Origin of the sequence: Kaistia terrae, assembly GCF_026344005.1 — a bacterium.
Classification (GTDB): domain Bacteria; phylum Pseudomonadota; class Alphaproteobacteria; order Rhizobiales; family Kaistiaceae; genus Kaistia; species Kaistia terrae.
The window spans coordinates 230687-343486 of the sequence record NZ_JAPKNH010000005.1 but is presented as its reverse complement, the minus strand read 5'-3'; the positions used below and the strand labels follow the sequence as shown (position 1 = coordinate 343486).

The 112800-nt window shown below is 64.8% G+C and carries 112 protein-coding genes, 1 tRNA gene and 1 pseudogene (2 of these 114 only partly in view); 64 read left to right on the top strand and 50 right to left on the bottom strand.

The features are described from left to right. The 5 genes from OSH12_RS16700 to OSH12_RS16680 all read right to left on the bottom strand — a co-directional run. Positions 1 to 663: the 5' portion of a L,D-transpeptidase gene (locus OSH12_RS16700; RefSeq protein ID WP_266344762.1), read on the bottom strand. Its footprint begins 36 nt before the window's first position; the window shows 663 of its 699 coding nt (coding positions 1-663); it begins with the start codon at positions 661 to 663; its stop codon lies off the left edge, out of view. 291 nt (positions 664 to 954) lie between these two features. After that, the gene (gene bioD / locus OSH12_RS16695; protein ID WP_266344721.1) at positions 955 to 1596 is read right to left on the bottom strand and encodes a dethiobiotin synthase; all 642 of its coding nucleotides are present in this window, start codon (positions 1594 to 1596) and stop codon (positions 955 to 957) included. Further along, positions 1593 to 2609, bottom strand: coding sequence for a biotin synthase BioB (gene bioB, locus OSH12_RS16690; protein ID WP_380225288.1), 1017 nt, complete (start codon positions 2607 to 2609; stop codon positions 1593 to 1595). The genes bioD and bioB overlap by 4 nt, the downstream gene beginning before the upstream one ends. Continuing rightward, positions 2606 to 3172 (bottom strand): biotin transporter BioY, encoded by a 567-nt coding sequence (locus OSH12_RS16685; RefSeq protein ID WP_266344720.1) that lies wholly within the window; start codon positions 3170 to 3172, stop codon positions 2606 to 2608. Before OSH12_RS16685 ends, bioB begins: the two co-directional genes overlap by 4 nt. A 92-nt stretch (positions 3173 to 3264) precedes the next feature. Further along, a complete protein-coding gene (locus OSH12_RS16680; RefSeq protein WP_266344719.1) occupies positions 3265 to 3933 on the bottom strand; it encodes a GntR family transcriptional regulator in 669 nt (222 codons plus the stop codon). Between the two features lie 252 nt (positions 3934 to 4185). Between OSH12_RS16680 and OSH12_RS16675 the strand changes: the two genes are divergently transcribed. The 3 genes from OSH12_RS16675 to OSH12_RS16665 all read left to right on the top strand — a co-directional run bounded on the left by OSH12_RS16675 (position 4186) and on the right by OSH12_RS16665 (position 7221). Continuing rightward, positions 4186 to 5151: a helix-turn-helix domain-containing protein gene (locus OSH12_RS16675; RefSeq protein WP_266344718.1), complete on the top strand. Its 966-nt coding sequence runs from the start codon at positions 4186 to 4188 to the stop codon at positions 5149 to 5151. A 134-nt stretch (positions 5152 to 5285) separates the two neighbouring features. Beyond that, a complete protein-coding gene (gene adh / locus OSH12_RS16670) occupies positions 5286 to 6803 on the top strand; it encodes an aldehyde dehydrogenase (RefSeq protein WP_266344717.1) in 1518 nt (505 codons plus the stop codon). Between the two features lie 70 nt (positions 6804 to 6873). Beyond that, positions 6874 to 7221 (top strand): DUF779 domain-containing protein, encoded by a 348-nt coding sequence (locus OSH12_RS16665; RefSeq protein WP_266344716.1) that lies wholly within the window; start codon positions 6874 to 6876, stop codon positions 7219 to 7221. A gap of 49 nt (positions 7222 to 7270) precedes the next feature. Here the strand turns inward: OSH12_RS16665 and OSH12_RS16660 are convergent, their stop codons facing one another. From OSH12_RS16660 to OSH12_RS16645, 4 genes are all read right to left on the bottom strand, one after another. After that, on the bottom strand, positions 7271 to 7543 hold the full coding sequence (locus OSH12_RS16660) for a hypothetical protein (RefSeq protein WP_266344715.1): 273 nt from the start codon (positions 7541 to 7543) through the stop codon (positions 7271 to 7273). Positions 7544 to 7694: 151 nt separating this feature from the next. Continuing rightward, complete coding sequence (locus OSH12_RS16655; RefSeq protein ID WP_266344714.1) at positions 7695 to 7901, bottom strand: hypothetical protein; 207 nt, start codon at positions 7899 to 7901, stop codon at positions 7695 to 7697. Between the two features lie 134 nt (positions 7902 to 8035). Then, entirely contained in the window at positions 8036 to 9001 is a 966-nt protein-coding gene (gene dapA, locus OSH12_RS16650) for a 4-hydroxy-tetrahydrodipicolinate synthase (protein ID WP_266344713.1), read from the bottom strand. Between the two features lie 578 nt (positions 9002 to 9579). Continuing rightward, on the bottom strand, positions 9580 to 10977 hold the full coding sequence (locus OSH12_RS16645) for an MFS transporter (RefSeq protein WP_266344712.1): 1398 nt from the start codon (positions 10975 to 10977) through the stop codon (positions 9580 to 9582). A gap of 67 nt (positions 10978 to 11044) precedes the next feature. On the opposite strand from OSH12_RS16645, the gene OSH12_RS16640 reads away from it, so the two are divergent. Continuing rightward, positions 11045 to 11476: a helix-turn-helix domain-containing protein gene (locus tag OSH12_RS16640; RefSeq protein WP_266344711.1), complete on the top strand. Its 432-nt coding sequence runs from the start codon at positions 11045 to 11047 to the stop codon at positions 11474 to 11476. Positions 11477 to 12055: 579 nt separating this feature from the next. On the opposite strand, the gene OSH12_RS16635 is transcribed toward OSH12_RS16640, so the two are convergent. Further along, positions 12056 to 12955 carry an alpha/beta fold hydrolase gene (locus OSH12_RS16635; protein ID WP_266344710.1) on the bottom strand — a complete coding sequence of 300 codons (900 nt, stop codon included), beginning with the start codon at positions 12953 to 12955 and terminating at the stop codon, positions 12056 to 12058. Between the two features lie 260 nt (positions 12956 to 13215). On the opposite strand from OSH12_RS16635, the gene OSH12_RS16630 reads away from it, so the two are divergent. From OSH12_RS16630 to OSH12_RS16615, 4 genes are all read left to right on the top strand, one after another. Further along, complete coding sequence (locus tag OSH12_RS16630; protein ID WP_266344709.1) at positions 13216 to 13659, top strand: hypothetical protein; 444 nt, start codon at positions 13216 to 13218, stop codon at positions 13657 to 13659. Between the two features lie 376 nt (positions 13660 to 14035). After that, positions 14036 to 16078, top strand: a complete 2043-nt coding sequence (locus OSH12_RS16625) for a GAF domain-containing protein (RefSeq protein ID WP_266344708.1) — start codon at positions 14036 to 14038, stop codon at positions 16076 to 16078. Positions 16079 to 16089: 11 nt separating this feature from the next. After that, entirely contained in the window at positions 16090 to 16494 is a 405-nt protein-coding gene (locus tag OSH12_RS16620) for a response regulator (RefSeq protein WP_266344707.1), read from the top strand. Between the two features lie 571 nt (positions 16495 to 17065). Beyond that, entirely contained in the window at positions 17066 to 18853 is a 1788-nt protein-coding gene (locus OSH12_RS16615) for an amidohydrolase (protein ID WP_266344706.1), read from the top strand. Between the two features lie 4 nt (positions 18854 to 18857). On the opposite strand, the gene OSH12_RS16610 is transcribed toward OSH12_RS16615, so the two are convergent. Continuing rightward, positions 18858 to 18942 (bottom strand) — tRNA-Leu (locus tag OSH12_RS16610). Between the two features lie 201 nt (positions 18943 to 19143). Here OSH12_RS16610 and OSH12_RS16605 point away from each other — a divergent pair. Further along, a complete protein-coding gene (locus OSH12_RS16605) occupies positions 19144 to 19656 on the top strand; it encodes a disulfide bond formation protein B (RefSeq protein WP_266344705.1) in 513 nt (170 codons plus the stop codon). A 13-nt stretch (positions 19657 to 19669) separates the two neighbouring features. On the opposite strand, the gene OSH12_RS16600 is transcribed toward OSH12_RS16605, so the two are convergent. From OSH12_RS16600 to OSH12_RS16590, 3 genes are all read right to left on the bottom strand, one after another. Then, positions 19670 to 20485 carry a TrmH family RNA methyltransferase gene (locus OSH12_RS16600; protein WP_266344704.1) on the bottom strand — a complete coding sequence of 272 codons (816 nt, stop codon included), beginning with the start codon at positions 20483 to 20485 and terminating at the stop codon, positions 19670 to 19672. Between the two features lie 78 nt (positions 20486 to 20563). Continuing rightward, on the bottom strand, positions 20564 to 21121 hold the full coding sequence (locus OSH12_RS16595) for an HNH endonuclease (RefSeq protein ID WP_266344703.1): 558 nt from the start codon (positions 21119 to 21121) through the stop codon (positions 20564 to 20566). Positions 21122 to 21233: 112 nt separating this feature from the next. Continuing rightward, on the bottom strand, positions 21234 to 21887 hold the full coding sequence (locus OSH12_RS16590; protein WP_266344702.1) for an alpha/beta hydrolase: 654 nt from the start codon (positions 21885 to 21887) through the stop codon (positions 21234 to 21236). Between the two features lie 94 nt (positions 21888 to 21981). Between OSH12_RS16590 and gluQRS the strand changes: the two genes are divergently transcribed. Next, positions 21982 to 22860: a tRNA glutamyl-Q(34) synthetase GluQRS gene (gene gluQRS, locus OSH12_RS16585; RefSeq protein ID WP_266344701.1), complete on the top strand. Its 879-nt coding sequence runs from the start codon at positions 21982 to 21984 to the stop codon at positions 22858 to 22860. On the opposite strand, the gene OSH12_RS16580 is transcribed toward gluQRS, so the two are convergent. Then, positions 22839 to 23783, bottom strand: a complete 945-nt coding sequence (locus tag OSH12_RS16580; RefSeq protein WP_266344760.1) for an AEC family transporter — start codon at positions 23781 to 23783, stop codon at positions 22839 to 22841. The two genes, gluQRS and OSH12_RS16580, sit on opposite strands and share 22 nt — an antisense overlap. Positions 23784 to 24019: 236 nt before the next feature. Here OSH12_RS16580 and OSH12_RS16575 point away from each other — a divergent pair, with 236 nt between their 5' ends. From OSH12_RS16575 to OSH12_RS16540, 8 genes are all read left to right on the top strand, one after another. Then, on the top strand, positions 24020 to 24853 hold the full coding sequence (locus tag OSH12_RS16575; RefSeq protein ID WP_266344700.1) for an SDR family oxidoreductase: 834 nt from the start codon (positions 24020 to 24022) through the stop codon (positions 24851 to 24853). Between the two features lie 339 nt (positions 24854 to 25192). Next, positions 25193 to 25708, top strand: a complete 516-nt coding sequence (locus OSH12_RS16570; protein ID WP_266344699.1) for a TspO/MBR family protein — start codon at positions 25193 to 25195, stop codon at positions 25706 to 25708. Between the two features lie 80 nt (positions 25709 to 25788). Beyond that, entirely contained in the window at positions 25789 to 25980 is a 192-nt protein-coding gene (locus OSH12_RS16565; protein WP_266344698.1) for a twin transmembrane helix small protein, read from the top strand. A 109-nt stretch (positions 25981 to 26089) separates the two neighbouring features. Then, the gene (locus OSH12_RS16560) at positions 26090 to 26662 is read left to right on the top strand and encodes a cob(I)yrinic acid a,c-diamide adenosyltransferase (RefSeq protein WP_266344697.1); all 573 of its coding nucleotides are present in this window, start codon (positions 26090 to 26092) and stop codon (positions 26660 to 26662) included. 10 nt (positions 26663 to 26672) lie between these two features. Further along, the gene (locus OSH12_RS16555; RefSeq protein WP_266344696.1) at positions 26673 to 27392 is read left to right on the top strand and encodes a rhomboid family intramembrane serine protease; all 720 of its coding nucleotides are present in this window, start codon (positions 26673 to 26675) and stop codon (positions 27390 to 27392) included. Positions 27393 to 27484: 92 nt separating this feature from the next. Beyond that, entirely contained in the window at positions 27485 to 28234 is a 750-nt protein-coding gene (locus OSH12_RS16550) for an electron transfer flavoprotein subunit beta/FixA family protein (protein ID WP_266344695.1), read from the top strand. After that, a complete protein-coding gene (locus OSH12_RS16545) occupies positions 28234 to 29169 on the top strand; it encodes an electron transfer flavoprotein subunit alpha/FixB family protein (RefSeq protein WP_266344694.1) in 936 nt (311 codons plus the stop codon). The genes OSH12_RS16550 and OSH12_RS16545 overlap by 1 nt, the downstream gene beginning before the upstream one ends. Before the next feature lie 123 nt (positions 29170 to 29292). Then, positions 29293 to 30174, top strand: coding sequence for a 3-hydroxybutyryl-CoA dehydrogenase (locus tag OSH12_RS16540; protein WP_266344693.1), 882 nt, complete (start codon positions 29293 to 29295; stop codon positions 30172 to 30174). Positions 30175 to 30532: 358 nt separating this feature from the next. Here the strand turns inward: OSH12_RS16540 and tlpA are convergent, their stop codons facing one another. Continuing rightward, positions 30533 to 31195, bottom strand: a complete 663-nt coding sequence (gene tlpA / locus OSH12_RS16535; RefSeq protein WP_266344692.1) for a thiol:disulfide interchange protein TlpA — start codon at positions 31193 to 31195, stop codon at positions 30533 to 30535. A gap of 33 nt (positions 31196 to 31228) precedes the next feature. Here tlpA and argH point away from each other — a divergent pair, with 33 nt between their 5' ends. From argH to OSH12_RS16505, 6 genes are all read left to right on the top strand, one after another. Continuing rightward, the gene (gene argH / locus OSH12_RS16530) at positions 31229 to 32626 is read left to right on the top strand and encodes an argininosuccinate lyase (protein WP_266344690.1); all 1398 of its coding nucleotides are present in this window, start codon (positions 31229 to 31231) and stop codon (positions 32624 to 32626) included. A 113-nt stretch (positions 32627 to 32739) separates the two neighbouring features. Beyond that, entirely contained in the window at positions 32740 to 32937 is a 198-nt protein-coding gene (gene lptM / locus OSH12_RS16525) for an LPS translocon maturation chaperone LptM (RefSeq protein ID WP_266344689.1), read from the top strand. 164 nt (positions 32938 to 33101) lie between these two features. After that, the gene (gene lysA, locus OSH12_RS16520; protein ID WP_266344688.1) at positions 33102 to 34373 is read left to right on the top strand and encodes a diaminopimelate decarboxylase; all 1272 of its coding nucleotides are present in this window, start codon (positions 33102 to 33104) and stop codon (positions 34371 to 34373) included. 66 nt (positions 34374 to 34439) lie between these two features. Then, positions 34440 to 34772, top strand: a complete 333-nt coding sequence (locus tag OSH12_RS16515; protein WP_266344687.1) for an ArsR/SmtB family transcription factor — start codon at positions 34440 to 34442, stop codon at positions 34770 to 34772. Between the two features lie 92 nt (positions 34773 to 34864). Then, positions 34865 to 35614: an SDR family NAD(P)-dependent oxidoreductase gene (locus OSH12_RS16510; RefSeq protein ID WP_266344686.1), complete on the top strand. Its 750-nt coding sequence runs from the start codon at positions 34865 to 34867 to the stop codon at positions 35612 to 35614. Between the two features lie 232 nt (positions 35615 to 35846). Next, positions 35847 to 38402 (top strand): TIGR02302 family protein, encoded by a 2556-nt coding sequence (locus OSH12_RS16505; RefSeq protein ID WP_266344685.1) that lies wholly within the window; start codon positions 35847 to 35849, stop codon positions 38400 to 38402. A 318-nt stretch (positions 38403 to 38720) separates the two neighbouring features. On the opposite strand, the gene OSH12_RS16500 is transcribed toward OSH12_RS16505, so the two are convergent. Both OSH12_RS16500 and hpt read right to left on the bottom strand, forming a co-directional pair. Further along, entirely contained in the window at positions 38721 to 39110 is a 390-nt protein-coding gene (locus OSH12_RS16500) for a response regulator (RefSeq protein WP_266344684.1), read from the bottom strand. 248 nt (positions 39111 to 39358) lie between these two features. Next, positions 39359 to 39904, bottom strand: coding sequence for a hypoxanthine phosphoribosyltransferase (gene hpt, locus OSH12_RS16495; RefSeq protein WP_266344683.1), 546 nt, complete (start codon positions 39902 to 39904; stop codon positions 39359 to 39361). Positions 39905 to 40378: 474 nt separating this feature from the next. Between hpt and ftsE the strand changes: the two genes are divergently transcribed. The 4 genes from ftsE (at position 40379) to OSH12_RS16475 (ending at position 43689) form a co-directional block, all read left to right on the top strand. Then, positions 40379 to 41038, top strand: a complete 660-nt coding sequence (ftsE, locus tag OSH12_RS16490) for a cell division ATP-binding protein FtsE (RefSeq protein WP_266344682.1) — start codon at positions 40379 to 40381, stop codon at positions 41036 to 41038. Beyond that, positions 41031 to 42014 carry a cell division protein FtsX gene (locus tag OSH12_RS16485; protein WP_266344681.1) on the top strand — a complete coding sequence of 328 codons (984 nt, stop codon included), beginning with the start codon at positions 41031 to 41033 and terminating at the stop codon, positions 42012 to 42014. The genes ftsE and OSH12_RS16485 overlap by 8 nt, the downstream gene beginning before the upstream one ends. Before the next feature lie 92 nt (positions 42015 to 42106). Continuing rightward, positions 42107 to 42862 (top strand): YdcF family protein, encoded by a 756-nt coding sequence (locus OSH12_RS16480; RefSeq protein ID WP_266344680.1) that lies wholly within the window; start codon positions 42107 to 42109, stop codon positions 42860 to 42862. Positions 42863 to 42897: 35 nt separating this feature from the next. Continuing rightward, entirely contained in the window at positions 42898 to 43689 is a 792-nt protein-coding gene (locus OSH12_RS16475; RefSeq protein ID WP_266344679.1) for a lysophospholipid acyltransferase family protein, read from the top strand. 9 nt (positions 43690 to 43698) lie between these two features. Here OSH12_RS16475 and OSH12_RS16470 read toward each other — a convergent pair whose 3' ends face one another. Next, positions 43699 to 44235 (bottom strand): gamma-glutamylcyclotransferase, encoded by a 537-nt coding sequence (locus OSH12_RS16470; RefSeq protein ID WP_266344678.1) that lies wholly within the window; start codon positions 44233 to 44235, stop codon positions 43699 to 43701. A gap of 71 nt (positions 44236 to 44306) precedes the next feature. On the opposite strand from OSH12_RS16470, the gene OSH12_RS16465 reads away from it, so the two are divergent. Further along, positions 44307 to 45428 carry a DUF2125 domain-containing protein gene (locus tag OSH12_RS16465; protein WP_266344677.1) on the top strand — a complete coding sequence of 374 codons (1122 nt, stop codon included), beginning with the start codon at positions 44307 to 44309 and terminating at the stop codon, positions 45426 to 45428. 63 nt (positions 45429 to 45491) lie between these two features. Next, positions 45492 to 46163, top strand: coding sequence for an aspartate/glutamate racemase family protein (locus OSH12_RS16460; RefSeq protein ID WP_266344676.1), 672 nt, complete (start codon positions 45492 to 45494; stop codon positions 46161 to 46163). Positions 46164 to 46401: 238 nt separating this feature from the next. Here OSH12_RS16460 and OSH12_RS16455 read toward each other — a convergent pair whose 3' ends face one another. The 4 genes from OSH12_RS16455 to OSH12_RS16440 all read right to left on the bottom strand — a co-directional run bounded on the left by OSH12_RS16455 (position 46402) and on the right by OSH12_RS16440 (position 50267). Continuing rightward, on the bottom strand, positions 46402 to 47328 hold the full coding sequence (locus OSH12_RS16455) for a prephenate/arogenate dehydrogenase family protein (RefSeq protein WP_266344675.1): 927 nt from the start codon (positions 47326 to 47328) through the stop codon (positions 46402 to 46404). Then, positions 47328 to 48464, bottom strand: coding sequence for a histidinol-phosphate transaminase (gene hisC / locus OSH12_RS16450; protein WP_266344674.1), 1137 nt, complete (start codon positions 48462 to 48464; stop codon positions 47328 to 47330). The genes OSH12_RS16455 and hisC overlap by 1 nt, the downstream gene beginning before the upstream one ends. After that, on the bottom strand, positions 48464 to 49333 hold the full coding sequence (locus tag OSH12_RS16445) for a chorismate mutase (protein ID WP_266344673.1): 870 nt from the start codon (positions 49331 to 49333) through the stop codon (positions 48464 to 48466). The genes hisC and OSH12_RS16445 overlap by 1 nt, the downstream gene beginning before the upstream one ends. A gap of 193 nt (positions 49334 to 49526) precedes the next feature. Continuing rightward, positions 49527 to 50267, bottom strand: coding sequence for a class I SAM-dependent methyltransferase (locus OSH12_RS16440; protein WP_266344672.1), 741 nt, complete (start codon positions 50265 to 50267; stop codon positions 49527 to 49529). Positions 50268 to 50359: 92 nt separating this feature from the next. Here OSH12_RS16440 and gloB point away from each other — a divergent pair, with 92 nt between their 5' ends. The 3 genes from gloB to OSH12_RS16425 all read left to right on the top strand — a co-directional run bounded on the left by gloB (position 50360) and on the right by OSH12_RS16425 (position 53715). Continuing rightward, positions 50360 to 51130: a hydroxyacylglutathione hydrolase gene (gene gloB / locus OSH12_RS16435; RefSeq protein ID WP_266344671.1), complete on the top strand. Its 771-nt coding sequence runs from the start codon at positions 50360 to 50362 to the stop codon at positions 51128 to 51130. After that, entirely contained in the window at positions 51127 to 51567 is a 441-nt protein-coding gene (locus tag OSH12_RS16430) for a cupin domain-containing protein (protein WP_266344670.1), read from the top strand. The genes gloB and OSH12_RS16430 overlap by 4 nt, the downstream gene beginning before the upstream one ends. 150 nt (positions 51568 to 51717) lie before the next feature. Next, positions 51718 to 53715, top strand: a complete 1998-nt coding sequence (locus OSH12_RS16425) for an NYN domain-containing protein (protein ID WP_266344669.1) — start codon at positions 51718 to 51720, stop codon at positions 53713 to 53715. A 236-nt stretch (positions 53716 to 53951) separates the two neighbouring features. Here OSH12_RS16425 and phbB read toward each other — a convergent pair whose 3' ends face one another. Together phbB and OSH12_RS16415 are read right to left on the bottom strand one after the other, a co-directional pair. After that, positions 53952 to 54680, bottom strand: a complete 729-nt coding sequence (gene phbB / locus OSH12_RS16420) for an acetoacetyl-CoA reductase (RefSeq protein ID WP_266344668.1) — start codon at positions 54678 to 54680, stop codon at positions 53952 to 53954. A 57-nt stretch (positions 54681 to 54737) separates the two neighbouring features. After that, positions 54738 to 55919 carry an acetyl-CoA C-acetyltransferase gene (locus tag OSH12_RS16415; RefSeq protein ID WP_266344667.1) on the bottom strand — a complete coding sequence of 394 codons (1182 nt, stop codon included), beginning with the start codon at positions 55917 to 55919 and terminating at the stop codon, positions 54738 to 54740. A gap of 261 nt (positions 55920 to 56180) precedes the next feature. On the opposite strand from OSH12_RS16415, the gene phaR reads away from it, so the two are divergent. The 7 genes from phaR (at position 56181) to trmD (ending at position 61889) form a co-directional block, all read left to right on the top strand. Next, positions 56181 to 56780: a polyhydroxyalkanoate synthesis repressor PhaR gene (gene phaR, locus OSH12_RS16410; protein WP_266344666.1), complete on the top strand. Its 600-nt coding sequence runs from the start codon at positions 56181 to 56183 to the stop codon at positions 56778 to 56780. Between the two features lie 203 nt (positions 56781 to 56983). Further along, the gene (locus tag OSH12_RS16405; RefSeq protein ID WP_266344665.1) at positions 56984 to 57367 is read left to right on the top strand and encodes a YkvA family protein; all 384 of its coding nucleotides are present in this window, start codon (positions 56984 to 56986) and stop codon (positions 57365 to 57367) included. A gap of 211 nt (positions 57368 to 57578) precedes the next feature. Beyond that, the gene (locus OSH12_RS16400) at positions 57579 to 58094 is read left to right on the top strand and encodes an invasion associated locus B family protein (RefSeq protein ID WP_266344664.1); all 516 of its coding nucleotides are present in this window, start codon (positions 57579 to 57581) and stop codon (positions 58092 to 58094) included. 314 nt (positions 58095 to 58408) lie between these two features. Beyond that, positions 58409 to 59953 carry a signal recognition particle protein gene (gene ffh / locus OSH12_RS16395; protein ID WP_266344663.1) on the top strand — a complete coding sequence of 515 codons (1545 nt, stop codon included), beginning with the start codon at positions 58409 to 58411 and terminating at the stop codon, positions 59951 to 59953. Between the two features lie 78 nt (positions 59954 to 60031). Then, on the top strand, positions 60032 to 60397 hold the full coding sequence (gene rpsP, locus OSH12_RS16390) for a 30S ribosomal protein S16 (protein WP_266344662.1): 366 nt from the start codon (positions 60032 to 60034) through the stop codon (positions 60395 to 60397). Between the two features lie 173 nt (positions 60398 to 60570). Then, positions 60571 to 61149, top strand: a complete 579-nt coding sequence (rimM, locus tag OSH12_RS16385) for a ribosome maturation factor RimM (protein WP_266344661.1) — start codon at positions 60571 to 60573, stop codon at positions 61147 to 61149. After that, positions 61146 to 61889, top strand: coding sequence for a tRNA (guanosine(37)-N1)-methyltransferase TrmD (gene trmD, locus OSH12_RS16380; protein WP_266344660.1), 744 nt, complete (start codon positions 61146 to 61148; stop codon positions 61887 to 61889). Before rimM ends, trmD begins: the two co-directional genes overlap by 4 nt. Here the strand turns inward: trmD and OSH12_RS16375 are convergent, their stop codons facing one another. Continuing rightward, on the bottom strand, positions 61890 to 62591 hold the full coding sequence (locus tag OSH12_RS16375; RefSeq protein ID WP_266344659.1) for a TetR/AcrR family transcriptional regulator: 702 nt from the start codon (positions 62589 to 62591) through the stop codon (positions 61890 to 61892). It lies immediately after the preceding gene. A 134-nt stretch (positions 62592 to 62725) separates the two neighbouring features. Between OSH12_RS16375 and OSH12_RS16370 the strand changes: the two genes are divergently transcribed. From OSH12_RS16370 to leuC, 6 genes and pseudogenes are all read left to right on the top strand, one after another. Next, complete coding sequence (locus OSH12_RS16370; protein ID WP_266344658.1) at positions 62726 to 63190, top strand: MAPEG family protein; 465 nt, start codon at positions 62726 to 62728, stop codon at positions 63188 to 63190. Positions 63191 to 63253: 63 nt separating this feature from the next. Next, the gene (locus tag OSH12_RS16365) at positions 63254 to 63733 is read left to right on the top strand and encodes a cupin domain-containing protein (RefSeq protein WP_266344657.1); all 480 of its coding nucleotides are present in this window, start codon (positions 63254 to 63256) and stop codon (positions 63731 to 63733) included. Positions 63734 to 63930: 197 nt separating this feature from the next. Beyond that, positions 63931 to 64308, top strand: a pseudogene (gene rplS, locus OSH12_RS16360) (50S ribosomal protein L19); the annotation flags it as partial. 113 nt (positions 64309 to 64421) lie between these two features. Then, on the top strand, positions 64422 to 65234 hold the full coding sequence (locus OSH12_RS16355) for a class I SAM-dependent methyltransferase (protein WP_266344655.1): 813 nt from the start codon (positions 64422 to 64424) through the stop codon (positions 65232 to 65234). Between the two features lie 57 nt (positions 65235 to 65291). Next, a complete protein-coding gene (locus tag OSH12_RS16350) occupies positions 65292 to 65426 on the top strand; it encodes a hypothetical protein (protein ID WP_266344654.1) in 135 nt (44 codons plus the stop codon). A 64-nt stretch (positions 65427 to 65490) separates the two neighbouring features. Then, complete coding sequence (leuC, locus tag OSH12_RS16345) at positions 65491 to 66909, top strand: 3-isopropylmalate dehydratase large subunit (RefSeq protein ID WP_266344653.1); 1419 nt, start codon at positions 65491 to 65493, stop codon at positions 66907 to 66909. A gap of 87 nt (positions 66910 to 66996) precedes the next feature. On the opposite strand, the gene OSH12_RS16340 is transcribed toward leuC, so the two are convergent. Both OSH12_RS16340 and OSH12_RS16335 read right to left on the bottom strand, forming a co-directional pair. Further along, positions 66997 to 67320 carry a hypothetical protein gene (locus OSH12_RS16340; protein ID WP_266344652.1) on the bottom strand — a complete coding sequence of 108 codons (324 nt, stop codon included), beginning with the start codon at positions 67318 to 67320 and terminating at the stop codon, positions 66997 to 66999. Positions 67321 to 67456: 136 nt separating this feature from the next. After that, positions 67457 to 67903, bottom strand: a complete 447-nt coding sequence (locus OSH12_RS16335; RefSeq protein WP_266344651.1) for a hypothetical protein — start codon at positions 67901 to 67903, stop codon at positions 67457 to 67459. Positions 67904 to 68146: 243 nt separating this feature from the next. Between OSH12_RS16335 and OSH12_RS16330 the strand changes: the two genes are divergently transcribed. The 3 genes from OSH12_RS16330 to leuD all read left to right on the top strand — a co-directional run bounded on the left by OSH12_RS16330 (position 68147) and on the right by leuD (position 69931). Then, a complete protein-coding gene (locus tag OSH12_RS16330; protein WP_266344650.1) occupies positions 68147 to 68626 on the top strand; it encodes a GNAT family N-acetyltransferase in 480 nt (159 codons plus the stop codon). A 191-nt stretch (positions 68627 to 68817) separates the two neighbouring features. After that, a complete protein-coding gene (locus OSH12_RS16325; protein WP_266344649.1) occupies positions 68818 to 69231 on the top strand; it encodes a metallopeptidase family protein in 414 nt (137 codons plus the stop codon). A 94-nt stretch (positions 69232 to 69325) separates the two neighbouring features. After that, positions 69326 to 69931: a 3-isopropylmalate dehydratase small subunit gene (leuD, locus tag OSH12_RS16320; RefSeq protein ID WP_266344648.1), complete on the top strand. Its 606-nt coding sequence runs from the start codon at positions 69326 to 69328 to the stop codon at positions 69929 to 69931. A gap of 307 nt (positions 69932 to 70238) precedes the next feature. Here leuD and OSH12_RS16315 read toward each other — a convergent pair whose 3' ends face one another. Next, positions 70239 to 71114, bottom strand: a complete 876-nt coding sequence (locus tag OSH12_RS16315; RefSeq protein WP_266344647.1) for an HpcH/HpaI aldolase/citrate lyase family protein — start codon at positions 71112 to 71114, stop codon at positions 70239 to 70241. 140 nt (positions 71115 to 71254) lie between these two features. Here OSH12_RS16315 and pdxY point away from each other — a divergent pair, with 140 nt between their 5' ends. The 3 genes from pdxY to OSH12_RS16300 all read left to right on the top strand — a co-directional run bounded on the left by pdxY (position 71255) and on the right by OSH12_RS16300 (position 73646). Next, positions 71255 to 72124: a pyridoxal kinase gene (pdxY, locus tag OSH12_RS16310; RefSeq protein ID WP_266344646.1), complete on the top strand. Its 870-nt coding sequence runs from the start codon at positions 71255 to 71257 to the stop codon at positions 72122 to 72124. Next, positions 72121 to 72840 carry a DUF429 domain-containing protein gene (locus tag OSH12_RS16305; RefSeq protein ID WP_266344645.1) on the top strand — a complete coding sequence of 240 codons (720 nt, stop codon included), beginning with the start codon at positions 72121 to 72123 and terminating at the stop codon, positions 72838 to 72840. Before pdxY ends, OSH12_RS16305 begins: the two co-directional genes overlap by 4 nt. 143 nt (positions 72841 to 72983) lie before the next feature. Further along, complete coding sequence (locus tag OSH12_RS16300; RefSeq protein WP_266344644.1) at positions 72984 to 73646, top strand: carbonic anhydrase; 663 nt, start codon at positions 72984 to 72986, stop codon at positions 73644 to 73646. Positions 73647 to 74098: 452 nt separating this feature from the next. Here the strand turns inward: OSH12_RS16300 and OSH12_RS16295 are convergent, their stop codons facing one another. Both OSH12_RS16295 and OSH12_RS16290 read right to left on the bottom strand, forming a co-directional pair. Further along, positions 74099 to 75133, bottom strand: a complete 1035-nt coding sequence (locus OSH12_RS16295) for an aspartate-semialdehyde dehydrogenase (RefSeq protein WP_266344643.1) — start codon at positions 75131 to 75133, stop codon at positions 74099 to 74101. A gap of 115 nt (positions 75134 to 75248) precedes the next feature. Next, positions 75249 to 75455 (bottom strand): hypothetical protein, encoded by a 207-nt coding sequence (locus OSH12_RS16290; RefSeq protein ID WP_266344641.1) that lies wholly within the window; start codon positions 75453 to 75455, stop codon positions 75249 to 75251. Here OSH12_RS16290 and OSH12_RS16285 point away from each other — a divergent pair. Next, positions 75445 to 75897, top strand: a complete 453-nt coding sequence (locus OSH12_RS16285) for a hypothetical protein (RefSeq protein ID WP_266344640.1) — start codon at positions 75445 to 75447, stop codon at positions 75895 to 75897. The genes OSH12_RS16290 and OSH12_RS16285 overlap by 11 nt on opposite strands. A gap of 3 nt (positions 75898 to 75900) precedes the next feature. Here the strand turns inward: OSH12_RS16285 and OSH12_RS16280 are convergent, their stop codons facing one another. Continuing rightward, positions 75901 to 76464: a hypothetical protein gene (locus OSH12_RS16280; RefSeq protein ID WP_266344639.1), complete on the bottom strand. Its 564-nt coding sequence runs from the start codon at positions 76462 to 76464 to the stop codon at positions 75901 to 75903. A 103-nt stretch (positions 76465 to 76567) separates the two neighbouring features. Next, positions 76568 to 77500 (bottom strand): aldo/keto reductase, encoded by a 933-nt coding sequence (locus OSH12_RS16275; RefSeq protein ID WP_266344638.1) that lies wholly within the window; start codon positions 77498 to 77500, stop codon positions 76568 to 76570. 256 nt (positions 77501 to 77756) lie between these two features. Between OSH12_RS16275 and OSH12_RS16270 the strand changes: the two genes are divergently transcribed. Next, complete coding sequence (locus tag OSH12_RS16270) at positions 77757 to 79106, top strand: Nramp family divalent metal transporter (protein ID WP_266344637.1); 1350 nt, start codon at positions 77757 to 77759, stop codon at positions 79104 to 79106. Positions 79107 to 79546: 440 nt separating this feature from the next. Here OSH12_RS16270 and OSH12_RS16265 read toward each other — a convergent pair whose 3' ends face one another. Next, positions 79547 to 81079 carry a UxaA family hydrolase gene (locus OSH12_RS16265; protein WP_266344636.1) on the bottom strand — a complete coding sequence of 511 codons (1533 nt, stop codon included), beginning with the start codon at positions 81077 to 81079 and terminating at the stop codon, positions 79547 to 79549. A 138-nt stretch (positions 81080 to 81217) separates the two neighbouring features. Further along, entirely contained in the window at positions 81218 to 82135 is a 918-nt protein-coding gene (locus OSH12_RS16260; RefSeq protein WP_266344635.1) for a ribokinase, read from the bottom strand. A gap of 487 nt (positions 82136 to 82622) precedes the next feature. On the opposite strand from OSH12_RS16260, the gene OSH12_RS16255 reads away from it, so the two are divergent. From OSH12_RS16255 to pyc, 3 genes are all read left to right on the top strand, one after another. Beyond that, positions 82623 to 84209 (top strand): glucan biosynthesis protein, encoded by a 1587-nt coding sequence (locus OSH12_RS16255; RefSeq protein WP_266344634.1) that lies wholly within the window; start codon positions 82623 to 82625, stop codon positions 84207 to 84209. Positions 84210 to 84247: 38 nt separating this feature from the next. Beyond that, complete coding sequence (gene mdoH, locus OSH12_RS16250) at positions 84248 to 86398, top strand: glucans biosynthesis glucosyltransferase MdoH (protein ID WP_380225335.1); 2151 nt, start codon at positions 84248 to 84250, stop codon at positions 86396 to 86398. A 438-nt stretch (positions 86399 to 86836) separates the two neighbouring features. Then, a complete protein-coding gene (pyc, locus tag OSH12_RS16245) occupies positions 86837 to 90277 on the top strand; it encodes a pyruvate carboxylase (protein ID WP_266344632.1) in 3441 nt (1146 codons plus the stop codon). A 266-nt stretch (positions 90278 to 90543) separates the two neighbouring features. On the opposite strand, the gene OSH12_RS16240 is transcribed toward pyc, so the two are convergent. The 6 genes from OSH12_RS16240 to OSH12_RS16215 all read right to left on the bottom strand — a co-directional run bounded on the left by OSH12_RS16240 (position 90544) and on the right by OSH12_RS16215 (position 95956). Next, positions 90544 to 90843: a GIY-YIG nuclease family protein gene (locus tag OSH12_RS16240; protein ID WP_266344631.1), complete on the bottom strand. Its 300-nt coding sequence runs from the start codon at positions 90841 to 90843 to the stop codon at positions 90544 to 90546. A 225-nt stretch (positions 90844 to 91068) separates the two neighbouring features. Beyond that, on the bottom strand, positions 91069 to 92442 hold the full coding sequence (locus OSH12_RS16235) for an extensin-like domain-containing protein (RefSeq protein ID WP_266344630.1): 1374 nt from the start codon (positions 92440 to 92442) through the stop codon (positions 91069 to 91071). A gap of 111 nt (positions 92443 to 92553) precedes the next feature. Further along, positions 92554 to 93492, bottom strand: coding sequence for a Gfo/Idh/MocA family protein (locus tag OSH12_RS16230; protein ID WP_266344629.1), 939 nt, complete (start codon positions 93490 to 93492; stop codon positions 92554 to 92556). A 156-nt stretch (positions 93493 to 93648) separates the two neighbouring features. Next, complete coding sequence (locus tag OSH12_RS16225; protein WP_266344628.1) at positions 93649 to 94137, bottom strand: GNAT family N-acetyltransferase; 489 nt, start codon at positions 94135 to 94137, stop codon at positions 93649 to 93651. Continuing rightward, complete coding sequence (locus OSH12_RS16220) at positions 94134 to 95162, bottom strand: patatin-like phospholipase family protein (protein ID WP_266344627.1); 1029 nt, start codon at positions 95160 to 95162, stop codon at positions 94134 to 94136. The genes OSH12_RS16225 and OSH12_RS16220 overlap by 4 nt, the downstream gene beginning before the upstream one ends. Next, entirely contained in the window at positions 95159 to 95956 is a 798-nt protein-coding gene (locus tag OSH12_RS16215; protein WP_266344626.1) for a 3-hydroxybutyrate dehydrogenase, read from the bottom strand. The genes OSH12_RS16220 and OSH12_RS16215 overlap by 4 nt, the downstream gene beginning before the upstream one ends. Before the next feature lie 173 nt (positions 95957 to 96129). Between OSH12_RS16215 and OSH12_RS16210 the strand changes: the two genes are divergently transcribed. The 3 genes from OSH12_RS16210 to OSH12_RS16200 all read left to right on the top strand — a co-directional run bounded on the left by OSH12_RS16210 (position 96130) and on the right by OSH12_RS16200 (position 99031). Further along, positions 96130 to 96666 carry a Fur family transcriptional regulator gene (locus OSH12_RS16210; protein WP_266344625.1) on the top strand — a complete coding sequence of 179 codons (537 nt, stop codon included), beginning with the start codon at positions 96130 to 96132 and terminating at the stop codon, positions 96664 to 96666. Positions 96667 to 96836: 170 nt separating this feature from the next. After that, on the top strand, positions 96837 to 98138 hold the full coding sequence (ispG, locus tag OSH12_RS16205; protein WP_380225340.1) for a flavodoxin-dependent (E)-4-hydroxy-3-methylbut-2-enyl-diphosphate synthase: 1302 nt from the start codon (positions 96837 to 96839) through the stop codon (positions 98136 to 98138). A 110-nt stretch (positions 98139 to 98248) separates the two neighbouring features. Then, positions 98249 to 99031, top strand: coding sequence for an META domain-containing protein (locus OSH12_RS16200; RefSeq protein ID WP_266344624.1), 783 nt, complete (start codon positions 98249 to 98251; stop codon positions 99029 to 99031). A gap of 48 nt (positions 99032 to 99079) precedes the next feature. Here the strand turns inward: OSH12_RS16200 and OSH12_RS16195 are convergent, their stop codons facing one another. The 3 genes from OSH12_RS16195 to OSH12_RS16185 form a co-directional block, all read right to left on the bottom strand. Continuing rightward, a complete protein-coding gene (locus OSH12_RS16195) occupies positions 99080 to 99931 on the bottom strand; it encodes a polyprenyl synthetase family protein (protein WP_266344758.1) in 852 nt (283 codons plus the stop codon). 213 nt (positions 99932 to 100144) lie between these two features. Beyond that, positions 100145 to 100672: a carboxymuconolactone decarboxylase family protein gene (locus tag OSH12_RS16190; protein ID WP_266344623.1), complete on the bottom strand. Its 528-nt coding sequence runs from the start codon at positions 100670 to 100672 to the stop codon at positions 100145 to 100147. A 131-nt stretch (positions 100673 to 100803) separates the two neighbouring features. Continuing rightward, on the bottom strand, positions 100804 to 101355 hold the full coding sequence (locus OSH12_RS16185; protein WP_266331455.1) for a peroxiredoxin: 552 nt from the start codon (positions 101353 to 101355) through the stop codon (positions 100804 to 100806). 184 nt (positions 101356 to 101539) lie between these two features. Between OSH12_RS16185 and OSH12_RS16180 the strand changes: the two genes are divergently transcribed. Together OSH12_RS16180 and mtgA are read left to right on the top strand one after the other, a co-directional pair. Beyond that, on the top strand, positions 101540 to 102472 hold the full coding sequence (locus OSH12_RS16180) for a hydrogen peroxide-inducible genes activator (RefSeq protein ID WP_266344622.1): 933 nt from the start codon (positions 101540 to 101542) through the stop codon (positions 102470 to 102472). After that, positions 102469 to 103170, top strand: a complete 702-nt coding sequence (mtgA, locus tag OSH12_RS16175) for a monofunctional biosynthetic peptidoglycan transglycosylase (protein ID WP_266344621.1) — start codon at positions 102469 to 102471, stop codon at positions 103168 to 103170. The genes OSH12_RS16180 and mtgA overlap by 4 nt, the downstream gene beginning before the upstream one ends. A 204-nt stretch (positions 103171 to 103374) precedes the next feature. Here the strand turns inward: mtgA and hpxZ are convergent, their stop codons facing one another. After that, positions 103375 to 103770, bottom strand: a complete 396-nt coding sequence (gene hpxZ, locus OSH12_RS16170; RefSeq protein ID WP_266344620.1) for an oxalurate catabolism protein HpxZ — start codon at positions 103768 to 103770, stop codon at positions 103375 to 103377. Positions 103771 to 103967: 197 nt separating this feature from the next. Here hpxZ and OSH12_RS16165 point away from each other — a divergent pair, with 197 nt between their 5' ends. Next, entirely contained in the window at positions 103968 to 105146 is a 1179-nt protein-coding gene (locus OSH12_RS16165) for a fumarylacetoacetate hydrolase family protein (RefSeq protein ID WP_266344619.1), read from the top strand. A 161-nt stretch (positions 105147 to 105307) separates the two neighbouring features. Here the strand turns inward: OSH12_RS16165 and OSH12_RS16160 are convergent, their stop codons facing one another. Beyond that, positions 105308 to 107176, bottom strand: a complete 1869-nt coding sequence (locus tag OSH12_RS16160; RefSeq protein WP_266344618.1) for an ABC transporter ATP-binding protein — start codon at positions 107174 to 107176, stop codon at positions 105308 to 105310. A 266-nt stretch (positions 107177 to 107442) separates the two neighbouring features. On the opposite strand from OSH12_RS16160, the gene guaD reads away from it, so the two are divergent. Further along, entirely contained in the window at positions 107443 to 108777 is a 1335-nt protein-coding gene (gene guaD / locus OSH12_RS16155; protein WP_266344617.1) for a guanine deaminase, read from the top strand. Positions 108778 to 108794: 17 nt separating this feature from the next. On the opposite strand, the gene OSH12_RS16150 is transcribed toward guaD, so the two are convergent. The 4 genes from OSH12_RS16150 to OSH12_RS16135 all read right to left on the bottom strand — a co-directional run. Then, entirely contained in the window at positions 108795 to 110192 is a 1398-nt protein-coding gene (locus tag OSH12_RS16150) for a glycoside hydrolase family 1 protein (RefSeq protein ID WP_266344616.1), read from the bottom strand. A gap of 99 nt (positions 110193 to 110291) precedes the next feature. Further along, entirely contained in the window at positions 110292 to 111239 is a 948-nt protein-coding gene (locus OSH12_RS16145) for an ABC transporter permease (protein ID WP_266344757.1), read from the bottom strand. Positions 111240 to 111280: 41 nt separating this feature from the next. Continuing rightward, positions 111281 to 112261 carry an ABC transporter permease gene (locus OSH12_RS16140; RefSeq protein ID WP_266344756.1) on the bottom strand — a complete coding sequence of 327 codons (981 nt, stop codon included), beginning with the start codon at positions 112259 to 112261 and terminating at the stop codon, positions 111281 to 111283. Between the two features lie 20 nt (positions 112262 to 112281). Next, a protein-coding gene (locus OSH12_RS16135; RefSeq protein ID WP_266344615.1) for a sugar ABC transporter ATP-binding protein crosses the window boundary here: on the bottom strand, positions 112282 to 112800 show its final stretch. 1017 nt of this gene lie beyond the right edge of the window; only the last 519 of its 1536 coding nucleotides appear in the window; the start codon falls outside the window, past its right edge; the stop codon is at positions 112282 to 112284.

Here is a 112800-nt window from a genome sequence, read left to right as displayed (position 1 = left end):
ATCGTAGAGATCCATGACGTCCTGGTTGAACATCCGGACGCAGCCGGCCGAGGCCGACTTGCCGATCGAGCGCCATTCCGGCGAGCCGTGGATGCGATAGAGCGTGTCGACGCCGTCCTTGTAGATGTAGAGCGCACGGGAGCCGAGCGGGTTCTTCAGGCCGGGCGGCATGCCGGTGCGCCACTTCTCCAGCGCCGGCTTGCGGCCGATCATGGCGGCGGGCGGCGTCCAGGTCGGCCATTTCCGCTTCCAATGCACGATAGCGCGGCCCTTCCAGGCATGCCCCTGGCTGCCGAGGCCGACGCCATAGCGCATCGCCTTGCCGTCCTTCAGCACGAGATAGAGAAAATTCTCGCTGGTATTGACCACCAGCGTACCGGGCGCCTCGCCGGTCGGATCATCGACCAGCTGGCGCAAGAATTTCGGATCGACCGCGTCATATCGGATGGCCGGCAGCTTGTAGTCGCCATCCTGCACGGCCGCGTACATCCGGGCATATTCGCTTCCCACCGCCTTGGGCTCGACGGCTGCGATCACCGGGGCGGGAGTGACAACCGGCGGGGGTTGCAGGCCGGGCGCCAGGGGCGAGAGGCTGATATCCGCGCCGATCTCCTTGGGAACCTGCGCGCAGGCGGCGAGCGCCGATACGCCGACAAGGGACATGCCGGTCAGGAACGACCGGCGCGAAAAAGCTGAAGACACGGGACGAAAGCCTTGGATTGAGATCGCTGGGGAATGGCCAGCTGGCAGGAGCGGACCTTGAACGGTCTCCTGCGGGGTCGAATGCGGCAGGGATGTGATTCAGGCAAGCGCCGCGGTCGCGGGGCAGCCATGCATAGGGGAAACGGGTCACACCTGTTGCTGAATGGGCACGATTTTTGGCCTAGCGATCGGGCCGCTGGACCTTCTGCAGAGATGCTCCACCCAAGCGCGGCCCGAACCATCGCGATGCGACTATGTCGCCCCGGATAGAAAATCCTCGACGCGAAACGCCTCGGAGAACGCCTGTCGAAGCGTGTCCGCCGACAGGGGTTCGAGACGGGGAAGACGACCGAGATGGCGCACGCCGCCCATCCCGGTAATGATGCGCTCCGTCTCCACTTCGGCATCACCCAGGAAGGCAACGCCGAGCACCGGTACCGCCCGACGGCGCAGCGCCTCCAGCGACAGCAGCGTATGGTTGATCGTGCCGAGCGACGTCCGGGCGCAGAGTATGACGGGAAGGCGCCAGCGCGCGAAGATGTCGGCGAAAGTTTCCGTCGAGGTCAGGGGAACCAGAACGCCGCCGGCCCCCTCGATGACGAGCGGCCGGCGCGTCGCCGGCGGCTCCAATGCGTCGGGGTCGATCGAGATGCCCTCGCTCGCCGCCGCGAAATGCGGCGAGGCAGGCAGGCTCAGCCGGAACGCCTCGGCATGGACGCGATCACCGCCGACCCCGGCAAGACGCGCGACCGTCTCGCTGTCCGTCTCGCCCTCCAGCCCCGCCTGCACCGGCTTCCAATAGTCGGCCCCCAGCCGATCGACGAGACCGGCGGCGAAGACCGTCTTGCCGATGCCCGTGTCGGTGCCGGTGACGACGATGCGAGGCGGCGTCACCGCGACGATGCCTGCAGCGTCGCGGCGCGCATGCCGAGCTTCGACAACAATGCAGCGTCCTGCTGGCGTTGCGGATTGCCGGTGGTGAGCAGCACATCGCCGGTGAAGATCGAATTGGCCCCGGCCAGGAAGCAGAGCGACTGGGTTTCATCGCTCATGGCATGGCGGCCGGCCGACAGGCGCACGACGCTTTCCGGCATCAGGATCCGGGCGAGAGCCACCAGCCGGACGAAGGCGATCGGGTCGACCGGTTCGCCCTTGTCCATCACCGGCGTTCCCCGGATCTCGTTCCACATGTTGAGCGGGACGCTTTCCGGCGGCGGATCCAGATTGGCGAGGATGACCAGCATGCCGATGCGGTCGGCGATCGTTTCGCCCATGCCGACAATGCCGCCCGAACAGACCTTTATGCCGCCGTCGCGGACATGAGCCAGCGTTTCCAGACGGTCGTCCATCGTCCGCGTCGTGATGATCTCGGGGTAGAATTCGCGCGAGGTATCGATGTTGTGGTTGTAGAAATCGAGCCCGGCGTCGCTGAGCCGCTCGACTTGGTCCGGCGTCAGCATGCCGAGCGTCACGCAGGTCTCCAACCCAAGCGCCCGGACGCCGCCAATCATCGCGCACACCTTGTCCATGTCGCGATCCTTCGGGCTCCGCCACGCCGCGCCCATGCAGAAGCGGGTCGCGCCGCCCTCCTTGGCCCGCCGCGCCTCGGCAACAACGCGCTCGACTTCCATCAGCTTCGTCGCCTTGACGCCGGTATCGTAGCGGGCGCTTTGCGAGCAATAGCCGCAATCCTCGGGGCAGCCGCCGGTCTTGATGCTGAGGAGGCTCGCCTGCTCGATCTCCGTCGGGTCGAAATGCTGGCGATGCAGGCTTTGCGCCCGGAACATCAACTCCGGAAAAGGCGAAGCGTAGAGCGCTTCCGCCGCTTCGGCGGTCCAATTCTGAGGGGGTCTCCCCGCCTGCATCGCAGGCGAGGAGATCGTGACGGCGTTTGGCTCGACGATCATCGGCCGATCGTCCCGATGAAGCGGGCAGGCACGATGGCCGCGCCAACCGCGACCATGGCGATGTTGATCAGATCGCCAAGGATGAACGGCGTGAAGCCGAGCGTCAGGATGCTTCCGGCCGGCACGAACATGCCGAGCCAGGGCAGGCCGACCGCATAGGTGACGGCGAGCCCGGCCAGCATGGCGGCGGTGCGGCCGAACGTCTTGCGGCCCTCAGCCAGCGCGCCGGTGACCCAGCTTGCCGCGAGATAGCCGAGCAGATAGCCGCCCGTCGGTCCCATCATGTAGACAAGGCCGATGCCCCGCTCCGGGGAATCCGAGAAGACCGGCAAGCCGGCGGCGCCGACCGCCAGATAGCCGAAGAAGGTTGCGGTCGCGAGGCGAGGACCGGCGGCGATCGCGATCGCCATCACGGCGAGCGTGTGCAGCGTCATCGGCACCGGCCAGGACGGGATGTGGATCTTGGCGCAAAGCGTGATCAGCGCGATGCCGGCCACGACGACCGCTACAGGGCGGATCAACGTCCGCGCATTGCGGGTTGTGAGGGCGAGAACCGAGTTCATGTCATCTCCGTGTAGAATTATAGATAATAATCGAATCTATCTATAATAGAATCCACATGGAGCCGAGTCGCGCAAGTCTCTATCTATAAATATCAGCCAACGATAGCGAAGGCTTCACGCACCTTGCCGCCGGAGGCCGAAACCGGGCGGCGTCCGATCCACTGCACATGACCGGCCAGCGTCGAGCACGCCGCATCGACCTGGCGAGCGCGCAGCGCGGCCAAAATGGCGCGATGGTCGTGGTCGGTCCGCGCCTCCCAATCGGCGCGCCACGCCGCGAACAGGAAGCGCGCGCTGGCGGCGTGCAGATCATCGATCGAGGCCAGCAAACGGGGCATCCCGCACGGCGCGAGGATCAGGTGATGGAAGCGCCGGTTAGCCTCTTCCCAGGAGCGAACGTCGCGCGATTCGTCGCCGGCCTTGGTCGCCGCCTCGGCCTCGTCGAGAATGGCCGATGTCAGATTGGGCGCGGCATGGCGCAGCGCCAGAACCTCCAGCGCGGCGCGCATCTCCGCCACTTCCTTGACCTCGGCCAGATTGAACGAGGCGACCCGCACGCCCCGGCGCGGCTCGCTGACGGCGAGGCCCTGCGCCTCCAGCCGACGGAACGCCTCGCGGACCGGCACATGGCTGGCGCCGAATTCCTCGGCGACATGATCCTGCCGCAGGCGCGATCCCGGCTCGATTTCACCGGCGATGATGCGGTCCGCCAGCGCACGGCTGATCCGCACCGCCAGCGTTTCTTCTTTTGGCTTGCTCATGAGTTATAGATAATTTTTCGCGCGATGATTGTCGATGGCGGGCAACGCTGGCGTGGCGCGACACGCCGCACATTCCCGAATGACGGTCGCAACGCCCAAAACAACCAAGGCTGTCCCAAACGGCGCGCTATCGCTATATCTTGAAGACATTCACGCGGAAGGCCCGGCGATCCCAGCGGATCGCGGAGGACGGGCTTGGCCGATGCGACGATACGGGGCGACGACAGAACCGAGGCAATCTGGGGGGAGGCGATGTCCAGTCAGGAAGTCGCACGGCATGCCGACAAGGTCCAAACAGCCATCAGCTCGGGCGAGGCAGCGACATCCGCGCTGGTCGCGTCCTGGCAACGCTCGGCAAAGCTGCATCGTCTGGATCCGGCCGAAAGACGCCTGCCCAACCGGCTCAGCGACCGCGAGCTCGAGATTTCGCGCCAGCGCATGGAGCCGTTGCTGCGAGCCGCGCAATCCAGCCTAGACCGGCTCTGCCTCGCCATCGGCCGCATTGGCGGCTGCGTTCTTCTGGCCGACCGGGACGGCATCCCGGTCGAGCGGCGGGGTGCTGCCGGCGATGACGACACTTTCGAGGACTGGGGGCTCTGGACCGGCTGCGTCTGGAGCGAGGAGAGCGAAGGCACCAACGGCATAGGCACCTGCCTGGTCGAGCAACGCGTGCTAACCATCCATCGCCACCAGCACTTCTTCACCCGCAACACCGCTCTCTCCTGCACGACCGCGCCGATCTTCGATCACGAGGGCCAGGTCGCCGCCGCGCTCGACGTCTCGACCGGCCGGACCGACATGACCGAAGGCCTGGTCCAACTGGTTGCCATGGCGGTGAGCGAGGCAACACGCCGGATCGAGGCGGAGAATTTTCGCCTCGCCTTTCCGCAGGCACGCATCGTCGTGGCGCCGACGGCGGAATGGACGCCCAATGCACTGCTCGCGATCGACGCGGACGATATTGTCATCGGCGCCACCCGCGCCGCGCGTCAGGCCTACCGGCATTGCGACGGCCTAATCGGACAACCGCTGCCGCTCGGTGGACTGACGGGCGAAGCGCGCTTCGACGACGAGTTGCGCCAGGCCGAACGCGCCATCCTGGAACGGGCGCTGCAGCGTTCCGGAGGCAACGTCACAGCCGCCGCCCGGCAACTCGGCGTTTCGCGCGCCACCCTGCATCGCAAGCTCGGCAAACTCGGGCTCGAGCGTCCCAACTGAGTATTGCAGTGCACAGTGTCGCAAAGGTGAGACAGTTCCACCTCCCCGCCCGATGCGACCGGGCTGACAGACGCCGTTAGCCGGTCAACCTTCCTCCCATGACGCAGTTCAAGCGTCGACCAAGGGAGGTCTTCATGAACAAGCCGGAATTCACCCGCGCCACCAAGGCGCCGTTCGCACCCCGCTATGACAACTATATCGGCGGCAAGCGCGTACCGCCCGTATCGGGCCGCTATTTCGACAATACCTCGCCGGTGAACGGTCGCGTGCTATGCGAGGTCGCGCGTTCCGACGCCGCCGACATCGAGCTGGCGCTGGACGCCGCCCATGCCGCCAAGGATGCCTGGGGCCGCACCAGCGTCGCCGAACGCGCGCTGCTGCTGAACCGCATCGCCGACGTCATGGAAGAGAATTTGGCGACGCTGGCGCTGGCCGAGACCTGGGACAATGGCAAGCCGATCCGCGAGACGACGGCCGCCGACATGCCGCTCGCCATCGACCATTTCCGTTACTTTGCCGGCGCAGTACGGGCGCAGGAAGGCGGCATTTCCGAGATCGACCACGACACCGTCGCCTATCATTTTCATGAGCCGCTCGGCGTCGTCGGCCAGATCATTCCCTGGAACTTCCCAATCCTGATGGCGGTGTGGAAACTTGCCCCGGCGCTCGCCGCCGGCAATTGCGTCGTGCTGAAGCCGGCCGAGCAGACCCCCGCCTCGATCCAGGTCCTGCTCGACCTGATCGACGGCATCCTGCCGCCGGGCGTCCTCAACGTCGTCAGCGGCTTCGGCCTCGAAGCGGGCAAGCCGCTCGCCTCCAGCCCGCGCATCGCCAAGATCGCCTTCACCGGCGAGACGACGACCGGCCGGCTGATCATGCAATACGCCTCGCAGAACCTGATCCCTGTGACGCTGGAGCTTGGCGGCAAGTCGCCGAACATCTTTTTCGAGGACGTGGCGTCCGCCGACGATGACTTCCTCGACAAGGCGATCGAGGGCTTCGTCATGTTCGCGCTGAACCAGGGCGAGGTCTGCACCTGCCCGAGCCGCGCGTTGATCCATGAAAAGATCTATGACCGCTTCATGGAAAAGGCGCTGAAGCGCGTCGCGGCGATCCAGCAGGGCGACCCGCTCGATCCCGGCACGATGATCGGCGCGCAAGCCTCCAGCGAGCAGCTGGAAAAGATCCTGTCCTATCTCGACATCGGCAAGAAGGAAGGCGCCGAGGTGCTGATCGGCGGCGAACGCAACGACCTGCCGGGCGACCTCGCCGGTGGCTACTACGTCAAGCCGACCGTCTTCCGCGGTCACAACAAGATGCGCATCTTCCAGGAAGAAATTTTCGGACCGGTCGTCTCCGTCACCACCTTCAAGGATGACGAGGAAGCCCTGTCGATCGCCAATGACACGCTGTACGGGCTTGGCGCCGGCATCTGGACCCGCGACGGCAACCGCGCCTATCGCTTCGGCCGGGCGATCCAGGCCGGCCGTGTCTGGACCAATTGCTATCACGCCTATCCGGCGCATGCGGCGTTCGGCGGCTACAAGCAGTCCGGCATCGGCCGCGAGAACCACAAGATGATGCTCGACCACTACCAGCAGACCAAGAACATGCTGGTCAGCTATTCGCCGAAAAAGCTCGGCTTCTTCTAAGGGCTCCTCCCCGACCGACTGGCACCGCGCGGGCTCCTCCGCGCGGTGCATTTTTCCGGAAGAGGCTCGAATGGACAGGATTTCCGAAGACCGCGTCTCAGCGACGCCAGCGGCGCGGCAACTGCTCGACGAGATCATCGCCGAGCACGGTCCGGTGCTGTTTCACCAGTCCGGCGGCTGTTGCGATGGCTCCTCGCCGATGTGCTATCCGCGCGGCGACTTCATCATCGGCGACCACGACGTGCTGCTTGGCCAAATCGGCGAGACGCCCTTTTATATCGGCGCGGCGCAATACGAGGTCTGGAAGCACACGGATCTGACCATCGATGCGGTGAACGGACGAGGCGGCATGTTCTCGCTCGACAACGGTCGCGAGCGCCGCTTCCTCGTCCGATCGGATATCTGCGCGATTCCGTAGCTCTTTGTCGGATCGTGTTTTCTTCCCGCGAACCGGCACCCACTTCGCTCTAGGCGCGGAGCGACGGAGCCGGCTTGGCCGCCGACGGCGCCTCAAAGACCACGCTGAAACGAAGAACCTCATCCTCTGCTGCGCAACACACGGCGCCGGGGCAATGATCGCTTTCGACCAGGGCGAAATGCACCGCCGACGCCCGGTCCGCGAACAACCCGCCGACGAGGCCTAGACGGTCGCACACCACCCATTGTCCTTCGGCGTCGCGTCCGACCGTGAACCGGCTCGACAAGGTGGAGGGATACGATTCCTGCAGGGCTTTGCCCATGATGTGATGCCTTTGGTTTGATGAGGGACGCGGGGAAACGGCAGCGCCCTGGCGCCGCTTCCCTTTTCGCGGAGGCGGTTGTTGCGATGGTCGCGCAATTGAGCGAAACGGGCACCGGTTCGCGTGAAGAAAAGCGCGACGACGCGAGGCTCTAGAGAGCGATCCAGCGCATGAGGGCGATGACAAGAACCGCCACGAGCATGACAATGCCGAGCCGCAACAGCATCGCGCTGTCATCCGACTTGGCCTGCTCTCGTGACTTGGCCTGCTCTCGCCGGGTATCCGGACGCGGTACGTCCCGGTTCCGCAGGTCGCGGTTTTCAGGAAGATAGTGATACATGCCGAGACGCCCAAACATGTCGCTCAATCCCTTGTGGTGACGGCGCACCGGATCTTCACGGCCCCGTCCTGCCCGCTCAATCTATGGACCGCCCCATAGGGTTTCGATGGCGGCCAATGGGGAATGAAATTAAATTCTCATAGTAATTTCAGCTACTTGGAATGGTGTAGCGCACGATAGACGGCCAGAAGCGTTGGCTCCCCACCGGCCTGGCCGGTACTGTTCCCGCGACGAGCGAGGTCCGATAGCGCGCCCTCGATCGCCGCCGTGGCTCCCCTTGCCAAAGGCACCAGCGGCAGCCGCACTTCACCAGACAGTCCGCGCAAAAGCCGCAGCGCCGCCTTCACCGAGGCCGGATCGCTGTCGCCCAGAGCATCCCGCAGCGGCCGGATCCGTGCATCCAGCGCGCGGGCGGCGTCGAAATCGCCCCGCGCGGTGGCGGCATGCAGCGCGACGAGCTCCTTGGGGATCGCATTGGCGGCGGCCGTGACGGTGCCCTGCCCGCCCACCGCATTGAAGGCGAACGAGGTGGCATCATGGCCGGACAGCTGCAGGAAGCGGTCGCCAAGCCGACTGACCAAGAGAGGCGGCCGCGACAGATCGGCCGAGCCATCCACAATGCCGACCAACCCGGGAAAGGCAGCCAGCCGTTCCAGCGTCGCCAAGGTCATGTCGACGCCGGTGCAGGCGGGGAAATTGCCGATAAGGACGGGCATGTCGGCCCGGTCCGCCACCGCCTCGAAATGCCGGAACAGCCCTTCCTGGCTCGGCCGATTGTAATAGGGCGTCACGACGAGGGCTGCATCCGCGCCGACCGATTGCGCCATCGATGTGAAGGCGATGGTCGACTGCGTGCTGTTGGTGCCGGTGCCGGCGATAACGGGAACCCTGCCCGCCGCGGCACGCACGGTCGCGCGGATGACGGCGATGCGTTCTTCCCAGGCCAAGGTAGAGACCTCGCCCGTCGTCCCGCAAGCGACCAGACCGGCGACACCGGCGCCGATCTGCCACTCGATCAGCGCGGTGTAAGCCTGGATATCGACAGCGCCGCCACGGAACGGGGTCACGAGCGAGGTCGTGATGCCGTTCAGGCGGCTACGCAAGTCAGCGTCGTCCATGATGTCCAAATCCCTGTTGGCGGCCGGCGTTTGCCGACCGCTCCGCGCAGAAGCATGGATCGGAACCGGATAGGGATGCCATTCGGACGAGGGCGCTAAAGTATCAAATTGCCATAGGAATGGGCTCGCCATGGCCAAGCGCTGGCAAGCGACGGCGAGACGCTCCAAACAATTCATGCCGCGCAATAGGAGGTCCGGATCTGACGATCGACGAACGGAGACACGACGACGGGCTCACCGCGTCGTCGGCTGCAACGCCATGGGCGTGGTCTCGCCCCGAACGTCGTCACCGCCCACCTTGGCCAGCAGACTATTCATTTGGCGCAGGATCGACTCGGACCGCTGCAGCGCGACGGCGCCTTCCAGCAACTTGGCTTGAAGGGCGCTTTCCACGGTGGAAGCAGCGGCAGAGTGTGGGGGACAGGCCTTTTTCATAATGGCTCAACATATCGAGCCTCTTCTCCGGCCCGTCAGTGATGGAAGTCACAAAAACTGAGGAAGCCCCCAGCTGTCGTTTCTGCTGGTCCGTCTGGTGTAACGCCCGGCTTGTCTTGGGCGACCCATCCCTGCCCACGCCTTCACGGTTTTGCCACGGTCGAGCGACCGAGAAGCGCCAGGATGAGAGCGAGAACCGTCAAGCCCGCCGCCGCCACGAATGTGGCCGTAAAGGCATCCCCGATGGCCTGCGGAGAGGCGCTGGTGATTGCCCCGGCTCCGACCGCGGAAGCGAAAAGCGTTGCCATCACGGAGGCGCCGGTCATGAAACCCAGATTGCGGGAAAGGCCGAGCAATCCCGACAACATGCCGCGCTGTTCGTCCCGGGCCGCGAGCATGACCAGGGTGTTGTTCGCCGCCAGGAACAGTTGAAAGCCCGGCGTCAGGATGATCAGTGCGGCGACATATCCAGCAATGCCGAACCATCCGGGCAGCAAGGCCAGGCAGAGCAGGCCAACGGCCATCTCGGCAAGGCCCGCCACGAGAATGCGCGGCGCACCAAACCGATCGGTAAGGCGACCGGCTGGAATGCCCGCCAACGCGGCTGTCACGGGTCCCGCGGCCATGACAAGGCCGACCAGCGCCTCGTTCAAACCCAGGCCGAATGCCAAGAAAAACGGCCCGACGACCAGCGTCGACATCATCCCCGTGGTGACCAGCAGGTTCATCGTCAGAGATGCGCGAATGGCGCGGTTGCGCAGGATCGAGACAGGCACCAGCGGCGATGCGGATCGAGCCTCGACGAGGACGAAGAGCGCGAAAGCGAAAATCGCGATGGGGAGAGACAGGCCCAATCCCCAGCTTGCATTCGCTTTTCCACCACCTGTCGCCAGCGCATAAGCCGTCAAGGCAATGGCGAGCAGGACGGCGCCGAGCCAATCCATCGAGCCCCTGATGGGTGTACGGGACGGCCGAGCCGGAATGGAAAACAGGGCGAGGCCGAGCACCAGCGCCGCGATTCCAGCCAGCAGGACGAACGCCGCTCGCCAGCCGAAACCAGCAATCAAGATCCCGCCAAGGGATGGGCCGAGCGCGGTTCCGATCGCCGACATCGTGCCGAGGAGCCCCATTGCCGATCCGGTCCGTTCCTTCGCGACGGTGTCGCGCACAATCGAAAGCGGCAGCGCCATGAGGATCGCGCCGCCGATGCCCTGGACCGCCCGCGCTGCGATCAGAACCTCCAGCGTCGGGGCAGCCGCGCAGAAGACGGAAGCAATGGCGAACAGCGCCAGGCCGGCGATCAGGACTCGGCGATGGCCAAACAGATCCCCGAGCCGTCCCGCCAACACAATCGCCACGGTTGCGGCGATCAGGTAAGCGAGCACCACCCATTGGACGCTGGATACTGGAGCGGAATAGACCCGGCTCAGGGTCGGAAGCGCAACCGAGGCGATGCTGACGGCAAGCGATGCCAGCAGCATGGCCCCTGCCAGCGCGGCGATCGTTGATAGGGAAGTCTTCATCCGGGATGCGGCTGTCACGGCGGCTCTCTTGTAGCGGTTTCAAGTCGCCGCTACGCTGCCACTTCAAGTCAACTTGAGGTCAAGCATGAATCTTCTCGATATCGGCGTTCTTGCGGAGAGAAGCGGCGTTCCGGCCTCGACGCTGCGTTATTATGAGGAAATCGGGCTGATTGAATCGGTCGCGCGGCGTGGGCTGCGACGCCAGTTCGACAGGCAGGCACTCACCCAGCTTGCCTTGATTGCGCTTGGCAAGACGGCGGGTTTTTCGCTGGAGGAGATCAAGGGGATGTTTGGCAAGGACGGTTCGCCCGATCTGCCGCGCACGGCCCTGCACCAGCGTGCCGACAAGCTCGATCTCCAGATCCGCGAACTCACGACCCTCCGGAACGCCCTCCGCCATGTCGCGGACTGCCAGGCCACGTCTCATATGGAATGCCCGAAATTCCTTCGGCTGCTGCGCCTGGCGTCACCACCGCAGCGGGAGCGTGCGCCTCGCCCGGGACGGGTGAAACGCTAGGGATGAATGACCTTGTGACGGCCAACTAGGTTTGACCAGGAAGGCCGCCTCTGCCTGCACGCCTGCAAGGCCGTGCTGCGCAATTTTGGTCTGATCCACCCAGTCCTTCCCTCAGGGGCGCGCGCGGTCTCTCGATCCCGATGAACCCCATTCCGGAAATCGGACCGCGGATCTCAACTCTTCCGGCTGAAACAGTCGTGATCGATACGTCCAACTACTACCCAATGCGCGACAACAGGATTGATGCCATTGAATCGGGCGAGGTCGAAAGTAGCTGGGTGGTCAAGCAATCGGGCCCTCCAATCGCAAAGGCTTGGAACGCCATTGGGTCCGACTCCTCTGCCAAGAAGGGAAAGGCAGTCGGACAACCGGATCGGATTGCTACCCGTCGCAGCCGACCGGGTGTAAGACCGCAAGGTTGCCATGGCACCCGTCGAAGATACGGGGTTCGATCCCGTAGATGCCGGAACGTTGCCGCAATCCTGGCGTCTTCAGGCGGATAAACCTATTCCCGCACCGTCGCGCCGAGGCGCGAAATATCTTCGTGGCAATGGGGCTCTGGCACCCGGATTTGCCACTTCAATTGTACGGTACCCTTCGGGCAATTCGGTCGATCGCCTCGATAACCCTTCGATACAGCGCGGGCGGCAAGTCATGCCCCATGCCGTCCACCAGCAAAAATTCCGCGTTCGGGATCGAGCCGGCTGTGTCCCTACCGCAGGCGGGCAAGATGAGTGGATCATCGGACCCATGAATGACGAGCGTCGGCGCGGTGACGGTCACCAGACGTTCGCGCCGGTCACCGGCCACGGCCATCGCGGCGATCTGTCGTCCACGGCCGCCGGGATCGTAGGCACGACGGACCTCTTCCAGGACGAGAAGACGATGAGCCTCTTCGTCGAACGGATGGTGCTTGCCGGCAATGCGGCGCGCGAAGGCAATGCTATTCGCGAGGAACCCGGCCTCGTTCGAGGCGGGATCGGGCGCGGGGCGCATCATCATCGCCATGACGTCAGGCTCGGCTTGTGGAAGTGCCGGATTGCCCGTGCTCGACATGATCGACGTCAGGGACAGCACCCGCCCAGGATGCTCGCTCGCCATGATCTGCGCGATCATGCCGCCCATGGAACGCCCCACGACATGAGCCCGGTCAATGGCGAGCCCATCGAGCAAGCCGATGGCGTCTGAGGCCATGTCATGGAGCGTGTAGGGAACGTCGGGTCGCTGTCCCGCCATGAGCGTAGTCGCCAGCGCGCCGAAATCTACGTTCCCGTATTGGGGAAAATGCGTCGAGCATCCTGCGTCGCGATTGTCGAAGCGGATCACGCGATAGCCGCGATTGGCCAGCGCTTCGCAGAACGGCGCCGTCCATCGGATCATCTGGGTGCCCAACCCGGCAATCAGCAGGATCGGTACGTCTGCGTCATTGCCGAAACTGTCATAGGTCAGGTCGATCCCGTTGGCCTTCACGATATTCATGGTCGCATTCCGTCCGGCTCAGGCTGCAAATTCAGCTGTGCCGGATTAATATCCGGGTAAAATTAGGACGTCAATATTACCCGGGTAATTTATCTCGTCTGACCACGCGCGGGTTGAGCCCCTCGGACATGTTTGAAGTCGGCGTTGGGCATCTGCCACAATGGAGATATGCCAAGGGTGGCCGATTCCGGCGCCCCAGAATTCTTCTCCGCTGCCGCCGCAATATCCGCGTCGCTGGCAATCGCCATCGAAAGCCGTCCATGAACTTGACCACTACGACTTGGGAATCTGACTGGATCTGGAGCGTTCCGCTCATCGTGTTCACCGTCACGTTCCATGTCATCGCCCTCAGCCTGATCTACCACGGCGTCGTGCGGGCGATTGGAAACGGGCCTTATGGCGGCCGCTTGTGGCTGCGCTTCCTGATCATCATGGGCACGGTCGCTTGGGTCGTCACGGCGCATGCGCTTCAAGCCACGGCATGGGCGGTCGCCTATCGCGCGCTTGGAGCCGTGCCAGGCGACAAGTCGGCCATGCTCTATTCGTTGAGCGCGCTGACCAGCTACGGCCACGCCGAGGTTTATCTGGCACCGCAATGGCAGTTGATGGGCGCCCTGGAAGCGCTGAATGGCATCATATTGTTCGGACTGACAATCGCCTTCCTCTCGGCGATTATCCAGAAGGTCTGGTCCGGCCAGATCTGAATCCTTTGATTGTTTTCCATCGTTTCAGAGCCTGGCGGCCACCCGATTCAACTCGGCGTAAGGCCATGGCGCGGCGAGCGGATGGGGAGCAAACGGGTCCGCATCTCGGCCGCCATTTTACAGCGTAGGAAAACCCACCAGACACTGGCATTTGCAAACAGGCCACCGGGGCCATTTCGCATGGCATGACCGGCAAAGATCCTGGCGCCTGTTAACCCCTGATGCGTCCAGGGGGCGGGCGGAGCGGCATCCTGGATGGCATTCGAGCATGGGGCGGCCAACTCTCGCCAAGCCGGTCGCGCATCGCGTATACTCGGCACATTGGACGCCTGCCCACCGGCCAATCTGCGTGACCGTGTGGCCAGGTTTTGAACCAATGAACGCCCCCTTGCAGCATGATCCGGATCGGGAGGAACGTCGGCTTTCGGCACTCAGAAGCTATGACGTTCTGGATACCCCGAAGGAGCATGAGTTCGACGAAATTGCCCGTCTGGCATCGGACATTTGCGGCACGCCTATTGCGGTGGTGAACTTCATCGCGGATCAGCGGCAATTCTTCAAAGCGGAGGTCGGGCTCGGGGTGCGGGAAACGCCCATCGGGAGTTCGTTTTGCGCACAAGCCATCCTTGAGGAAGAGTTTCTCCTGGTTCCCGATGCGACGCAGGACAGCCGTTTCGACTGCAACCCCCTTGTGACGGGCGAGCCTCATCTGAGATTTTATGCTGGCGCGGTCCTGAAGACGACCGAAGGCCTGCCGATCGGAACGGTCTGCGTCCTCGACTATCAGCCTAAATCGCTCACCGAGCTTCAGCAGCGGACGTTGCGGGTGCTTGCGCATCAGGTCATGGCGCAACTTGAACTTCGCAGAATTCTGAAGACTCAGGCCCGCGAGCTTGCAGTCGAGCGACGCCTGAGCGCCCGTCGCCATGCCCAGGCTTCGAAGCTGGGACAAATCAGCGATGAAGCGCGGCTTGAAGAGGAGCGCTACAGAGCTGCCCACGGAGCCGGCCGCGTCGGCGTGTTCGAGATTGATGTGCCCACGGGCCAGATGACCGTCTCGGACGAGTTTTGCCGCATATTCGGCGTGCCCGTTCGCAAGAACTATTTCGCGTCTACCTTTGAGAATCTCGTCATAGACGAAGATCGCAAAGCCATTTCAAATGACGAGACCCGCCACAGCGGCACGGCGGAACTGGACGTCGAATACAGGATACGTCGCGCAAACGATCAAAGCCTTCTTTGGATCTCGCGGCGGGCCCGCTTCACGGTCGATAATGGCAGCGTCAACCGTATGATCGGCATCGTCCTTGACGTGACGGAGGCCAAGCAGAAAGACGCCCGCACCCAGGCGCTTCTCTCGCTCGGCGACAAGCTGCGAGAGGTCGAAACGACCGCTGAGGCGTCGCGGATCGCTGCCGAAACCTTGGCCCATGGCCTCGGCGCCAATCGAGCCGGCTACTTCACCATCGATCAAGCCGCCGACACATTCGTGGTCGATTTCAACTGGACCGAGGCCGGCGCGGCATCGTTGGTGGGATACCACTCGCTGGCTGGGTTCAGGGCAACGATTGATCGCCTGGCGAACGGCGAGACATTGGCGGTGCCCAACGTCGCTGAGGCGAAATGGTTGGCTGCGGATGCCGCGAGCTATGAAGCAATGGGCGTTCGATCCTTTGTGCAGGTGCCCATTGTGAAGGCGGGCACTCTCGTCGGGGTCCTGTTCGCCCACGACGATACGCCGCGCTCCTGGACCAATGATGAAATGGCATTTGCCTGGGGGGTGGCGGATCGCAGCTACGCCTCGCTTGAAAAGCTGAACGCGGAGGCTGAACAACGCCTGCTCAATGAGGAGCTAAACCACCGGCTCAAGAATACCCTGGCAATGGTTCAGGCCATAGCCGGACAGACTTTGAAGAGCGTCACGGAGCAGGATGCCGTGAGTGCGTTTACGGACAGGCTCCGGTCGCTCAGCGCCGCTCATGACGTGCTCCTTCAGCAGTCCTGGTCGGCAGCGCATATGAAGGAAATCGTCGAGGCGGTTGTTCGACCTCATGCCGACCCATGGCGCTTCGTCATCTCCGGTCCCGACGTCAAAATTGGCTCGAAAGCGGGGCTGTCGCTTTCGCTCATCCTCCATGAACTGGCGACCAATGCCATAAAGTACGGTTCGCTTTCCAACAGTGAGGGCATCGTTGAGATTTCGTGGGACACCTCGGGGGAAGCTGCCGATAGACAGCTCGTTTTCTCTTGGGCAGAGAAGAACGGCCCCCTTGTCAGCGAGCCTGCTCGCAAGGGATTTGGTTCCCGGCTCATTCGTATGGGGCTTGTCGGAACCGGCGACGTAGACAAGCGTTACTTACCAACGGGTCTGGTAGCCGTTTTCCGTGCCCCCTTGGGGCTGGTTCAGGAAGTCGGCTAGAAAGAGTTCATGTGACATCATCCCAACAGCATGTTGCGGCCGTGCTCGTCGTAGAGGACGAGCCCTTGCTCCGAATGTCGGCTGTGGACCTCGTCGAAGAGGCGGGTTTCAAGGCTCTGGAAGCCGGCAACGCAGACCAGGCGCTGGCAATTTTGCGCAGCGGCGAACCGATTTGCAGCCTCTTCACGGACGTTGATATGCCCGGCTCGATGGATGGGCTCATGCTCGCAAATCTGGTGCAAAGCCAGTGGCCGGAGATCCAGATCATCGTGGCCTCGGGTCATCGGCGAGTGACAGATGAAGAACTCCCCGCAGGCGCTCACTACTTCTCGAAGCCCTATGACGCGGAGAGAATAGTTCGAGCCATAGAAGCGGGTTCGCTCAAGCATTCCACGTCGGCTGGTCGCTCCAACTAGGGTCCTAGCGCAAACTGAAGTTTCTGATGTGGCTGGCCCCTTGGCATGTCCGGTTTTGTCAGGTTCTCGGCGCGCGGCCACCTGAACATTTCTCAACAGACCGCGCCGCCCCAAACCTGATGCGTGCCTGTTGTAGGCGCCCCTTTTAGGTGTCCGGATTGTCGGCTTCGCAGCCCCGCCAGCCTTAATCCTTTGTTTGCTGTTCAAAAGAGCTACAGGCTGTTCACCGAATGGATGATGGACAAAATGCGGTCGATAGCTCACTGCATCGCGCATCATGAAAACGCCCGCGCCTCTGTGCCTTGATCGATCCCAGACCGTTAAGGTCCAAACCCTGATATCGGAAGGGGCGGTTGCGCTTCGCCGGTCAACGCTTGTCCTGCAGCAGATGAACGCCGTTCTCGCCAAGCTTGCGGCCTGACCCGGTGCCGCCGCCAGGCCTGTTCCTCGTCTTCAAAGACACCAGGCGCTCTCGATATCTCTAATTTAGAGCCACCAGTGAAATCACATGCGATTGTGATTTTGTTCCCCTAGTCTTCTGCAATCGCCGTGGCAGCTTGGGGAACTAAGAATGTGCATCGCCTGTAGTCCGCTGATGAATGCACTTCAGGTGCGCACTTCTGGGCTCTCTCGCCGCTTTTTCATGAAGGGCAGCGCCGCTGCCGTTCTTGCCACAGGTTTTACAGGCGGTTTGACGGCCTTTTCCTGTGATGACGCGTCTGCCCAGACGGCTACGGGCGACACACTTTATGTCGGTGGCCCCATCCTCACCATGAATGATTCGGCTCCCTCCGCCGAGGCGGTGCTGGTGCGGGACGGCCGGATCGTGGCTGTGGGTACTCGTTCCGAGCTTGAGAGCCATGCAACTGCGGACGCAAAAACGATAGACCTCGGTGGCAAGACATTGCTGCCGGGCTTCTTCGACCCGCATGGTCATGTTGTCATGATTGGCCTTCAGGCCCTCTCGGCCAACCTGTTGCCGGCTCCCGATGGCGAAGGCAATGACATCGCGGCAATCCAACGATTGCTGCGCGGCTGGATTGAGAAGAACAGCGCGGCCATCAAACGCTACAAGATCATTGTTGGTTTTGGCTACGACGACTCGCAACTCCAGGAGCAGCGCCATCCAACGCGGGATGAACTCGATGCGGTATCGAGTGACGTGCCGGTCGTGATCATCCACCAGTCGAGCCATCTCGGCGTCGTCAACAGCAAGGCCCTCGAACTGGCCGGTATCGACGCCAGCACCGCGAACCCTCCCGGCGGCGCCTTTCGCCGGCGTGAGGGTAGCCAGGAGCCGAATGGTGTCTGCGAAGAGGGCGCGTTCTTCCAGTTGGTCGGCAAGTTGTTCGCCGGCTTCGACGAGGAAGCCTATCTGGCGATGATCAAGGCGGGGGCCAGCTTCTGCGCCAGCTTCGGCTATACGACCGTGCAGGAAGCGCGCGCCATGGGCGTGACGACCAAGATGCTGGCCACAGCAAGTGCTGCCGGTCTGCTCGATGTCGATGTTCTCGTCTATCCTGACATTCTCGACTCCGCTGAGGACATCAAGCCTGCGCGCGACTATGTGAACCGGATGCGCATTGGCGGCGCCAAGCTGACGATCGACGGATCGCCGCAGGGAAAGACCGCCTTCCTCTCCGAGCCCTACTTCGTGCCCCCTGCGGGCCAGGGACCTGACTATGTCGGCTATACCGCCATTACCAAGGACCAGTTGAACGGGGCGTTTGACCTTGCCTATGGCAATAACTGGCAGATCCTGACCCATGCCAATGGCGATGCGGCAATCGATTGGCTGATCGAGGCTGTCGAGGTGGCGACCAAAAAGCACGGCGCGGGCGACAGGCGCTCCGTTCTGATCCACGGCCAGACCACCCGGCAGGATCAGTTGCCCCGCCTGAAGGCTGCCAACATCCTGCCGTCCTTCTTCCCAATGCATACGTTCTATTGGGGGGACTGGCACCGTGACTCGGTGCTGGGACCCGTTCGGGCAGATGGAATTTCCCCCTGCGCGTCGGCCAGGCGGCTAGGCATGACCTTCACATCGCATCACGACGCGCCGGTCGCCAATCCCGATTCGATGCGCGTGCTATCCTCGACCGTCACACGCCGGACCCGCAGTGGCGACATCCTGGGACCAGACGAGCGTGTGGATGTCATGACAGCGCTCAAGGCGATGACAATCTGGGCAGCACATCAGCACTACGAAGAAGCGAGCAAGGGATCCATCGAGGCAGGCAAGCTTGCTGATTTTGTCGTCCTCGACCGCAACCCTCTTGAGGTCGATCCGGAGACGCTGTCAGCGCTCAAAGTCGTGGAAACCATCAAACAAGGAAAGACCGTCTACAGGTCGTCCTGAGTAATGGTGCGGGCGGTCGGAATCGAACCGACACTCCTTTCGGAACCGGATTTTGAGTCCGGCGCGTCTACCAGTTCCACCACGCCCGCAACGCGCTGGCCAGTGGCCGGCGACGGCGCGACTATAGTCAGGCTTGCGCGAGAAGCAACGGCGATTTCGACCTTTTCCCAATTGTCGGAGCCTCGACGCGGCGGTGCCGCCCTACCCTACGCCAAAGTGAAGGAGCGGGCGGTCGACAGGGTCAGGCGCGGCAGCTAAAAGCAGATCGCATCGTTCAAAGCGAGACATGAATGGCCGATCGTTTTACCCGTCGCCTGCCGCTTGCCATCCTCAGCTTCGGATTGGGCCTCGCGGCGATCCTCGGCGCCTGGGGATCCCAGATCTTTGGCGGCTATTCGCCCTGCAAGCTCTGCCTCGAACAGCGCATACCCTATTATCTCGGCCTGCCGGTGCTGCTGGTCGCGATCCTGCTGCTCGGCGCCAAGAAGTCCGAGCGTTTCGCACGCGGATTGCTCGTCCTGGCCGGCCTGATCTTCGTGGTCAGCCTCGGCCTCGCCCTCTACCACGCCGGCGTCGAATGGAAATTCTGGCTCGGCCCGGCCGATTGCGGCGGCGGACTGGCGACGACCGGCAATGCCGGCGACCTGCTGTCCCAGATCGGCCAGACCAAGGTGGTGAACTGCGGCGAAGCGGCGCTTCGCGTGCTCGGCCTCTCCTTCGCCGGCTGGAACGCCGTCGTCTCGGCGATCATCGCCGCCGCCCTGCTCTGGGCAGGTTTTTCGCAGGGCGTGAAGCCTCGGTAGCGCCGCGACTTTTCTATTCAGCTTCCGGTGCGGCCTGCGTCAGCTGGTGCAGGACGATGCCGCTGGTGGTCGCGACATTGAGCGAATCGACGCCGGACGCCATCGGAATCCGCACCGTCAGCGTCCGGGCCAGCACCGCCGCGTCGAGGCCCGGCCCCTCGGTGCCGAGCAACGCCGCCACCCGTGACGGACGCTTCACCTCCGCCAGGCGGTATGCGCCATTCGGGCTCAACGACACCGCCGTAAACCCATGCTTTTCCAGCAGCGCCACGACATCGTCAGACAGCGCCAATTTGGCGTGCGGCAGCGTCAGCGTGTTGCCGACAGAAACGCGGATCGCCTTGCGATAGAACGGATCGCAGCATTGCGCATCGAGCAGGATCGCATCGGCGCCAAAGGCGGCGGCATTGCGAAAAATACCGCCGAGATTGTCGTGGTTGGAAATCCCCATCAGCACGACGACCAGCGCCCTGCCCTCGATCCCGGCGAGCAGCGCATCGGCGGAAGGCGCGGGAGCCCGATGGCCGAGCGCCAGAATGCCGCGATGGATATGAAAGCCGACAATACCGTCGAGCACCGCCTGGTTGGCGACATAGACCGGCACGTCATCGGCCAGTCGATCCGTAATGGCGGCAAGGCCATCGACGCGCTTCTCATCGAGCAGCAGCGAGACGGGCTGGTGGCGTTCCGATTGCACCAGCGTCTGCAACACCACCTCGCCCTCAGCGATGAAGTGATCGTCGCGGCCGACAAGGTCGCGTTCGCGCACCTGGCTATAGGCCGCGATGCGCGGATCGGCGGGATCGGTGATGCGGATCAGGTTGGGCAAGGCAGACAGACGAGAGAGGGAACGGACCAGAGGTCTTTCGAGCGACGTGGATACCGCATCGCGTGAAGAGAACGCGACCTACGGCTCCAGTTCCGTATCCCAGTAGAGATAATCGAGCCAGCTGTCGTGCAGATAGTTGGGTGGAAAGGCGCGGCCATTATTGTGCAGGTCGGAGACGCTGGGCTGGAACGGCTTTTGCCGCGGCCACATCCGCGCGTCGGCCGTGGTCTGGCTGCCCTTGCGCAGATTGCAGGGCGAACAGGCGGCCACGACATTCTGCCAGGTCGTCTGGCCGCCGCGAGCCCGTGGCACGACGTGGTCGAAGGTCAAATCCTCGCGGGCGCTGCAATACTGGCACTGGAAACGGTCACGCAGGAACACATTGAAGCGCGTAAACGCTGGATTTCGCGACGGCGTCACATAGCTTTTCAGCGAGACGACACTGGGCAGCCGCATCCGGAAGGACGGGCTGCGGATGTCGATGTCATATTCGGAGACGATATTGACGCGATCCAGGAAGACCGCCTTGATCGTGTCCTGCCAGGACCAGAGCGAGAGCGGGTAATAGCTCAGAGGCCGATAGTCGGCATTGAGCACAAGAGCCGGGTGTGCGCCGGGTGACACGGCTATCGTCAAGACATCGCTTCCTTTGCTGGATGCGCCGAACCTCGAGATTGCCGAAATAGTCTATAGGCTCTGTGTCATCCTTGTGAAGCCAATGAAACGTTGACGTTTCCGTGCGCGTCGATCAGACGTCGGCTGTGGCAAAAATGCGTTTGAGGAAGGCCGCCCCTGCGGCAAGTCCCGCCTCGTCTATGCCGTGGCCAAGGCCGGGGCGCTCGATCGACGCGACAGCGAAGCCAGCGTCGCGAAGCGCCTTCTCCGTCTCCTGCAGGGCGGCGACCGGAATCACCTCATCCAGCGCGCCATGCACGAGCAAAACCGGCGGCCTACTCCGGGTCTCCGCCTTGAGCCGCTCGACGCCGGCGATGCGGCCGGAATAGGCGACGATGCCGGCCATCTCGCGCGGACGACGCGGTCCGACCTGCAGCGCCATCATCGTGCCCTGGCTGAAGCCGACCAGCGCCAGATCGGCATCGGTCAGTCCAAGCCTCTCCAACTCGGCGTCGAGAAACTCGTCGAGCTTTGGCGCGGCGGCAGAGGCGCCCAGCCAATATTCATGCGCATCCCGCACGGCGAGACGAAACCATTGATGCCCCACGCCCCAATCGCAGGGATCCGGCGCATTCGGCGCGACGAAATACGCATCCGGGAACAGTGGCGCCCAATGCGCGCCGATATCGATCAGGTCCTGTCCGTCGGCGCCGACGCCATGCAGCAGAACGACGAGCTTGTTGGGCTTGCCGCCAGAAAGCGGAGCGAGGCGCGGACCATCGAGCATGAAATTTCCCAGTTGCAGGCGGGCGAACGAATCTGCGTCATGCTAGCAAGCCAAGGCCCTGCTTCGCCACCCGCACGACGTGTCCCATGACCGCATGACCCGCATCTTCCGCTTCGCCCCAAGCCCCAATGGCGAACTGCATCTCGGCCACGCCTTTTCGGCGTTGCTGAACGGCGACCTTGCCCGCGAAGCCGGCGGACAATTGTTGATCCGGATGGAAGATATCGACCTTGCGCGCTGCCGGCCGGAATTCGAGGCCTCGATCCTCGACGATCTCGCCTGGCTCGGGCTGGAATGGGAACAGCCGGTGCGCCGGCAATCGGAACATTTCGACGCCTATGAAGCGGCGCTCGATCGGCTCAGGGCGATGGATCTGGTCTATCCGAGTTTTTTGAGCCGGGCCGAGATCCGCGCGGCGACCGAAAGCCCGGAATGGCCGCGCGATCCCGACGGAGCACCGCTCTATCCAGGCCTTGATCGCGACCTTTCGAATAGCGAGGCAGCCAAGCAGATCGCGGCTAGTGCGCCCTATGCCTGGCGGCTGAAGATGGACGCGGCGATCGAAGCGGCCGGGCCGCTGGCATTCCTTGAGCTGGGCAGCGGCCCCGATGGGGAGACGGGCCAAATCGTCGCCGCGCCCGCCCGTTGGGGCGATGTCGTCATCGCCCGCAAGGAGATCCCGACCAGCTATCACCTCTCGGTCGTCGTCGACGACGCGCTGCAGGGGATCACCGATGTCGTGCGCGGCGAGGATCTTTTCCACGCCACCAGCGTGCACCGTCTGTTGCAGACATTGCTCAGCCTGCCGCAGCCGACCTATCGCCACCACGGCCTGATCCGCGATGCGGCGGGGCGAAAGCTGTCGAAATCGGAAGGGGCAACCGGGCTCCGCTCGCTTCGCAATATCGGCGCGACACCTGCCGATATCCGCGCCCACATTGGATTACCGCCTCAGCCGACGCCCAGGACATAGAGCCAGATCGTCACCGTGAAGAGGCTGAGCAGGGTCGAGACCGACACGGCGCTGGCGGTGCTGGCGACACCCGCCTTGTAGTGGTTGGCGAGCAGGTAGGCGTTGACGCCGCAGGGCATGGCGGCGAACACGACAGCGACCCCGGCCCAGACCGGCGGCATCGGCAGGACCTGCACCAGGCAGAGCACGATCAACGGATGCACGATCAGCTTCAGCGAGCTGATGACCAGCGACGCCTTGATGTCGCCGGCAAAGCCATAGCGCCGGAGCGCCAGGCCCATCGAGATCAGCGCGCAGGGAACCGACGAGGCGGCCAGCATCCGTACGACTTCGCCGGCCGGCCCGGTTGCGTGAATGCCGGCGATCTGGCCGATCGCCCCGGCATAGATGCCGATCAGGATCGGGTTGCGCGCCAGCGCCTTCACGAGCCGCATCAGCGTCGCGCGCGAAATGCCGGATTCCGAGCCTTCGGCGAACAAGGTCGCCGCCGTCGTCATCACCGGCAGGTGGATGGCGATCAGCAGGAACAGCGGCACCGCGCCTTCGTTGCCGAAGGCATTCAGGATTACCGGCACACCGACGAAGACGGTGTTGGATTGGCCGGAAGCAAAGCCCTGCATCACCGACTCGACATGCGCCCGGCCAAACACCCGGCGCGCGATCAGGAAGCCTATGCCGAAGACGATGAACGCACCGGCGAAATAGGCGATCCAATACCCCCAGGGCTGGCCGCCCTCCGGCATCTTCGCTTCCGACAGCGTCTTGAAGATCAGCACCGGCACGGCGATGCCGAACACATATTCCGACAAGCCATCGGCGGCGCGGTCGCCCAGATGTTTTGTCCAGCCGGCGATATAGCCGACCGTGATCAGGCCGGCGATCGGCAGAACGATGAAGGCGATCTCGGCCAGCCGGCCGAGCATCAGCATGTGCCTGCCCGCAGCAGGACGGACACGGGAAAGGCTTCGATGGACATAGGAATCATGACGCCGGTGCGGGGAAAAAGGCAGTCCGACACTAGAAATCTCCACCGGCCCGGTCAACCGAGGGCAGCCATCCAGCCTGCGCGACCATGCTTCCGCTTGGCTCCGCCGCCTCGCTCTCTATAGTCCGCCCGTCGCCTTGGCGCGGCGAAGCTTCACGCAATGCAAGGACCAGCATGACCGACGCCAGAACGATCCTCGTCACCGGCGCCTCGTCAGGCATCGGCCGCGACGCCGCCCTGACGCTCCGCGCCAAGGGCTGGCGCGTTTTCGCCACGGCGCGCAAGGCCGAGGATATCGCGGCGCTGGCGGAGGCGGGATGCGAGGCGCTCTACCTCGATTATACCGTCGAAGCCTCGATCCATGCCTGCGCCGACGCGGTGCTGGCTAAGACCGGCGGCACGCTCGATGCGCTGTTCAACAATGGCGCCTACGGCCAGGTCGGCGCCATCGAGGATTTGACAACGGATGTGTTGCGCCGCCAGTTCGCGACCAATGTCTTCGGCTGGCACACGCTGACGCGCCGGATCGTTCCGGTCATGCGGGCACAGGGCCATGGCCGCATCATCCAGTGCTCATCCATCCTCGGCCTCGTCGCCGGCAAATATCGCGGCGCCTATGTCGGTTCGAAATTCGCGCTGGAAGGGCTGACCGACACGCTCAGGATCGAACTCACCGGCACGAACATCCATGTCGCGCTGATTGAGCCGGGGCCGATCGCCACCCGCTTCACCCAGGCGGCGCTCGCCAATTTCCACGAGACGGTTGATATCAGCGCCTCCGTTCACCGCGAAGAATACCAGTCGCAACTGGCCCGGATGAAAGGCACCCGTCGACCCTCGCGTTTCAAGCTCGGCCCGGAGGCAGTCACGGCCGCCCTGCTGCACGCGCTTGAAAGCCCGCGTCCGAAGGTCCGATATTCCGTCACGGTTCTGACGAAGGCGGCGGCGCTGATGAAGCGCTTCATGCCGACGCGGCTGATGGACCGACTGATCGCGCGAAATTCCTGAATGCGAGATATTGGATCGCAACGGACGGGTTTGGACGCAAGGCTGCCAAGCTTCTGATCGTCGCCCCGGATTGCCCCGCTCCGCCGTCATCCCGAGGTGCTTCGCATCAGCGAAAGCCTCGAAGGAGGCTCCAACTGGGCATTCCGACCTCGCAGCCAGATCCGATCCTCTCCATCAGGGCGTTCCCTGGATGCTCCTTCGAGGCCCGGCTGCGCCGGACACCTCAGGATGATCGTCGAGCTTTTCGACTTACCGGCCAAACACCGCGGAAGATTGCACGGCGACGGAACCGAGAGGGCTTTGTGCGCGTAGAAACAGAAACAACGCAGGATTGCCGCGATGAGTTCTGTTTCCGCCGATTTCCGGACACCGCAGTTCTGGCTGAGGCCCGCCTCGCTGGCGAAGCTGGTTGTCTCGCTCGCCGTCTGCTTTGCCGCCGCGGCGCTGGGCTCGTGGCTGACCCTGCCCAGTATCCCGACCTGGTACGCCGGGCTGGCAAAACCCTTCTTCAGCCCGCCCAACTGGATTTTCGCGCCGGTCTGGACCGTGCTCTATGCGCTGATGGCGGTCGCCTTCTGGCGGGTGTGGGCGCTCGGTCGCGGCACGGCGCTGCAGGTCGCCGCCCTGACCTTCGCGATCCAGCTTGCCCTCAATGTCGCCTGGTCCGGCGCGTTCTTCGGCCTGCATTCGCCGGCGCTGGCGCTGGTCGTCATCGTGGCGCTGATGCTGGCCATCATCGCCACCATGAGCGCGTTTGCGAAAATCGATGGCCGCGCCGCGTGGATGCTCGCTCCCTATCTGGCCTGGGTGCTGTTCGCGACCGCTCTCAACGGGGCTGTCTGGTGGCTCAATTGAGCGCAGGCGGCGGATATGGCGAGCCGGCGAGGAACGGGCGTATAAGAACTCTTCCGTCCGATTCCTGAAGCCAGAGCCCGATGAACAGCTTTTTCTTTTATCTGATCCCGATCGCACTCGCCGCCGTTGCCATCGTGCTGTTGCTCGGCCTGTTCAACATGCTGCGCGGCGGGTCGCCGGAGCGGTCGCAGAAGCTGATGCGCATGCGCGTGTTGCTGCAATTCGCCGCCATCGTCATCATGATGGCCGCGCTCTACTTCTCAGCCCGCTAGGGCCCTTCGCCGTTTATCAAAACGGCGCATTGCTCTAGTTCTTTGCTTGGTCTCGTTTTCTTCACGCGAACCGCGCCGCACTTCGCTCGAAAACGCTCAAGGGATTTCCATGGTCGCGCTCAACCGCATCTATACGAGAACCGGGGATGATGGGACCACGTCCCTCGTCACGGGTGAGCGTCGCGCCAAATCGGATCTTCGCGTCGAAAGCTACGGCACGGTCGACGAAACCAACGCCCATGTCGGCACGGCCCGCCTCCATGTCGGTGACCTGCCTGTTGTCGACGCCATGCTTGCCCGCATCCAGAATGATCTCTTCGACCTCGGCGCCGACCTTTCGACGCCGGAAGCCGGCCTGAAGCCCGGCCGCGAGGCGCTGCGGATCATCGATGCGCAGACCGACCGGCTCGAAGCGGAAATCGACCTTCTGAACGCCGAGTTGAGCCCGCTGCGCTCCTTCGTCCTGCCGGGCGGCTCGCCGGCGGCGGCGCATTTGCACATCGCCCGCACCGTGGCGCGGCGCGCCGAACGGGTGATGGTCGACCTCGCCTCGCATGAAGCCGTCAATCCGGCAGCGATCCGCTACATCAACCGGCTGTCGGACTTCCTGTTCGTCGCTTCCCGTTACGTCAATGATCGCGGCGCCACGGATGTTCTGTGGGTGCCGGGCCAGAACCGCTGAGGGACGACACATGTTCGTGCCGTTCCACGATCAGAATCCGCTCCGCTACATCCGCTTCCCGTGGGTGACGCGCGGGCTCGTCATATTGAACTGCCTGGTCTTCCTGATCTACCAGCGCGCCGGCAACGCCGACGCCGAAGCCGCCTCGGTGATGGCCTTCGGCCTGATCCCGTCGACGCTCGCCGGCATCCATATCCGCACGCCCGGCCTCTACCACGCGCCCGAATATCTGACCTTCCTAACCTCGACCTTCCTGCATGGCGACATCTGGCACCTGGCCGGAAACATGCTGTTCCTCTGGGTCTTCGGCGACAATGTCGAGGACGCGATGGGGCATGTCCGCTTCATCCTGTTCTATTTCCTCTGCGCGATTGGCGGAGGGCTGGCGCATGTGATGGTCGAGCCGGGCTCCGATATCGCGCTGATCGGCGCCTCGGGCTCGGTCGCCGGCGTCATCGCCGCCTACCTGCTGCTGCACCCCAGGGTGAAGATCTGGATCCTGCTGCTTTTCCGCGTTCCGATCCGGCTCAGAACCGTCTGGGTACTCGGTTTCTGGATCCTGCTGCAGGTGTATTATTTCGCCTTCGGCACACCGGGCGAGATCTCCTGGGCTGCCCATCTCGGCGGCCTGCTGACGGGGGCGGTGCTGGTTCTGTTCTTCCGCCGTCCGGGTGTTCCGCTGCTGTCGCGCCAGGTGGACGAGGAAATGCCGGTAGAGCCCGTGGTTTGAGCCCTTCCAGGCTACGTTCCCTGCGTTGACTCGGGGAGAACCCGCCGGTACGGTCCCGCCCAAATCGCTGCAGCGAAAGGATAATTGTCGAGATGAAGATCCTCGTGCCCGTCAAGCGGGTGGTCGACACCAACGTCAAGATCCGCGTCAAGGCGGATGGCACCGGCGTCGACCTCGCCAACGTCAAGATGTCGATGAACCCCTTCGACGAAATCGCCGTCGAAGAGGCGCTGCGGCTCAAGGAAGCCGGCAAGGCGACGGAAGTCGTCGTCGTGTCGATCGGCACCGACAAATCGGCCGAAACGCTGCGCACCGGCCTCGCCATGGGCGCCGACCGTGCCATCCTCGTGAAGACCGACATCGCCAACATCGAGCCGCTGGCCGTCGCCAAGCTTCTGAAGGCTGTCATCGCGGCTGAAGAGCCCGGCCTGGTCATTCTGGGCAAGCAGGCGATCGACGACGATTCCAACCAGACCGGCCAGATGCTGGCGGCCCTGCTCGGCTGGCCGCAGGCGACCTTCGCCTCGAAGGTCGTGCTCGGCGATGGCGACGTCGACGTGACGCGCGAAGTCGATGGCGGCCTCGAGACGCTGCGGCTCAAGCTGCCGGCGATCGTCACCACGGATCTGCGCCTCAACGAGCCGCGCTACGCTTCGCTGCCGAACATCATGAAGGCGAAGAAGAAGCCGCTCGACGAGACCAGCCCGGAGACGCTGGGCGTCGATGCCTCGCCGCGCCTCACCGTTTTGAAGACGGTAGAGCCCACCGGCCGCACGGCCGGCGTGAAGCTCGGTTCGGTCGACGAACTCGTCGCGAAGCTCAAGCAGGCGGGAGTCCTCTGATGGCAACGCTCATCCTCGCGGAACACGACAACACAAATCTGAACGAAGCGACGGCAAAGACGCTGACCGCCGCGCTGGCGCTCGGCCAGCCGGTCGACATCCTCGTCGCCGGCCATCAGGCCCAGGCCGTAGCGGACGCGGCGGCAAAGCTCTCCGGCATTCGCGCCGTGAAGCTCGCCGATGGCGCGAGCCTGGCGCATCAGCGCGCAGAGCCCCTGGCCGATCTCATCGTGTCGCTGGCCGGTGGCTATGACGCGATCGTCGTTCCGGCCACCTCGACCGGCAAGAACGTCGCGCCGCGCGTCGCCGCCCTGCTCGACGTGATGCAGATCTCCGAGATCACCAAGGTGGTTTCCGCCGACACGTTCGAGCGCCCGATCTATGCCGGCAACGCCATCGAGACCGTGCAATCGGGTGACAGCAAGCGGGTCGTGACGGTCCGCATCGCCGCCTTCCCGGCCGCCGACGCCGGCGGCAACGCCCCGGTCGAGACGGTCGCAGCACCGGCCGATTCGGGCCTTTCCAGCTTCGTCGGCGCGGATCTTTCCGTCTCCGACCGGCCGGAACTCGCCGCCGCCAAGGTCATCGTCTCGGGCGGACGCGCGCTCGGTTCGGCGGAAAAGTTCCAGGAAGTCATCGCCCCGCTCGCCGACCAGCTCAAGGCCGCCATCGGCGCCTCGCGCGCGGCGGTGGATGCCGGCTACGCTCCGAACGATTGGCAGGTCGGCCAGACCGGCAAGGTTGTTGCGCCGGATCTCTATATCGCCATCGGCATCTCGGGCGCGATCCAGCACCTGGCCGGCATGAAGGACTCGAAGGTCATCGTCGCGATCAACAAGGACGGCGACGCGCCGATCTTCCAGATCGCCGATTACGGCCTCGTCGACGATCTCTTCACGGTCGTTCCGGCCCTGACCAAGGCGCTCGCAAACTAAGCGTTTACCGACGCCGGTTGACAATCTCGACGGCCGTGCTCGACTGACCGCAGGTCAAAGAGCGCGGCCGTATTTTTTCGAACGCAATTTTCGGATTCTGGAAGACAAAGGAGCCCTTGGGGCATGAGCACCGCGATTAAAAAGATCGGCGTCATCGGAGCCGGTCAGATGGGCAATGGTATCGCCCATGTGAGCGCGCTTGCCGGCTACGAGGTTTTCATCCACGACCTCGCAGAGGAGCGGGTCCGCAAGGGCCTTGCCACCATCGATGGCAACCTTTCGCGCCAGGTCCATTCCGGCCGCATCACCGAGGACGACCGCAAGGCGGCGCTGGCCCGCGTCAAGCCGGCCTTTGGCGTCGACGATCTCGGCGATTGCGACCTGGTCATCGAGGCCGCAACCGAGGACGAGGCGACCAAGCGCAAGATCTTCGCCGGCGTTTGCCCGGCGCTGAAGCCTGGCGCGATGCTGGCGACCAACACGTCATCTATCTCGATTACCCGCCTCGCCTCTTCGACGGACCGGCCCGAGCGCTTCATCGGCATTCATTTCATGAACCCGGTCCCGGTGATGCAGCTGGTCGAGCTGATTCGCGGCATCGCCACCGGCGACGAGACGTTCGAAGCGTCGAAGGCCTATGTCGCGGCTCTCGGCCGCACCGCGACCGTTTCGGAAGATTTCCCGGGCTTCATCGTCAACCGCATCCTGCTGCCGATGATCAACGAGGCGATCTATGTCCTGTATGAGGGCGTCGGCTCGGTCGACGCGATCGATACGGCGATGAAGCTTGGCGCCAACCACCCGATGGGTCCGTTGCAGCTCGCCGATTTCATCGGCCTCGATACCTGCCTGTCCATCATGCAGGTGCTTTATGAGGGCCTGGCGGATTCGAAGTACCGTCCCTGCCCGCTGCTGGTGAAATATGTCGAGGCCGGCTGGCTCGGTCGCAAGACCAATCGCGGCTTCTACGATTATCGCGGCGAGACCCCGGTTCCCACGCGCTGAGGCGCGTCGCTGTACGTAAGAAGGGCCCTCACCCCACCCTCTCCCGCAAGCGGGCGAGGTTTTTTTGCGGCCGGTGTGGTGTCGACGTGGGCGGCTGGAGCAAGATCCATCTGATTTGAAGCATCGTTTTTCACCTCTCCCTGAGGGAGAGGTCGACGGCCGCAGGCCGGCGGGTGAGGGTTTACGGCCTCACCGGATGGTTCCCTAAACCCTCACCCGGCTCTTCGAGCCGACCTCTCCCTCAGGGAGAGGTGAAAGATAGGGCTCGACCCAGATGGATCTTGCTCTGGGCGCGATGCGCTCCCTCGCCCGCTTGCGGGAGAGGGCCAGGGAGAGGGTCTTGACCACCCTCACCTAGTCAAACAGCGCCGCTGGCCGCCCCGATCAGCGCCTTGGCGTCCTCAGAGTCCCATTCGGCCGGGCCGGACATGACGCCGAGCGCGCAGCCCTTCTTGTCGATCAGAACCGTCGTCGGCAGGCCGACGGCCATGCCCTTGTTCTTCAGACCGGTGAAGATGCCGGTCGTCGGATCGCCGTAAAAGGCGAGCGACTTGACGCCGATCTCTTCCAGAAACTGCTTCGGCTTGGCCGGATCCTGGGTGTCGATCGAGACGGCGACGACCGAAAAATCCTTGCCCTCATGCGCGGCGTCGAGGCGGTCGAGTGCCGGCATCTCCTGGCGGCACGGTGCGCACCACGTCGCCCAGAGGTTGAGCAGAACGGTCTGGCCTTCGAAATCGGCGAGGCTTTTCTTGTCGCCATTGGCGGTCTGGAAGCTCAGTTCCGACAGCCGCGCCGGCTCCGTCGCGACGCGGAACGCAGCGACTTCTCCCTTGGCGAAGGGAGCCAGCAGCCCGGCAGCCTCGATGGAAGGCGCACAGTCATCGCCCTTCCATTCAACGAGAGCGTTGCCTTTCCGGGTCTCGGTCACGTATACCGCCGCAACTCCGACTGCGATGCCTGCGATCGCGGCCAGGCCAATAATCGGCCAGCGTCGCGATTTCCCGCGCGTCTCATTCATTCCGTCCTGCCTCCAAGGCCTCCGCGAGGGTATATGAGCAATTCAATGTGGGGTGGCCGCTTCTCCGAAGGCCCGGCCGCCATCATGGAAGAGATCAACGCGTCGATTGGTTTCGACCAGAAGCTCTACCGTCAGGACATTGCCGGCTCGAAGGCGCATGCCGCCATGCTCGCCCGCCAGGGAATTATCGCGGCGGACGATGCCGAAAAGATCGCGGCAGGTCTAGACGCCATCCTGCGCGAAATCGAAGCGGGCGAGTTCAAATTCTCGCGCGCCCTCGAGGATATCCATCTCAACATCGAATCGCGCCTGAAGGAACTGATCGGCGACGCGGCCGGAAGGCTGCATACCGCCCGCTCGCGCAACGACCAGGTGGCGACCGATTTCAAGCTCTGGGTCCGCGACACCATCGACGCCGTCGATTCAGCGCTGCGCAATTTACAGAGCGCGCTGGCCGACAAGGCTTTCGAGCATGCCGGCCAGGTGATGCCCGGCTTTACCCATCTCCAGAGTGCCCAGCCGGTGACCTTCGGCCACCACATGCTGGCCTATGTCGAGATGATCGGCCGGGACCGCGGCCGCTTCCAGGACGCGCGCAAACGCTTGAACGAAAACCCGCTCGGCGCCGCGGCGCTGGCCGGCACGTCGTTCCCGATCGACCGCTTCCAGACGTCGGCGGCGCTCGGCTTCGACCGGCCGACGGCGAACTCGCTCGACAGCGTTTCCGACCGCGATTTCGTCATCGAGGCGCTGGCCGCCGCCAGCCTTTGCGCCATCCATCTGTCGCGCTTCGCCGAAGAGATCGTCATCTGGTCGTCGGCGCAGTTCCGCTTCATCAAGCTTTCCGACAAGTTCACCACCGGCTCGTCGATCATGCCGCAGAAGCGCAATCCGGACGCCGCCGAACTGGTGCGCGCGAAGACGGGCCGCATCATCGGCGCCCAGACGGCGCTGCAGATCGTCATGAAGGGTCTTCCGCTCGCCTATCAGAAGGATATGCAGGAAGACAAGGAACAGGCTTTTGACGCGTTCGAGAGCCTGGAACTGGCGATTGCCGCGACTACCGGCATGGTGCTCGACATGCAGCCGGAAGCCGTCACGCTGAAGAAGGCGGCGGGCTCGGGTTTTGCCACCGCGACGGACTTGGCCGACTGGCTGGTGCGCGAACTGAACATGCCGTTCCGCGACGCCCACCACGTCACCGGCCGCATCGTGGCGATTGCCTCCGAGCGCAACGTCGACCTGACCAAGGTGACGCTGGACGAGATGCAGGCCGTGCATCCCGCCATCACCGATGCGGTCTATTCGGTGCTTTCGGTCGATAAGTCGGTCAGGAGCCGCACCAGCTATGGCGGCACCTCGCCGAAGAATGTCCGCTCGCAGGCCAAGCGCTGGCAGCGGGCATTGGCGCGCGAGGCTGCCAAGGCCTAGCGCCGCGAAGGCGTAGCAACGTCTTCGCAAACCTGCCAAGTTTGGCAATGACGGGGTGGCGCGATCGGTTAAGATGCGCCGCCCGACCGACGAGCCCTTCTGGAGAAGCCGCCTTGGCCCTTGCTGCCCGAATCCTTCTTTTGACCGCCGCGATGGCGCTCGCCGGTTGCGGCGTCAAGGGCGCTCCCGAGCCGCCGCCGGGCGGTCCGCAGGCGCTTTCTCAAGAGCAGCCCGGCCCGGACGGCAAGAAACCTGACGTCTCGAAGCCAGCGAAACCGGACCGCTCGCTGTTCATCGACAAGCTGCTCTGAGCCTGTCCGGCGGGTAGCCGCTGCAAGTCATCCAGTTGATTGCCGTCATTCCCGCGAAAGCGGGAACCCATGCAGCCGATGCCAGGGGAGTTTTCTCCGATCACGGGCACGGCTGAATGGATCCCGGGTCAAGCCCGGGATGACGACCGAGAGTTTATTCCGCCATGAACCATTTCGAATATCGCGACGGCGCGCTCTACGCCGAAGACGTGGCCATCGCCGATATCGCTGCAGCCGTCGGCACGCCGTTCTATTGCTATTCGACCGCCACCCTCGTCCGCCATTTTCGCGTGTTTCGCGAGGCGCTGGCGGGAATGGACACGCTCATCTGCTATGCGATGAAGGCGAATTCCAACCAGGCCGTGCTGAAGACGCTGGTCGCCGAGGGCGCCGGCATGGACGTCGTCTCGGAAGGCGAATTGCGCCGGGCGCTTGCCGCCGGCTGCCCGCCGGAAAAGATCGTCTTCTCCGGCGTCGCCAAGACGGCGCGCGAGATCGCGCAGGCGCTCGATACCGGTATTCTCTGCTTCAACGTCGAATCCGAGCCCGAACTGGAGCGGATCTCCGAGATCGCGACCGCCAAGGGCGCGACCGCCACCATTTCGTTGCGCATAAATCCCGACGTCGACGCCAAGACCCACGCCAAGATCACCACCGGCAAGGCCGAGAACAAGTTCGGCATCCCCTATGTCCGCGCCCGCGAGGTCTATGCCCGCGCCGCGAAGTTGCCCGGCATCAAGGTCGCCGGCGTCGACATGCATATCGGCAGCCAGATCACCGACATGGGACCGTTTGACGAGGCTTATGGGCTGCTGGCCGACCTCGTGCGCGACCTGCGCGCCGACGGCCACACGATCGAGCACGTCGATGGCGGTGGCGGCCTCGGCATTCCCTATCATCTCGACGAGGAAGCGCCGCCGGAACCGACAGTCTATGCCGCGATCGTGCGCAAGCGCCTCGGCAATCTCGGCGGCAGGATCCTGTTCGAGCCCGGCCGGATGATCGTCGGCAACGCCGGCATCCTCGTCTCCGAGGTCGTCTATGTGAAGGAAGGCGCCGCCAAGACCTTCGTCATCGTCGACGCCGGCATGAACGATCTGATCCGCCCGACCCTCTACGAGGCGCATCACGACATCCAGCCGGTCGCCGTGCCGAAGCCGGGTACGCGCGAAATCTTCGCCGATGTCGTCGGCGGCGTCTGCGAGACGGGCGATTATCTCGCCCTCGACCGCACCATGGCGGCCGTCGAAGCCGGCGATCTGCTGGCTGTGATGACGACCGGTGCTTATGGCGCGGTGCAGGGATCGAGCTACAACACGCGGCCGCTCGCGGCCGAAGTGCTGGTCAATGGCAGCGAGTTCGCCGTCATCCGCCCGCGCCAGACCTATGAGGATCTGATCGGCATGGACCAGCTTCCGGCCTGGCTCGACAAGTAGTCTCGCCGCCACGATCTGGCGGCAAAGATTGCGAAACTGCCGCGCAACGCCGATATAGGAGGGGAAATGACCAACACCGATGCATTTCCCCTCGATCCGCGCCAGATCCATGGCGCCGAGCCGCTGCGCCTCAGCGATCGCCAGATCGTGCTGATCTCGAAGGCGCTGGCCGAGCCGCGCCGCTATCAGATCCTCAAAGATCTCGGCGCCGCCGGTGCGCCTTTGGCGTGCAGCTGCGTCGTCCAGAACCAGCAGGTCAGCGCCGCCACCATTTCCCATCATCTGAAGGAACTGGAAACGGCGGGCCTGATCGAGATCGTGCGCGAGGGCAAGTTCGCCAGCCTCGTGCTGCAGCGCCCCGTGCTCGACGCCTATCTGGCCCAGCTCTCCCAAATCTGACAACCGACGCAAATATCGATCGCTCTCGCTCTTGTAACGATTAGACGATTATCTAAATGTCTAATCAACTCATACCAACAGGAGTGAATGAGTTGAGCAAATTGACAGGCAAGGTCGCGGTCGTAACGGGCGCATCGAAGGGTATCGGGGCAGGCATCGCCAAGGAGCTGGCCGCCGCCGGCGCTTCGGTCGTGGTCAACTACGCCTCCAGCAAGGAAGGCGCTGACCGCGTCGTGGCGGAGATCGAGAGCAAGGGCGGCAAAGCCGTGGCAGTCCAGGGCGACGTGTCGAAATCCGCCGACGTGACGCGTCTGTTCGCCGAGGCGAAGACGGCCTATGGCTCGCTCGACATCCTGGTGAACAATGCCGGCGTCTACCAGTTCGGCGCGCTCGAAGACGTCACCGAGGACGAGTTCCACCGGCAGTTCAACACCAACGTGCTCGGCCTCCTGCTGACCACCCAGGAAGGCGTGAAGCATTTCGGCGCCGAGGGCGGCAGCGTCATCAACATCGGCTCCACCATCAGCCAGCTGCCGATGCCGAATTCGTCGATCTACACCGCCACCAAGAGCGCGGTCGACGCCATCACCCACGTGCTCTCCAAGGAGCTGGCGGACAAGAACATCCGGGTCAATTCGATCAATCCGGGTGGCGTCGAGACGGAAGGCACGCGAACGGCCGGCGTGATCGGCAGCGATCTGGAGAAGCAGCTGATTGCCCAGACCCCGCTCGGCCGCATCGGACAGCCGGGCGATATCGGCACGATTGCCGTATTCCTCGCCTCGCCCGATTCCGGCTGGCTGACCGGCGAATTGCTGCTCGCCTCCGGCGGCATGCGCTAGAGCGAGGCGGATAACCGGTTCGCTGAAGACAACGCGACCGAGCAAAGCGCCAGAGCCGTTCAGCGTTGCCATGAAGCGCTGAACGGCTCTGGCATGTCCTGCCCGGCAAGCCCGCCGCGTCGGCCGGTCGTGCCGGAATGCCGATGCAACCCTTGCCTTAGGGGTCGCTCGTCCCAACTTCAGTTGCTACAGTAGCTGGGGCGGCGGGCATGACGGACAAAACGGAGCGGTGATGACCGAGCCCGCGGGCAAGACTGCGGACACGAAAACGGGGCCGGATCTTCCGGCTTCGTTGGAATCGGCTGCGTTTCAGCGGATCGCCAAGGCGGTCGGCCGCGCGCGGCTGGTGCTGATCTGGGAATCCGCCTGGCCGCGCATAGTCCCCATCCTTTGCCTCGGCGGCCTGTTCCTCGCCTTTTCCTGGCTCGGCCTCTGGTCGCGACTGCCCGATCCGCTCCGCTATGGCGCGTTGGCGCTGTTCGGCATCGTCTATGTCGGGCTGATCCTGCGCCTCGGGCGGATGACTGTGCCGACCCAGGACGAAGCGCTGGCGCGGGTGGCGCGCGAAAGCGCCATGGAGCATCGCCCGGCCACCGCCTTTGGCGACCGCCTGTCACAGCCGAGCCGCGATCCGCTGACGCAATCGCTCTGGCGCGCCCATCGCTGGCGCCTGATGGAAAAGCTCGACCATCTTTCCGCCGGCCTGCCCTCTCCCGGCATGAATGCGCGCGATCCCTATGCGCTGCGCTTCCTGCTGCCGCTGGTGCTGCTCGTCGCCTTCCTGATGGCTGGCCCCGATCGTCTCGACCGCATCGCCGACGCCATCCGGCCGGGAGCCTCGGCCGTGGAAGCGCCGCCGCGCATCGATGCGTGGGTGACGCCGCCGGCCTATACGAGCCGGCCGCCGATCTTCCTGACCGGCGATGCCGCGCGGCCCGGAAGCCTCGACCCCAACGCTGCCGTCCGCGTGCCGCAAGGCTCCGTCGTGACGCTCCGGATGCCCGTGGAGCCGGATCTCACCGCCACGGCGGTGGCGACGGCAGGCCAGGTCCTTGCCTTCGATGCCCCCATTGCCAAGAACGCGGGCACAGCTTCGAGCCCGGCCCCGGCTACCGCCGATGTGGCGCCGCCGGAAGAGCGCAAGCTGACGCTTTCGACCGATAGCTCCCTGAATGTGGCGCGCGGCGGCCGCGCGCTGCTGTCCTGGACTTTCGCGGTGACGCCGGACGAACCTCCAAAGATCGAGCTGACGCGCGATCCCTCCGCCACCCGGAGCGGCGCTCTGTCGCTCGCCTATTCGCTCCAGGATGACTACGGCGTGGTTTCGGCCGCCGGCACGATCTCGCCCCTCGATGAAGGCTCGACCAGCGCCCGCCCGCTTGTGGCCGCGCCGGATCTGCCGCTCAACCTGCCGCGCCAGCGCATGCGCGAGGGCAATGGCGAGACGATCCGCGACCTCTCCGCTCATCCCTGGGCCGGTGCCAAGGTGAAGATGCGGCTGACCGCCACCGACGAAGCCGGACAATCGGGCGAAAGCCCGCCGATCGAGTTCACGCTGCCGATGCGTAGCTTCAACAATCCGATCGCCCGCGCCGTGGTCGAGCAGCGCCGCCTGCTGGCGCTCGACGCCAACAAGGCGCCGGCCGTCGCCATGGCCATCGATTTCATCACGCTCTATCCGGACAAGTTAAAGACCAACGGCCCCTATGTCGCGCTGCGGGCCGCCTATCACAGGCTGACCGGCGCTCGCACCGACGCCGAACTGGTCGAGACGGTCGATTTCCTGTGGCAGATCGCGCTGGGCATCGAGGATGGCGACCTGTCGCTGGCGGCTCAGGATCTGCGCGCCGCGCAGGAAGCCTTGCGCAAGGCGATCGAGAGCAACGCCTCCGACGCAGAGCTTGAAAAGGCGATGCAGGACCTGCGCGAGGCGATGAACCAGTATCTGGAAGCGCTGGCGAAGGATGCCGCGCGCAATCCGCAGGCAAACCAGCAGCCGATGGACCCGAACACGCGGGTACTCCGGTCCGAAGACCTGCAGAAGATGATGGATCAGATCGAGAATCTGGCCAAGACCGGCTCCCGCGACGCGGCCCAGCAGATGCTGAGCGAGTTGCAGCAGATGATGGAAAATCTCGAGGCGAGCCGTTCGCAGCAGAGCCAGGAAGGCCAGAATGGCGAGATGAACCAGGCTCTCGACAAGCTTGGTGACATGATCCGCCGTCAGCAGCAGCTGATGGACAAGACCTTCAAGATGGATCCGGACACCGATGGCAGCGGCGCCGAGGCGCAGCCGATGACGCCGGAGGAACGCCAGCAGGCGCTGAAGGAACTGCGCGAGGGCCAGCAGGGCCTGCAGAAGATGCTGCGGGAACTGCAGGAGACGATGAAGCAGCAGGGCATGCAGCCGGACGGCAAGCTCGGCCAGGCCGACCGTTCGATGGGCGACGCGGCCGAACAGCTTGGCGAAGGTGCACCTGGGCAGGCCGTAGGCCCGCAGGGCGAGGCGCTGCAGGCGCTGCGCGAGGGCGCCCGTAGCCTCGCCGACCAGATGGCCCGCCAAAACGGCACCGGCAGCCGCCAGGGCGGTCCTATGCCGGGCCAGGACCCGCTCGGCCGCCAGCAGCAGGGCCGCGGCACCGATCTCGGCTCATCGGTGAAGGTGCCGGACGCGATCGACACCCAGCGCGCCCGCGAGATCCTCGACATGATCCGCAAGCGCCTCGGCGACCCGTCACGACCGCTGATCGAGCGGGATTATCTGGAGCGGCTGCTGGAACGGTATTGAGGGCCGTTTCGGCCAACTAAGCGCCGCCGAGCATCCTACCTCGCCGTCATCCCGGGCTTGACCCGGGATCCATTCAGCCGTGGCGATAGACGCGGGGAATCCCCAGAACCCGGCTGCATGGATTCCGGATCTCCGCTTCGCTGCGTCCGGGATGACGGCAGAGTCTTTGCCAAGCGCCGTTCGTAGTTCGAGACGCGGCCTGCGGCCGCTCCTCACGGAAGAACTGGATGGAAACAATGAGGCCTGCAACATGCTGAGGCGCCCTGAAAGGGCGTCTCGAAGCACGCACGCGGCAAGGAGCCGGGTGAGGGCCTCCCCCTAGGCGACGGCAGCCCGGAGATTATTCGCGTTTAGGGCGCACTTGACCATGTGGCGGATCTCGGCCAGCGAAAACGGCTTCGTCACCACGTCGTAGACCAGCTCCGCCAGCCCGTCGGCGCGCTCGCGCTGATCGGCAAAGCCGGTCATCATCAGGATGGTGAGGTCGCGATATTGAGCGGCGACGGCGTGCGTCAGCGCGATGCCGTCCATAATCGGCATCTTGATGTCGGTGAGCAGCAGGTCGAACTCGCCCTTTTCGCGGATCAGCACGTCGAGGGCGTCTTCGCCATCTTCCGCCGTCAGCACGTCATGACCGTCCATCATCAGCGCTCGCGATACGAACATCCGCACTGCGTCGTCGTCTTCGGTCACCAGAATGCGCGCCATCAGGTCCATTCCCAGAGCATGATCTCCCGGAAAAACGCTGCCCGGATCGGATCATCAATCAAACAATCAGACCGGGATCATCGCCCATTCCCCTAAACAGATTGTGACCTCGCGCGGGAAACCGGCAAATCAAAACGGGACAGGCGCGCCGATGACCGACGCGCCTGTCCAAAAAACCGTGAAGAACCCGCTGGCTGGTGGTCGCGCCTTCTTCGCGCGAACCATTAGCCGCTTCGCTTGAAAACGCTTCAGTCGGCGTCTTCGACGACACCGACGAAGGGCAATTCGCGGAACGCATGCGCGACGTCCATGCCGTAGCCGACGACGAACAGGTCGGGGCAAACAAAGCCGACATGCTCGGCGGTGATGTCGGTGACGCGCTTGCCGGGCTTGTCGAGCAGCACGGCGATGCCGACCCGGGCAGCGCCCCGCTCCTGCATCAGCTTGCGGGCGAAATCGAGCGTGCGGCCGGATTCGAGGATGTCGTCGACCAGAAGAACGTCGCGGCCGGCGACTTCGCTCTCGATGTCCTTGACCACGCGCACCGTGCCGGCGGAGGTCGTGCCGGTGCCGTAGCTCGACAGCGAGATGAATTCGACCTCGGGCGCCATGCCGGCGTCGTGCAGGGCGCGAATCAGGTCGGCGGCAAAGACGAAGCTGCCCTTCAGGATCGAGATGACGAGCAGGTCGCGATAGCCGGAAGCGGCGATCTCGGTGGCAAGCTCGGCGTTGCGCGCAGCGATGGCGGGAATGTCGTAGAGGACCCGGATCGACCGGCCACGGACAACTGGCATCAATTCTTCCTTCGTTGGCGGGCATCGGTGGCGCCGGGGAACGGATCTTCTCCGCTCCGCCCCACGCCGTCTCAAGCACCCGGCCGGGCAAGCAAGCCCGGGAAAGCAGTTCTCTTAGTCGCGCAACGCCCGAATGTCACCGAAAACGCGCGAAAACGAGCGGAATCCTGCTGATTTCTCGCGATTTGTCGCAGACGGCGCAGCGTCCGTCTGGATTGGCCGGGGTGAGAGGCGCCGAAATCGCCGCCCAGCCGGATAGATTTGCCGCCTCTCCGCGGCCTTGCGTGCCGCTGCTTTGCCTTGATCGGATGTCATATGCGGGCAGAACCGCCCAGGCATCCGGGCATCGCTAACAACTCGTTAACGCTGATCCCGGCAAGCTGTGCGAATCGCTCGACGCGTCAACGCGGCGGCGTCCAACGCGCCGTTTGGCGGCCACGCCACGACAGAGAGAGCGGAAACAGGAATAACACGGTGATCCGCTTCGAAAATGTCGGCCTGCGTTATGGAATGGGTGCCGAGGTTCTTCGCGACCTCTCCTTCCAGATCGCGCCAAAATCCTTCCAGTTCCTGACCGGACCATCGGGTGCGGGCAAATCGACGTTGCTGCGCCTGCTGTGCCTGTCGCTGAAGCCGACGCGCGGTTTAATCACCGTGTTCGACCGCGATGTGGTGACGCTGCCGAAGGAAGATCTGCCGTCGCTGCGCCGGCGCGTCGGCGTCGTGTTCCAGGATTTTCGCCTGCTCGACCACCTGACCACCTTCGAGAATGTCGCGCTGCCGCTGCGCGTGCTCGGCCGCGAGGAATCGAGCTATCGCGCCGACGTCATCGAACTTCTGAAGTGGGTCGGCCTCGGCGACCGCGTCCAGGCCCTGCCGCCGATCCTTTCGGGCGGCGAGAAGCAGCGCGCGGCCATCGCGCGGGCGCTGATCGGCCAGCCGGAAATCCTGCTCGCCGACGAGCCGACCGGCAATGTCGATCCGCCGCTCGCCAAGCGCCTACTGCGCCTTTTCGTCGAGCTGAACCGGCTCGGCACCTCGGTCGTCATCGCCACCCACGATATCGGCCTGATGAACCAGTTCGATGCCCGCCGCCTCGTGCTGCATGAAGGACGGCTTTCCATCTATGAGTGACCGCGCCATCAAAGGCCCAGGCCTGTTCAGCCGGATGATCGGCGCGATCCTCCCGTCGCGGCGCTCACGCAGCGGCACGCCGGTTTCGGCGCCGATCGTGCCGGCGCAGTCGATCGCCGGCAAATCGCTGATGATCGTCATCGCCATCATGAGCTTCCTCGCCTGCCTGACGCTGGGCGCCGTAACGCTGGTGCGCGACGCCTCGCTCGGCTGGCAAGCAGACATCGTGCGCGAGATCACCATCCAGGTGCGTCCGGTCGACGACATCGATACCAATGCCGAGGCCCAAAAGGCCGCGACCATCGCCGCCTCGATGCCGGGCGTCGCCCAGGCCCGCGTGCTGGAAGACTGGGAAAACGCCAAGCTGCTGGAACCCTGGCTCGGCAGCGGCCTCGATGTCAGCGACCTGCCGATCCCGCATCTGATCGTCGTCGAATTGGCCGATCCGGACGCCGTGGACCTGATCGCGCTCGCCTCCCGCCTCGACAAGGAGGTGAAGGGCGCCAGCCTCGACGATCACCGCAACTGGACGGACCGGCTGAAAACCATGGCCAACGCCACGGTGATCATCGGCGTCTCGATCCTCGGCCTTGTCTTCGTCGCCACGGTGCTCTCGGTCGTTTTCGCCACGCGCGGCGCCATGGCCTCGAACCGTGACATCGTTTCGGTGCTGCACTATGTCGGCGCCGAGGCCAACTTCATCGCGCGCGAATTCCAGCGCCACTTCCTGTTTCTCGGCCTGAAGGGCGGGCTGCTCGGCGCTTCGGGCGCCGCGGTGCTTTTCGCGGTGCTTTCCTTCTTCATCGGCCGCTCGATCGCGACGCCCGAGGGCGATCAGGTTTCCGCCCTGTTCGGCCGCTTCGCCATCGGCCCGACCGGCTATCTCGGTGCGCTGGTAATCGCGCTGCTGATCGGCGTCATGACCGCGATCACCTCGCGACTCACCGTTTACCGACACCTGGCCTCGATCGAATGACCGGCGGCGCGCCCTCATCCCGTTCAATCGGCCGTCACGATGGCGTGAATTCCGCCCACTCTTGGCCGCAATCGGCTCGCATTCTGACGGGCATGAGTGACGCGGCCCAAACCGATCTGGATATTGGCCGACGGAATTTTGCCGGCGCATCGTCGCGCGGCCGCTCGCGCACGCCCCTGCCGGCTCCCGGCCGTCGCCCCCTGATCACCGTTCTTTTGCTGCTGGCGATCGCCGGTTCGCTAGCGGGAATCGATTTCGCCCGATTCGCCCGTCAGGTGGCCAGCACCAGCCCGCCCACCGACGTCACCGCCGAAGGCATCGTGGCGCTCACCGGCGGCACCGCGCGCATTGACGGCGCGCTGGCGCTGCTGAAGGACAATCGCGCCGAAAAACTGCTGATATCAGGCGTGAATCCGGCCGTTGGCCGCCAGGATATCGCCCGCGCGGTCGAGCGCGCCGAGAGCGCCGTGCTCGACCAGCGCGTCGATCTGGGACACGCGGCGCGTGACACGATCGGCAATGCGGACGAGACGCGGGCATGGGTCGAGAAGATGGGCATCCACTCGCTGATCATCGTTACCAGCGACTACCACATGCCCCGCAGCATGGTGGAACTGGGCCGCGCGATGCCCGACGTGCGACTGATTCCCTACCCGGTTTCGAACAAACAGCTCGAAATGGATCGCTGGTGGCGACACCCCACATCAGTAAAGCTTCTCCTGCGCGAATACCTGAAGTATACGCTCGCTCGTGCGCGGCTCGCCTTCGAGACGCCGCGAGGGGAAAGCGTGACCGCGATTGCCGCGGATACGCATACCCACGCGACAGGAGGCGGGGTCCTGCGCTGACGCCGTATTTTTCGACGCCGACGTAGAACCGCACCATGCTGATCCTTCGTTCACTGCTCTTTCAGGCCGCGTTCTATCTGATCATGGCGATCATCCTCGCCGTGACGCTTCCGTTTTTCTTTTTTCTGCCGCATCGCGCCGCCATCGCCGTGGTCAAGTTCTGGACCGCCTCGTCAATGTGGGCGCTGCGCGTTTTCGCCGGCACGAAGATCGAAGTTCGCGGAAGAGAGAAGTTGCCGAAGGGCGGCGGTCTGATCGCGCCAAAACACCAATCGGCCTTCGAGACGATGGCGTTGTTCCATATGCTCGACGACCCGACCTATGTGATGAAGCGGCAGCTGATGTGGATCCCGCTTTTCGGCTGGTACACATGGAAGGCCGGCATGATCCCGGTCGACCGCGCCGGCGGCTCCAAGGCGCTGCGCAAGCTGGCCGCCGATTCGAAGGAAGCCGTCCAGGAGGGCCGCCAGGTCATCCTGTTTCCGGAAGGCACCCGCCGCACGGCCGGTTCGCCGCCGGATTACAAGTTCGGCATCATCCACCTCTATCGCGAGCTGAAGGTGCCGGTGGTGCCGATCGCGATGAATTCCGGCCTGTATTGGCCGCGTTCGAGCTTCTTCCGCTTCCCCGGCACCATCGTCATCGACGTCCTCGACCCGATCCCGCCCGGCCTCGATTCGAAGACCTTCCTGGCGACGCTGATCAACGTCCTGGAACCGGCGACGGACAAGCTGCTGCTCGAAGCAGCCGAGGGCCCCAACCCGCCGCCGCTGCCGCCGGAAGCGGCTTCCCGCATCGATACGATCCGGGCAAGCGAATCAGCCTAGGCCCTTGGCTCAGGCGGCCGGCGCTGCCAGGAGCTGTTCGGCCAGCCATTCGAGATCGGCATCCTCGATATTGAGGCTGGCGAGATGCTCCGCCGTGGCGAGCACATAGTCCCGATTGCTGCCCGCTTGCCCTACGCTGTCGCTCACCTGCGCCAGCACAGCGGCGCGCGAGAGATCGCCGGCATATTGCGGGTGGTCGCGGTCGACGACATAGGTGGTGGCCCGCACATAGTCGCGCGCCGGCCGCTCAAGCCGGATGTCGCGCTCGACTTCGAGATACGAGTTCGTCACCAGCTCGCGCTCGCGCAGATAGGCGAGGACAGCGTCCCGTTCGGCCTCCGCCACGCGAAACGCCATGCCCCGGCACGAGCCGCCCCGATCGAGGCCCAGCACCAGCCCCGGATGTTCCCGCGTTCCCCGATAGATGTAGGACTGGACACAAAAGGCGCGCCGCTCGCCTTCCAGATGCGCCGGAAAAGCCTCCTCAAACGGGAAGCCCGGCCGCCACATCAGCGAGCCATAGCCAAAGACCCAGAAATCGGACATGAGTGCGTCCTCGAAAAGACTGATAGTCACCGCGTAACAGCCGCCGCCCGCCACATCAACGGAGGAAACGGATGATCGAACCGGCCAAGACGAACGCAACCGCCCAAACGGACGCGAAGCACCGGTCCCGTTCCGTCGGACGCAAGTTCAAGTTCGTCATCGTCGCCGCCGTGCTGCTCTGCGCGCTGTGGGCCGGCGGCTGGTTCTGGGCCAACCGGATCGCGACGGAACGAATCGCCGCCATGAAGGCCGATTTCATCGCCGAGGGCGGCGTCATCGGTTGCACGGCGGATCAACTCGGCGGCTTCCCGTTCAAATTCTCCATCGATTGCACGCCGGCTTCGCTGGAGCTGCCGGCGCGCGGGTTCTCGGCCAGCGTCGGCGCGCTCGAGGCGATCGCGCTCATCTACAATCCCGGCCACGTACTCGCCTCCCTGCGGGGGCCGCTCGAGCTACAGGCGCAGATGGCCCAGGGGCTCGGCCCAATCGACGTCGAGGCCAATTGGAGTTCGCTGGAAACCAGCGTTCGTGTCGGCACTTCGCGGCTGAAGCGCTTTTCCGCCGTCGCCGACGACCTGACCAGCACGATCAGCGCCCCGGCCGATCCGCGGATCCCGACCGCGGCGCGGGCAAAGCATGCCGAGTTGCATCTGCTGCAGAATGACAGCGACGCCACCGCGCTCGATCTCGCCACCACCGTCGACGGCTTCGCCGCCACCATCCCAGGCGCGCCGACCTTGCCCGACCTTTCTGCCAAGCTCTACGCCATCCTGCCCGGCGCGCTGCCGGAACTGCGCGACCGCCATGTCGATCCGCTGCCCGCGTGGCTGGCTGCCGGCGGCCAGGTCAAGCTCGGCCAGCTCAGCATCGATATCGGCGGCTTCCTGGCGAATGCCAGCGGCGATCTCACGGTCGCCCGCGACGGCGTGATCTCCGGCAGGGTCGCTATCCGCGTCGACCAGTTGGAAAAGCTTCCCGATCTCGCCGAGACGATCCATCCCGGCAGCCGCAACCGCGTCGCGCAGATCCTCGGCCCGCTCTCGGCCTTCCTGAAGCCGGTCCAGGTCGACGGCAAGACCTGGCGCGAGACGACGCTGACGATCAAGAACGGCAGGGTCTCGGCTGGCTTCATCCCGCTCGGCCGGCTGCCACCGCTGAAGCTTGGCAATGCCGCCGGGATTGCCGGCAGCTGACCGGGTCTGGCGCGCGGCTTGCTTGCCGCTCCCGGCATGACGAGCAATCCGGAGATATACCGCATGAATGACCGGCCCCAGCGAACCGAAGGCCCGTTGCGGCTGATGGTGATCAATCCGAACACCTCGGAGGCGATCACCGCCAGGCTGCGCGCGCTGGCCGAGGACGAAGCCGGCGCGGATGTCACCGTCTCCGCCGTCACCGCCCGCTTCGGCGCGCCGTATATTTCCGACCGGGCCGGCGCCGCGATCGCCGCCGATGCCGTGCTGGATGTCGCCATGGCCGAGCTGCAGGACGGTGCGGAGGCTGATGCGATCGTCATCGCCTGCTTCGGCGACCCCGGCCTCGACGCGCTGCAGGGCGGCTTCCCCGGCCCCGTGGTCGGCTTCGCCGAGGCAGGCCTTCGCGCCGCGGCGGCCGAGCCGGGCCCGTTCATGGTCGCCACCAATGGCGAAGCCTGGTGCGACATGCTCGCCGAACTGGCGACGACGATCGGCCTCTCCGACCGGATCTCCAGCTTCCTGTCGATCGGCGATGCGGCGGCGCGCGATGCCGAACTGTGCCGCGCCGTGATCACGGAAGAGGCAGAACGGACGGGCGCCGCCCGCGTCGTGCTCGGTGGCGCCGGTCTGATCCCGATTCTGGCCGATGTCGGCAGGGATTTGCCGTTGCCACTGGTCGACCCGCATCGGGCGGCGATCCGCAAGGCGATCGAACTGGCGCGGGCGGGCTAGTCCGTCACCGGCGGTCTTGCCGGTCCCTCTGCCCGAGGGTGATCTCGCGATGCCGCCATCAACCTCGGCCGTCATCCCGGCGGAGGCCGGGATCCAGACACTCCGGCCCATGGCGAAAGGCGAGGCTACGTCTTGCCGGGACGGTGCTTATGGGCCCCGGCCTCCGCCGGGGCGACGGCCGTGCCAAAACCCTTGGAGACAGCGCGCACCCATGATCCGGGGTGAAGCAGATCGAACCCTAAGCCTTCGTATGGTCCCGGCGGCCGAAATCGGGCGCGGCCGTGTCCTGGCCGATGGCGACGATCGAACGGCGGATGGCGCGCGTGCGGGTAAACAGCTCGAACAGCGTGTCGCCGTCGCCGTTGCGGATTGCCCGCGTCAGCGTCGCCAGATCCTCGTTGAAGCGGCCGAGCATCTCCAGGACGGCCTCCTTGTTGTTGAGGAAGACGTCGCGCCACATCGTCGGATCGGACGCCGCGATACGGGTAAAATCGCGAAAACCCGAGGCCGAGAATTTCAGCACTTCCGAGCGGATGCCCGATTCGAGATCCGAAGCCGTACCGACGATGTTGTAGGCGATCAGGTGCGGCAAATGGCTGGTAATCGCCAGCACCAGATCGTGATGCTCCGCGCTCATCGCCTCGACATTGGCGCCCAGCGCCCGCCAGAACGCCATCAGCTTTTCGACGGCGGCGGGATCGACGGTCTCGGCCGGGGTCAGCACGCACCAGCGGTTCTGGAACAGATCGACGAGACCGGCATCCGGTCCCGAATGCTCGGTGCCGGCGAGCGGATGGCCCGGGATGAAGTGTACGGCGGACGGCAGATGCGGCGCCATCGCCTTCATCACTGATGCCTTGACCGAGCCGACATCGGAAACGATCGCGCCGGCTTTCAGATGCGGCCCGATCAGTTTTGCGACGTCGCCCGACGCGCCAACCGGCACGCAGACGATGACCAGATCGGCATCGCGCACGGCGTCGGCAGCGTCTGCGAAGTAGACATCGCCAAGACCCAGCTGCTCGGCGCGCGCGAGCGTCGCCGGGCTGCGGGTCGAGATGGCAATCTCCCCCACGACGCCTGCGCGGCGCGCCGCGAGCGCGATCGAGGCGCCGATATGGCCGATGCCGACAAGGGCCAGCTTGTTAAAGAGGGGATCCGACATCAGCGCGCCGTCCGGTGCAGGAAGTCGCGTAGCGCCGCGATGGCGGCCTCGTTCGCCTCGGCCGAGCCGATGGTCATCCGCAGCGCGTTAGGCAGGTGATAGCTGGTCATCGCGCGCAAAATGATGCCGTGCGAAACGAGATAATCGTCGGCGTCGCTGGCGCGACGGCCCTTCTCTTCCGGGAAGTGGATCAGCACGAAGTTGGCGACGCTCGGCGTCACGTCGAGGCCGAGCGAACGGATGCCTTCGGTGACGCGCGGCAGCCATTCCTCGTTGTGGGCGATCGCCGCGTCGATATGGGCACGATCCCTGAGCGCCGCGATGCCGGCGGCCATTGCCGGGGCGGAAACGTTGAACGGCCCGCGAATGCGATTCAGCGCCTCGATCACCTCGGCCGGGCCATAGCCCCAGCCAAGCCGAACGCCCGCGAGCCCAAAAATCTTCGAGAAGGTGCGCGTCATCAGCACGTTCGGCGCGGTGCCGGCGAGTTCGATGCCGCTCTCATAGTCGTTGCGGCGGACATATTCGGAATAGGCCGCGTCGAGCACGAGCAGCACGCGCGACGGCAGCGCCGCGTGCAGGCGGCGGATCTCGCTGAACGGCAGATAGGTACCGGTCGGGTTGTTCGGGTTAGCGACGAAGACGATTCGGGTCTTGTCCGTCACCAGCTCCAGAATGCCGTCGACATAGGCCGTCAGATCCTTTTCCGGAGCGACGACGGGCGTGGCGCCGGCGCCCTGGATCATGATCGGATAGACGTTGAAGCCGTGCTTCGAATAGATCGCCTCGTCGCCCGGTCCCAGATAGACGTGGCTGGCCATGGCGAGGACATCGTCCGAGCCGTTGCCGCAGATGATGCGCGACGCGTTGATGCCATAGGCGTCGGCGATGGCGGTGCGAAGTTCCGCCGCCGATCCGTCCGGATAGATCTCGAGCTTGGCGGCCGTCGCCTGATAGGCGGCGATGGCGGCCGGGCTTGGCCCGAGCGGCGTCTCGTTCGAGGAGAGCTTGTAGAGCTTCGATCCGCCGGTCGCCTTCGAACGGCCCGGCACATAGGGGGCGATGTCGAGAATTCCGGCGCGCGGCACGGGCCGGTCGGCGGGCTTGGTGTCGACGATCTTGTCCGACTTGTTCATCACGAAACTCCCGCCTCTTCGTCGAGGCGCTCATAGAGAACTGGATTGGCGTCGATATCGCCGATGGCGATGCCGCGCGACAGCGCGCCGACGCGCGCCACATCCTCGAAACCGGCATGCGCCGCCAGCGCGGCCACGGCCGTGCCGACCGGCAGCGCGATCAGCTTTTCATCGCCCGCTTCCGCCAGCACGGCACCGCCGGCAGCGACGATCGCCGGCCAGGGATCCTTGCCGATCGCCGTCACGGCGAAAAGGTCGAGATCGGGCGGCGTCGGATCGGCAAGCTCTGGCGCGATGACGAAGGCGGCATGTTCGGCCGGGCGGCCCGCGATGCGGATATAGGGCGACATCGCCATGATGCGGGGCGCGGACGGACGCCCGAGCGCCCGCCACCAGGCGCCCGCGGAAGCCGGCTGGTTGGCCGAGACCAGGCCGAGATCGGTCCCGGTCTCGCGAATATGGGTGATCGTCTCCGCCGCGTCGGCATAGCCGTGTAGCGCCACGGTGAAGCCGAACAGGAAGCGGGCCGTGTCGCGCAGCGCATCGCGGTCGACGCCCTGGTCGATCGACACATCGAAGCGCGCCTGCATGCGCGTGAACGTCGTGATGATCTCGCGCCAGATATGCTCGACGGTCCAGAGCGGCAGCCGGCCCTCATGGCGAGCCACCAGCCGGCGCATCATGTCGGCCTCGCGACCGGGGCGGAACGCAGCGCCGGGCCGGCTCGTGCCCTTGACCTTGATCAGCGTGTCGATGGCCTGACCGCGCTCGACCAGGCAGCGATGCATCTCGGCATCCAGCTCGTCGATGGTTTGCCGGATGCGGGCGAGTGTCGCCGCATCTGCTTCGTTGGCAGAATTTTTTGTCACGGTCGAGACCATCGTGGATCGGCTCTTGGCGGGAAAGACAAAGGCCGCGCCAAGGCGGCCGGCGGCGGCCGATTCATAGGGAAGCCCACGGGCAAAATCAAAGAAAACATTGGGCAAGCCCAAACGCAAAATCAAAGAAAACAATGCAGATTGCAACGCGCTTGCGCCCGAAGACGGCAGCCCGACACCCAGCCTAGCCCGGCGGCGCCAGCGCGGGGCGGAAGGCGGGTTGGCGCCGGCGAGGGTTGCGGGCGGGCAGGCCCTGATAGACCAGCTTGGTCGCCTCGACGATCTGGACACCGGCAAAGCCCGGCCAAAGCACTTCGCCGGTTCGTTCCCAGCCCCGGCCGCTATGCATCATCATCCGCCCGGCGAAAGGCGGCGCGAACAGCGCGCCGCTCCAGGCCGTCTCGCTGAATTCCGTGTTGCGCAGCAGGGTCGAAAGCTGGCCTCGGCTGAACGGCCTTCCATAGCCGAACGGCGTGCGCTCGACCCGCGCCCAGATCCCGCGCCGGTTCGGCACGACGACGATCATCTTGCCGCCAGGCACCAGCACCCGCCAAAGCTCGCGCAGTGTTTCTCGCGCGTTGAACGCGGTTTCGAGGCAATGGATGACGAGGATGCGATCGATCGACGAATCGGTCAGCGGCAGTTCGTCCTCGACGACCAGCGCCGCGAGATTGCCGCCGCCCGATGGCCAACTCATGACGCCCTGCGCCGCCGGCATGAAATTCAGAACCCGCTCCGCCTGGGGCACGAACGGCTCCAGATAGGGCGTGGCATAGCCGATGCCGAGCACGCGGTCGCCGGTGACGCGCGGCCAGAGCGCGGCCAGCCTCGTCGCCACGAGCCCCCGCGCAACACCGCCCAGCCTCTCGGTGTAGAAACTCGCGAGATCGAGCACGTCTGGCGTCAGCGTACGGCCTTGTTCCAAACGCGATCTCCCCTGTCGATGTCGGCGCGACGATGTTAGGTAACGATCCGAACCCGCGCCACCCCATCCATACGCCCATATTGGAGTTCGTCATGGCTCTCGCAATCTTCCAGTTCCCCTGCCTCAGCGACAATTACGGCGTGCTGATCCACGACGAGGCCTCCGGCCGCACCGCGTCGATCGACGCGCCGGACGCTGCCGCCGTCACCGCCGCCCTCGCCCAGACGGGCTGGAACCTGACCGAAATCCTCACGACGCATCACCATCCCGATCATACGGACGGCAATCTGGCGCTGAAGGAAGCGACGGGCTGCACCATCGTCGGGCCGAGCTACGAAGCCGCGAAGATCCCCGGCATCGACCGCGAACTCACCGAAGGCGACGTCTATGATTTCGCCGGCCATCCGGTACATGTGATCTGGACGCCGGGCCATACGCTCGGCCACATCGCCTTCTTCCTGCCGGAAGACGGCGTCGCCTTTGCCGGCGACACGATGTTCGCGCTCGGCTGCGGCCGCGTCTTCGAAGGCACGCTGCTGCAGATGTGGGAATCGCTGCAGAAGCTCGCCGCACTGCCGGACGAGACGGTCGTCTATTGCGGCCACGAATATACCGAATCGAACCTGCGCTTCGCCCTGACCATCGATCCCGCCAACGAGGCGCTGATCGCGCGCGGCGAGGAAATCAAGAAGCTCCGCGCCGCCGGCAAGCCGACCGTGCCGACCACCATCGCCGCCGAAAAGGCCACCAGCCCCTATCTGCGCGCCAGTGATCCCGCGGTGAAGGCAACGATGAAGATGGTCGATGCCTCGGCTGCCGACGTCTTCGCCGCCATCCGCACCGCCAAGGACAATTTCAAGTGAGTTCGGCCGAGGACATCATCCGCCAGCTTGAACTGGTCCCCCATCCCGAGGGCGGCTTCTATCGCCGCACCTTCGAGGACACCGTCACCCATGGCGGGCGACCGGCCTCGACGGCGATTTACTACCTGCTCGCTTCGGGCATGACATCGCACTGGCACCGGATCGATGCGATCGAAGTCTGGCATTATTATGCCGGCGCGCCGATCGCGCTGTCGCTCTCGCAAGATGGCGGCACGACCGAAACCTACCGGCTCGGACCCGATCTGCTGGGCGGCGAACAGCCGCAGGTCATCGTTCCGACAGGCTGGTGGCAGGCGGCGAAGAGCCTTGGCGAATGGACGCTGGTCGGCTGCACCGTGGCCCCGGGCTTCCGTTTCGAGGGCTTCGAGCTGGCCGCGCCGGATTGGGCGCCCCTCGATCAGCCGGAGCGATACTGAGGGGACGAACCCGCCATTCTTCGTGCGAAGTGCCGAAGCGGCATCGCCAAATCGGAGATCGCCCGCTAAGGTGCCGTCGTCGTTGGGGCAACGGCTTGTATCTGCGATTGGACGGAGGGGGAAAACGTTGTTATACCGCAGGAATAGGTCATGACGGCCCCAATCAAGAGCGTTCTCTTCGTTGACTACGACAGTCTCTATCTGAGCCTGCGGGCCCGCGACCCCGGCATGGCGCGTCGTTTTGCGCTGCGCCCCGGTGTCTGGCTCGAGGCGATTGAGGCCGGATTGCTGCTGGAGCCACGCGGCGAGGAAGCCACGCGACGCCGCATCCTGATGCGGCGCTGCTATGCCGATCCGACGCTGCTCGGCAAGGCGCGCACGGCCTTCACCGGCCAGGGCTTCCAGATCGTCGATTGCCCGCCCCTGCCCGGTCGCGAGCGCAACTCGGCCGAGATCCACATGGTTCTCGACACCATCGATGCGCTGGCGCACCAGACCGGCTTTGAAGAATTCATCCTGCTGTCGGCCGATTCGGACCTGACGCCGGTGATCTACCGGCTGCGTTCCTACAATCGCGCCACGACGATCTACACCACGCTCACCACCTCGGCCGGCTATCGTGCCATCGCCGATGGCGTGCTCGACGAGCAGGCTTTGATCACGCTGCTGGCGCCGACGGCCGATGCCGAATCGCCCGAGGCGACGGAAGACGCGGAAGAGGAAAACGCGCAGGTCCGCGCCAATGGCGGCGAGCGCGACAGCCTCGCGGGCCTCGCCCGCCGTGTCCACCAGGCAACCAACGTTCCGCTGTTTTCGCCCCGCGTCTATAGCGAGCTGTTCCGGGCCCTGACCCGGGAAGTCTCCGAAAACGGCTATCATTTCCAGACGACGGCCGAAAATGTCGCCGCCCGGCTCACGGCCCACGGCCGCAATGCCTCGCGCCGGCAGATCGCCTTCGTGGTCAAGGGACTGGCCCTGAAGGGGCACATCTTCTCGACCAGCGACAGCCCGGAAAAGCTGGCGGAAGCGTTCAAGGAGCAAGTGCTCTATCTGGCGCGCAATGCCGGTGTCGAAATCAACGAGAGCATGGAAAGCCTGATCGACACCTGGATCGTCGGCCGCGAGGCCGCCCCAGCGATCGCCGCTCTGCCGCCACCCACGCCGACCCCGGAACCGCCGGTCGCCACGGCGGCACCCGAGCGTGCCGCGGCCCGGCCGATCCCGTCGGCGCCGGCCATGCCCGGTGCCGGTTCGGGAACAGCGCCAGCGTGGCCACGTCCGGCCGTCGCGCGCCCTGACGCGCCGCAGCCCTCGCCACAGAGGGTCGAACCCACGCAGCCTCAGGCGCCGCAGCCCGCGCCGCGCGAAGCACGGCCGATCAGCCTGCAGCCGATCTCGGCGACGATGCCGCAGCCGGTCCGACCGATCCAGGTCCATGCGATCGCCGAGCCTTCGCCGCAGCCTGTCGCGCCCCCGGCTGTCGAGGCTGCTCCCGTCGAGCGCGCCCCTCGGCCCGCGATCCCGCCGGCAGCGCCGGTTCTCTCCGCGCCTCCGCAGGCACCGCCGCCGCAGGCAGCCATCCGCGCCGAAGCCCAGATCGACGCCCCGCAGCCGGCATCGCCGTTGCGCCGGACGCAGGTCGATCCCGAATCGCTTCTGGCGGAAATTTCGTCCAGCCAGCCGGCGCCCCGCGCCAACATCGCCCCGCCGCGCGCCCGCGCGCCAAAGCCTTTCCAGCCGGAAGCGGCCGTCGAGCCGGCTCCCACGCCCAACCCGATTCGCCCGCCCGCGCCGCGTAGCTCGGCCGGTACCGCTGTGGTCATGCGCCCGCCCGCGCGGCGCATCGCCGTCACCACGTCCAACGATACGTCCGGCGAACGCGATCCGATCGAGAGTTCGATCCTCGCGGCAATCGCTCAGGCGGTCGATGTTCTGGTCGATGACGGAGAGCAGCCCGAAGCGCCCGCCCCCGCGCCCGCGCAGCAGGCCAATCCGCAGCCGCAGCGCCCAGCCCGCATCGCGGCTCCAGCGCCCGCTCCCGAGCCGGTGCAGAGCCCGGCGGACGCCGGCGAGGACAACGACATCGGCGATGAGATCCAACGGATTCTCGCCGCCTACAGCCAGAACCGGAAGCCCGGCGGGCGCTAGCGCCAGCTGGGTCAATTCCGACTTTCACCTCTCCCTGAGGGAGAGGGTTTAGGGAACCATCCGGTGAGGCCGTAAACCCTCACCCGCCGGCCTTTGGCCGTCGACCTCTCCCTCAGGGAGAGGTGAAGAAGGATGGTTCAAAACAGATGGATGTTGCTCTAGCCATCGCTGGGTGAAAAAAAGGCCGGCGCTTGCGCCGGCCTTTTGCTTGGTCGTTTCGCGGTGACCGGAGGCCGTCAGCCGTTCGCCATGTACTGGCCGCCATTGATGCTCAGCACCGCGCCGGTCATGAAGGCCGACGCGTCGGAGGCGAGATAAGCGACCAGGGCCGCGATCTCCTCGGACTTGCCAAGGCGACCGACCGGAATCTGGCCGAGAATGCCTTCCATCACCTTGGGCGGCACCGCCATCACCATGTCGGTATCGATATAGCCGGGGCAGATGCAGTTGACGGTGATGCCCTTGCGGGCATTTTCCAGCGCCAATGCCTTGGTGAAGCCGATGATTCCGGCCTTGGCCGTGGCGTAATTGACCTGGCCCAGCTGACCCTTCTGCGCGTTGATCGACGAGATGTTGATGATGCGGCCGAAGCCGCGATCCCGCATTCCCTCGATCACCGGCCGGGTCATGGAAAACATCGAATCCAGATTGGTGCGCATCACGCTCGACCACTGGTCCGGTTCCATCTTGTGGAACCAGCCATCGCGCGTGATGCCGGCATTGTTGACGAGGATGTCGATGGCGCCGAGCGCCGTCTCGACGGTGCGGACGCCGGCTGCGCAGCCCTCCACATCACCCACATCCCACTGGAACACCGGGATGCCGGTTTCTGCCTGGAAGGCGTTCGCCTTTTCGACATTGCCGGCGAAGCTGGCCGCGACCGTATAGCCCGCGGCCTTCAACCCTATCGAGACGGCCGCGCCGATGCCGCGCGTGCCGCCTGTAACGAGGGCGACTTTCCCCATGTGTTCCTCCCAGAAACGACCGGTTGAGTTCCGGCCTTCAATGAAATCCGCCGAACGTTAGCGCTCGACGGTCAGAGCAATTCCCATTCCACCACCGATGCACAGCGTTGCCAGGCCCTTCTTGGCGTCGCGACGGGCCATTTCGTGCAGCAGCGTGACCAGAATACGGGCACCCGACGCACCGATCGGGTGACCGATGGCAATGGCGCCGCCATTGACGTTGACCTTGGACGTGTCCCAGCCGACGCCCTGGTTGACGGCGCAGGCCTGGGCCGCGAAGGCCTCGTTCGCCTCGATCAGGTCGAGGTCGTCGGCCGACCAGCCGGCCTTCTGCAGCGCCTTCTTCGAAGCAGGGATCGGGCCTGTGCCCATCAGCGCCGGGTCGACGCCCGCGGTCGCCCACGAGGCGATGCGCGCCAGCGGCGTGACGCCACGCCGCGCTGCTTCGGCCGCCGACATCAGCAGCAGCGCGGCGGCGCCGTCATTCAGGCCCGAAGCATTGCCGGCGGTGACGGTGCCGTCCTTGGCGAAGGCCGGGCGCAGCTTGGCGGCGGCCTCCATGGTCGCGCCAGCGCGGATATATTCGTCCTGGTCGACGACGATGTCGCCCTTGCGGGTCGAGATGGTGAAGGGCGTGATCTCGTCCTTGAACTTGCCGGCCTTCTGCGCCGCTTCGGCCTTGTTTTGCGAGGCGGTGGCGAACTGGTCCTGCTGCTCGCGACTGATCTGGAACTCGCGAGCGACATTCTCGGCGGTGACGCCCATGTGGTAGCCGTTGAAGGCATCCCAGAGGCCATCCTTGATCATGGTGTCGACCATGTTCATGTCGCCCATCTTGGTGCCGGCGCGCAGATGGGCGGCGTGCGGCGACAGCGACATCGATTCCTGGCCGCCCGCCACGATGATCGAGGCGTCGCCGGTGGCGATCTGCTGCATGCCGAGCGCGACCGAGCGCAGGCCCGAACCGCAGACCTGGTTGAGGCTCCAGGCGGTGGTTTCCTTGGGCAATCCGGCCAGCATAGAGGCCTGGCGAGCCGGGTTCTGGCCCTGCGCGGCGGTCAGGACCTGGCCGAAGATCAGCTCGCTGACGGCTTCCGCCTCGGTCTTGCCCTGCTCCAGCACGGCGCGAACCACAGCCGCGCCAAGCTCGTGCGCCGGCACGTTGGCGAAGGCGCCGTTGAAGGATCCGACGGCGGTTCGCGTGGCGGCGGCGATGACGATGTCGTTTTCTGAAGCCATGGTGTTTTCCTCGATCCGGTTTGGCAGGTGCCGTTGCAACAATCAGAGACCGGGCGGCGAAAGCTGTCAATCGAGGCCGACACAGCGATATTGCTGCACTGCAGCGTTTGCGCAGCATGACCCTCACAATGCAGCGCACAATCAATTTGGTGGATTCTTCGAAAGACCCTATCGTGGGTGTTCGGGAGGGACAGGTCGCCAAGCCATGCAGGGTATCGCATCGGACGGGCGATCCCACGAAAGGGACCAGGGGAGCGGGACATGACCAAGGACAAAGAACCGACAACGATCAAGAAGTATGCGAACCGCAGGCTCTACAACACCGGCACCTCGACCTATGTGACGCTCGAAGACCTGGCGAACATGGTCAAGGCGGGCGAGGATTTCGTGGTGTTCGACGCCAAGTCCGGCGATGAGATCACCCGGTCGGTCCTGACGCAGATCATCTTCGAGCAGGAGAACAAGGGGCAGAACCTGCTGCCGATCACCTTCCTGCGCCAGCTGATCCGCTTCTATGGCGATTCCATGCAGAACCTGGTGCCGACCTATCTCGATTTCACCATCGACAGTTTGACCCGCGACCAGGACAAGCTGCGCGGCCAGATGGCCAATGCCTTCGGACCGAGCGCCTTCAGCGCCATCGAGGACACCGTCCGGCGCAATACCGAGATGTTCGAGCAGGCGATGCGCATGTTCCTGCCCTTCAGCGGCGGGCGCCCGGAGCCGACGACGACGCCGGAACGACCGGTCGGCAAGCCTGCCGATGCCAAGCCGGGCAGCGCTGACGGTGATTTCGACGCGCTGAAGCGCCAGCTCGACGAGATGCAGAAGAAGATCGAGAAGCTGGCCGAAAAGGGCTGAGCCGACAGGGCCGCGCGTATCGCGCCGCTCCGAAAACCGCACCTCCCGCCGCGCGGCGGCAGGTGAACGGGTCGCGCGGCCAGAGCCCGTTCGATTTGCCACGCTGATTGCAGAAAGCCAAACCACTTCCCACATGGATACAGCCCTGGTCGGTTCGCGAATGTTTCGCGGCCTTCCCCACGGGTCGACGAGGTTGTTGGCAGATGGTGAAGATCCGGTACGGCGACATTTTTGGCCCGGGAAGCAAGGGCTCGAAAGAGCATACGGCGGACGAGGAAACCGTGCGTCGCGGCTTCTGGAAGAAATTCCGCACCGCCGCTCGTCATATTCCCTTCGCCGAGGACGTGGCCGCCGCCTATTTCTGCGCCTTCGACAGCGCCACGCCGGTTCGCGTTCGCGCTACCCTGCTCGGCGCGCTGGCCTATTTCGTCCTTCCCGTCGACGTCGTCCCCGACTTTCTGGTCGGCATCGGCTTTGCCGACGACGCCACCGTGCTGATGACCGCGATGACCCTACTGCGGGGTCACCTCAAGCCGGTCCACTATGAAGCGGCGAAGCGCGCACTGGCCGGCGAGGAGACGGTCTGACGCACGCAACACGGGTCCTGACGCTCCTTTTGACATGCGGGGGCCACACTCTCGCCCCATTGGCCGGACCTTCTTTGCTTTCGAGTGTCTGGCCAGAATACGAGACGGTTCGGTTCATGGATTGTTAACGGAACCCGCGCAGTTTGAGGCAATTGCTTGGGTGTCGGATCCGCCCGCCCGATCGTTTTCTGGAAAATTTGGTGGGAAAAATATGAACGGAAAAAGGATCGCAACGGCAGCGCTCCTCGTGGCAGCTGTGGTCGGTTTTGCAGGGACTGCGGCGGCGCAGACCCCGAAACGCATCGGCACCTACAAGGACTGGAGCTCTTACGCCTATTCCGACTCACGCGGGAAAGTCTGTTACGCAGCCTCCCAGCCCAAGACCCAGGCCCCGCAGGGCCTGAACCGCGACCCGGCCTATTTCATGGTCACGGCGCGCCCAGCCGAAAACGTCCGCAGCGAAGTTTCCGTGATCATTGGCTATCCGTTCAAGGAAGGCTCGAAGCTCGTCGTCGACATCGACGGACAGAAGTTCTCGATGTTCACCAAGGACGACGGCGCCTGGATCGAGAACGCGGCACAGGAAACCGCACTGATCGCGGCTCTGAAGAAGGGCCATTCGATGTCCATCAGCGGCACGTCGCGCCGTGGCACGCAGACCACCGACAGCTATTCGCTGTCCGGCGTCTCGGCCTCGATCGACGCGCTCGGCAAGACCTGTCCGTAAGGGGCAAGACCTGTCCGTAAGGACACCGCCGCACCAGGAATTCGGATGGCCGGGCTTGCCCGGCCATTTGCTTTTTCGGCGGACCACGGCGCTTTCTTCGGCTCGGATGGGCGGCACGAAGCCCTCTTTGATTGACTCCCCTCCCCGTTCCACGGTAAAAGCCGCCAAATTCTCGCGAAGAGGTATCCTCTGAGCCGCCGACCGGGACGAGATCCCGGAGGTCAACGTCCGCCAGCGCGTCGCGCCCGCGGGCGCTGAACGTCTTTGGAAATTCGGCGGATCGGAAGCGGTCCATTCGAGGAAGAGCGGAACTGATGTTCGACAATCTTTCAGAACGCCTTTCAGGCATTTTCGACAAGCTCACCCGTCGCGGCGCGCTGTCGGAGAACGACGTCAACGAAGCGATGCGCGAAGTTCGCCGCGCGCTGATCGAGGCGGACGTGGCGCTCGACGTCGTTCGTTCCTTCGTCGACAAGGTTCGCTCGCGCGCCATCGGCGCCGATGTCATCCGTTCGGTCACGCCCGGCCAGATGGTCGTCAAGATCGTCCATGACCAGCTGGTCGAGATGCTGGGCTCCGAAGCCGAGCCGATCGACCTGCATGCCGCTGCTCCCGTCGCCATCATGATGGTCGGCCTCCAGGGCTCGGGCAAGACGACCACCTCGGCCAAGATCGCCCGCCGCCTGACCCAGCAGCAGAAGCGCAAGGTCCTGATGGCGTCGCTCGACGTTCGTCGTCCGGCAGCGCAAGAACAGCTGCGCATCCTCGGCGAACAGAACGGCATCGACACGCTGCCGATCGTCGCCGGCCAGTCGCCGACCGACATCGCCACCCGCACGCTGCAGGCCGCCCGCCTCGGCGGCTATGACGTCGTCATCCTCGACACCGCCGGCCGTACGCATATCGACGAGCCGCTGATGGTCGAGATGGCCGACATCAAGGCCATCGCCAAGCCGCACGAAATCCTGCTCGTCGCCGACAGCCTGACCGGTCAGGACGCCGTGAACCTCGCCCGCTCGTTCAACGAGCGCGTCGGCATCACCGGCATCGTGCTGACCCGCGCCGATGGCGATGGTCGCGGCGGCGCCGCGCTTTCGATGCGCGCCGTCACCGGCAAGCCGATCAAGCTGATCGGTACCGGTGAAAAGGCGGAAGACCTCGAAGACTTCCATCCCGGCCGTATCGCCAACCGCATCCTCGGCATGGGCGACATCGTCTCGCTCGTCGAGAAGGCGGCGCAGAACATCGACATGGAAGAGGCCGCCAAGGCGGCCGAGAAGATGCGCAAGGGCATCTTCGATCTCGACGACCTCGCCAATCAGCTCCGCCAGATGGAGAAGATCGGCGGCATGTCCGGCATGCTCGGCATGCTGCCCGGCGTCGGCAAGATCAAGAAGCAGATCGACGGCGCCAATCTCGACGACAGCATGATCAAGCGCCAGGTCGCGATCATCTCGTCGATGACCAAGGCCGAGCGTCGCAATCCCGACATCCTCAAGGCCAGCCGCAAGAAGCGCGTCGCCGCCGGCGCCGGCGCCAAGGTCGAGGACGTCAACCGCCTGCTCAAGATGCACCGCCAGATGGCCGATATGATGAAGGCCATGGGCAAGCAGAAGGGCGGCGGCATGCTCGGCAAGATGATGGGCGCGCTTGGCGGTGGCATGGGTGGCGGCATGGGCGGCATGCCTCCCGGCGGCATGCCCAATATCGATCCGGCCCAGCTGGAACAGCTTGCCAAGCAGATGGGTGGCGGCGCTGGCCTGCCGCCCGGCTTCGGCAAAGGAATGCCCGGTTTGCCGGGTCTCGGCGGAAAGTTGCCAGGCCTTGGCGGCATTCCGGGCCTCGGCAAGAAGAAGTAGCCGGGACAATCAACCCAGAAATACGGACCCTACGGTCCCCAACCCTTCGACTGATCTCGTTTCAAAAGGAAGAAAACAATGTCCCTCAAGATGCGTCTTTCCCGCGGTGGTGCCAAGAAGCGTCCGTTCTACCGTATCGTCGTCACGGATGCCCGTTCGCCGCGCGACGGCCGTTTCATCGAGAAGATCGGCTCGTTCGACCCGATGCTCGCCAAGGAAGCCGCTAACCGCGTCGTCCTCGACCTCGACCGCGCCAAGCATTGGCTGTCGGTTGGCGCCCAGCCGACCGATCGCGTTGCTCGCTTCCTGAGCGATGCCGGCCTGGTCAAGCGCGACCCGCGCGTCAACCCGGAAAAGGCAGTCCCCGGCAAGAAGGCGCAGGAGCGCGCTGCCGAGAAGGCCAAGAAGATCGAAGCCGCTGCTGCTGAAGCCGCTGCCGAGTAAGTCAGGGATTTTTTCCCTCGCTTTGCCCTCTCCCGCACGCGGGAGAGGGCTTTTCGGACGCCACCCGTCGCCTGACGGATTTTGGACGTCCCCTTGCCCACCCCGCGGGATAGGGCCAGCTTGCGCGCCATTCGGCCAAGCCCAACATGCAAGCCCATCGTGCCGATCCGGCCATGACCGTTGACAGAGAGACCACACCGATGCCCGCTCCGGACCCAGAACAGGTTCTCCTCGGCCAATTCGGTGCCGCTCACGGCATCCGCGGCGAGATCAAGATCAATTCCTATACCGAAGAGCCGCTTGGCATCGCCGATTACGGCCCGTTCACCCTCGATGACGGCCGCGTCGTCGAGATCGATTCCGTGCGCATGCAGGGCGACAATGTCGTCGCGCGCATAAAAGGCATTGCCGATCGCAACGGCGCCGAGACGCTGCGCAATCGCAAGCTGTTCGTCGATCGCGCCGCGCTGCCGGCGCTTGAGGAAGACGACGATTTCTACCACGCCGATCTGATCGACATCGCGCTCGAACTCGCCGATGGCAGCGCCTATGGCAAGATCGTCTCGGTGCAGAATTTCGGCGCCGGCGACCTGATCGAGATCGAGCCGGCGACAGGCGGCAAGACATTCTATCTGCCGTTCACCCGCGCCATCGTGCCGACGGTCGACATCAAGGGCGGTCGCGCCGTCGTCGTGCCGCCGCCCGAGACCGAAGCCCGACCGGAAGAAGGCGAGCCCGAGGAAGAGGCGTGAGCGGTTCTTTCGCGGAAACCTCCGACGAGGCTGCTGAGACGCCCGGCGTAAAAAGTCCTTGGCGCGCTACCATTTTGACCCTCTATCCCGAAATGTTCCCCGGCCCGCTCGGACAGTCCCTGTCCGGCAAGGCGATGGCCGAGGGCAAGTGGTCGCTCGACGCGATCAACATTCGCGACTCGGCAACGTCCAAGCACCGCAATGTCGACGACACGCCGGCCGGCGGCGGACCCGGCATGGTGATGCGCGCCGATGTCGTCGGAGCCGCGCTGGATAGCGCCGCACCTGCCGACGATCCCCGCCCCCGCCTGCTGATGAGCCCGCGTGGAAAGCCGCTCGACCAGGCGCGCGTCCGCGCGCTTGCCGCCGGCCCAGGCGCGCTGATTCTCTGCGGTCGCTTCGAAGGCGTCGACGAACGTGTCATCGAGGCGCGCCAGCTCGAGGAAGTCTCGATCGGCGACTATGTGCTGTCGGGCGGCGAGCTTGGCGCCATGGTGTTGCTGGATGCCATCGTCCGGCTGCTGCCGGGCGTCATGGGCGGCACGGAATCCGGTACCGAGGAAAGCTTCGAGGGCGGCCTGCTCGAATATCCGCATTATACCCGCCCGCGCGAATGGGAAGGCCGCTCGATTCCCGACGTGCTGCTCTCCGGCGACCATGCGGCGATCGCGAAGTGGCGTCGCCAGCAATCCGAGCGCATCACGCGCGAGCGCCGGCCGGACCTGCTCGACAAGGGCTGATTAGCCGCCCTCTCCGGCCGCGGCGGCGGCCTCGAACACGCGCGCAAAACCCTCGACGAGTTGCTCGTCCGAATAGAGCAGCGGATCGTCCATCGGCTCGACCATGCCCTTCATGGTCAGGAGGCCGATCGCCGCGAGATAGGCGAGGAATGCCATCAGGCGCGGCTCCACCGCCGCGCGCGGCAGACGCTCGGCGCGTTCGGCGCCCAACATCTCTGTCGCCTTCCCGAGCACCAGGTCATTCAGCGGCCGGATGCGCTCGAACTGCTCGCGGTCCCAGCGGAGCGCCCCAGCGCCGGCGACCTGGCCGAACAGGAAGGCGAGACGGAAATCATCGAGCCGCGGTGCGAAGGATTCCACCGTCCCGCCAATGATCGCCCGCAGCGCCCCGCCGCCATCCACCGCCGCGCCGACTCCCGCCTGCACCGCTTTCGCCTGCGCCTCGATAACGCCATGGACGAGTTCGAACACCAGCGCGTCCTTGGACGGGAAGTAATAATAAAGCCCCGTCTTCGACATCCCGACCTCGTTCGCCACGGCGTCGAGCGTCATGGCGCCGACGCCGTGCCGAAGCAGGACGCGGCGTGCGGCGTCGAGGATCTCCTCGCGCGACTGGTCGCGCTTGCGCTCGCGCCTGGCCGCCCGCGCCGCCGTCTTGTCGTTCGCCTGCCCGTCCGTTTCCGCACTCGTCACGCTGGCCATTCTCCCCACTGTCTCCCCAAACTTTACCGGAGTTCTAAAAATTATTCCATATTTGACTTTTTCGAACGACGGTCTAAAAATCAAATAACAGTCATTCGAAGTCGCGGCGGGCGCGCCGACCGGAGGAACGGGCAATGGACAGGCTGAGTTTCGACAATCCGCTTTTCGCGACCTACGTCATCGCGGCGACGATCCTGATCCTGAAGGCCGCGGCCATGGCCTGGCTGGTGGTGATCCGGATGATCCGGGAAAATGGCGGCTTCCGCTCGCCCGAGGACATCCGCAAGACCCTCGCCAACCCAAGGCCTCACCCGCTACAGCTCGAGCCGAACGAGCGCGTCGAGCGCCTTCGCCGGATCCAGCTGAACGACCTCGAGAGCCTTCCCTACTTCTTCGTGGCCGGATTCCTCTGGATCCTGACCGAGCCGTCGCTCCTCCTCGCCCAATGGCTGCTCTATGGCTACGTCGTCACCCGGCTGGCGCATTTCGTCGCCTATCTGACGGCGCAGATCCACGACATCCGGGCGCTGCTCTGGACCCCCGGCTCGCTGATCCTGATCTACATGGCCGCGAGCACGCTCCTGACCGCGCTCCGTTAGCAGCAGGCGCCGTCACGGCACATCCGACCCAACCCAGATCTTGACCCGGAAAGGGAGACTGCCATGAACGCTTATGATTCCCTGGTCCAGCAGGCCCAGAAGCCGCCGATGCGCCTCTTTCTCGACCTGCCGACCTGGATCCATGCCGGTCGCGAGGAGACCGGCGGGTCGCTCAGCTTGATCGAACAACGCATTCCGTCCGGCTTCGCCTCTGTCTGGCATACCCATCTCGACGAGGACGAATCCTTCTTCGTCATCGAGGGAGAACTGACCATCACCATCGGGGACCGCAGCCTCGTCGTCGGACCGGGCCAATATGCGTTCGGCCCCCGCGGCGTGCCGCACGGTTTTCGTGTCACCGGCGAGCAGACGGCGCGGCTGCTGCTGCTCACCTCCGGCCCGCGCTTCGCCGACTTCATCGCCGAGACGAGCGACCCGGCCGAGGACGCGACGCCAGGCAAGCCGGGCGAACCGGATCTCGCCAGGCTCTTCGCCGCCGCGGAACGGCACGGGCTTGCCCTGCTCGGACCCATGCCCGACTGACGGCGACGGGCCGCGCTGAATCTCGCCCCCGAGATCGTGCCCCCGAGCCGGTCGCGGCACGGCCAGTGGCTGGACTTTCCAATCCAATTCCTGTACACGCGCGCCATCCACGGCTTTCAAGGTCGATGGACAATAACTGAAAACAGCGCATTAAAACGCTCGCGTCCCGCAAAGGGCCGCATCCAGGAGTTGAGACTATGGTCAACATCATCGAACAGCTCGAAAAAGAGCAGCTCGAACTCGTCGCCGCCATGCGCGCCGTCCCCGTTTTCGCCCCCGGCGATACGGTCAAGGTCAGCGTGAAGGTTGTCGAAGGCACGCGTTCGCGCGTTCAGGCCTATGAAGGCGTCTGCATCGCCCGTTCCGGCGGTGGCCTTTCCGAGAGCTTCACCGTTCGCAAGATTTCGTATGGCGAAGGCGTCGAGCGCGTCTTCCCGGTCTACTCGCCGCTGATCGCAGCGATCGAAGTCGTCCGCCGCGGCAAGGTTCGCCGCGCGAAGCTTTACTATCTCCGCGATCGCCGCGGTAAGGCAGCTCGTATCGTCGAGCGGACCGAGCCCCGCAAGGAGAAGGTCAAGGCGTAAGCCTTTCCTCTTCGAACCATTGCGAAGGCGGGTCTCATCGACCCGCCTTTTCTTTAGGAAAATGGGCATGTCTTTCGAGATGGACATGCCTTGGGAGGATCGACATGGACTCCTTCAAGCAGAGCAATCGCGCCAGTTGGGATGAACGCGCCGAGATCCATGCCAAGGATCGCACCGGCTTCTATGCGATTGACCGCTTCCTCGCTGGCGAGGACGTGCTCTATCCCATCGAGTCCGCAGAAATCGGCCAGGTCGACGGGCTGAAGCTCGCCCATTTCCAGTGCCATATCGGCATCGACACGCTGTGCCTCGCCCGACGCGGCGCCATCGCCACCGGCCTCGACTTCTCCCCCCAAGCCATAACCAAGGCGCGGGCGCTGTCGCAACGCTCCGGCATCCCGGCTGAGTTCGTCGAAGGCGAGGTTTATGATGCGCCGGAGCTGCTCGGCTCCGATTTCGACGTCGTCTTCACCAGCTGGGGCACCATCACCTGGCTCGACGACATCCGCGCCTGGGCGCAGGCGATCGCCGGCGTGCTGAAGCCGGGCGGCAGGCTCTATTTCGCCGACAACAGCCCCGCGATCGAGGCATTCGAGCAGATCGACGGCACGCTTCGCCCGCATTACGACTGGCGTTCGGCCCGCGAAAAGCCGCAGCGCTTCGACGCCGCGACGACCTATACAGGCGATGAGACACCGCTCGTCACCAACTTCACCTATGAGTGGATGCGCGGCACGTCCGACGTCATCGACGCGCTGCTGAAGGCCGGAATGCAACTCGATTTCCTGCGCGAGCACGAAGTGCTACCCTTCAGGATGTTTCCGATGATGGTCGAGGCTGGCGATCGCATGTTCCGCCTGCCGGCCGGAATGCCGCGCATGCCGCTTGCCCTGTCGCTCGGCGCAACAAAACGCTGATCGATCGGTGATGATCTGAATTGTCGTGCTCGTCATTGACTGCTATTTAGAACCGCTATGAACAGCCCCTTCGCCCGCATCCATCAGCCGACCACCGCCGAATTCGCGGCGCTGACGGATCATGCGCGGCTTCCCTGGCGGTTTTTCGCCCGTCTGCAGGCCACCGAGGATCGCGGTTCCGATCGACTTTGATGGGGCAGTGGCCCCGATCGATCGACCCTCGCGCTAGCATTTTATCCTTCAGGAAGAAGACGTCATGACCACGTCGAACGGCAAACCCCGGACCCTCTACGACAAGATCTGGGACGACCACGTCGTCGAGAAGAACGACGACGGCAACACCATTCTGTATATCGACCGCCACCTCGTCCACGAAGTGACGAGCCCGCAGGCGTTCGAAGGCCTGCGCATGGCCGGCCGCCCGGTTCACCAGCCGAAGAAGACGCTCGCCGTCGTCGACCACAACGTGCCGACGACCGACCGTACCCACGGCATCGAGAACCCGGAATCGGCCCTGCAGGTCGCAACGCTGGCCGAGAACGCGGCCGAGTTCGGCGTCGAGTATTATTCCGAGCTCGACCGTCGCCAGGGCGTCGTCCACATCGTCGGCCCCGAGCAGGGCTTCACCCTGCCCGGCATGACCATCGTCTGCGGCGACAGCCACACCTCGACGCATGGCGCGTTCGGCGCCTTGGCGCATGGCATCGGCACGTCGGAAGTCGAGCACGTGCTCGCCACCCAGACGCTGATCCAGACCAAGGCCAAGAACATGCTGGTCACGGTCGATGGCGTCGCGCCGGAAGGCGTGTCGGCCAAGGACATCGTGCTCGCCATCATCGGCGAAATCGGCACCGCCGGCGGCACCGGCCACGTCATGGAATATGCGGGCGAAGCGATCCGCGCGCTGTCCATGGAAGGCCGCATGACGGTCTGCAACATGTCGATCGAAGGCGGCGCCCGCGCCGGTTTGATCGCGCCCGACCAGAAGACGTTCGACTACATCAAGGGTCGCCCCAAGGCGCCGACCGGCGCCACCTGGGATGCGGCCGTGCGTTACTGGGAGACGCTCAACACCGATCCCGGCGCGCATTTCGACACCGAGATCCGCCTCGACGCCGCCAGCCTGCCGCCGATCGTCACCTGGGGCTCCTCGCCCGAGGACGTCGTCTCGATCGCAGGCGTCGTGCCGAACCCGGACGACATCGCCGACGAGAACAAGCGCAAGTCCAAGTGGCGCGCGCTTGAATATATGGGCCTGAAGCCCGGCACCCGCATGGTCGACATCCCGGTCGAGCGCATCTTCATCGGCTCCTGCACCAATGGCCGGATCGAGGATCTGCGCGCCGCCGCCGCGATGATCCGTGGCCAGACGGTTCGCGAGGGCGTCAACGCCATGGTCGTTCCGGGCTCGGGCCTCGTGAAGGAACAGGCGGAAGCCGAGGGCCTCGACGTGCTGTTCAAGGCCGCCGGCTTCGAATGGCGTGAGCCCGGCTGCTCGATGTGCCTGGCGATGAACGACGACCGCCTGAAGCCGCAGGAGCGTTGCGCCTCGACCTCGAACCGCAATTTCGAAGGTCGCCAGGGTTTCAAGGGCCGCACTCATCTGGTGTCGCCGGCCATGGCCGCCGCCGCCGCGATCGCCGGCCACTTCGTCGACATCCGCACCTGGCGCTAGGCCGGAAGGCTTTCGCGAGACAGACATAAAAAGGGGCCCGGACGGCGACGTCCGGGCCCCTTTTGCATTCAGGCTGACGGCTGGCGGTTACCAGCGCGGGCGGACGTGGCCGCCATGATGGCCGCCGCGACCGCCACGCTGGTCATAGCAACGCTCGCCGACGACGACATTGCGCCATTGCCAACGACCATGACGCCAGACCTTGCGCTCGCGCACGATCGGCCGGCAGACTTGGCGTGACTTGCCCCAACCGTGACCGCCGCGCGGACCATTGTCCCAGCCGCGATCATGGTTGCGGCTGTGATGCGACCCGCCGCGATGATCGGCGAGCGCGCTGCCCGTCGTGACGGCGAGCGAACCCGTGGCGAGGACAAGGGCGGTCGCGGCAGCGATCAGAGTTTGCTTGAGCATCGGTTACTCCCTTGAAGCGTTGCAGGCCGAATGTCGGCGTGCTCTGCGCTATCAAGGGGTCTAACGCCTGAACCGCGGCTGAGATGCCTGTTCAGCCGCGGTTCAGGAATTTCGTCAACCGGATGTTCAGGCCGCCCTACCAGCCATAGCCATAATCCGACCAGTAGCACCGACGGGCGACCACGACATTGCGCCAGCGCCAGCCATGGCGCGTCTGGACCCGCACATTCCGGAACACCGGCTCGCAGACCCGCGTGGGCCCGCTGTTCCACGCGCCGACGCCATAGCCGAGCCCAAGCCCGAGGCCGAAGGCGGGCGCCCAACCCCAGCCGCCGTTCCAGCCGCAGTTCCAGCAACCGCCGCCGCCGTGCCAACCGCCATTCCAGCCGCCACCGCCGTGCCAGCCACCGCCATGCCAGCCCCCGCCGCCGCCATGCCAACCGCCGCCGCCGTGGCGCCACATCATGTTGCCGCCGCCGCGTCCGCCCCAGTTCTGAGCAAAAGCATCTCCCGTCGAAACGCCGAGCGTGGCCACGACAAGGGCCAGCGCGGTGGCGGCGGAGAGAAGGGTATGTTTCACCATGACCGTTACTCCCGAAGAGACAACGGCAACGCCACCCCCGCCACGATCCCGGCGTGCCGTCTTGGATGCATCAACAGTCGAACCGGATGAAATATTCGCTCTTGGCCGCATCAACTGGCCGCAGGCGGATCGCGAATGCACAAAGCAAGATTGCATCCGCAACGAATCCGATGCGACATTGCTATGACATGGGACAAGGGACCGGTCGCTGCCAGTAGCGTCCGAAACGACCGACACGGAATCATGCAACCGCCGCCGCTTTCCACCCGCTTCGATACCGCCGCGCTGACCATCGATGATGCGCAGGAACTGGCGCCGCTGCTGTCCGCCTATGTGCAGGACATGAAGCGGGGCGCGCCGCGCCACCCCGACCTCTATTATGCCGAAACGCTTCTGCGCGACCGCACAGCCGAAATTCTGGGTGCGCGGCTCGACGGTGTCCTGGTCGGCTTCGCCGTGTTCTGCGACCTGCCGGACGCCATATCCGGCATGCGCGTCGGCCAGCTCGAAGATCTGTTCGTCCGACATGAATCGCGCGGCCGGGGCATCGCCCGCGCCCTGGTCGAGGCGCTCGCCCACAAGGGACGCTCGCGCGACTGGCTGTCGCTGCGCTGGATGGTGCCGCAAGGATCCTCCATGCGCACCACCTTCGCCGAAACGCTCGGCACGAAGGCGAGGCTCGAAAGCTTCATCGTCCGCATCGAGCGCGGGGCAGCAGGCTAGAGCGTTTTCGAGCGAAGTGGATACCGGTTCGCGTGAAGAAAACGCGACAAGGAGCTAGAGTATTGCGCCGTTTCAAGGAAACGGCGAAATGCTCGAACTGGCGAAATCCGGGATACGAACCCATATCAGCCGAGCGGGATACCGCCTTCAGGCTGCCCCCCTTTCACACGCAATTCGGACCAGACCGCACCATGGCAAAGCTCGACCTCGACGCCCTCAAGGCGCCCTCGCTCGACGATTTTCAGGCTCTGGGCCAGGCGGCGCTGGAAGGTCTGCCGTCCGAATTCCGCAGCCTTTCGGGCGAAATCGAGATCCGCGTCGACGATTTTCCCGATGACGAGGCGCTCGAGGCGCTCGGCATCGAGTCGGAATTCGACCTGCTCGGTCTGTTCCAGGGCGTCGGCCTCGCCCATGCCTCGGCGACCGAGTTCACCGGCATGCTGCCGAACCGTGTCTGGCTCTACCGCCGCCCGATCCTCGACTACTGGGCCGAGCATGACGAGACGCTGGGCGCGATCGTCAGCCATGTGCTGATCCACGAGATCGGCCATCATTTCGGCCTTTCCGACGATGACATGGAAGCGATCGAAGAAGCGGCCGGTTAAGGCGTTTCAAATCGTACTAAACGCCGAAAGTCTTGACCTTGGCGGGTTTTCAGCGCATTTACCGCCGTCTGACGGCTTATTGGGAATGGTCACCATGGAAAAATTCACGACGCTGACCGGTGTTGCGGCTCCGCTGCCGTTCATCAACATCGATACCGACATGATCATTCCGAAGGACTATCTGAAGACGATCAAGCGCACCGGGCTCGGCAAGGGCCTGTTCGCCGAGATGCGCTTCAATGACGATGGCAGCGAGAACGAGAATTTCGTCCTCAACAAGCCGGCTTACCGGCATGCCTCGATCATCGTAGCCGGCGACAATTTCGGCTGCGGCTCGTCGCGCGAGCACGCGCCGTGGGCCCTGCTCGACTACGGCATCCGCTGCGTGATCTCGACCTCGTTCGCCGACATTTTCTACAACAACTGCTTCAACAACGGCATCCTGCCGATCCGCGTGTCGAAGGAAGACCTCGACAAGCTGTTCGACGACGCCGAGCGCGGCGCCAATTCGCGCCTGACGGTCGACCTCGAAGCGCAGGAAATCCGCGGCCCCGACGGCGGCACGGTGCATTTCGACATCGACCCGGCCCGCAAGGAAAAGCTGTTGAGCGGCCTCGACGATATCGGCCTGACCATGGTCAAGGCGCCGAACATCGAAGCGTTCGAAAAGACCACCGAAGCGGCCCGCCCCTGGGCCTGATCCTCGGTCATGAGTTTTGAAAAAGGCGCCCGGAGAAATCCTGGCGCCTTTTTTTGTACCCTCGCCGTCCAAACTCGCCCCTCCGGCTCATCCTGATCCCCCACATCGCCGTCATCCCGGACGCAGCGAAGCGGAGATCCGGGACCCATTCAGCCGAGGCATCGGGAGACTCGCACGGCCAGGAACCCGGCTGCATGGATCCTCGCTTTCGCGAGGATGACGGAGTACGGGGGAGCGGCGAGCGAGTGGCCTGAAGCCGCCGCAAGCAGAAACCCCGCGTCTCGGCGCGCGTCCAGCGTACGGCCCCCTACCCCTTCGCCGCGATGGCCTCGGCAAGCGCCAGCAGGCGTTTCGCCATGTCGGCGTGCAGGCGCTCGACCATGCGGCCTTCGACCCGGACGACCCCCTTGCCGGCGTTTTCCGGCGCATCGAACACGGCCGCTATACGGCTCGCCCACGCCAGTTCATCAGCGTCCGGCGCAAAGGCGGCGTTGGCGCCGGCGATCTGCGCCGGATGGATCACCGTCTTGCCGTCAAAACCGCATTGCCGCGCCTGAAGACACTCGGCCGAAAAACCTTCCCCGTCCGCGATGTCGTTGAAAACGCCGTCGAGGATTTCGATCCCCGCAACGCGCGCCGCAGCCAACGCAGCCATCATCCAGGGCAGCATCGGCGCGCGACCCGGCACCTGCAGCGCGCCTGTTTCACGGGCGAGATCGTTGAGGCCAAGAACAAGCACGGTCAGCGGCAGGCGTTCATCCTTCGCCTCGGCAATGTCGAGTGGATCGAGAACCGCGCGGGGTGTCTCGATCATGGCCCAAAGCGGTAACGCAACGTCGCCGCCGATCATCGTCCGAACCCGGCTCAAATCCTCGGCCCGAGAAATTTTCGGCAGCAGCAGCGCGTCCGGCAGCGCCGCGCCGATGGCGGCTAGATCAGCGTCGATCCAGGGCGTATCCAGCCCGTTGGCGCGGACGACAATCTCGGACTGCGTGCCCGCCTGCCGGAGTGCTGCCACCGCCTCGACGACACGCTCGCGGGCCGCCTCTTTCTCGGAAGGCGCGACGGCGTCCTCGAGATCAAAGATGACAACATCGGCGCCAAGCGTCGGCGCCTTGGCCATGGCGCGGACATTGGAACCCGGCACATAGAGGGCGGAGCGGCGCGGGCGGATCGGTTTCATGCGGAGTTCCTGATATGGCGGGCGCAATCGAGCCTCGCCTTGCCCGGAGAGCATAGGGACGGAAGCAGCGAAGTTGAACCGAATCGGCTAATTTCGCACCGCCGGTCGCAATCTGCCGGTGCCGCAGGATGGATGCTCCCATGACTGTTTCGACCGAACTCGTGCAAAAGCCCGCTATCCTGGTGATTTCCTCGACCGTCGTGCGCGGCGCGGTCGGCGGACGCGGGGCGGCCTTTGCGCTGGAGCGCTTTGGCCATCCGGTCTGGTCGCTGCAGACGGTGACGCTGCCCTGGCATCCCGGCCATGGCAAATCGAGCCGGATCATCCCGGACGAGGCCGCCTTCGAGGCGCTGATCGACGATCTGATCCGCGCGCCATGGCTCTCCGAGATCGGCGCGATCCTGACCGGCTATATGGGCGCGGCCAGCCAGCCCGCCGCCGTGGCGCGGCTGGTCGATGCCGTCAAGGCGGCCCGCCCCGACGCGCTCTATCTCTGCGATCCCGTCATGGGTGACGCCGGTATCCTCTACGTGCCGGAGGCAACGGCGAGCGCCATCCGCGACCATCTAGTGCCGCGCGCCGATATCCTGACGCCGAACCCGACCGAGCTCGGTTTTCTCACGGGCAATCTGGCGCTGCCGCCCGAGGCGCTGCACGCCGCCGCGACGACGCTTTCGACGCCACGCATCGCCGTCACCTCGGCCGCCGGTACTGAGGGCGAAATCACGACGCTGCTCGTCTCGCGCAACGGTTCGGGCCATGACACCATCCGCGCCAGCCACGCGGCCATCGGCGGCCGCGTGCCGAACGGCACCGGCGACCTGTTCGCCGCCCTGTTCCTGGCCCATCTCGTCGAGGGCGCGTCGGACGCGGACGCGTTGCGTCTTGCCACATCCGCCGTCGCCGACGCCATCGACGCGGCAGCGAGCCTCGGCACCAACGAGTTGCCGCTGGCCACCATCCAGGATCGCCTGCTGGCGCCGCGCACACCGGTGCGGATCATCCCGTGACCGGGCGCGTCGTCGGGATCGACGGCTGCCCCACAGGCTGGATCGCGGTATCGATTCGCCCCGAGGGCCCGCTCGAGCCGGTAGTTCGCATCGTTTCCCGTTTCGCGGAGCTGATCGAGGATCCGGAAAACGTGATCCTCGCGGTCGACATGCCGATCGGCCTGCCCGACTTCGTCGGCCCGGAAGGGCGCGGGCCGGAGCGGCTGGTGCGCCAAAGACTTGGCCTCCGGCAAAGCTCCGTCTTCTCCGTGCCGGCGCGACGTGCCGTGATGACGGAGGACTATCGCGAGGCCTGCGCGATGGCGAGCGCGACACCGGAGCCGCCGCGCATGGTGGCCAAGCAGTGCTTCCACATCTTCCCAAAAATCCGCGAAATCGACGCGGCGATGACGCCGGCGCTGGAGGCGCGCGTCTTCGAGGTCCATCCCGAACTGGCGTTCTGGCGGCTGAATGGCGGTTCGGAGATGAGCGTGCCGAAGAAGGTCAAGAGCCGCCCCAACCCGGCGGGCCTCGACCAGCGTCGAGCCTTGCTGGTCCACCATGGTTATCTGCCGGAAAGTCTCGCGAGACCGCCGCGTGGCGCGGGCGCCGACGATTTGCTCGACGCGTCGGCAAATGCTCTGATCGCGCGGCGCATCCTGCGCGGCGAGGCGGAGAGTTTTCCGCCTGAGCCGGCGCGCGATGCGAAAGGATTGCGGATCGCCATCTGGGCTTGACCGGCAACGCGTGCCTCGCGTGGCGCGCAACCCAGCCCGGCGTGCAAAACTCTCGACCCATGCGATAAAGCCGTTTATTGCATCGCTACGATTATGCTGCACCGCATGATGCCGTCTCAGGCCCCCCTTTGGAGCACCACCCGATGGCCAAGGCCCATGAATTCCCCTCCCGGCTGCTGCGCGGCTACGCGACCTTTCGCGATCAGCGCCTGCCGCAGGAAAGCTCTCGCTACAAGGTACTGGCCGAGACTGGACAGCGCCCGCGCACGATGATCCTCGGCTGCAGCGACAGCCGCGCCGCCCCGGAAACGATTTTTGACGCCGCCCCGGGTGAACTGTTCGTCGTCCGCAATGTCGCGGCGCTCGTGCCGCCCTTCACGCCCGATGGCGAGCATCACGGCACCTCGGCGGCGATCGAATTCGGCGTCATGGGCCTCAAGGTCCGCAATCTGGTCGTCATGGGCCACGGCCGCTGCGGCGGCATCACCGCCTACTTGGCCGAGCGCGACTCGCCGGAACTGCAGGCGCCGAACGACTACATCCACAAGTGGACGTCGCTGCTGAAGCCGGCCGAGGCGCTGATCTGCGAGGATCCAGTAGAGACGATGGATCGCCAGCGCGCGCTGGAATTCGCCTCGATCCGCCAGACGATCGAGAATTTGCGCACCTTCCCCTGGATCCGAAGCCTGGAAGAGATCGGCGAACTGGAGCTGCACGGCGCCTGGTTCGATATCTCGACGGCCGAGCTGTACCTGCTCGACAAGCAGACGGGCCGCTTCACGGTTCCGGACGAAATCGAAGACTGAGGCCAAACGGCTGTTTCTTCACCTCTCCCTGAGGGAGAGGTCGACGACCGAAGGGCGGCGGGTGAGGGTTTACGGCCTCACCGGATAATTCCCTAAACCCTCACCCGGAGCTTCGCTCCGACCTCTCCCTCAGGGAGAGGTGAGGCGAGCGGCGGTCCGAGCGGTGCGTGCTTCGAGACGCGGCCGCGGGCCGCTCCTCAGCATGTTGAGGTTTGGGTTTGTCCCAACGTGGATTTTGCCCTGAAGTGCAGGAGCCCGTAGCCACACAGGCGCGGCTCTCGTCGCCTCTCCCCGGCCGCTTAACAACCTCGATCTCAACATCCTGAGGAGCGGCCAGCGGGGCCGCGTCTCGAAGGACGCACTCGAAGTCCAAGCCCAATACAGAAAAGGCGCAGCCTCGCGGCCGCGCCTTTTCCAATTCTGAATGCCCCGAAGGACCGGCGAAGTCCGCCTCAGGCGGCCTTCTTCTTCGGCGTGATCAGCTTGCGGTTGACCAGCACTTCGGCGATCTGCACGGCGTTGAGCGCGGCGCCCTTGCGCAGATTGTCGGAAACAACCCACATGTTGAGGCCGTTCTCGACGGTCGCATCCTCGCGGATACGCGAAATATAGGTCGCGTCTTCGCCGGTCGCCTCGTAGGGCGTGATGTACTGCTCTTCTTCCGGATTATCGATGACCAGGCAGCCGGGCGCCTCGCGCAGGATGTCGCGCGCCTCGTCAGCGGTGATCGGCTTCTCGAACTCGATGTTGACCGATTCGGAGTGCGAGACGAACACCGGCACGCGCACGGCGGTGCAGGTCAGCTTGATCTTCGGATCGAGGATCTTCTTCGTCTCGGCCATCACCTTCCACTCTTCCTTCGTGTAGCCGTCTTCCATGAAGACGTCGATGTGAGGGATGAGGTTGAAGGCGATGCGCTTGGTGAACTTGGTCGATTCGACGGGATCGTTGACGAAGACGGCGCGGGTCTGCGTGAACAGCTCGTCCATGCCTTCCTTGCCGGCGCCCGAAACCGACTGGTAGGTCGAGACGACGACGCGCTTGATCGTGGCGATGTCGTGCAGCGGCTTCAGCGCGACGACGAGCTGCGCGGTCGAGCAGTTCGGGTTGGCGATGATGTTGAGCTTGGAGAAGCCGACGATGGCATCGGCGTTCACTTCCGGCACGATCAGCGGCACCTGGGCGTCATAGCGCCAGGCCGACGAATTATCGATGACGACGCAGCCCTGCGCGCCGATCTTCGGCGCCCATTCCTTCGAGATCGCGCCGCCGGCCGACATCAGGCAGATGTCGGTGTCGGAGAAGTCGTACTGGTCGAGCGGCTTCACCTTGAGGATGCGGTCGCCAAAGGACACTTCGGTGCCCTGGCTGCGACGCGAGGCGAGCGCCACGACTTCGTCGGCCGGGAAGCCGCGCTCGTCGAGGATCGAAAGAATTTCGCGGCCCACATTGCCCGTGGCGCCGACGATCGCGACCTTGTAACCCATTTTGTCCTGCTCCTTGTCCGTCTCTCTCCCCCTACCGCCCATCCGCGAAATCCCGCGTCCGGTCGGCCCCGTCTCCCTCAGAGCCCCGAGGGAGATTGGGGGCGCGGAGGGACGATCAGGCGGTCGTCGTGGTTTTCGACGATTTGTGGGTGGTGGAGATGCGCGTGACGGCCGTGCTTGTCCGGGTGACGAAAGCCACCAGGTCGATTAGGATCGAAGATGCAACGGCGTGCGCGGTCATCGGTCTGCCCGAATGAAGTTGGCGCACGTTCTGCCGCCAAACCGGCGAGAAGTCAACGGAGACGAACGGCTTGAGCGTCATGCAGCAAGGTTTCGGACGTCTCTTCGCGGCTCTCGCGGTCGCCGCCACCTTCGGCCTGACCGCCCAGGCAACGCTGGCCGGCGAGCGCGTGCGGGAAGCCGAACTCGCCAGGATCTTCTCCGGCGTGACGCTGGACGGCATCTATCTGGGCGGCGCCTTCTTCAGCGAGACCTATAACGACGACGGTTCGGTGCGCTACCACGACGTCGGCAAGTCCGATTCCGGCCAATGGTCGGTGCGCGACGGCAAGTTCTGCACCTTCTACGACAGCCAGGAAGGCGCCTGCTTCTTCGTCGAGCGGGACGGGGCCAATTGCTTCACCTTCTACGTGCCGGACGCAGCGGGCGGCCCGAAGGCCGGCCCCGCCAAGGACTGGACCTCGCGCGGCTGGGACCGCCGCAAGCCGGCGACCTGCCCGACCGCGCCGGAAATCCAGCTCTAACGCTCAGATAGCGGACAGGCGCTCGCTCTGCCGCTTGATCGAGGCGAGGATCCGGGAACGGATCAGCCCGCTGACCGGGCGGATCACATACCAATAGGGCGCGAAACGCAGCCACGCGCCGCGATCCGGGCAAAAGATGCGCGTCTCGGTCGTGAGCATCGTCCGGCCAGCCCCGATCGTCTCCGCCGAAAACGCCAGCGCCAGCTTCGGCACGCCCGGCTCGCCATAGGCGCGAAACGATGCGGCGTCCGCCAGCGTGACCAGCCCGTAGTCGCTGCGCCAGAAGCGGCCGACAAGGCCATAGACGAGACCACGGCCGGCCGCCTGCTCGAGCAGCAGGAAATTCTGCAGCCCGAACGACGCGGGCGCCGGATCCCGGCGCCGCAACAGCCGCCGCAATCCCCGCATCGGCATTTCGCGCAGCGCGATCATGCGGCGAAAGAACGGATCGGTTTCCGGCTGGTAGGCCGCCGCCGCCGCGATCACGACATCCGGCGACGCCTTCACCTCGCAGGCATGGCGCTCGACGAAATCGTAATTCGGCAGGTAGTGGTCGATCAGGCCCATTTCATTCCTTTTGATCGGCCGGCGACAAGCCGCCGGCCGATCCATTCCGACATATGCCTGTCTGGCGCAGGGGTGTCCCCAACTCACGCGCCAGCGCCCCCGATCACGCCGCCAGCGCGTCGAAGGCGGCGAGATCGGCGGCGCTGAGCTGCCAGTTCCCGGCCGCCGCATTGGCCACGATCTGCTCCGGCGAGGTCGCACCGGCGATGACGGAGGGCACGGAATCCTGCGCCAGCAGCCACGCGAAGGCGAGTTCCAGCAACGTATGCCCGCGCGCCTTCGCGAAGGCCTCGAAGGTTTCGGCCAGCGCCAGATTGCGCTCGGTCAGATAGCGGTCGCCAAGCCCCGTCCAGGCGACGAACCGGCTTCCGGCAGGACGTTCGCCATGGCTGTACTTGCCGGTGAGAAGTCCCGAGGCGAGCGGGAAAAACGGGATCAGCGCCAGCTTTTCCGCCCGCACGACCGGCAACAGTTCCGTCTCGATCGAGCGCTCGACCAGGCTGTACTCATCCTGGCTGGAAACGAAACCGCGATAGCCGGCCGTATGGGCCGCCACCTGCGCCTCGCGAAGACCCTCGGGGGTGAAATTGGAGGCGCCGTAATAGCGGATCTTGCCGGCCCGCACGAGATCCTCCAGCGCGCCCAGCGTCTCCTCGATTGGCGTCTCGTCGTCGGGCTCATGCTGCTGGTAGAGGTCGATGCGGTCGGTCTTCAACCGCTGAAGGCTGGCCTCGACGGCCCTGAAGATATAGGCGCGCGACGCCCGCTTGGATTCGGGCGAGCCCAGGATCGGCTTGCCGAACTTCGTTGCCAGGACGATCCGGTTGCGTCGCTCCCCCAACACCTGGCCAAGGATGCTCTCGGAATTGGTGTCGGCGTAGATATCGGCTGTATCGAAGAAATTGACGCCGTGATCGATCGCCGCGTCGATCACCCGGCGAGATCCATCGAGATCCGTTCTTCCGCCGAAATTATTGGTGCCGAGACCGATCACCGAAACGTCGAGATCGGTCGTGCCGAGTTTACGCGTCCGCATGGAGATTCCTCACAGGGTGGGGTGGGATGAGCATCGATATCGTCAGGCACACAAACTAGGGCGCGGCGGCGAACCATGCCAGTCCAGTTCGACGCCCGACCTCCGTCGCCCATGCTGATGGAACCCTCTCGTGCCGGATACCGTTACCGACCCAGCAGGAAGAAGGGCGCGATGCTACCGCAATTCCGGTTGACTTCGGATCCGGCTGGATCCTTAATTGCAAATAGTTCTCAGTTGCATATTCGAAAGCAGCCCGATGCGGACGATCGACGAAGAGAAATCGGCAGGCGCGGGCTGGCGCCGCGAGCGGGGTGCGCCCTCGCTTTCCGAAGTCCATGGCTCGATCCAGGTGGCGGAGGGAGCGCCCAACTGGCGCAAGGCCGCCGCCTTCCTCGGCCCCGGCTATCTGGTCGCCGTCGGCTATATGGATCCCGGCAACTGGGCGACCTCGATCGCCGGCGGCTCGCGCTTCGGCTACACGCTGCTGTTCGTCGTGCTGCTGTCCAGCCTGATGGCGATGATCCTGCAGGCGCTGGCCGCGCGACTCGCCATCGCCACAGGCCGCGACCTGGCCCAGGCCTGCCGCGACGCCTATCCGGCCCCGGTCGCCGCCGTGCTCTGGCTGCTCGCCGAAATCGCGATCTGCGCCACCGACCTTGCCGAGGTGATCGGCACGGCGATCGGCCTCAAGCTGCTGTTCGGCATCCCGCTCGAAATCGGCGTCATCATCACGGCGCTCGATGTCTTCCTGGTGCTTTATCTCCAGACCAAGGGCTTTCGCTGGGTCGAGGCGCTGGTGATCACGCTGCTTGGCGTCATCGCGGTGTCGTTCCTGGTGCAGATCGTCATGGCCGACCCTGTCTGGGGCGATCTGATCGGCGGCTTCGTGCCCAACCCCGAGATCGTCAACAACCCGGACATGCTCTATCTGGCGCTCGGCATCATCGGCGCGACGGTCATGCCGCATAATCTCTATCTGCATTCCGGTATCGTGCAGACCCGCGCCTATCACGCCGACGACAAGGGCAAGCGCGAGGCGATCCGCTTCGCGACCTTCGATTCAACGCTGGCGCTGCTCTTCGCGCTCGCCATCAACGCCTCGATCCTGGTCCTCGCCGCTTCCGCCTTCCACGCCAAGGGCAGCACGGAAGTGGTCGAACTCGACAAGGCCTATGCGCTGCTGCATCCGCTGCTCGGCTCGGCCCTGGCGCCAACGCTGTTCGCCGTCGCCCTGCTCTGCTGCGGCCTCAACTCGACCGTGACGGCGACCATGGCCGGACAGATCGTCATGGAAGGCTTTCTCAACATCCGCCTGGCGCCCTGGCTGCGCCGGTTGATCACGCGCGGCATCGCGATTGTGCCGGCCGCCATCGTCACCATTGCCTATGGCGAAAGCGGCGCCGGCCAGTTGCTGATCCTGTCGCAGGTGATCCTCAGCCTGCAACTACCCTTTGCCGTGGTGCCGCTGGTGATGTTCACGGCCGAGCGCCGCAAGATGGGCAACTTCACGGCCCCGCGCTGGCTGACGGCCATCGCCGGCATCGTCGCGACGCTCATCATCGTGCTGAACATGAAGCTGATTTTCGACGTGATGACGGGTGGATAGGACGCCGTTCTCCTTCCTTCACCTCCCCCTGAGGGGGAGGTCGGACCGCAGGTCCGGGTGAGGGTTTAGGGAACCATCCGGAAAGACCGTAAACCCTCACCCGCCGCACTACGTGCTTCGACCTCTCCCTCAGGAGACCTTTGCAGAACCCCGACCTCAACATCCTGAGGAGGCCCGCAGGGCCGTCTCGAAGGACGCAGAGCCGTCGTGCAATCCCTAGTGAATCCTGCCCTTCAGTCGTGCGTCCTTCGAGACGGCTTTCTTCGAAAGCCTCCTCAGGATGTTGGACATGGGGTGCTGCAGAACTGCCTTTCGGCGTTGTGCAAAGGCCTCCTCAGGGAGAGGTGAAGAAAAGCCACCCGACGGATCCTCCAGACAACAAAAAAGCCCTCGTCCGGTTGGACGAGGGCTTTCAGCAATCTGAGCAGTAAGGTCTGGCCTTACATCACGGCGCCGATCTGCCACGGAACGAATTCCGCGTCGCCATAGCCGAGGTCTTCCGACTTCGAATGCTTGCCGGAAGCAACCGCGACGATCTCGTCGAAGATCTCCTGGCCCTTTTGCTCGATCGAGACGCCGTCGAGGACGTCGCCGCAATTGATGTCCATGTCGTCTTCCATGCGGGCATAGACGTCGGAATTCGTCGCCAGCTTGATCGACGGCGTGGGCTTGTAGCCGGCGGCCGAACCACGACCCGTCGTGAAGACGATCATGTTGGCGCCCGACGCGATCTGGCCGGTGACGGCGGCCGGGTCATAGCCGGGGCTGTCCATGTAGACAAAGCCATGCGTGTCGACCGGCTCGGCATATTTGTAGACGCCGCGCAGGGTCGAGGTGCCGCCCTTGGCCGCCGCGCCGAGCGACTTCTCCAGGATGGTCGTCAGGCCGCCGAGCTTGTTGCCGGGCGACGGATTGTTGTTCATCTCGCCCTGGTTGCGATCGGTGTAGTCTTCCCACCACTTGATCAGGCCGACCAGCTTCTCGCCGACTTCGCGGTTTGCCGCGCGGCGGGTGAGCAGGTGCTCGGCGCCGTATATCTCCGGCGTTTCCGACAGGATCGTCGTGCCGCCATGCCGGACCAGGATGTCCGAGGCATAGCCCAGCGCCGGATTGGCGGTGATGCCGGAATAGCCGTCCGAGCCGCCGCACTGCAGGCCGACCATGATCTCGGAGACGGGCGTCGCCTGGCGCTTGTAGGCGTTGGCGGCGGGCAGCATGTCCTTGATGACGGCGATGCCGGCCTCGATCGTCTTGCGGGTGCCGCCGGTTTCCTGAATCGTCATCGTGCGGAAGCCGTCATGCTCGACGAGATTGTACTGCTTCATCAGGCGCGGGATCTGGAACACTTCGCAGCCGAGGCCGACGACGAGAACGCCGGCGAGGTTCGGATGCGCGGCATAGCCCCACTGCGTCCGCTCCAGCGTCTCATAGCCCTCGCCCGAGCCGCCCATGCCGCAGCCCTGGCCGTGCACGAAGGCGACGACACCGTCGACATTGGGATAGTCCTTGAGGATATCCGAACGATTGAAGGCGTCGGCGATGTAGCGCGCGACGGTGGCCGAGCAATTCACGCTGGTGAGGATGCCGATATAGTTGCGCGTGCCGACCTTGCCATTGGGACGGTGGAAGCCGTCGAAATGGCGACGCTCGTTGAGCGGCAGCAGGCCGTCATCATGCGCGCCTTCCGCGAACTGATAGTCGCGGTCGAATTCGGACATGCCGCAATTATGCTCATGCACCCACTCGCCCGGCGCGATCGGCGCCTTGGCGAAGCCGATGATCTGGCCAAATTTCAGCACCGGCGAACCCTCGGCGATGCCGGTGACGGCCAGCTTGTGGCCCTTGGGCACGCGCTGGGACGCGGTGACGCCCTCGACGATCGATCCCGGCATGATCGTGTCGATGGCAACGCGGACATTGTCGGTCGAGTTCAGGCGCAGGGTGCGGGGCTGGGCAGCGGTGGTGACGCTCATCGAGATTCTCTTAACAAGAGGCAAGGGCAATTGCCCCATCCGGCGGGGGACGGATGAGGCTCAGTTGGTTTTCAGGTGAAGATGAAATTCACCAGTGATCGATCTTGTCGGTTGTCTTACATCAGCACCGGCGGGCTGTCACGGAAAAGCGGGATCGACGCCCAGCGACAATTCGATCGCTTCCCGCAGGGGGAAGCTGGGCTGCGCGCCCGCCTTGGCGCAGGCGAGCGAGCCGGCGACCGAGGCGTGGCGCATCGCCGTCGCGAGATCGGCGCCTTCGTCGAGCAGAGCCGCCAGCACGCCGCAGAACGTGTCGCCCGCGCCAGTCGTGTCAACCGGAACGACCTTGAGCGCCGGAACGCTGATCGTGTCGTCCAGCGTCGCGGCGACGGCGCCATCCGCGCCAAGGGTGGCGATGACGGTGCGCTTCAACTCGCGCGCCAGCTTCGCGACGGTCTCGGCGCCCGTGGAACCCGGATTGAGGCCGAGATGGCGCGCGAGATCGCCGGCTTCCGTCTCGTTGACCAGGATCATGTCGATATCGGCGAAGGCTTCGCGCTCGACCGGCAGGAAGGGTGCGATCGAGAGGATCACGCGCGCGCCGGCGGCCTTGGCCGTACGGGCCGCGGCCAGCGTCTCGGCAAAAGGTACTTCCATCTGCAGCAGCAGCGTGTCGCCCGCGCCGATGGCGTCCTCTTGGAGATCGGTCGCAGCCAGCTTGGCGTTGGCGCCCGGCGACAGCACGATGGTGTTTTCCGCGTGGTCGTCGACGGTGATCACCGCCATGCCGGTGGTCTTGCCGCGGCGCTGGACGCCGGAGAGATCGACACCCCCGGCATCGAGTTCGGCCAGAGCGGTCGCCGCCATGTCATCGTCGCCGACGGCGCCGATCATCTTGACCACGGCCCCCGCCCGCCGCGCCGCCAACGCCTGGTTGGCCCCCTTGCCGCCGGGGATCAGCCGATATTCGGATCCGGGCACCGTCTCGCCCGGGCGCGGCAGGCGCGCCGTCGTCGTGACGAGATCGATATTGATGGAGCCGAAAACCGTAATCATGAGAGCTTCCTCGACAGAATGTTCATTGGCGTCATAGCGCATTTCAGGTGGCCAGCGCCGCAGAGAATGCCGACGCGCCAAGGTGGGCACAAGTAGCAGGTGGCGGTCGCGGATACAGAGTGCAACGCTTCACCATGACAACCGGCATCGGCGATGGAGCAAGGCAGCCCTAAATATGATCACCGGGCTTCGCATGCGACATTCCGCTATCGATAAAACACGGTTAAGCTCGCGCCAACGAACCCAAACCTTGGCGCGGGAGATCGCGGCTTTGTCGGATTTGAGCCATCGGGCATGGACGGGCCGCGGCACGCCTGGTTCCGTGGTTTTCCCCGGAATGTTTCCTGTCGACCCTACGCCAACCCTGCCCGTCGCCCATCGACCTCCGCGACCAAATCGGCTACGGCAGAGACAGCGTGCGATTTTCACCACAGTTCGACCCTAAGTTCGGGCAACTACTCCGGTTTCCCGAGAAAACAGACAGAAAATGACAGTGACTCCGTACATGATTTCGCGGCGCCGCCTGCTGGCATCCGCCGGCGCCTTTGTCGCCGTCGCGGCCATCGGCAACCTGTACCCGGTTGAGGCCATGGCACAGGCCAACAATGTCGCCGCGTCTCTTGCGACGGATGGTCCCTTCACGCGGTCCACCGTGGCCGAGATTGCGCGCCGCCTGTCGCGCGTGCCGTTCGCAGCGCCGACCTCGCGCCTGCCGGAGGTGCTGGAGAACCTCACCTACGACCAGTATCGCGACATCCGCTTCAAGTCGGCCGCGTCGGTCTGGGCCGATGATGGACTGCCGTTCAAGCTGCAGCTGTTCCATCCGGGCTTCTACTTCAAGGAGCCGATCGAGGTTGCGATCGTCAAGGACGGCCAGGCCAGCCACCTGCCCTACTCGACCAACATGTTCGACTTCGGGCCGCTGGTCCCCAAGGGCATCCCCGATACCGACATCGGCTTTGCCGGCATCCGCGTGCACGGCCCGATCAACAAGCCCGAATATTTCGACGAGATCCTCGTCTTCCAGGGCGCCAGCTATTTCCGCGCCGTCGGCCGTGGACAGATCTATGGCATCTCCGCCCGCGGCCTCGCCATCAAGACGGCCGAGCCCGAGGGCGAGGAATTCCCGATCTTCCGCGCCTTCTGGGTCGAGACCCCGATCAAGGAAGGCGACACCATCGTCCTCCATGCGCTGCTCGACAGCCCGAGTGCTGCCGGCGCTTACCGCTTCACCATCCGCCCCGGCTATCCGACCACGATGGACGTCGAGGCGACCCTGTTCCCGCGCGCCGATTTGACCAAGGTAGGCCTGGCGCCGGGCACCAGCATGTATTTCTTCGGCTCGAACGACCGCATCGGCATCGACGATTTCCGCCCCGAAGTGCACGATTCGGACGGCCTGCTGATGGTCAACGGCCGTGGCGAGCGCCTCTGGCGTCCGCTGTCCAATCCGTCCACGCTGCAGATCAGCGCCTTTGTCGATGCCGGCCCGCGCGGCTTCGGCCTGATGCAGCGCAACCGGGTGTTCGACAATTACGAGGATCTCGAGGCTTCCTATGAAGCGCGGCCGAGCCTCTGGGTCGAGCCGGTCGGCGACTGGGGCCAGGGCGCCGTGACGCTGGTCGAGATTCCGACCAACTCGGAAGTGCACGACAACATCGTCTGCTACTGGCAGCCGAAGGACACGATCGCCGCTGGCACCGAATACGCCTTCGCCTATCGCCTGTCCTGGGGCGGCGATCCGCAATACGTGGCGGGCGGCATGGTCGTCGCCGGCACGCGCATCGGCCGCGCCATCCTCGATGGCGACTCGCCGCCTCGCCGCATTGTGATCGATTTTGCTCCCCCGCTGCCGCTGGACGGCAAGCCGGCGCCGGAACCGAAGGCGACGGTGACCGCGTCCAAGGGTAAGATCAGCCATGTCGGGCTGATCCCCAACCCGAAGCTGGGCGAAGGCTGGCGAGTCAATTTCCAGCTCGATCCGGAAGATGCCACCCTGGTGGAACTCCGCGTCGTGCTGGATTTCCCTGATGAGCGACCGGCGGAGACCTGGGTCTATCGATGGACGGCGTAATCGCTTTTCCAAACGCGGAAACGGCACAGTCGGGGGACATGACTCCCCCGGCCCATCGCGTCCCCGAGGACGAAACGGCCCCCGCCCCCCAGCCCGGCACGCCGGCGGAAACCCCGTCCGACATGCCGACGCAATCGCTGTGGCGCTTTCGCCGCCGTGAACGGCGGAGCTTTGTCGATCCGCGCCGGTCGCGTTCGTCCTGGTTCCGGCGCATCGGCATCCTCGGCTCCGCCTTCCTGCTGGCCGCCATCGCCGTCTACGAGATGGAGCAGGTGCTCATCGTCGGCGGACTGACGCCGATCGAGATCGCTGTCCTGGTCCTGTTCGCGCTGAATTTCGGCTGGATCGCGCTCGCCTTCGTCAGCGCGATCGCCGGCTATGGCGTCGTCATGGCCCGCCGCTACCGGCAAAAGCGCACGCCGCCCGGCCCGCTCGGCACCAAGACCGCCATGCTGATGCCGACCTATAACGAGGACCCGTCGCGGGTCTTCGCCGCGGTCGAGGCCATGGCGATAGGTCTCGACGAATTGCGTCAGGGTCCGGCGTTCGACTGGTTCATTCTTTCCGACACCACCGATCCCGATGTCGCCTTCGCCGAGGAAGCAGCGCTGCTGACGCTGCGCGCCCGTCTCGGCGACAGGGCCCGGATCTACTATCGCCGCCGCCGCAAGAACGTCGCGCGCAAGTCCGGCAATGTCGCTGATTTCTGCACCCGCTGGGGCGCTGCCTACGACCATATGCTGGTGCTCGACGCCGACAGCCTGATCGCCCCCGAGACGATCGTCGAACTGGCGCGCCGTATGGAGGAAGACCCCGATGCGGGCCTGATCCAGACCATCCCGGCGCTCGTCAACGGCACCACCATCGTCGCCCGCCTGCAGCAGTTCGCCGGCCGCGTCTATGGCCCGGTCGTCGGCGCCGGTCTGGCGTTCTGGACCGGCTCGGAAGGCAATTACTGGGGCCACAACGCCATCATCCGCACCCGCGCCTTCATGGATTCGGCCGGCCTGCCGGATCTGCCGGGCAAGCCGCCTTTCGGTGGCCATATCCTCAGCCATGATTTCGTCGAGGCAGCGCTGCTGCGCCGGGCCGGCTGGACGGTGCGGATCGCCGAGGACCTCGCCGGCTCCTATGAGGAAAGCCCGCCCTCGATCATCGACCTGGCCGTGCGCGACCGCCGCTGGTGCCAGGGCAACCTTCAGCACGTCCTCGTGCTGCCGGCGCGCGGCCTGCACTGGGTCAGCCGCATCCATCTCTTGACCGGCATCGGCTCCTATCTCGCCTCGCCGCTCTGGCTGCTCCTGATCCTCGCCGGCCTGGCGCTGTCGCTGCAGGCGCATTTCATCCGGCCGGAATATTTCACCGACGATTTCCAGCTCTTCCCGACCTGGCCCGTGATCGACGCCGAGCGCGCCTTGCGCCTGTTCGGCCTGACGCTGGTCATCCTGTTCGGCCCCAAGCTGCTCGGCCTCGTCTCGTTCCTGCGCAACCGCACCGACCGGCGCAAGGTCGGCGGCTTCCGCACGATTGCGAGCTTCCTGTTCGAGATCATCATCTCGGCCCTGATCGCCCCGGTGATGATGCTGGTCCATACCGGCGCCATCGTATCAATCCTGCTCGGCCGCGATTCCGGCTGGAAACCGCAGCGTCGCGATGATGGCGGCGTGCCGATCGGCTCGCTGATCGTCCGCCATCGCTGGCACTTCCTGCTCGGCGTCGCGCTGCTCTGCGCCGCCTGGCTCGATTCTCTGGTGCTGGTCGCCTGGCTTTCGCCGGCCATTCTCGGTCTGCTGCTGGTGGTGCCGGTTTCCGGCATGACCGGCTCGAACAAGATCGGCCGCTTCATCCGCCGGATGGGCCTGCTGCGCACGCCGGAAGAAGTGGATCCGCCGGCCGTGGCGCTGGTCGCGGCCGAGGTGCGGCCGGCTTACGAGGCGGCGATCGAGAACCCGCCCGGGCTCGCCGCCGTTGCCAGCGACGAAAATCTCCGGGCCATTCACCTCGCCTTGACCGATGCCGTTCCCGCCCGTCCGCGTGGAAAGATCGATCCGGTCGAGGCACAGGCGATCGCCAAGCTCGAGGAAGCCGTCACGATTACCGAGGCCGTATCCTTCCTGACGCCACAGGAACGCGCCATGGTGATGGCGACCCCGGCCCTGCTCCAGCGGCTCAGCTCGTTGCCGGCCTGAGTGTCTCGCCCATAATTCGAAATAGCCGGGCCATCCAGGGCGATCGGCCTGCTCCACCATCATCCTGAGGTGCTTCGCGCAAGCGAAGCCTCGAAGGAGGGTCCAGTGGGTCCGGAAGTACGGAGAAATCCGCCCAGCAATCCGCATCCACTGGACCCCCCTTCGAGGCCCGGCTTCGCCGGGCACCTCAGGATGATGGTCGAGCTTGGGGCCGGATGAGGAGCCTTCCTGGGCTTCATCGCCGGGACGTCCAATATCCAGCAGGCATCGCGGGCAAGACGCTCAGACGGCTTTGTTATTCGTCGTATGATAACAACGATCTACCATCGCATTGCAGCGCAAAATTACGATCTTTTCGCAACCGCACAAACCTTGTAATCATTCCCATCAGAGGCGCGTTCGCGCAGCGACGCAGCACGATCAATGTTGGGGGAATTCGTGACCATCAAGAAAATCCTGGTCGCCAACCGGTCCGAAATCGCCATTCGCGTTTTTCGCGCGGCGAATGAACTCGGCATTACAACGGTTGCCATCTTCGCCGAAGAAGACAAGCTCGCGCTACATCGCTTCAAGGCCGACGAGGCCTATCAGGTCGGCAAGGGCCTCGGGCCCATCGAAGCCTACCTGAACATCGCCGACATCATCCGCATCGCCCGCGAGGCGAAGGTCGATGCCATTCACCCCGGCTATGGCCTTCTCTCCGAAAGCCCGGAATTCGCCGAGGCTTGCGCCGAAGCCGGCATCATCTTCATCGGCCCGTCGCCCGATACCATGCGCATGCTCGGCAACAAGATCGCCGCGCGCAACCTGGCGATCTCGGCCGGCGTTCCCGTCATGCCGGCGACAGACCCGCTGCCGGACGATCCGGAAGTCATCAAGGCCGAGGCGGCCCGCATCGGCTATCCGCTGATGCTGAAGGCATCCTGGGGCGGCGGCGGACGCGGCATGCGCGTCATCCGCGACGAGGAAACCCTGCTCAAGGACGCCATCACCGCCAAGCGCGAGGCCAAGGCCGCCTTCGGCAAGGACGAGATCTATCTCGAAAAGCTGGTCGAGCGCGCCCGTCACGTCGAAGTGCAGATTCTCGGCGACCAACACGGCAACATCGTCCACCTGTTCGAGCGCGATTGCTCCGTGCAGCGCCGCCACCAGAAGGTCGTCGAGCGCGCGCCTGCGCCTTACCTCTCCGAGGCCGAGCGCAAGGGCATCACCGACCACGGCGTCGAGATCGCCAAGGCGTCCAACTACTACGGCGCCGGCACCGTCGAATTCCTGATGGATGCCGATACCGGCAAGTTCTACTTCATCGAGGTCAATCCGCGCATCCAGGTCGAGCATACCGTTACCGAGCAGGTGACCGGCATCGACATCGTCAAGGCACAGATCCACATCGCCGAGGGCGCCGCCATCGGCACCGCCGAATCCGGCGTGCCGAAGCAGGCGGACATCCGCCTCAATGGCCATGCCCTGCAGTGCCGTATCACCACGGAAGACCCCGAGCAGAACTTCATCCCCGATTACGGCCGCATCACCGCCTATCGCGAGGCGTCCGGCTTCGGCATCCGCCTCGACGGCGGCACGGCCTATTCCGGCGCGGTGATCACCCGCTTCTACGATCCGCTGCTGGAGAAGATCACCGCCTGGGCGCCGACGCCGCAGGAGGCGATCTCGCGCATGGACCGCGCGCTGCGCGAGTTCCGCATCCGTGGCGTTGCGACCAACCTGACCTTCGTCGCCAACATCATCAACCACCCGCAGTTCCGCGATAACTCCTACACGACGCGCTTCATCGACACGACGCCGGAGCTATTCTCGGCCGTGCGCCGTCGCGATCGCGGCACCAAGCTGCTCAACTACATCGCCGACGTCACCGTCAACGGCCATCCCGAGACGCGCGGCCGCGTCAAGCCGAAGTCCGATGCGCTCGCCAAGGTGATCCCGCATTTCGCCGCCGACCCGGCGCCCGGCACCAAGCAATACCTCGACGCGCACGGCCCGGAGGCGCTCGCCAAGTGGATGCGCGCCGAAAGCCGCGTCCTGATCACCGACACGACCATGCGCGATGCGCACCAATCGCTGCTCGCCACCCGCATGCGCACGCATGACATCGTCGGCATCGCCGACGCCTATGCACGCGGCCTGCCGGGACTGCTGAGCCTCGAATGCTGGGGCGGCGCCACCTTCGACGTTTCCATGCGCTTCCTCACGGAAGACCCGTGGGAGCGGCTCGCCATGGTGCGCGAGCAAGCGCCGAACATCCTGCTGCAGATGCTGCTGCGCGGTGCCAATGGCGTCGGCTACACCAACTATGCCGACAACGTGGTCAAGTTCTTCGTCAAGCAGGCGGCATCCGGCGGCGTCGACCTGTTCCGCGTGTTCGACTGCCTGAACTGGGTCGAGAACATGCGCGTCTCGATGGACGCGGTCCGCGAAGAGGGCAAGGTCCTCGAGGCGGCGATCTGCTACACCGGCGACATCCTCGATCCCGACCGCGCCAAGTACGATTTGAAGTACTATGTCGCGCTCGCCAAGGAACTGGAGCAGGCAGGCGCCCACGTCATCGGCCTCAAGGACATGGCCGGCCTGCTGAAGCCGGCCGCTGCCAAGAAGCTGATCACGACGCTGCGCTCCGAAACCGACCTGCCGATCCACCTGCATACGCATGACACGTCCGGCATTTCGGCCGCGACCGTGCTGGCAGCCGTGGAAGCCGGTGTCGACGCCGTCGACGCGGCGATGGACGCGCTCTCCGGCCTCACCTCGCAGCCCTGCCTCGGCTCGATCGTCGAAGCGCTGAAGGGTTCGGATCGCGACACCGGGCTGGATCCCGACGCGATCCGCCAGATCTCGTTCTATTGGGAAGCCGTGCGCGGCCAGTACGCCGCCTTCGAGAGCGACCTCCGGGCTGGTGCTTCGGAAGTCTATCTGCATGAGATGCCGGGCGGCCAGTTCACCAATCTGAAGGAACAGGCCCGCTCCCTCGGCCTCGACACGCGCTGGCACGAGGTCGCGCAGGCCTATGCCGACGTCAACCAGATGTTCGGCGACATCGTCAAGGTGACGCCGTCCTCCAAGGTCGTCGGCGACATGGCGCTGATGATGGTGTCGCAGAACCTCTCCGTTGCCGATGTCGAGAACCCGGCCAAGGACATCGCCTTCCCGGATTCGGTCGTGCAGATGATGCGCGGCGATCTCGGCCAGCCGCCGGGCGGTTGGCCCGAAGGCATCCAGAAGAAGGCGCTGAAGGGCGAGAAGCCGTCGACGGCGCGCCCGGGTTCGCTGATCGCGGCGGCCGATCTCGAGGCCGAGCGCAAGACGGCCAAGGAAAAGGTCGGCAATGGCGACATCGACGATTTCGCCCTCGCCTCCTACCTGATGTATCCGAAGGTCTTCACCGACTTCGCCAAGGGCTTGCAGAACTGGGGACCGACCAGCGTCCTGCCGACCCCGGTCTATTTCTACGGCCTGCCGGTCGGCGAGGAGATTTTGGTCGAGCTCGAAAAGGGCAAGACCATGGTGATCCGGATGCAGGCGATCGGCGACGCCGATGAGGAAGGCCTGATCCGCGTCTTCTTCGAGCTGAACGGCCAGCCGCGCGTCATCAAGGTCCCCGATCGCGCCAATGCCGGCTCGGTCGTCGCCAAGCGCAAGGCCGATGACGGCAATCCGAACCATGTGGCGGCGCCGATGCCGGGGGTCGTCTCGACGCTCGCGGTCAAGGCCGGCCAGACGGTCAAGGCCGGCGACGTGCTGCTGTCGATTGAGGCGATGAAGATGGAAACCGCCATCCACGCCGACCGCGACGGCACGATCGCCGAAGTCCTGGTCCACGCCGGCAGCCAGATCGACGCCAAGGACCTCTTGGTGGTGTTCGGCTAGGGCAGATTTCGGGACGCGGTTCTTTGAAACGCCGCGTCCCGTTCAACCCCTGAGGTGCCGAGGTCCGCTGGACCCTCCTTCGAGGCTTCGCTATGCGAAGCACCTCAGGATGATGGTTGAGGGGTTGCGGCAGAGCTCAAAGTGAGGGCTGCCCTGGCCTGACAGCTCCGCTCATCCTTATGTGCTCCACCCTCCCCCATCATCCTGAGGTGCCCGGCGGAGCCGGGCCTCGAAGGAGGGTCCAGTGAAATCCGGAAAGCGCCCCTTTAGCAGCTTCGCGCACCGGGCCGCTTGGCAAGTTGCTGCACCAGCGTCCAGTCACCCAGGACCAGCGCATCCTTCTTCGCCCGCGACCAACCCTTCAGCTGTCGCTCGGCTGCGCGCGCGTCTGTGATGCGCTCGAAATCCTCGGCCCAGACCAGTTCAACCGGGCGGCGTGAAAACGTATAGCCGCGATGGGCGCCCGACTGATGCTCCAGCAGCCGGCGCTGCTTGTCCTCGGCCGCCGTCGAGCCGACGTAGTACGAGCCATCCGCGCATCGGAGCATGTAAACGGACGCGCCCAAGGAGCCTCCTGGACCCTCCTTCGAGGCCCGGCTTCGCCGGGCACCTCAGGATGATGATCGTGCGGTTGGATGGAAGTGTGAGGACCGCTTCGAGAGAGAGCAAGCCGATTTAGTGAGTCAACGGCTTACGGGGGGCGCCCAAACTACTCGCCCCTTCCGGCCATCATCCTGAGGTGCTTCGCGCAGCGAAGCCTCGAAGGAGGGTCCAGCGGAACGCCATCTGCCCTAGTGGCAATACTTCCGGCCGCCGCCCTTGCCGCGCTGGCGAAGGTCGAGGTGGTAGTGGTCCTCGTGGTATCCGTCAGAGCCTGGCCCGAGCACCGTATTGAACTTGTCGCAGGCCGAGACGCGGGCCGCCTTGAGGAACGTGTCTTCCTTGTCCGTGCGGTCCTTCGCCTTGGTCACCGTCACCCAGCGCCCGTTCACCTCGAAAGCGCCGATATCGACGGCGTTGAGAAACGCGTGTTCGGACAGTTTTGCATTCACGACGCGATTGCGACCGCGGCAGGAATAGGAATCGGCAACCCGAAGCGCCGTGACGCGGCCGCCCAGGGTCGCGACGGCCGAAGGCTGGATGTCTTGCTCGACCCAGCGGGCGAGCGTTGTCGCCACAGCGCAGTTGATCTTCGCCGCCGGCTCCAGATCGACCTTGCCACCTTCGAGCGCCGTCACGTCGAACGGGTCCGGCCCACCGCAGCTTCCGGCATGGATCGCCGGCAGGGCGGAGGCCGAGATCTTCAACCCGCTCATCGACGCCTTGCAGGCGGCTAGCCCTTCCGGCAATGCCAACTCGATCCTTGGCGTCAGCGCGGCCAATATGATTTCGGGTTTTCGCCGCGGCGTCGGCAATGACGGCGATGCGTCTTCAGCGACGACCAGCTTTTCCTCTGCCGGCTTGTCCGCCGGCTTTGTATCGGCCGGGGCAAGGGCTGCCTGCTTCTCCGGCGGCGGCAGCCGGTCACCCTTCTTCAGGCTGCCATCGACATTGCGGCTCTGGGCCGGCTTCAGCAGCGTCGGCAGAACCGGCGGCGCGAAGGCCAGTTGACCTTCGGTCGGCGGATCGGCCCGGACCGCGCCGGCAAGGTCGGAGGTGGCAGCGAGCGCACCCGCGGCCAAGGATGGATCGGCCGGGACGGAAACGGTCTTCACCGTGCCGATAGCGGCGTCGGGCGGCGCGGGTATGGCGACCAGTCCGGCCGCCTTGCGGTCCTCCGCCGGCTTTGCCCGGGGCAAGGGCGTCGTGATCGAAGCTTTGACAGCCGGGGCCGGAGCGTCGGCGGCCTCGCCGTCAACGACAGGGCGACGGATGGGTAACGGGGAGTTAACAGGCTTGGCGGGTTCCGCCGCCACCGACGTCGGCACGGATTTGCCGGAGGCCGCATCCTTGACAGGCAGGTTCCTGGCAGGGGCGCTCGCCGGCGCGACCCGGGGCGGCTTCCGCTTCGCCGGGGTCCGCTCTGACGATTTATCGACCTTGGGAATGACCTTCTGGAACAGTTCGTCGGGCGTGATCGCATGCGCCTCGAAGGGCGTCACGCCGACAAGGAGGGCAGCCAGAACGCCGCCCGCCCCGAACGTCAGGACCCGCAAACTTGCCATCGCTGTGCCCGCCCGTCTCTTGGTCAACATTTGCCTCGCGTCAGGACCTGACGATAAGCAACGCAATCCAAAGGCATTCCGTTCCAGCGCGGCGTCGCGGGTCGCCTTCCCCTACCAGCTGAAGGCCTCCGTCACGTCGCGCCGGCCGACCAGCATCGCATCCGCAACCAGGCGGAGCGGCGCGCCGTCGACATCGCTTGTCCCCGACGCCAGCAGCTCGGCGAAATGAGCGTAGATCCGCTCATATTCCTCGCTCGGCGCCTCGACCACGAGCTTGCCATCGACCTCAAGCGCAGCGCCGCCCTTGAAAAGGCGAAGCTTCTGGCCGGCGGCGGTCTCGATCGTCATGTGCCACTTCTCGTCGCCCTGCTCGCGCCAGTCAAAGTCGGCGGTGAGCGCCGGCTGTGCTGCCTCGGCGCTGCCGAAGACGAGCTTGGCGGCGATCGGCGTCTGGCGGTTTTCCGGATAGGTCAGCGTCGCCGACTTCACGAAGGGCGCAAACGGCAGGATCTTGACGAAGATCGACAGGGCATTGATGCCGGGATCAAACACGCCGAAGCCACCCGGTTCCCAGATCCATTCCTGGCCGGGATGCCACTTCTTGACGTCTTCGCGCCACTCGATCTTTACCGAGCGCACGCCGTCCCTGGCGAGCAGGGCCTTGGCCTCGTCGACGGCCGGATTGAACTGCGAATGCCAGGTGGCGAACAGAACCTTGCCCTTCGACGCGGCGAACGCCTTCAGATCCTCGAATTCGGCAAGCGTCGCCGCCGGCGGCTTCTCGAGCAGGACATGCTTGCCGGCCTCGAGCGCCTCGCGGGCGATGGTGTGGCGGACGTCCGGCGGCGTGTTGACCGAGACGATCTCGATCTCCGGCATCGCCGCATAAAGTTCGGCCGCTGTCTTGAAGCTCGGCACGCCGTTGTGGCTCAGGCCACGCTGGCTGACGACCGCGGCGACCTCGAAGTCACCGCCCTTGTCGATCACCGGCAAATGCTGGTCCTGGGTGATCTTGCCGAGCCCGATGATCGCGATTTTCTTCTTGGCCATGTATTCCGCCCGATTGGATTGTTCTGGATGTGTCTGGATCCTCGCCCGCGATCTAACACGATGCGTCGCCAGATCGCAAAAGGCTGAGCTTGGCGAGAGCGTTGTCGAGCGAAGTGGATACCGGTTTTCGTGAAGAAAACGCGATCCAACAACGAGTTACGCGTCAGGAGTTTCCGTCGAGACGCCGAGGTGCCGGACAAAGATCACCAGTTGATGCGGACCCACGCCCCGCTCGACCTCGATCCAGCCGCGCCTGGCGTAATAGTCGCTCTTTTCCGGCACGGCGCAGAGGTGGATCCGGTCGAAGCCGAGCGCCACCGCCTCGTCGACGATGCGCTGCGACAGCGCCTCGCCCATGCCGCGCATCCGCTCCGCCGGTTCGACCCAGAGCGCCGCGAGCCACGGCGTATATTGCGGCCGCTCCTCGACATCGCTGTCAATCAGGATCGCAGACCCCACGAACTCATCGCCCCGATGGGCCACGACGCCGAGCGGGATGACATCGGTCCTGAACGCGCGCAGATGGCCAAGCAGCGTCGCCAGCGGCTCGCCCGCCTCGCGCCACCAGGCATGCCACATGCGATCGGCCACCGTTCCGATGAATTCGGGACGCGCGGCAAGGTTCGAAATCAGCACATCGGTCATTGGAACTGCGCCCTCAAATTGACGGTGTCGCGGACGCCAATATCGGAAAAATGCGCCCGGAGCCAATCGTCGGCCGCCTCGCGACCACCCGCGAAAAGCTCTTCGAAGAAGGCGCGAGACGTGTCGAACTTGGTCGAGGCGGAAAAACTCTGCAATGCCTTGCCGCCATCGATGCGGTGGACCCGGTTGTGGCGATAGTGGTCGGCGTCGAGCCTGCCTTCGCCCAGCATCCGGTTGACGAAATCGATGGCGCGGAATTCGCGCAGCAGCGAGGCGTTGAAGGTGATCTCGCTCATTCGTTCGAGGATCTCCTTGGCCGAAGTCGGCACGGCGCTGCGTTCGATCGGGTTGATCTGGACCAGCAGGATGTCAGCCGCCTTCGTTTCGGTAAAGAACGGGAACAAGGCCGGGTTTCCCATGAAGCCGCCGTCCCAATAGGGCTCGCCATCAACCTCCACCGTCTGGAACAGATAGGGCAGGCACGCCGACGCCATCACCGCATCGGCCGTTATGTCGTTGCCCGAGAAAACCTTGATCTTGCCGGTTTTGACCGCGGTCGCCGAAATGAACAGTTTTGGCGAGGCGCAGCTGCGCACACGCTCGAAATCGACCATCTCGACGACGATCTCACGCAGCGGGTTGATGTTCGTCGGGTTGAAGCCATAGGGCGAGGCGAAATTCGTCATCGCCTCGATCATGTGAAAAGGCTGCATGGCGGGAACCCGCCACGCGCCCATCCAGGCGCCGATGAAATCGCGCGCCGACGCGCCGGGGCGCCCGGCAGCACTCACGCGCATCCAGAATTCCTGCAATCGGGAACGCGCCCCGGCCGCGCCATCGCGTGCAAAGCCATCGGCCAGCGCCACGGCATTCAGCGCGCCGGCGCTGGTGCCGGAGATGCCCTCGAAAGCGAGGCGACCATCTTCCAGCAGCCGGTCGAGCACGCCCCAGGTGAAGGCGCCATGCGCACCACCGCCCTGCAGGCCGAGATTGATCGTCTTCTGCGCGGTTGCCGTGGCGCTCATGCCGCGGTCCAGCCGCCGTCGATCGATTGCAGCGAGCCGGTGATGCTGCGCGCACCATGCGTCGTCAGGAACAGCGCCAGCGCTGCCACTTCCTCGACGGTGACGAATTCCTTGGTCGGCTGCGCGGCGAGGATCACGTCCTTCTTCACCTGTTCTTCCGTCATGCCGCGCGCCGCGGCAGTGGCCGGGATCTGCTTCTCGACCAGCGGCGTCCAGACATAGCCGGGGCAGATGGCGTTGACGGTGATACCCTTGTCGGCGACTTCGAGCGCGACGGTCTTGGTGACACCGGCAATGCCATGCTTCGCCGCGACATAGGCGACCTTGTAGGGCGAGGCGACCAGAGCATGCGCCGAGGCCGTCGAGATAATCCGGCCCCAGCCTTTCTTCTTCATCGCCGGGAGAGCCAGCCGGATGGCATGGAACGCAGCTGTCAAATTCAACGCGATGATCAGGTTCCACTTGTCGACGGGGAACTCGTCGATCGGGGCGACATGCTGCACGCCGGCATTGTTGACCAGCACGTCGATGGCGCCGAATTCCTTTTCCGCATCGCCGATCATCGTGGCGATCTCGTCTTCCCTGGTCATGTCAGCGCCGGAATAGCGGACCTCGACGCCAAATTCGGCCGCGAGGTCGGCGCGCAATTTCTCGGTCGCCACCGGATCGCCAAATCCATTCAGAACGACATGCGCGCCGGCACCGGCCAGAGCCCGCGCCATGCCGAGGCCGATGCCCGATGTCGAGCCGGTCACAAGCGCGATTTTGTCCCTGAGATGACCATGCTTCGACATGAATTCGCTCCGGAATGAATGATAAGGGGTGAGAACCGACCGAGACGACCATATATTGCGGCGCAGCAGCAAGGGAAGGCGGCGTCAATGTCGCGCCGCTCGGCCTTGCGGGCGATCCGTGATAGAAAGCGGCGCAGCGGATCCTTGCCCGCGCGCATGAGGATTGGATGACCATGAGCGGAGCGAAGCACGTCACGGCCAGCGGAGCGGACCAGATCGTGCTTGAACATCGCGATCATGACCACGACCATTGCGCCCGCGATGCGATCGCCCATGCCGAGGCGATTTCCGCGGCCGAAGGACTGCGTTTCACCGAGCAGCGCCGCAAGGTATTGGCCGCCCTCGCGGAAAGCCATGTTCCCGCCAGCGCCTATGAGGTGATCGACCGCCTCGCGGCCGACGGCCCGCGCCCGGCGCCCGTCTCCGTCTATCGCGCGCTCGAATTCCTGGTCGAGCACGGCTTCGCCCACCGGATCGAAAGCCGCAACGCCTATATCGCCTGCTCGCGCGGCCCCGAGGGCCATGACAAGCCCGGCCATGGCGCGGCCACCGTCTTCCTGCTGTGCGAGAATTGCGGCGCCGCCGGCGAAGCCTCTTCTGCCGCCCTGACCGAGGCGCTCGCCGCCGTGACTTTGGCGGCCGGTTTCAAGCCGAGGGCGCCGATCATCGAAATCCGCGGGCTCTGCGCCCGTTGCCGAGAGGCGACGTAGAGAGATGAGACTCGCGCTGATGTCTTGCGATATCGCGCCCATTCGCCTCCCCCTCCGGGAGAGGTCGACGACGAAGTCGGCGGGTGAGGGTTTACGCCCTCTCCGGAAACGCCGTAAACCCTCACCCGGCCCTGTCGGGCCGACCTCTCCCTCCGGGAGCGGTGCCAGTCATGACCGAGCCTGACATGAACATTGCTGCCCCCTCGACGTCCGAACTCACCGCCGGCCCGCTGGCGCGCCGCCGAGCGACCTCCGTTCGCGTCGGCAAAGTTCTTGTCGGCGGCAACGCACCCGTCGTCGTCCAGTCGATGACCAACACCGACACCGCCGATATCGACGGCACGGTCGCGCAGATCGCGGCTCTGGCCCGCGCCGGCTCGGAGCTGGTGCGCATCACCGTCGACCGCGACGAGGCGGCGGCTGCCGTGCCGTTCATCAAGGAAAAGCTGCTCAAGCGCCGCATCGACGTGCCGCTGATCGGCGACTTCCACTATATCGGCCACAAGCTTCTCACCGATCACCCGGCCTGCGCCGAGGCGCTCGATAAATACCGCATCAATCCCGGCAATGTCGGTTTTGGCGAAAAGCGCGACCGCCAGTTCGCGACGCTGATCGAACTCGCGATAAAATACGACAAGCCGGTGCGCATCGGCGTCAACTGGGGTTCGCTCGATCAGGACCTGCTCACTCGCCTGATGGACGAAAACGCCAGCAGCGCCACGCCGATATCGGCCGCCGCCGTCATGCGCGAGGCGATCTGCCAGTCGGCTATCCTTTCCGCCAATCTGGCGGAATCGATCGGCCTGCCGCGTGAAAAAATCATCCTCTCCGCCAAGGTGTCGAACGTGCAGGACCTGATCGCTGTCTATCGCGATCTCGCCCGCCGCTCCGACCATTGCCTGCATCTCGGCCTCACCGAAGCCGGCATGGGCACCAAGGGCATCGTCGCCTCTTCGGCCGCCATGGGCATCCTGCTGCAGGAAGGCATTGGCGACACCATCCGCGTTTCGCTGACGCCGGAGCCAAATGGCGACCGCACGCGCGAAGTGCAGGTGGCGCAGGAACTGCTGCAGACGATGGGGTTTCGCGCCTTCCTGCCGATCGTCGCCGCCTGCCCCGGCTGCGGCCGCACGACATCAACCGTGTTCCAGGAACTGGCCAGCCGCATCCAGGAAGACATCCGGACCTCGATGCCGGTCTGGCGCGAGCGCTATCCGGGCGTCGAGGCGCTGAAGGTCGCGGTGATGGGCTGCATCGTCAACGGCCCGGGTGAATCGAAGCATGCCGACATCGGCATCTCGCTGCCCGGCACGGGCGAGACCCCGGCCGCGCCCGTCTTCATCGACGGCAAGAAGGCGATCACCCTGCGCGGCCCGGCGATCGCGGATGATTTCCGCAAGCTCGTCGACGAGTATATCGAGAAGCGGTTTGGCGCAGGCGCGAAGGCAGTGTCGCCGGAAGCGGCGGAGTAAAAGCGCGGTTTATCGCAGCGCCCCTGCGACACCCCCTGCTGCTTGCCGTTTACGGCACCGTCCGCCAAGACTAAAGCTACTGCTCCTGTGACCATGGACGAGGATCCATCGTGATCAACATTCTGCCTCTGCGCCTGTTGTTTGCCCTCGCCATTCTGCTGGCGCCGAGTCTGGCGCTTGCGCGGCCGCTCGACGGCACCGTCACCTACCGCGAGCGCATCGCGCTCGATCCCAGGGCGGTCGTCACGGTCAGCCTCGTGGATGTCTCGCGCGCCGATGCGCCGGCGATCGTCATCGCCAAGCAGCGCATTCGCCCGCGCGGTCGCGAGGTGCCGATCGCTTTCCGGCTGCATTATTCGCCGAGCCGGATCAGGCCCGGCCGCACCTATCAGTTGCAGGCACGGATCGAACGCGGCAGCCAGCTCCAGTTCATCAACACGGATGCTATTCCCATCGAGCCGTTGAAGACCAAGGGACCAGTGACGATTCTGGTGCGGAGCGTAGGACAGGCCGCCGCCACGCCGCCGGCCAAGGACAAGGCGCCCGCACCGCCGGCCTCGGCTCTGCAAGGCACCGAATGGCTGGCGGAAGATATCGGCGGACGCGGCGTCCTCGACATCGTGCAGTCGACGCTCACCATCGGCGCCGATGGCAAGATTTCCGGCTCGGGCGGCTGCAATCGCTATTTCGGCACGGCGACGGTCAAGGATGGCAAAGTCAGTATCGGCCCGCTCGGCTCGACCCAGATGGCCTGCGTGCCGGCTCAGATGGACCAGGAGCGCAAGTTCCTCGACGCCCTTGGCGCCACCAAGGGCTTCCGCATCGAAGGCAGCAAGCTGATCCTGCTCGACGGCCGCGACAAGCCGCTGATGCGACTAGCCCGGAACAACTAAGGGCCAGTCAGGCCGGGAACGAACGGCTCCCGGCCTGCAAGGCAACTGTCACATCTCGCGATCGGCAACGAAGCGGGCAGACTCGATCAATGTCGCAGCGCGTTCGCCGAACGGCGCCAATAGCGCTTCGGCCTCCACTACCTGCGCGTCCAGCATCGCGCGAACCCGCGCCACGCCATAGAGCCCCACCAGCGTCCCCTTGCCGCGCGACGAATCCTTGCCGGTCGCCTTGCCGAGCGCTTCCGGCGTCGCGGTCTCGTCAAGAATGTCGTCGGCGAGCTGGAAGGCCAGGCCGATGATCTCGCCAAAGCGACGGATACGGGCACGGTCCTCCGTCGAGGCGCGACCCAGAATGGCGCCCGCCTCGCAGGAGAAGCGGATCAGCGCCCCGGTCTTCATCGCCTGCAGGCGGCGGATCGCCGTCTCGTCGAGGCTTTCGGTTTCGGCCTGAAGGTCGAACATCTGGCCGCCGGCCATGCCGCCGAGACCCGAGGCTCGAGCGAGACCCAGCACCAGTTCTGCGCGGACCAGCGGGTCCGCATCGGTTCTGGGATCGGCCAGCAGGTCGAAGGCCAGGGTCTGCAGCGCATCGCCAGCCAGGATCGCCGTCGCCTCGTCAAAGGCCCGGTGAAGGGTCGGCCGGCCACGACGCAGGTCATCGTCGTCCATCGCCGGAAGGTCGTCATGGACGAGGCTGTAGCCATGCAGGCATTCGATCGCGGCGCCGACACGCAACGCGCCCTCGTCCTCATGGCCGAACAGGCGCGCCGTCTCGATCGCCAGGAAAGGACGCAGCCGCTTGCCGCCGCCCAGCATCGAATAGCGCATGGCAGCGATCAACCGGACCGGCCGGGCAATTTCACCCTCGATCGGGTTGGAACCGAGGACGCGATCGAGCATGCCCTCGATTTTCGTGGCAGCGCCGGAGAGGCGCGCCAGGAACTCATCATCAAACCGAACCAAGATTGCCTCTTCCAAACGCGGGGGTGACCGAAGCCTTGCCGCGATCTGACGGCCCGCGTCAAGCGTCCGGTTCGCCGCGCGAGGACAGGGCGGGCCCTGCGCGACTGCGCCATGGCCCCTGCCCTCGCGACAGGCGTTCGTCGGGTGCGATCAGGCCGCTTCAGCGGCCTCGAGCGAAACAGCCACCGACTGGATAATCGCGGCGAAGCGGACCGAGGCCTGGATGATGTCGGACGGCACGTTCGCCTTCTTCAGCACGGCCTCGTGGCTGTCCATGCACATGCCGCAGCCATTGATGGCCGAGACGGCCAGCGACCAGAGCTCGAAATCGACCTTGTCGACGCCCGGATTGCCGATGACGTTCATGCGCAGCTTGGCCGGCATGGTGCGGTATTCGGGGTTCGAGACGAGGTGGCTGAAACGGTAATAGACGTTGTTCATCGCCATGATCGAAGCGGCCGACTTGGCAGCCGCCAGCACGGCCGGCTCCAGATGCGGGGCGGCCTCGGCCTCCAGCGCCGCCTTCACGACCGGATTGCGGCTGGCGATGCCGCAGGCGACCATCAGGCCGTATTTCTGCTGCGGCGTCAGCGTCTCGTCGGAAGCGAGCGTCGACAGGTTGAGACGGACATCCTTGGCGAAATCCGGGATGCTGGACTTCAGCTGATCGATCGACATGAAAAACCTTCAGGGCAGAGCGCCTCGAAGGCCGGCGGCCGGCGAAGCGCCGTAAGGAACGGAAACCGGATCACGGCCGCGAGCGCTCCGGGGCCGCGCGAAGGCGAACCCGGAGCGTCAGGGAGCTAGGCTCAGGCTGCCAGCGTGGCGCCGCCGACGTCGCGGTTGCAGGCGCAAAGCTCGTCGGTCTGCAGCGCGTCGAGAACGCGCAGCGTGTCCTTCGGATTGCGGCCGACGTTCAGGTTGGTCGCGTAGGAATGCTGGATCACGCCATCGGGATCGACGATGTAGGTGACGCGATAGGCAACGCCATCGGGCGAACGCACGCCGAGGCCATCAACCAGCGAACCATTGGTGTCGGCAAAGTTCCAGATCGGCAGCTTGTCGAGATCCTTGTGATCCCGGCGCCAGGCCAGCTTCACGAACTCGTTGTCGGTCGAACCGCCAAGCACGACGGCGTCGCGGTCTTCGAAATCACCCGACAGACGGGCAAATTCGGCGATCTCGGTCGGGCAAACGAAGGTGAAATCCTTCGGGTAGAAGAAAATGACCTTCCACTTGCCGGGAAAGCTCTTCTCGGTCAGCGTCTCGAAAGCGCTCTCGCCGTTTTCTTCATGGCTGTTGAAGCCAGGCTTCACGCCGGTTACGGAAAATTCGGGCAGCTTGTCGCCAATACCGAGCATTGTACTCTCCTGTCACGATGGGGATCGTGTTGTGAAATTCCGCAATGCAACCAAACAAATGGATTCGCTGCTGCATATGCGAATGGATCCCATGTGGGGACAGTTCGGTCAAATCGTAATAACCGAAGTTTGGCATCGGAAATCCCGATTGCCGCATCGGGAGCCTGCCGCTATAGCAAGGCCCATGTTGCTGCCGACGCTCCGCCAGATGCAATATTTCGTCGCCCTCGCCGATACCGGTTCTTTCAGCCGGGCGGCCGTGGCATGCCATGTCACGCAGTCCACGCTTTCCGACGCCATCCGGCAGCTTGAAGAGACCATTGGCGTATCGCTGATCGACCGCTCGAACCGGACGATGTCGCTGACCGCGGCGGGGGAAGAGGCGCTTCGCCGGATGAAGGCGCTGCTGGTCGATGCGCGCGAAATGGTCGACGCGGCGCGATCGAGTGAAGCGCCACTCTCCGGCCGCATCCGGCTCGGCGTCATCCCGTCGATTGCGCCCTACTTCCTGCCCCGCACGCTTCCCGAACTGCGCCGCGCCTATCCCGATCTCCGGCTTCATCTGCGCGAGGACCTGACACGGACCCTGCTGGACGATCTGCGCGGCGGCAGGCTCGACATCTGCCTGATCGCGTTCCCGGTCCAGACGGACGGCTTGGTATCGGAGGTCATCGCCGAAGATAGCCTGCTGCTCGCCGTCGACGCCCGCCACCGGCTCGCCGGACGGGCCACCATCCAGCGCGAGGAGCTGGCGAACGAGACCTTGCTGCTGCTGGAGGACGGCCATTGCCTCCGCGATCACATCCGCGCCGTGGCGCCGGATCTCGCCGACAGGCAGAATGAGGAGATCCGCGCCTCCAGCCTGACGACCCTTGTGCATATGGTCGATAATCAGCTCGGGATCACCTTCCTGCCGCGGATCGCCATCGAGGCAGGCATCCTGTCGGGAACCGACATCCAGCTTTCCGAGATCGACGGCGCCCCGGCGCGCCGCACCCTCGGCCTCGTCTGGCGCAAGGGGTCGAGCCGCGAGGCGGATTTCCAACTCCTCGCCGGCTTCCTGCGCCAATTCGCCATAGAACCCGTCCGCGACCGAGCCGCACTGGATCCAGCATGACCTTCCAACTGCCGGCCGTGCTGACCCGACCGTTTGCCAGGCGCAAAGGCCTGATCGGCATTCTCGCCAAGGTGATCGCCGTCCTCGTCGCCCTGCCGCTGGTTCTGACGCCGATCTATGCCGTCGTGCCGCCGGTCTCGACGCTGATGCTGTGGTCGGGCGTCACCGGACAGGGCATGAATCGCGACTGGACGCCGATCGACCGGATCTCGCCGAACCTGGTGAATTCCATCATCATGTCGGAGGACGGCCAGTTCTGTTCGCATTGGGGCGTCGACTGGGGTGCGCTCAACGCCGTGCTCGACCGCGAGGGCGGCCCATCTCGCGGCGCCAGCACGATCGCCATGCAGACGGTGAAGAACCTGTTCCTCTGGCCGTCGCGCTCCTACATCCGCAAGGGGCTGGAAATTCCCCTCGCCTATTACGCCGATTTCGTCCTGTCGAAACGGCGGATCATGGAGATCTATCTCAACATCGCCGAATGGGGCCCGGGGATTTTCGGGGCCGAAGCCGCCTCGCAGCATTATTTCAACAAGCCCGCTGCCAAGCTGACGTCGCGCCAGGCTGCGCTGCTGACTGCGGCCCTGCCCAATCCGATCACCCGCAACCCCGCCAAGCCGACGCGCTACCTCAACAGCCGCGCCCGCAACATCGAGGCGCGCGCCCGCGCCGCCCGCGACTATGTCGGCTGCATCTAGAGCAAGATCCATCTGGGTCGATACCGACTTTTCACCTCTCCCTGAGGGAGAGGTCGGCTCGCAGAGTCGGGTGAGGGTTTAGGAAACCATCCGGTGAGGCCGTAAACCCTCACCCGCCGGCCTGCGGCCGTCGACCTCTCCCTCAGGGAGAGGTGAAGAAGGATGCTTCAAAGAAGACGGATCACGCCCGTCAGCGCGCCTCCCTCAGCCCGCCGCGTCCGGGTCGGCGATCACGCTGACATGGGCGGCGACGACGCGCCAGCCGGCCGGGGTGCGGATCCAGGTCTGCATCTGGCGACCGACCTTGCCGGGCGCATTATCCCGCCGGAACAGCGTCGAGGCCGTGCCGAAATCGCGGCCATACGTCGTCACGACCGTGCGCTCGATAGCGCGCGCGAGTCCCGCCGGCGACCGCCCGGCCCGAAACGCCGCGATCTCCGCGTAGCCATAGAGGTTCTCGCCGCCGCCATAGCGGATCGTTGTCGGCGCCGCGTGGAACAGTCCGTCCAGCGTCTCGACATCGTTGGTGACGAGCGCCGTCTCATAGCGGGCAAACGCGGCCTCGAGCTCGGCCTTGATCTCGGGAATATCGATTTCCATGGCATGCAATCCTTCCAAAGCCGGGTCGGCTGCGGAAAATTGCATGGAAGCGCGCCGCATGCATGCGCAAATCCATGGCATCGGCGGCTCGAAAACGGACCAGACGTATGGCCTAACCGCCATCGCACGCTATAACGGTGGCCCGCTCTTTCATCCCTCAAGATCGGCTTCATCGCTGAACGTTCTGGAGATTGCCCATGTCGCTCGACACTGCTGCCACCTTCGCGCTGCCCGAGGATGCGGAGGCCGCCACGCTGGTCGGCCGCGTTTTCCGCCCGGACGTCGACGGCCCTTCGGTCGTTGCCCTGCGCGATGGCCAGCTGATCGACATCACTGCTACCGTCGTCACCATGCGTGACCTCTGCGAAGAGCAGGATCCCGCCCGCATCGCCGCGACGGCGGACGGCGAATTCCTCGGCAGCTTCGAGGAAATCCTCGCCAACACGCCGCTCGCGAACCGCGACCCAGCGAAGCCCTACCTGATCGCCCCGATCGACCTGCAAGCCGTCAAGGCAGCCGGCGTCACCTTCGTCGTGTCGATGCTGGAGCGCGTCATCGAGGAGCAGGCCCGCGGCCTGCCCGAGCGCGCCAACGCCATCCGCGCCGAGATCAACGCCACCATCGGCGACGATCTGGCGGCACTTCGCCCCGGCTCCGAGCAGGCAGCGGCGCTGAAGCAGCTGCTGATCGAAAAGGGCATGTGGTCCCAGTATCTCGAAGTCGGCATCGGCCCGGACGCGGAGATCTTCTCCAAGGCCCAGCCGATGTCCGCCGTCGGTCACCTGGCCGAAATCGGCATTCACCCGATCTCGACCTGGAACAACCCCGAGCCGGAAGTCGTGCTGGTCGTTTCCTCGACCGGCAAGATCATCGGCGCGACGCTCGGCAACGACGTCAATCTGCGCGACGTCGAGGGCCGCTCGGCCCTGCTGCTGTCGAAGGCAAAGGACAACAATGCCAGCGCCTCGATCGGCCCGATGATCCGCCTGTTCGATGGCGGCTTCTCGCTCGACGACGTGCGGCAGACCGAAGTGCGCCTGACGGTGGACGGCGAGAACGACGGCTTCCGCATGGACGGCGGCAGCTTGATGTCGAAGATCAGCCGCGACCCGGAAGATCTGGTCAAGCAGACGGTCGGCAAGAACCACCAGTATCCCGATGGCTTCGTGCTGTATCTCGGCACGATGTTCGCGCCGGTTCAGGACCGCGACGGCCCCGGCCAGGGCTTCACCCACAAGGTTGGCGACATCGTCACGATCAGCGCGCCGAAGCTAGGCAAGCTGTCGAACCGCGTCGTGCTCTGCCCCGACGCCGAGCCCTGGACCTTCGGCACGGCCTCGCTGATGCGCAACCTCGCCGGCCGCGGCCTGCTCTGAGGCGCCCATGAGTCGACCCTCCCTTCGGGGAGGGTCGAACCAAATCGGATGGATTGTTGAAGGCCGGATCGGCCCGCACCGGCCTTGGCCCGTGCCCTCGCTGCCGCCGCCAGGCGCAGCGGAACGGCGTCGCGAACGACGCCGTGCCTTACCGCAGAAAATCAGGCGATGGCCTTCTCGGCGCTCCGCTCGTCAAACTGATAGCGATACAGCTTCTCATAGACGCCACGCATCTGGACCAGCTCTGGATGCGTTCCGATCTCAACGACCTTGCCGCGCTCGATCACGGCGATCTTGTCGGCGCTGAGGATCGTTGCAAGCCGATGCGCGATGACGATCGTGGTACGGCCTTCGACCAGCTTTTCAAGCGCGATCTGGATCATGTGCTCGGACTCGGAATCGAGCGCCGATGTCGCCTCGTCGAGCAGCAAGATCGGCGCGTTCTTCAGGATGGCGCGCGCAATCGCCAAACGCTGGCGCTGGCCACCTGAGAGCTGCACGCCATTCTCGCCGACATGGCTGTCATAGCCCTTCGGGAGGTTGCGGATAAAGTCATCCGCAAAGGCGTCCAGCGCCGCTGCCTCGACTTCCGCGTCCGTCGCGTCGAGGCGGCCGATCCGGATGTTGTCGCGCACGGTGCCGGAGAACAGGAACACGTCCTGGCTGACAAAGGCGATGTTGTGGCGGAGCGAAGCGACCGAGACGTTGCGGATGTCCTGATCATCGACCAGGACCGCGCCTTCCTGCACGTCGTAAAAGCGCTGGATCAGCGACAGGATCGTCGACTTGCCGCCGCCGGAGGGACCGACCAAAGCCAGGCGCTGGCCATGATCGACGGACAAATTGATACCCGAGAGCACCCTGTCGGTTGGGCGATAGCCGAAGCCGACATCGACGAGTTCGATCTTGCCGCGTGTCAGCTTCAGCGACGCATGATGGTCGGCTTCGGTCGGGCTCGGCGGATGGTCGAGAATGTTGAATAGCGCACGCACCGGGGCGAGGCTTTCCGCGATCGTGACATTCATGCGGGCGAGGCGCTTGGCAGGCTCATAGGCGAGCAGAAGCGCCGTGATGAACGACATGAACTCGCCCGGCGTCTTGCCGGAGGAAATCGTGCTCCAGCCGGCATAGAGAATGACGATGCCGATGGAGATACCGCCGAGCGATTCCATCAGCGGGCTGGTGCGGGCCTGAAGCTGCGAAATCTTGTTGGCGCGCTGCTCGACGCCGGAAACCGCTGTCAGCATGCGGTCGCGCATATGGTCGCCAAGCCCAAACGCCTTGACGATCTTGGCGCCCTGCACCGTCTCCTGGATGATCCCGATGATCTGCGCGCTGGATGCGAATTCCGCCTTGGCGATCGCCTTGATCCGCTTCACCAGCGTTGAAACGCTGAGGACGGCGATCGGCGCGACCAGCAGGGCGATGATCGACATCAAAGGCGCCTGATAAACCATCACGAAGACGAGGCCGAGCAACGTGATCAGATCGCGGCCAAGGCTGAGAACAATGGTATCGAGAATCGAACGGATGGCGTTCGAACCGCCCGAAATCGACATGATCAACTCGCTCGAGGCGCGATCATTGTAGAAATCGAGCCCGAAACGCAGACAGCGGTCGTAGAAGCGCTTCTGGTTCTCGGCGACAATGCGATTGCCGATCCGGCTCTGAACGACGATCTGGCCGTAGGTCGCGAAGCCCTTGACGATGAAGATCGCCATGACGCTGAACGACAGCACCCACAACATCTGGACGTTCTGGTTGACGAAGATCTGATTGACGACGTCGCGCATGATCCAGGCGGACAAGGAGGTCATTGCCGCGACAACAAACAGGAACATGAACGAGATCGCGTACCCCTTGCGGTGGTCGCGGAAATTGGCGCGCAGGATCCGGGTGACAACGCCGACCGTGCTCTCATCATTATTGATGATGGCGCGGTAGAAATCGCTCCAGCGCCGCAGATTCAGCTTCCCGTCTTCGGAAGGCCGCTTGGGCTGGGAAAGCACTTTTGCTTCAGGCTGTGTCATGTGCACGCGATCCGACGTCGTGACGACGCACGCGGACCTCTGCTCCGTCCTGTTGTTGACAGGGCCTTTTATCGGCTACGCGCATCGCTGTCCACAAACCGGCCTGCGGCCGATTCCATCGCGACCGCACTCCGCGTGCCGCTCCCTGGTATTTCCGCCCCTGCTGGAAAATCGTGGCAGGTCGATGCTAGCGTATCATGAATGCGGATTCGGCCCTTTGAAACGGTGCGGTCCTCACCTTGGGACACCACCCAGAAGGAGCCTCCATGAAGCAGCGGGCAATCCGCGGCCCCGCCATGACGTTTCGTGGCGACCCGTTCCTCCTGGCCGCCGGCGAGGCGCTACACTATTGGCCGGATGCGCTAATTCGTATCGAAGACGGACGGATTGCCAGCGTCGAGGACGCGGAACAGGGGCTGGAAAGCCTGCCGGCCGATGTGCCGCTGACGCATTACCCCGACGCGCTGATCTGCCCCGGCTTCATCGATGCCCATGTCCATTATCCGCAGATGCAGATGATCGGCGCGTTTGGCGCCGAGCTGCTGGAATGGCTGGAGCGCTACACCTTCGTCGCGGAACAGGACTTTGCCGATGCGGAGCACGCGCGCGACGTCGCCGGGCGCTTCCTGCGGGAACTGCTGCGCGCCGGCACGACGACCGCTGCCGTCTATTGCACCGTCCATCCGCAATCCGTGGATGCGCTGTTCGAGGAGTCCGAGCGCTTCAACACGCGGATGATCGCCGGCAAGGTTCTGATGGACCGCAACGCGCCGGCCGAACTCACCGACACGGCCGAGACCGGCTACGCGCAGTCAAAGGCGCTGATCGAGAAGTGGCATGGCCGAGGCCGCCAGCTCTATTGCATCACGCCGCGCTTCGCCCCGTCGTCGACGGAGGCGCAGCTGGAGGCCGCCGGTCGGCTCTGGCGCGAACATCCCGGCACCTATGTCCAGACCCATCTCTGCGAGAACCAGGGCGAGGTCGAATGGGTGCGGGAACTTTTTCCCGACCGGTCGAGCTATCTCGACGTCTATGACCACGCCGGGTTGACCGGGCCGCGCGCCATCTTCGGCCATGCAGTGCATATGGACGAGACGGATTTCGACTGCTGCCATCGCACCGGCTCGGCGCTGGCGCATTGCCCGACCTCGAACCTCTTCCTCGGCAGCGGCCTGTTCCGGATGCTCGATGCCAAGAAGGTGGAGCGGCCGGTCCGCGTCGGCCTCGGCACCGATATCGGCGCCGGCACCAGCTTCTCGCAACTGCGATCGCTCGGCGAGGCCTACAAGGTAGCGAAGCTCGGCGGACATGCTTTGACGCCGGAACAGGGATTTTATCTGGCGACGCGCGGCGGCGCAGAGGCGTTGCGGCTCGACGACAAGATCGGCTCGATCGCTCCCGGCTATGAGGCCGATCTCGTCGTGCTGGATCTGAAAGCAACGCCGCTGCTGGATTTCCGCCTGTCCTATGCCCGCGATCTGGCCGAAACCCTGTTCGTGCTGATGACGCTGGGCGATGACCGGGCCATCCGCACGACCTATATCGCCGGCGAGCCGGTCTATGAGCGGGATCGGGTCGAGAGTTTTGTCTACCCGGCCTGATGGCAGCCGGAGAGCCCTCAGCTTCCGACCACGCCACCCTTGGCGATGATATCGCGATAAGCCGCAAAGCTGCGCTTCGGCGTGCGCTGCTGCGTGTCGAAATCGACATGCACGAGGCCGAAGCGACGGTCATAGCCCTGTAGCCATTCGAAATTGTCGAACAGGCTCCAGACCATGTAGCCGCGCAGATCGACGCCGTTTTCCTTCGCCTTCAGCGCCGCCTCGATGTGACGGCGGATATAGTTGGCGCGGCGGGGGTCGTGCACGACATCGCCCTCGATTTCCTCGTCCGCCGGCCCGAAGCCAGCGCCGTTCTCCGTGATGTAGATCGGCGGATTGTCGTATTCGTCGCGGATCCGTTCCAGCAGTCGCCGCAGATAATCCGGCCGCACCGGTCCGTTGAAGGCAGCCGGCGCCGGATCGGGGTTGGTATCCATCCAGTTGTAGCCGAGCGGGGCGGTATCATCCTGGCGGACGAACGCCGGCGCGTAGAAATTGACCCCGAGGAAGTCCGGCTTGTTGGCGGCGAGAATGGCGAAATCCGCCTCGAAACTGGCGAAATCCGGATTGAGCTGGCGGAACGTCTCCATCACTTCCGCGGGATAGCTGCCCTTGAACAAGGCATCCAGGCACCAGCGGTTGATCACGGCATCCGCCAGCGTCGCCGCGACGATGTCTGCCGACTTGCCGGGATTTTCGGGGATGGTCGGCATCAGCGGCAAGGCGACGCCGATCTCGCCCTTGTAGCCGGCGGCGCGAAAATCGCCGATCGTCTCGGCGCTCGCCACCAGCCAGTGATGCAGGGCGATCGCCTGCCGGCCATATTGCGCATCGGTGATGGCAAAGGGACTGCCAACGCCCGACTTGAGGTTCTCGACCATCGGCTCGATCAGGAACAGGTCGATGAACGGTTCGTTGAAGGTGATGAACTTCGAAACCTTCGCGCCCAGCGCCTCGCGGACGACGCTGGCGTAGTTGCGGAACCAGCCGACGGATTCCCGGTTGTACCAGCCGCCCCGGTCATCGAGCGCGCGCGGCAAATCCCAGTGGTAAAGCGTCACCACCGGTTCGATGCCGGCCTCCAGCAGGTCGACGACGAATTGCTGGTAATGGGCGACGCCGGCTTCGTTGACCCGCCCCACCCCATCGGGGAGAATTCGCGCCCAGGAGAGCGAGAAGCGGTAACAATTGATGCCGAGTTCGCGCATCAACTCGATGTCTTCGAGATATTGCGCGCGATCATAGGCGTTGATCGCGACGTTGCCGGTTTCCTGCTTGCCGGTAACGGGCTCCGTCGCGCGGTAGACGTTGGTGTAGAGATCCCAGTTCGACAGGCCCTTGCCGTCGGCCTGCCAGGCGCCTTCCACCTGATAGGCGGCGCTCGCCGCGCCCCAAAGAAACTTGCCCAACGCCATCTGCAACGCTCCTGCCCGACGCCCCCAAACAGCGACGGGCCGGATTCGACGCCCAGAACGCGGCTTCTTTCGGGCAGCACCTGTGAGCCGGCTACAGGCTCAGCTGCGCGCCTTGGCGCCTCGGCCGTAGATCAGCAGCATGCCGATGATGACACAGCCATAGATCACCTGACGCCCAGCCTCGGGCATCTGCATCACGGACAGGATCGATTGCAGCAGGGTGATCAGGATGACGCCGGCGATGGTGCCGAGATAGTTGCCGCGACCGCCGAGGATGTTGGTACCGCCCAGCACGACCGCCGCAATCGCCGGCAGCAGGTAGGCGTCGCCCATGTTCTGGTAGGCCTTGTTGGAATAGCCGGCCAGCAGCACGCCGGCGAAGGCCGCCATCGCGCCGGAGAAGGCGAAGCAGCCGATCAGCACGCGGTTGGTGTTGACGCCGGAGAGATAGGCGGCGGATTCGCGGTTGCCGACAGCGTAGACGGTGCGGCCGAAGGCCGTGCGCTTCAGCACATAGATCACGAAGATGCCGACGATCGCCCAGACGAACACGGCATTCGGAATCCCGAACAGGCTGCGCTGAACGGCGATGAAGTGCATGGCCGGCGTTGCCTGGTCGAGCGGCGCGAAGCCGCCCGTATGCAGCACCATCAGGCCCTGCACCACGGCGTTCATGCCGAGCGTGAAGATCATCGACGGCAGCCGCAGATAGGCGACGCCGAGCCCGTTCAGAATGCCGATCACCGCGCCGCAGAAGACGCCGAAGGGAATGCAGATCCACGGCCCCCACGAGCCGCCCCATCCGACCATGGCCGTCGCCATCATCGCGCCCAGCGTCACCACCCAGGGGATCGACAGGTCGATATGACCGAGCAGGATCACCATCATGGCGCCGGAGGCGATGATGCCGAGGAAGGCACCGACCTGCAGTTGCTGCAGCAGGTAGTCCGGCGACAGGAACTCGCGCGAATACATCGCGCCACCGGCCAGGATCAGAAGGATGCAGCCGAAGGCGATCGCAACCGAACGATCAATGCCGAGGCGCATGGCCAATGTCGGGCCTCTCACGGCCCCCGTGTCGACGCCGGTCACGAGAAAAGCTCCAGACGATTGCGAACGCGCAGGATGCGGAAGGCCCCGAGGCTGACGGCAAGCAGCAGCACGACACCCTGGAACAGCGGTTGCCAGAGCGGCGGCAGGTCGAAGACGAACAGCAGGTCTTCGATCGTGCGTAGGACGAAGGCGCCAAAGATCGAACCGATGGCCGAGCCCCAGCCGCCGAACAGCGACGTGCCGCCGATGACGACGGCCGCGATCGAATTCAGCGTGTAGGTGCCGGCGATCGGCGCCGACGCCTCGCCCGAATAGGTGTTGAAGGTCAGCATCAGCCCGGCGACGGAAGCCAGCACGCCCGCCAGCGTATAGGCCAGCAGCTTTGCCTTCTGCACCGGCACGCCGGACATGTAGGCGGCCTGCTCATTCGAGCCGACGGCATAGGCGGCGCGACCCAGCACCGACCGGCGATACGGAATCCACACCACCAGCACGACGACGAGAAGCACGACGAGCGCTGCCGGAACCGTGTTGAAAAGCTGGCCGGTCAGGAGATCAGCGATGTCGGACTGGACATCGCCGCCCGGGCCGGGGCGGACGAACAGCGAGATGCCGTAATAAACCGCGCCCGTCGCCAGCGTCGTGATGATCGGCTGCAGCCGGCCCCAGACGACGATGGCACCGTTGATGAAGCCCGCCAGCGCGCCGATCAGCAGCACCGCGACGATGCCGAGCATGCCCTCGCCGACCGTTCCAACGACGATGACCGAAGCGATGCAGTTCGCCATCACGAACACCATGCCGACGGAAAGATCGAGGCCGCGCGTCAAAACGGGCAGCGTCTGCGCCATGGCGACCAGCGCCAGCAGCACCGCCTTGTTGGCGGCCGTGGTGGCGACGGCGGGCGTCAGGCCGGCGCTATGATTGGAAATGTAGAGGGTGAACATCGCCACGAAGAGGACGACGGCGGTCAGGACGCCCGAATTGTGGGCGATCCAGTAGCGCCCATTGCTCAGGGCTCCGGTAGTCGCGGTCTTCATGCTGCGCGCTCCGAGGCATCGATGTTGAGGGCGCTTTGCAGCAGATTGCGCTCGTTGAGCGCTTCGCCCGCCAGTTCGCGGCGGATCTTGCCGTCATAGACGACCAGCACCCGGTCGCAGCAGCCGATCAATTCGGCATAGTCGGTGGAATAGAACAGGATCGCCGCCCCCTGGTTCGCAAGCTCCCGCATCAGGCGGTAGATTTCCTGCTTGGTGCCGACATCGATGCCGCGCGTCGGATCGTTGAGCAGGATGATGCCCGGCGCCGTCATCAGCCATTTCGCCAGGACGACCTTCTGCTGGTTGCCGCCCGACAGCGCCGAGACCGGCGCCAGCAGATCCGGCGTTTTCACCCGCAGCCGATCGACCATCACCTGGACGGCGGCGTTTTCCTTTTCGGCATCGACGCCGAAGCGGCCGGCAAGACGCGGCAAGGCGGCGAGCGTCATGTTGTCCCGTACGCTCATCGGCAGCATCAGCCCTTCGGTCTTGCGATCCTCCGGGATGAGCGCCAT

Coding starts and splice junctions, on each gene's coding strand:
- OSH12_RS16335 (WP_266344651.1), bottom strand. CDS start 67,903: ATGGTGAAACATACCCTTCTCTCCGCCGCCACCGCGCTGGCCCTTGTC.
- OSH12_RS16260 (WP_266344635.1), bottom strand. CDS start 82,135: ATGATTACGGTTTTCGGCTCCATCAATATCGATCTCGTCACGACGACG.
- OSH12_RS16325 (WP_266344649.1), top strand. CDS start 68,818: ATGGCAAAGCTCGACCTCGACGCCCTCAAGGCGCCCTCGCTCGACGAT.
- OSH12_RS16195 (WP_266344758.1), bottom strand. CDS start 99,931: ATGCTCGATCGCGTCCTCGGTTCCAACCCGATCGAGGGTGAAATTGCC.
- OSH12_RS16460 (WP_266344676.1), top strand. CDS start 45,492: ATGAATGACCGGCCCCAGCGAACCGAAGGCCCGTTGCGGCTGATGGTG.
- OSH12_RS16570 (WP_266344699.1), top strand. CDS start 25,193: ATGAGTTCTGTTTCCGCCGATTTCCGGACACCGCAGTTCTGGCTGAGG.
- OSH12_RS16150 (WP_266344616.1), bottom strand. CDS start 110,192: ATGGCGTTGGGCAAGTTTCTTTGGGGCGCGGCGAGCGCCGCCTATCAG.
- OSH12_RS16185 (WP_266331455.1), bottom strand. CDS start 101,355: ATGCTCGGTATTGGCGACAAGCTGCCCGAATTTTCCGTAACCGGCGTG.
- OSH12_RS16565 (WP_266344698.1), top strand. CDS start 25,789: ATGAACAGCTTTTTCTTTTATCTGATCCCGATCGCACTCGCCGCCGTT.
- OSH12_RS16370 (WP_266344658.1), top strand. CDS start 62,726: ATGGACAGGCTGAGTTTCGACAATCCGCTTTTCGCGACCTACGTCATC.
- OSH12_RS16255 (WP_266344634.1), top strand. CDS start 82,623: ATGACAGTGACTCCGTACATGATTTCGCGGCGCCGCCTGCTGGCATCC.
- dapA (WP_266344713.1), bottom strand. CDS start 9,001: ATGGACGACGCTGACTTGCGTAGCCGCCTGAACGGCATCACGACCTCG.
- OSH12_RS16675 (WP_266344718.1), top strand. CDS start 4,186: ATGTCCAGTCAGGAAGTCGCACGGCATGCCGACAAGGTCCAAACAGCC.
- tlpA (WP_266344692.1), bottom strand. CDS start 31,195: ATGAATGAGACGCGCGGGAAATCGCGACGCTGGCCGATTATTGGCCTG.
- OSH12_RS16560 (WP_266344697.1), top strand. CDS start 26,090: ATGGTCGCGCTCAACCGCATCTATACGAGAACCGGGGATGATGGGACC.
- OSH12_RS16545 (WP_266344694.1), top strand. CDS start 28,234: ATGGCAACGCTCATCCTCGCGGAACACGACAACACAAATCTGAACGAA.
- OSH12_RS16220 (WP_266344627.1), bottom strand. CDS start 95,162: ATGAGCGCCACGGCAACCGCGCAGAAGACGATCAATCTCGGCCTGCAG.
- ffh (WP_266344663.1), top strand. CDS start 58,409: ATGTTCGACAATCTTTCAGAACGCCTTTCAGGCATTTTCGACAAGCTC.
- OSH12_RS16340 (WP_266344652.1), bottom strand. CDS start 67,320: ATGCTCAAGCAAACTCTGATCGCTGCCGCGACCGCCCTTGTCCTCGCC.
- OSH12_RS16425 (WP_266344669.1), top strand. CDS start 51,718: ATGACGGCCCCAATCAAGAGCGTTCTCTTCGTTGACTACGACAGTCTC.
- OSH12_RS16415 (WP_266344667.1), bottom strand. CDS start 55,919: ATGGCTTCAGAAAACGACATCGTCATCGCCGCCGCCACGCGAACCGCC.
- mdoH (WP_380225335.1), top strand. CDS start 84,248: ATGACTCCCCCGGCCCATCGCGTCCCCGAGGACGAAACGGCCCCCGCC.
- gluQRS (WP_266344701.1), top strand. CDS start 21,982: ATGACCCGCATCTTCCGCTTCGCCCCAAGCCCCAATGGCGAACTGCAT.
- OSH12_RS16160 (WP_266344618.1), bottom strand. CDS start 107,176: ATGACACAGCCTGAAGCAAAAGTGCTTTCCCAGCCCAAGCGGCCTTCC.
- adh (WP_266344717.1), top strand. CDS start 5,286: ATGAACAAGCCGGAATTCACCCGCGCCACCAAGGCGCCGTTCGCACCC.
- OSH12_RS16180 (WP_266344622.1), top strand. CDS start 101,540: ATGTTGCTGCCGACGCTCCGCCAGATGCAATATTTCGTCGCCCTCGCC.
- OSH12_RS16400 (WP_266344664.1), top strand. CDS start 57,579: ATGAACGGAAAAAGGATCGCAACGGCAGCGCTCCTCGTGGCAGCTGTG.
- mtgA (WP_266344621.1), top strand. CDS start 102,469: ATGACCTTCCAACTGCCGGCCGTGCTGACCCGACCGTTTGCCAGGCGC.
- OSH12_RS16375 (WP_266344659.1), bottom strand. CDS start 62,591: ATGGCCAGCGTGACGAGTGCGGAAACGGACGGGCAGGCGAACGACAAG.
- rpsP (WP_266344662.1), top strand. CDS start 60,032: ATGTCCCTCAAGATGCGTCTTTCCCGCGGTGGTGCCAAGAAGCGTCCG.
- OSH12_RS16210 (WP_266344625.1), top strand. CDS start 96,130: ATGAGCGGAGCGAAGCACGTCACGGCCAGCGGAGCGGACCAGATCGTG.
- OSH12_RS16575 (WP_266344700.1), top strand. CDS start 24,020: ATGACCGACGCCAGAACGATCCTCGTCACCGGCGCCTCGTCAGGCATC.
- OSH12_RS16355 (WP_266344655.1), top strand. CDS start 64,422: ATGGACTCCTTCAAGCAGAGCAATCGCGCCAGTTGGGATGAACGCGCC.
- OSH12_RS16275 (WP_266344638.1), bottom strand. CDS start 77,500: ATGCGGACGCGTAAACTCGGCACGACCGATCTCGACGTTTCGGTGATC.
- OSH12_RS16640 (WP_266344711.1), top strand. CDS start 11,045: ATGAATCTTCTCGATATCGGCGTTCTTGCGGAGAGAAGCGGCGTTCCG.
- OSH12_RS16405 (WP_266344665.1), top strand. CDS start 56,984: ATGGTGAAGATCCGGTACGGCGACATTTTTGGCCCGGGAAGCAAGGGC.
- OSH12_RS16590 (WP_266344702.1), bottom strand. CDS start 21,887: ATGCTCGATGGTCCGCGCCTCGCTCCGCTTTCTGGCGGCAAGCCCAAC.
- OSH12_RS16330 (WP_266344650.1), top strand. CDS start 68,147: ATGCAACCGCCGCCGCTTTCCACCCGCTTCGATACCGCCGCGCTGACC.
- guaD (WP_266344617.1), top strand. CDS start 107,443: ATGAAGCAGCGGGCAATCCGCGGCCCCGCCATGACGTTTCGTGGCGAC.
- OSH12_RS16505 (WP_266344685.1), top strand. CDS start 35,847: ATGACCGAGCCCGCGGGCAAGACTGCGGACACGAAAACGGGGCCGGAT.
- argH (WP_266344690.1), top strand. CDS start 31,229: ATGAGCAATTCAATGTGGGGTGGCCGCTTCTCCGAAGGCCCGGCCGCC.
- OSH12_RS16165 (WP_266344619.1), top strand. CDS start 103,968: ATGTCGCTCGACACTGCTGCCACCTTCGCGCTGCCCGAGGATGCGGAG.
- OSH12_RS16660 (WP_266344715.1), bottom strand. CDS start 7,543: ATGGGCAAAGCCCTGCAGGAATCGTATCCCTCCACCTTGTCGAGCCGG.
- OSH12_RS16225 (WP_266344628.1), bottom strand. CDS start 94,137: ATGACCGATGTGCTGATTTCGAACCTTGCCGCGCGTCCCGAATTCATC.
- OSH12_RS16665 (WP_266344716.1), top strand. CDS start 6,874: ATGGACAGGATTTCCGAAGACCGCGTCTCAGCGACGCCAGCGGCGCGG.
- OSH12_RS16555 (WP_266344696.1), top strand. CDS start 26,673: ATGTTCGTGCCGTTCCACGATCAGAATCCGCTCCGCTACATCCGCTTC.
- OSH12_RS16480 (WP_266344680.1), top strand. CDS start 42,107: ATGAGTGACGCGGCCCAAACCGATCTGGATATTGGCCGACGGAATTTT.
- OSH12_RS16655 (WP_266344714.1), bottom strand. CDS start 7,901: ATGTTTGGGCGTCTCGGCATGTATCACTATCTTCCTGAAAACCGCGAC.
- phaR (WP_266344666.1), top strand. CDS start 56,181: ATGACCAAGGACAAAGAACCGACAACGATCAAGAAGTATGCGAACCGC.
- OSH12_RS16230 (WP_266344629.1), bottom strand. CDS start 93,492: ATGGCCAAGAAGAAAATCGCGATCATCGGGCTCGGCAAGATCACCCAG.
- OSH12_RS16630 (WP_266344709.1), top strand. CDS start 13,216: ATGAACTTGACCACTACGACTTGGGAATCTGACTGGATCTGGAGCGTT.
- OSH12_RS16265 (WP_266344636.1), bottom strand. CDS start 81,079: ATGAGCGTCACCACCGCTGCCCAGCCCCGCACCCTGCGCCTGAACTCG.
- OSH12_RS16290 (WP_266344641.1), bottom strand. CDS start 75,455: ATGACGCTCAAGCCGTTCGTCTCCGTTGACTTCTCGCCGGTTTGGCGG.
- OSH12_RS16515 (WP_266344687.1), top strand. CDS start 34,440: ATGACCAACACCGATGCATTTCCCCTCGATCCGCGCCAGATCCATGGC.
- rimM (WP_266344661.1), top strand. CDS start 60,571: ATGACCGTTGACAGAGAGACCACACCGATGCCCGCTCCGGACCCAGAA.
- OSH12_RS16475 (WP_266344679.1), top strand. CDS start 42,898: ATGCTGATCCTTCGTTCACTGCTCTTTCAGGCCGCGTTCTATCTGATC.
- bioB (WP_380225288.1), bottom strand. CDS start 2,609: ATGATCGTCGAGCCAAACGCCGTCACGATCTCCTCGCCTGCGATGCAG.
- gloB (WP_266344671.1), top strand. CDS start 50,360: ATGGCTCTCGCAATCTTCCAGTTCCCCTGCCTCAGCGACAATTACGGC.
- OSH12_RS16315 (WP_266344647.1), bottom strand. CDS start 71,114: ATGAAACCGATCCGCCCGCGCCGCTCCGCCCTCTATGTGCCGGGTTCC.
- OSH12_RS16605 (WP_266344705.1), top strand. CDS start 19,144: ATGGCCGATCGTTTTACCCGTCGCCTGCCGCTTGCCATCCTCAGCTTC.
- OSH12_RS16500 (WP_266344684.1), bottom strand. CDS start 39,110: ATGGCGCGCATTCTGGTGACCGAAGACGACGACGCAGTGCGGATGTTC.
- ispG (WP_380225340.1), top strand. CDS start 96,837: ATGACCGAGCCTGACATGAACATTGCTGCCCCCTCGACGTCCGAACTC.
- OSH12_RS16145 (WP_266344757.1), bottom strand. CDS start 111,239: ATGCGCCTCGGCATTGATCGTTCGGTTGCGATCGCCTTCGGCTGCATC.
- phbB (WP_266344668.1), bottom strand. CDS start 54,680: ATGGGGAAAGTCGCCCTCGTTACAGGCGGCACGCGCGGCATCGGCGCG.
- OSH12_RS16190 (WP_266344623.1), bottom strand. CDS start 100,672: ATGTCGATCGATCAGCTGAAGTCCAGCATCCCGGATTTCGCCAAGGAT.
- OSH12_RS16350 (WP_266344654.1), top strand. CDS start 65,292: ATGAACAGCCCCTTCGCCCGCATCCATCAGCCGACCACCGCCGAATTC.
- OSH12_RS16680 (WP_266344719.1), bottom strand. CDS start 3,933: ATGAGCAAGCCAAAAGAAGAAACGCTGGCGGTGCGGATCAGCCGTGCG.
- OSH12_RS16280 (WP_266344639.1), bottom strand. CDS start 76,464: ATGGGCCTGATCGACCACTACCTGCCGAATTACGATTTCGTCGAGCGC.
- leuD (WP_266344648.1), top strand. CDS start 69,326: ATGGAAAAATTCACGACGCTGACCGGTGTTGCGGCTCCGCTGCCGTTC.
- OSH12_RS16215 (WP_266344626.1), bottom strand. CDS start 95,956: ATGTCGAAGCATGGTCATCTCAGGGACAAAATCGCGCTTGTGACCGGC.
- OSH12_RS16540 (WP_266344693.1), top strand. CDS start 29,293: ATGAGCACCGCGATTAAAAAGATCGGCGTCATCGGAGCCGGTCAGATG.
- OSH12_RS16635 (WP_266344710.1), bottom strand. CDS start 12,955: ATGAATATCGTGAAGGCCAACGGGATCGACCTGACCTATGACAGTTTC.
- OSH12_RS16465 (WP_266344677.1), top strand. CDS start 44,307: ATGATCGAACCGGCCAAGACGAACGCAACCGCCCAAACGGACGCGAAG.
- OSH12_RS16625 (WP_266344708.1), top strand. CDS start 14,036: ATGAACGCCCCCTTGCAGCATGATCCGGATCGGGAGGAACGTCGGCTT.
- OSH12_RS16470 (WP_266344678.1), bottom strand. CDS start 44,235: ATGTCCGATTTCTGGGTCTTTGGCTATGGCTCGCTGATGTGGCGGCCG.
- pdxY (WP_266344646.1), top strand. CDS start 71,255: ATGACTGTTTCGACCGAACTCGTGCAAAAGCCCGCTATCCTGGTGATT.
- OSH12_RS16550 (WP_266344695.1), top strand. CDS start 27,485: ATGAAGATCCTCGTGCCCGTCAAGCGGGTGGTCGACACCAACGTCAAG.
- OSH12_RS16270 (WP_266344637.1), top strand. CDS start 77,757: ATGCGGACGATCGACGAAGAGAAATCGGCAGGCGCGGGCTGGCGCCGC.
- OSH12_RS16485 (WP_266344681.1), top strand. CDS start 41,031: ATGAGTGACCGCGCCATCAAAGGCCCAGGCCTGTTCAGCCGGATGATC.
- hpxZ (WP_266344620.1), bottom strand. CDS start 103,770: ATGGAAATCGATATTCCCGAGATCAAGGCCGAGCTCGAGGCCGCGTTT.
- OSH12_RS16615 (WP_266344706.1), top strand. CDS start 17,066: ATGTGCATCGCCTGTAGTCCGCTGATGAATGCACTTCAGGTGCGCACT.
- OSH12_RS16300 (WP_266344644.1), top strand. CDS start 72,984: ATGGCCAAGGCCCATGAATTCCCCTCCCGGCTGCTGCGCGGCTACGCG.
- hpt (WP_266344683.1), bottom strand. CDS start 39,904: ATGCCAGTTGTCCGTGGCCGGTCGATCCGGGTCCTCTACGACATTCCC.
- OSH12_RS16295 (WP_266344643.1), bottom strand. CDS start 75,133: ATGGGTTACAAGGTCGCGATCGTCGGCGCCACGGGCAATGTGGGCCGC.
- OSH12_RS16365 (WP_266344657.1), top strand. CDS start 63,254: ATGAACGCTTATGATTCCCTGGTCCAGCAGGCCCAGAAGCCGCCGATG.
- OSH12_RS16235 (WP_266344630.1), bottom strand. CDS start 92,442: ATGGCAAGTTTGCGGGTCCTGACGTTCGGGGCGGGCGGCGTTCTGGCT.
- hisC (WP_266344674.1), bottom strand. CDS start 48,464: ATGAACAAGTCGGACAAGATCGTCGACACCAAGCCCGCCGACCGGCCC.
- OSH12_RS16580 (WP_266344760.1), bottom strand. CDS start 23,783: ATGCTCGGCCGGCTGGCCGAGATCGCCTTCATCGTTCTGCCGATCGCC.
- OSH12_RS16455 (WP_266344675.1), bottom strand. CDS start 47,328: ATGTCGGATCCCCTCTTTAACAAGCTGGCCCTTGTCGGCATCGGCCAT.
- leuC (WP_266344653.1), top strand. CDS start 65,491: ATGACCACGTCGAACGGCAAACCCCGGACCCTCTACGACAAGATCTGG.
- lysA (WP_266344688.1), top strand. CDS start 33,102: ATGAACCATTTCGAATATCGCGACGGCGCGCTCTACGCCGAAGACGTG.
- OSH12_RS16685 (WP_266344720.1), bottom strand. CDS start 3,172: ATGAACTCGGTTCTCGCCCTCACAACCCGCAATGCGCGGACGTTGATC.